At 69.0% G+C, this 111,013-nt stretch carries 112 protein-coding genes and 1 tRNA gene (1 of these 113 running past the window's edge); 54 read left to right on the forward strand and 59 right to left on the reverse strand.

Annotation, left to right across the window (positions count from 1 at the left end; genetic code table 11):
- On the reverse strand, nt 1-39 hold the start of the coding sequence (gene mutY, locus BM162_RS02210) for an A/G-specific adenine glycosylase (protein WP_281243759.1). 1,017 nt of this gene lie to the left of the window's left edge; the window shows 39 of its 1,056 coding nt (coding positions 1-39); the start codon lies at nt 37-39; its stop codon lies off the left edge, out of view.
- 83 nt (nt 40-122) lie between these two features.
- Between mutY and BM162_RS02215 the strand changes: the two genes are divergently transcribed.
- The 3 genes from BM162_RS02215 to BM162_RS02225 are packed head-to-tail and all read left to right on the forward strand — an operon-like array spanning nt 123 to nt 2,464.
- On the forward strand, nt 123-650 hold the full coding sequence (locus BM162_RS02215; protein ID WP_093417075.1) for a DUF721 domain-containing protein: 528 nt from the start codon (nt 123-125) through the stop codon (nt 648-650).
- Nucleotides 651-659: 9 nt separating this feature from the next.
- Nucleotides 660-1,331 carry a DsbA family protein gene (locus BM162_RS02220; RefSeq protein ID WP_093417077.1) on the forward strand — a complete coding sequence of 224 codons (672 nt, stop codon included), beginning with the start codon at nt 660-662 and terminating at the stop codon, nt 1,329-1,331.
- Nucleotides 1,328-2,464 (forward strand): CaiB/BaiF CoA transferase family protein, encoded by a 1,137-nt coding sequence (locus BM162_RS02225; protein WP_093417079.1) that lies wholly within the window; start codon nt 1,328-1,330, stop codon nt 2,462-2,464. Before BM162_RS02220 ends, BM162_RS02225 begins: the two co-directional genes overlap by 4 nt.
- Here the strand turns inward: BM162_RS02225 and lpxK are convergent.
- The 3 genes from lpxK to BM162_RS02240 are packed head-to-tail and all read right to left on the reverse strand — an operon-like array spanning nt 2,461 to nt 4,804.
- Nucleotides 2,461-3,444 carry a tetraacyldisaccharide 4'-kinase gene (gene lpxK, locus BM162_RS02230; RefSeq protein WP_093417083.1) on the reverse strand — a complete coding sequence of 328 codons (984 nt, stop codon included), beginning with the start codon at nt 3,442-3,444 and terminating at the stop codon, nt 2,461-2,463. The two genes, BM162_RS02225 and lpxK, sit on opposite strands and share 4 nt — an antisense overlap.
- Entirely contained in the window at nt 3,444-4,562 is a 1,119-nt protein-coding gene (locus BM162_RS02235; RefSeq protein ID WP_093417086.1) for a glycosyltransferase N-terminal domain-containing protein, read from the reverse strand. Before BM162_RS02235 ends, lpxK begins: the two co-directional genes overlap by 1 nt.
- Complete coding sequence (locus tag BM162_RS02240) at nt 4,559-4,804, reverse strand: DUF4170 domain-containing protein (protein ID WP_093417088.1); 246 nt, start codon at nt 4,802-4,804, stop codon at nt 4,559-4,561. The genes BM162_RS02235 and BM162_RS02240 overlap by 4 nt, the downstream gene beginning before the upstream one ends.
- Before the next feature lie 620 nt (nt 4,805-5,424).
- On the opposite strand from BM162_RS02240, the gene BM162_RS02245 reads away from it, so the two are divergent.
- From BM162_RS02245 to BM162_RS02255, 3 genes are all read left to right on the forward strand, one after another.
- The gene (locus BM162_RS02245) at nt 5,425-6,909 is read left to right on the forward strand and encodes an AMP nucleosidase (RefSeq protein ID WP_093417091.1); all 1,485 of its coding nucleotides are present in this window, start codon (nt 5,425-5,427) and stop codon (nt 6,907-6,909) included.
- Between the two features lie 151 nt (nt 6,910-7,060).
- Entirely contained in the window at nt 7,061-7,351 is a 291-nt protein-coding gene (locus BM162_RS02250) for an HU family DNA-binding protein (protein ID WP_093417094.1), read from the forward strand.
- Between the two features lie 135 nt (nt 7,352-7,486).
- Nucleotides 7,487-8,392, forward strand: a complete 906-nt coding sequence (locus tag BM162_RS02255) for a DMT family transporter (RefSeq protein ID WP_093417096.1) — start codon at nt 7,487-7,489, stop codon at nt 8,390-8,392.
- Between the two features lies 1 nt (nt 8,393).
- Here BM162_RS02255 and BM162_RS02260 read toward each other — a convergent pair whose 3' ends face one another.
- From BM162_RS02260 to BM162_RS02275, 4 genes are all read right to left on the reverse strand, one after another.
- Complete coding sequence (locus BM162_RS02260; protein WP_093417098.1) at nt 8,394-9,338, reverse strand: AEC family transporter; 945 nt, start codon at nt 9,336-9,338, stop codon at nt 8,394-8,396.
- A gap of 4 nt (nt 9,339-9,342) precedes the next feature.
- Nucleotides 9,343-10,452 carry a chorismate synthase gene (gene aroC / locus BM162_RS02265; RefSeq protein WP_093417101.1) on the reverse strand — a complete coding sequence of 370 codons (1,110 nt, stop codon included), beginning with the start codon at nt 10,450-10,452 and terminating at the stop codon, nt 9,343-9,345.
- A 131-nt stretch (nt 10,453-10,583) separates the two neighbouring features.
- Nucleotides 10,584-11,069: a bacterioferritin gene (gene bfr / locus BM162_RS02270; RefSeq protein ID WP_093417104.1), complete on the reverse strand. Its 486-nt coding sequence runs from the start codon at nt 11,067-11,069 to the stop codon at nt 10,584-10,586.
- Between the two features lie 105 nt (nt 11,070-11,174).
- Complete coding sequence (locus tag BM162_RS02275) at nt 11,175-11,417, reverse strand: (2Fe-2S)-binding protein (protein ID WP_093417107.1); 243 nt, start codon at nt 11,415-11,417, stop codon at nt 11,175-11,177.
- 239 nt (nt 11,418-11,656) lie between these two features.
- Between BM162_RS02275 and BM162_RS02280 the strand changes: the two genes are divergently transcribed.
- The 5 genes from BM162_RS02280 (at nt 11,657) to BM162_RS02305 (ending at nt 14,724) form a co-directional block, all read left to right on the forward strand.
- Nucleotides 11,657-11,733 (forward strand) — tRNA-Met (locus tag BM162_RS02280).
- Nucleotides 11,734-11,887: 154 nt separating this feature from the next.
- Complete coding sequence (locus BM162_RS02285) at nt 11,888-12,145, forward strand: hypothetical protein (protein ID WP_093417110.1); 258 nt, start codon at nt 11,888-11,890, stop codon at nt 12,143-12,145.
- Nucleotides 12,146-12,580: 435 nt separating this feature from the next.
- Complete coding sequence (locus BM162_RS02295) at nt 12,581-13,039, forward strand: CreA family protein (protein WP_093417115.1); 459 nt, start codon at nt 12,581-12,583, stop codon at nt 13,037-13,039.
- 10 nt (nt 13,040-13,049) lie between these two features.
- Nucleotides 13,050-13,484 (forward strand): MarR family winged helix-turn-helix transcriptional regulator, encoded by a 435-nt coding sequence (locus BM162_RS02300; protein WP_093417117.1) that lies wholly within the window; start codon nt 13,050-13,052, stop codon nt 13,482-13,484.
- Nucleotides 13,485-13,548: 64 nt separating this feature from the next.
- Nucleotides 13,549-14,724, forward strand: a complete 1,176-nt coding sequence (locus BM162_RS02305) for an acetyl-CoA C-acyltransferase family protein (protein ID WP_093417119.1) — start codon at nt 13,549-13,551, stop codon at nt 14,722-14,724.
- Nucleotides 14,725-15,072: 348 nt separating this feature from the next.
- Here the strand turns inward: BM162_RS02305 and arfB are convergent, their stop codons facing one another.
- The 7 genes from arfB to BM162_RS02340 all read right to left on the reverse strand — a co-directional run bounded on the left by arfB (nt 15,073) and on the right by BM162_RS02340 (nt 21,133).
- Nucleotides 15,073-15,492 (reverse strand): alternative ribosome rescue aminoacyl-tRNA hydrolase ArfB, encoded by a 420-nt coding sequence (gene arfB, locus BM162_RS02310; RefSeq protein WP_093417121.1) that lies wholly within the window; start codon nt 15,490-15,492, stop codon nt 15,073-15,075.
- 121 nt (nt 15,493-15,613) lie between these two features.
- Nucleotides 15,614-16,348, reverse strand: coding sequence for a PRC-barrel domain-containing protein (locus BM162_RS02315; RefSeq protein ID WP_093417124.1), 735 nt, complete (start codon nt 16,346-16,348; stop codon nt 15,614-15,616).
- Nucleotides 16,349-16,690: 342 nt separating this feature from the next.
- The gene (locus BM162_RS02320; RefSeq protein WP_093417127.1) at nt 16,691-17,311 is read right to left on the reverse strand and encodes a queuosine precursor transporter; all 621 of its coding nucleotides are present in this window, start codon (nt 17,309-17,311) and stop codon (nt 16,691-16,693) included.
- A 93-nt stretch (nt 17,312-17,404) separates the two neighbouring features.
- Nucleotides 17,405-18,289 (reverse strand): esterase-like activity of phytase family protein, encoded by an 885-nt coding sequence (locus tag BM162_RS02325; protein ID WP_093417130.1) that lies wholly within the window; start codon nt 18,287-18,289, stop codon nt 17,405-17,407.
- Nucleotides 18,262-19,164: a penicillin-insensitive murein endopeptidase gene (gene mepA / locus BM162_RS02330; protein ID WP_093417133.1), complete on the reverse strand. Its 903-nt coding sequence runs from the start codon at nt 19,162-19,164 to the stop codon at nt 18,262-18,264. The genes BM162_RS02325 and mepA overlap by 28 nt, the downstream gene beginning before the upstream one ends.
- Nucleotides 19,137-20,531 (reverse strand): MFS transporter, encoded by a 1,395-nt coding sequence (locus BM162_RS02335; protein WP_093417136.1) that lies wholly within the window; start codon nt 20,529-20,531, stop codon nt 19,137-19,139. The genes mepA and BM162_RS02335 overlap by 28 nt, the downstream gene beginning before the upstream one ends.
- Nucleotides 20,532-20,602: 71 nt before the next feature.
- Complete coding sequence (locus tag BM162_RS02340) at nt 20,603-21,133, reverse strand: acyl-CoA thioesterase (protein WP_093417786.1); 531 nt, start codon at nt 21,131-21,133, stop codon at nt 20,603-20,605.
- A gap of 117 nt (nt 21,134-21,250) precedes the next feature.
- Between BM162_RS02340 and BM162_RS02345 the strand changes: the two genes are divergently transcribed.
- The 4 genes from BM162_RS02345 to yaaA all read left to right on the forward strand — a co-directional run bounded on the left by BM162_RS02345 (nt 21,251) and on the right by yaaA (nt 25,244).
- A complete protein-coding gene (locus BM162_RS02345; protein ID WP_093417139.1) occupies nt 21,251-21,538 on the forward strand; it encodes a YggT family protein in 288 nt (95 codons plus the stop codon).
- Between the two features lie 127 nt (nt 21,539-21,665).
- Nucleotides 21,666-23,708, forward strand: coding sequence for a DNA helicase RecQ (gene recQ / locus BM162_RS02350; RefSeq protein ID WP_093417141.1), 2,043 nt, complete (start codon nt 21,666-21,668; stop codon nt 23,706-23,708).
- A complete protein-coding gene (locus tag BM162_RS02355) occupies nt 23,708-24,427 on the forward strand; it encodes a GNAT family N-acetyltransferase (protein ID WP_093417144.1) in 720 nt (239 codons plus the stop codon). Before recQ ends, BM162_RS02355 begins: the two co-directional genes overlap by 1 nt.
- A 52-nt stretch (nt 24,428-24,479) precedes the next feature.
- Nucleotides 24,480-25,244, forward strand: a complete 765-nt coding sequence (yaaA, locus tag BM162_RS02360; protein WP_093417146.1) for a peroxide stress protein YaaA — start codon at nt 24,480-24,482, stop codon at nt 25,242-25,244.
- Between the two features lie 4 nt (nt 25,245-25,248).
- Here the strand turns inward: yaaA and BM162_RS02365 are convergent, their stop codons facing one another.
- Genes BM162_RS02365 through BM162_RS02375 form a run of 3 tightly spaced genes read right to left on the reverse strand, consistent with a single transcriptional unit; the run spans nt 25,249 to nt 27,916 of the window.
- Complete coding sequence (locus BM162_RS02365) at nt 25,249-26,256, reverse strand: KpsF/GutQ family sugar-phosphate isomerase (RefSeq protein WP_093417149.1); 1,008 nt, start codon at nt 26,254-26,256, stop codon at nt 25,249-25,251.
- Between the two features lie 59 nt (nt 26,257-26,315).
- On the reverse strand, nt 26,316-27,134 hold the full coding sequence (gene kdsA / locus BM162_RS02370; RefSeq protein WP_093417152.1) for a 3-deoxy-8-phosphooctulonate synthase: 819 nt from the start codon (nt 27,132-27,134) through the stop codon (nt 26,316-26,318).
- Nucleotides 27,131-27,916, reverse strand: a complete 786-nt coding sequence (locus BM162_RS02375) for a 3-deoxy-manno-octulosonate cytidylyltransferase (RefSeq protein ID WP_093417789.1) — start codon at nt 27,914-27,916, stop codon at nt 27,131-27,133. Before BM162_RS02375 ends, kdsA begins: the two co-directional genes overlap by 4 nt.
- A gap of 207 nt (nt 27,917-28,123) precedes the next feature.
- Between BM162_RS02375 and BM162_RS02380 the strand changes: the two genes are divergently transcribed.
- Genes BM162_RS02380 through BM162_RS02390 form a run of 3 tightly spaced genes read left to right on the forward strand, consistent with a single transcriptional unit; the run spans nt 28,124 to nt 31,049 of the window.
- Nucleotides 28,124-29,152, forward strand: coding sequence for an N-acetylneuraminate synthase family protein (locus BM162_RS02380; protein ID WP_093417154.1), 1,029 nt, complete (start codon nt 28,124-28,126; stop codon nt 29,150-29,152).
- Nucleotides 29,149-29,940: a glycosyltransferase family 25 protein gene (locus BM162_RS02385; protein WP_093417157.1), complete on the forward strand. Its 792-nt coding sequence runs from the start codon at nt 29,149-29,151 to the stop codon at nt 29,938-29,940. The genes BM162_RS02380 and BM162_RS02385 overlap by 4 nt, the downstream gene beginning before the upstream one ends.
- Entirely contained in the window at nt 29,898-31,049 is a 1,152-nt protein-coding gene (locus tag BM162_RS02390) for a hypothetical protein (protein WP_093417160.1), read from the forward strand. Before BM162_RS02385 ends, BM162_RS02390 begins: the two co-directional genes overlap by 43 nt.
- Nucleotides 31,050-31,055: 6 nt before the next feature.
- On the opposite strand, the gene BM162_RS02395 is transcribed toward BM162_RS02390, so the two are convergent.
- Nucleotides 31,056-31,832, reverse strand: a complete 777-nt coding sequence (locus BM162_RS02395; RefSeq protein WP_093417163.1) for a hypothetical protein — start codon at nt 31,830-31,832, stop codon at nt 31,056-31,058.
- The gene (locus BM162_RS02400) at nt 31,829-32,821 is read right to left on the reverse strand and encodes a polysaccharide pyruvyl transferase family protein (protein WP_177215021.1); all 993 of its coding nucleotides are present in this window, start codon (nt 32,819-32,821) and stop codon (nt 31,829-31,831) included. The genes BM162_RS02395 and BM162_RS02400 overlap by 4 nt, the downstream gene beginning before the upstream one ends.
- 134 nt (nt 32,822-32,955) lie before the next feature.
- On the opposite strand from BM162_RS02400, the gene neuC reads away from it, so the two are divergent.
- The 3 genes from neuC to BM162_RS02415 are packed head-to-tail and all read left to right on the forward strand — an operon-like array spanning nt 32,956 to nt 36,720.
- On the forward strand, nt 32,956-34,077 hold the full coding sequence (gene neuC, locus BM162_RS02405; protein WP_093417169.1) for a UDP-N-acetylglucosamine 2-epimerase: 1,122 nt from the start codon (nt 32,956-32,958) through the stop codon (nt 34,075-34,077).
- Nucleotides 34,070-35,341, forward strand: coding sequence for a 3-deoxy-D-manno-octulosonic acid transferase (locus tag BM162_RS02410; protein WP_093417172.1), 1,272 nt, complete (start codon nt 34,070-34,072; stop codon nt 35,339-35,341). The genes neuC and BM162_RS02410 overlap by 8 nt, the downstream gene beginning before the upstream one ends.
- Nucleotides 35,338-36,720, forward strand: coding sequence for a 3-deoxy-D-manno-octulosonic acid transferase (locus tag BM162_RS02415; RefSeq protein WP_245759143.1), 1,383 nt, complete (start codon nt 35,338-35,340; stop codon nt 36,718-36,720). The genes BM162_RS02410 and BM162_RS02415 overlap by 4 nt, the downstream gene beginning before the upstream one ends.
- On the opposite strand, the gene BM162_RS02420 is transcribed toward BM162_RS02415, so the two are convergent.
- The 7 genes from BM162_RS02420 to fghA all read right to left on the reverse strand — a co-directional run bounded on the left by BM162_RS02420 (nt 36,707) and on the right by fghA (nt 42,115).
- On the reverse strand, nt 36,707-37,498 hold the full coding sequence (locus BM162_RS02420; protein WP_093417175.1) for an SDR family NAD(P)-dependent oxidoreductase: 792 nt from the start codon (nt 37,496-37,498) through the stop codon (nt 36,707-36,709). The genes BM162_RS02415 and BM162_RS02420 overlap by 14 nt on opposite strands.
- Entirely contained in the window at nt 37,491-38,198 is a 708-nt protein-coding gene (locus BM162_RS02425; protein WP_093417177.1) for an acylneuraminate cytidylyltransferase family protein, read from the reverse strand. The genes BM162_RS02420 and BM162_RS02425 overlap by 8 nt, the downstream gene beginning before the upstream one ends.
- A complete protein-coding gene (locus BM162_RS02430) occupies nt 38,195-39,121 on the reverse strand; it encodes a Gfo/Idh/MocA family protein (RefSeq protein WP_093417180.1) in 927 nt (308 codons plus the stop codon). Before BM162_RS02430 ends, BM162_RS02425 begins: the two co-directional genes overlap by 4 nt.
- A 97-nt stretch (nt 39,122-39,218) precedes the next feature.
- Entirely contained in the window at nt 39,219-40,184 is a 966-nt protein-coding gene (locus BM162_RS02435; RefSeq protein ID WP_093417182.1) for an ornithine cyclodeaminase family protein, read from the reverse strand.
- The gene (locus BM162_RS02440) at nt 40,181-40,807 is read right to left on the reverse strand and encodes an HAD family hydrolase (protein ID WP_093417185.1); all 627 of its coding nucleotides are present in this window, start codon (nt 40,805-40,807) and stop codon (nt 40,181-40,183) included. Before BM162_RS02440 ends, BM162_RS02435 begins: the two co-directional genes overlap by 4 nt.
- 46 nt (nt 40,808-40,853) lie before the next feature.
- Nucleotides 40,854-41,294 (reverse strand): YaiI/YqxD family protein, encoded by a 441-nt coding sequence (locus tag BM162_RS02445; protein WP_093417796.1) that lies wholly within the window; start codon nt 41,292-41,294, stop codon nt 40,854-40,856.
- Nucleotides 41,285-42,115, reverse strand: a complete 831-nt coding sequence (fghA, locus tag BM162_RS02450; protein ID WP_093417189.1) for an S-formylglutathione hydrolase — start codon at nt 42,113-42,115, stop codon at nt 41,285-41,287. The genes BM162_RS02445 and fghA overlap by 10 nt, the downstream gene beginning before the upstream one ends.
- 240 nt (nt 42,116-42,355) lie before the next feature.
- On the opposite strand from fghA, the gene BM162_RS02455 reads away from it, so the two are divergent.
- Complete coding sequence (locus tag BM162_RS02455) at nt 42,356-42,973, forward strand: TetR/AcrR family transcriptional regulator (RefSeq protein WP_093417192.1); 618 nt, start codon at nt 42,356-42,358, stop codon at nt 42,971-42,973.
- Nucleotides 42,974-42,976: 3 nt separating this feature from the next.
- Here BM162_RS02455 and BM162_RS02460 read toward each other — a convergent pair whose 3' ends face one another.
- Nucleotides 42,977-43,696, reverse strand: coding sequence for an NYN domain-containing protein (locus tag BM162_RS02460; RefSeq protein ID WP_093417194.1), 720 nt, complete (start codon nt 43,694-43,696; stop codon nt 42,977-42,979).
- Between the two features lie 106 nt (nt 43,697-43,802).
- On the reverse strand, nt 43,803-44,915 hold the full coding sequence (locus tag BM162_RS02465; protein WP_093417197.1) for an S-(hydroxymethyl)glutathione dehydrogenase/class III alcohol dehydrogenase: 1,113 nt from the start codon (nt 44,913-44,915) through the stop codon (nt 43,803-43,805).
- Between the two features lie 54 nt (nt 44,916-44,969).
- On the opposite strand from BM162_RS02465, the gene BM162_RS02470 reads away from it, so the two are divergent.
- The 3 genes from BM162_RS02470 (at nt 44,970) to BM162_RS02480 (ending at nt 47,523) form a co-directional block, all read left to right on the forward strand.
- Nucleotides 44,970-45,245, forward strand: a complete 276-nt coding sequence (locus BM162_RS02470; protein ID WP_093417199.1) for an I78 family peptidase inhibitor — start codon at nt 44,970-44,972, stop codon at nt 45,243-45,245.
- Between the two features lie 96 nt (nt 45,246-45,341).
- Nucleotides 45,342-46,982, forward strand: a complete 1,641-nt coding sequence (locus BM162_RS02475) for a Y-family DNA polymerase (protein ID WP_093417202.1) — start codon at nt 45,342-45,344, stop codon at nt 46,980-46,982.
- Nucleotides 46,983-47,178: 196 nt separating this feature from the next.
- Nucleotides 47,179-47,523, forward strand: a complete 345-nt coding sequence (locus BM162_RS02480) for a DUF2794 domain-containing protein (RefSeq protein WP_093417204.1) — start codon at nt 47,179-47,181, stop codon at nt 47,521-47,523.
- A gap of 64 nt (nt 47,524-47,587) precedes the next feature.
- Here the strand turns inward: BM162_RS02480 and BM162_RS02485 are convergent, their stop codons facing one another.
- The 3 genes from BM162_RS02485 to BM162_RS02495 all read right to left on the reverse strand — a co-directional run bounded on the left by BM162_RS02485 (nt 47,588) and on the right by BM162_RS02495 (nt 50,238).
- Complete coding sequence (locus tag BM162_RS02485; protein WP_093417207.1) at nt 47,588-48,415, reverse strand: C40 family peptidase; 828 nt, start codon at nt 48,413-48,415, stop codon at nt 47,588-47,590.
- Nucleotides 48,412-49,791, reverse strand: a complete 1,380-nt coding sequence (locus BM162_RS02490; protein WP_093417209.1) for a leucyl aminopeptidase family protein — start codon at nt 49,789-49,791, stop codon at nt 48,412-48,414. The genes BM162_RS02485 and BM162_RS02490 overlap by 4 nt, the downstream gene beginning before the upstream one ends.
- Nucleotides 49,792-49,866: 75 nt before the next feature.
- Nucleotides 49,867-50,238 carry a hypothetical protein gene (locus BM162_RS02495; protein ID WP_093417211.1) on the reverse strand — a complete coding sequence of 124 codons (372 nt, stop codon included), beginning with the start codon at nt 50,236-50,238 and terminating at the stop codon, nt 49,867-49,869.
- 134 nt (nt 50,239-50,372) lie between these two features.
- Between BM162_RS02495 and BM162_RS02500 the strand changes: the two genes are divergently transcribed.
- Nucleotides 50,373-51,023 (forward strand): carbonic anhydrase, encoded by a 651-nt coding sequence (locus BM162_RS02500; protein ID WP_093417213.1) that lies wholly within the window; start codon nt 50,373-50,375, stop codon nt 51,021-51,023.
- A gap of 4 nt (nt 51,024-51,027) precedes the next feature.
- Here the strand turns inward: BM162_RS02500 and BM162_RS02505 are convergent, their stop codons facing one another.
- Complete coding sequence (locus BM162_RS02505) at nt 51,028-51,483, reverse strand: free L-methionine (R)-S-oxide reductase MsrC (protein WP_093417215.1); 456 nt, start codon at nt 51,481-51,483, stop codon at nt 51,028-51,030.
- Nucleotides 51,484-51,623: 140 nt separating this feature from the next.
- Here BM162_RS02505 and BM162_RS02510 point away from each other — a divergent pair, with 140 nt between their 5' ends.
- Together BM162_RS02510 and BM162_RS02515 are read left to right on the forward strand one after the other, a co-directional pair.
- Entirely contained in the window at nt 51,624-53,201 is a 1,578-nt protein-coding gene (locus BM162_RS02510) for a gamma-glutamyltransferase family protein (RefSeq protein ID WP_093417218.1), read from the forward strand.
- Between the two features lie 11 nt (nt 53,202-53,212).
- Nucleotides 53,213-53,596, forward strand: coding sequence for a rhodanese-like domain-containing protein (locus tag BM162_RS02515; RefSeq protein ID WP_093417220.1), 384 nt, complete (start codon nt 53,213-53,215; stop codon nt 53,594-53,596).
- Here the strand turns inward: BM162_RS02515 and hspQ are convergent.
- Nucleotides 53,593-53,919 carry a heat shock protein HspQ gene (gene hspQ, locus BM162_RS02520; protein ID WP_093417223.1) on the reverse strand — a complete coding sequence of 109 codons (327 nt, stop codon included), beginning with the start codon at nt 53,917-53,919 and terminating at the stop codon, nt 53,593-53,595. The genes BM162_RS02515 and hspQ overlap by 4 nt on opposite strands.
- 83 nt (nt 53,920-54,002) lie before the next feature.
- Between hspQ and BM162_RS02525 the strand changes: the two genes are divergently transcribed.
- On the forward strand, nt 54,003-54,884 hold the full coding sequence (locus tag BM162_RS02525; RefSeq protein WP_093417225.1) for an AEC family transporter: 882 nt from the start codon (nt 54,003-54,005) through the stop codon (nt 54,882-54,884).
- A gap of 80 nt (nt 54,885-54,964) precedes the next feature.
- Entirely contained in the window at nt 54,965-55,549 is a 585-nt protein-coding gene (locus tag BM162_RS02530; RefSeq protein ID WP_093417228.1) for a transglycosylase SLT domain-containing protein, read from the forward strand.
- Here the strand turns inward: BM162_RS02530 and BM162_RS02535 are convergent.
- The gene (locus BM162_RS02535; protein ID WP_093417230.1) at nt 55,546-56,163 is read right to left on the reverse strand and encodes a LolA family protein; all 618 of its coding nucleotides are present in this window, start codon (nt 56,161-56,163) and stop codon (nt 55,546-55,548) included. The genes BM162_RS02530 and BM162_RS02535 overlap by 4 nt on opposite strands.
- Nucleotides 56,164-56,542: 379 nt before the next feature.
- On the opposite strand from BM162_RS02535, the gene BM162_RS02540 reads away from it, so the two are divergent.
- Together BM162_RS02540 and BM162_RS02545 are read left to right on the forward strand one after the other, a co-directional pair.
- A complete protein-coding gene (locus BM162_RS02540) occupies nt 56,543-57,949 on the forward strand; it encodes a hypothetical protein (protein ID WP_093417232.1) in 1,407 nt (468 codons plus the stop codon).
- An 83-nt stretch (nt 57,950-58,032) separates the two neighbouring features.
- Nucleotides 58,033-58,698, forward strand: coding sequence for a sugar transferase (locus tag BM162_RS02545; protein ID WP_093417234.1), 666 nt, complete (start codon nt 58,033-58,035; stop codon nt 58,696-58,698).
- On the opposite strand, the gene BM162_RS02550 is transcribed toward BM162_RS02545, so the two are convergent.
- Nucleotides 58,685-59,815 carry a glycosyltransferase family 4 protein gene (locus BM162_RS02550; protein ID WP_093417238.1) on the reverse strand — a complete coding sequence of 377 codons (1,131 nt, stop codon included), beginning with the start codon at nt 59,813-59,815 and terminating at the stop codon, nt 58,685-58,687. The genes BM162_RS02545 and BM162_RS02550 overlap by 14 nt on opposite strands.
- Nucleotides 59,812-60,942, reverse strand: a complete 1,131-nt coding sequence (locus BM162_RS02555) for a glycosyltransferase (protein WP_093417241.1) — start codon at nt 60,940-60,942, stop codon at nt 59,812-59,814. Before BM162_RS02555 ends, BM162_RS02550 begins: the two co-directional genes overlap by 4 nt.
- A 97-nt stretch (nt 60,943-61,039) precedes the next feature.
- On the opposite strand from BM162_RS02555, the gene BM162_RS02560 reads away from it, so the two are divergent.
- From BM162_RS02560 to BM162_RS02585, 6 genes are read left to right on the forward strand one after another with little or no spacing between them, the layout of a single operon-like run.
- Nucleotides 61,040-61,741 (forward strand): sulfotransferase family 2 domain-containing protein, encoded by a 702-nt coding sequence (locus BM162_RS02560; RefSeq protein ID WP_093417243.1) that lies wholly within the window; start codon nt 61,040-61,042, stop codon nt 61,739-61,741.
- Nucleotides 61,741-62,952 carry a hypothetical protein gene (locus tag BM162_RS02565; protein WP_093417246.1) on the forward strand — a complete coding sequence of 404 codons (1,212 nt, stop codon included), beginning with the start codon at nt 61,741-61,743 and terminating at the stop codon, nt 62,950-62,952. The genes BM162_RS02560 and BM162_RS02565 overlap by 1 nt, the downstream gene beginning before the upstream one ends.
- Entirely contained in the window at nt 62,945-63,958 is a 1,014-nt protein-coding gene (locus BM162_RS02570) for an acyltransferase family protein (protein WP_093417248.1), read from the forward strand. The genes BM162_RS02565 and BM162_RS02570 overlap by 8 nt, the downstream gene beginning before the upstream one ends.
- Complete coding sequence (locus tag BM162_RS02575) at nt 63,955-65,304, forward strand: oligosaccharide flippase family protein (protein ID WP_093417250.1); 1,350 nt, start codon at nt 63,955-63,957, stop codon at nt 65,302-65,304. Before BM162_RS02570 ends, BM162_RS02575 begins: the two co-directional genes overlap by 4 nt.
- Complete coding sequence (locus BM162_RS02580) at nt 65,301-66,050, forward strand: GumK N-terminal domain-containing glycosyltransferase (protein ID WP_439332810.1); 750 nt, start codon at nt 65,301-65,303, stop codon at nt 66,048-66,050. Before BM162_RS02575 ends, BM162_RS02580 begins: the two co-directional genes overlap by 4 nt.
- Nucleotides 66,051-66,061: 11 nt before the next feature.
- Entirely contained in the window at nt 66,062-66,472 is a 411-nt protein-coding gene (locus tag BM162_RS02585; RefSeq protein WP_143096100.1) for a glycosyltransferase family 4 protein, read from the forward strand.
- Here the strand turns inward: BM162_RS02585 and BM162_RS02590 are convergent.
- The 5 genes from BM162_RS02590 to BM162_RS02610 form a co-directional block, all read right to left on the reverse strand.
- A complete protein-coding gene (locus tag BM162_RS02590) occupies nt 66,400-67,740 on the reverse strand; it encodes a hypothetical protein (protein ID WP_093417258.1) in 1,341 nt (446 codons plus the stop codon). The genes BM162_RS02585 and BM162_RS02590 overlap by 73 nt on opposite strands.
- Complete coding sequence (locus tag BM162_RS02595) at nt 67,740-68,009, reverse strand: spike base protein, RCAP_Rcc01079 family (RefSeq protein ID WP_093417261.1); 270 nt, start codon at nt 68,007-68,009, stop codon at nt 67,740-67,742. Before BM162_RS02595 ends, BM162_RS02590 begins: the two co-directional genes overlap by 1 nt.
- Before the next feature lie 79 nt (nt 68,010-68,088).
- Entirely contained in the window at nt 68,089-71,049 is a 2,961-nt protein-coding gene (locus tag BM162_RS02600) for a DNA translocase FtsK (protein ID WP_093417264.1), read from the reverse strand.
- An 8-nt stretch (nt 71,050-71,057) separates the two neighbouring features.
- Complete coding sequence (locus BM162_RS02605; protein WP_093417266.1) at nt 71,058-72,245, reverse strand: aminotransferase class I/II-fold pyridoxal phosphate-dependent enzyme; 1,188 nt, start codon at nt 72,243-72,245, stop codon at nt 71,058-71,060.
- 119 nt (nt 72,246-72,364) lie between these two features.
- Nucleotides 72,365-73,696, reverse strand: a complete 1,332-nt coding sequence (locus BM162_RS02610) for an amidase (protein WP_093417269.1) — start codon at nt 73,694-73,696, stop codon at nt 72,365-72,367.
- A 49-nt stretch (nt 73,697-73,745) separates the two neighbouring features.
- On the opposite strand from BM162_RS02610, the gene BM162_RS02615 reads away from it, so the two are divergent.
- The 7 genes from BM162_RS02615 (at nt 73,746) to BM162_RS02640 (ending at nt 78,955) form a co-directional block, all read left to right on the forward strand.
- Nucleotides 73,746-75,008 (forward strand): FAD-dependent monooxygenase, encoded by a 1,263-nt coding sequence (locus BM162_RS02615; RefSeq protein WP_093417271.1) that lies wholly within the window; start codon nt 73,746-73,748, stop codon nt 75,006-75,008.
- Nucleotides 75,009-75,075: 67 nt separating this feature from the next.
- Nucleotides 75,076-75,687, forward strand: a complete 612-nt coding sequence (locus BM162_RS02620; protein ID WP_093417274.1) for a ribonuclease D — start codon at nt 75,076-75,078, stop codon at nt 75,685-75,687.
- 133 nt (nt 75,688-75,820) lie between these two features.
- Nucleotides 75,821-76,378 (forward strand): LPS export ABC transporter periplasmic protein LptC, encoded by a 558-nt coding sequence (lptC, locus tag BM162_RS22335; protein ID WP_143096101.1) that lies wholly within the window; start codon nt 75,821-75,823, stop codon nt 76,376-76,378.
- Entirely contained in the window at nt 76,359-76,877 is a 519-nt protein-coding gene (locus BM162_RS02625; RefSeq protein ID WP_093417276.1) for an LptA/OstA family protein, read from the forward strand. Before lptC ends, BM162_RS02625 begins: the two co-directional genes overlap by 20 nt.
- A 2-nt stretch (nt 76,878-76,879) precedes the next feature.
- Nucleotides 76,880-77,638: an LPS export ABC transporter ATP-binding protein gene (gene lptB, locus BM162_RS02630; protein WP_093417279.1), complete on the forward strand. Its 759-nt coding sequence runs from the start codon at nt 76,880-76,882 to the stop codon at nt 77,636-77,638.
- A 233-nt stretch (nt 77,639-77,871) separates the two neighbouring features.
- Complete coding sequence (gene hpf / locus BM162_RS02635) at nt 77,872-78,453, forward strand: ribosome hibernation-promoting factor, HPF/YfiA family (RefSeq protein ID WP_093417281.1); 582 nt, start codon at nt 77,872-77,874, stop codon at nt 78,451-78,453.
- 37 nt (nt 78,454-78,490) lie between these two features.
- Nucleotides 78,491-78,955, forward strand: a complete 465-nt coding sequence (locus BM162_RS02640; protein WP_093417284.1) for a PTS sugar transporter subunit IIA — start codon at nt 78,491-78,493, stop codon at nt 78,953-78,955.
- Nucleotides 78,956-78,973: 18 nt separating this feature from the next.
- Here BM162_RS02640 and BM162_RS02645 read toward each other — a convergent pair whose 3' ends face one another.
- The 7 genes from BM162_RS02645 to cysQ form a co-directional block, all read right to left on the reverse strand.
- The gene (locus BM162_RS02645; RefSeq protein WP_093417286.1) at nt 78,974-80,386 is read right to left on the reverse strand and encodes a nodulation protein NodH; all 1,413 of its coding nucleotides are present in this window, start codon (nt 80,384-80,386) and stop codon (nt 78,974-78,976) included.
- Entirely contained in the window at nt 80,383-82,083 is a 1,701-nt protein-coding gene (locus BM162_RS02650) for a DUF5927 domain-containing protein (RefSeq protein ID WP_093417289.1), read from the reverse strand. Before BM162_RS02650 ends, BM162_RS02645 begins: the two co-directional genes overlap by 4 nt.
- Entirely contained in the window at nt 82,080-83,084 is a 1,005-nt protein-coding gene (locus BM162_RS02655; protein WP_093417291.1) for a glycosyltransferase family 2 protein, read from the reverse strand. Before BM162_RS02655 ends, BM162_RS02650 begins: the two co-directional genes overlap by 4 nt.
- Before the next feature lie 161 nt (nt 83,085-83,245).
- Nucleotides 83,246-84,277, reverse strand: coding sequence for a glycosyltransferase family 2 protein (locus BM162_RS02660; RefSeq protein WP_245759146.1), 1,032 nt, complete (start codon nt 84,275-84,277; stop codon nt 83,246-83,248).
- 1 nt (nt 84,278) lies between these two features.
- Nucleotides 84,279-85,262, reverse strand: a complete 984-nt coding sequence (gene galE / locus BM162_RS02665) for a UDP-glucose 4-epimerase GalE (RefSeq protein ID WP_093417294.1) — start codon at nt 85,260-85,262, stop codon at nt 84,279-84,281.
- A 3-nt stretch (nt 85,263-85,265) separates the two neighbouring features.
- A complete protein-coding gene (gene galU, locus BM162_RS02670) occupies nt 85,266-86,159 on the reverse strand; it encodes a UTP--glucose-1-phosphate uridylyltransferase GalU (RefSeq protein WP_093417296.1) in 894 nt (297 codons plus the stop codon).
- A gap of 117 nt (nt 86,160-86,276) precedes the next feature.
- Nucleotides 86,277-87,074, reverse strand: a complete 798-nt coding sequence (gene cysQ, locus BM162_RS02675) for a 3'(2'),5'-bisphosphate nucleotidase CysQ (RefSeq protein ID WP_093417299.1) — start codon at nt 87,072-87,074, stop codon at nt 86,277-86,279.
- A gap of 145 nt (nt 87,075-87,219) precedes the next feature.
- Here cysQ and BM162_RS02680 point away from each other — a divergent pair, with 145 nt between their 5' ends.
- Together BM162_RS02680 and BM162_RS02685 are read left to right on the forward strand one after the other, a co-directional pair.
- On the forward strand, nt 87,220-88,041 hold the full coding sequence (locus BM162_RS02680; protein ID WP_093417301.1) for an ABC transporter permease: 822 nt from the start codon (nt 87,220-87,222) through the stop codon (nt 88,039-88,041).
- Nucleotides 88,038-88,652 (forward strand): COG3650 family protein, encoded by a 615-nt coding sequence (locus BM162_RS02685; protein WP_093417304.1) that lies wholly within the window; start codon nt 88,038-88,040, stop codon nt 88,650-88,652. The genes BM162_RS02680 and BM162_RS02685 overlap by 4 nt, the downstream gene beginning before the upstream one ends.
- Here BM162_RS02685 and BM162_RS02690 read toward each other — a convergent pair.
- Nucleotides 88,649-89,260, reverse strand: a complete 612-nt coding sequence (locus BM162_RS02690) for an alpha-ketoglutarate-dependent dioxygenase AlkB family protein (protein ID WP_093417306.1) — start codon at nt 89,258-89,260, stop codon at nt 88,649-88,651. The two genes, BM162_RS02685 and BM162_RS02690, sit on opposite strands and share 4 nt — an antisense overlap.
- Nucleotides 89,261-89,472: 212 nt before the next feature.
- On the opposite strand from BM162_RS02690, the gene dnaK reads away from it, so the two are divergent.
- The 3 genes from dnaK (at nt 89,473) to radC (ending at nt 93,433) form a co-directional block, all read left to right on the forward strand.
- Entirely contained in the window at nt 89,473-91,404 is a 1,932-nt protein-coding gene (gene dnaK / locus BM162_RS02695) for a molecular chaperone DnaK (RefSeq protein WP_093417309.1), read from the forward strand.
- A gap of 73 nt (nt 91,405-91,477) precedes the next feature.
- Nucleotides 91,478-92,632: a molecular chaperone DnaJ gene (dnaJ, locus tag BM162_RS02700; RefSeq protein ID WP_093417311.1), complete on the forward strand. Its 1,155-nt coding sequence runs from the start codon at nt 91,478-91,480 to the stop codon at nt 92,630-92,632.
- Between the two features lie 48 nt (nt 92,633-92,680).
- Entirely contained in the window at nt 92,681-93,433 is a 753-nt protein-coding gene (gene radC / locus BM162_RS02705; RefSeq protein WP_093417314.1) for a RadC family protein, read from the forward strand.
- On the opposite strand, the gene BM162_RS02710 is transcribed toward radC, so the two are convergent.
- The 3 genes from BM162_RS02710 to secA form a co-directional block, all read right to left on the reverse strand.
- Nucleotides 93,434-94,987, reverse strand: coding sequence for a phosphate ABC transporter substrate-binding/OmpA family protein (locus BM162_RS02710; RefSeq protein ID WP_093417316.1), 1,554 nt, complete (start codon nt 94,985-94,987; stop codon nt 93,434-93,436).
- 22 nt (nt 94,988-95,009) lie between these two features.
- Nucleotides 95,010-96,047, reverse strand: a complete 1,038-nt coding sequence (locus BM162_RS02715) for a translocase (RefSeq protein ID WP_143096102.1) — start codon at nt 96,045-96,047, stop codon at nt 95,010-95,012.
- A 129-nt stretch (nt 96,048-96,176) separates the two neighbouring features.
- Nucleotides 96,177-98,879 carry a preprotein translocase subunit SecA gene (secA, locus tag BM162_RS02720; protein WP_093417321.1) on the reverse strand — a complete coding sequence of 901 codons (2,703 nt, stop codon included), beginning with the start codon at nt 98,877-98,879 and terminating at the stop codon, nt 96,177-96,179.
- A gap of 164 nt (nt 98,880-99,043) precedes the next feature.
- On the opposite strand from secA, the gene BM162_RS02725 reads away from it, so the two are divergent.
- The 4 genes from BM162_RS02725 (at nt 99,044) to BM162_RS23450 (ending at nt 101,880) form a co-directional block, all read left to right on the forward strand.
- Complete coding sequence (locus BM162_RS02725) at nt 99,044-99,880, forward strand: peptidylprolyl isomerase (RefSeq protein WP_093417324.1); 837 nt, start codon at nt 99,044-99,046, stop codon at nt 99,878-99,880.
- A gap of 19 nt (nt 99,881-99,899) precedes the next feature.
- Nucleotides 99,900-101,231, forward strand: coding sequence for a bifunctional glutamate N-acetyltransferase/amino-acid acetyltransferase ArgJ (gene argJ / locus BM162_RS02730; protein ID WP_093417327.1), 1,332 nt, complete (start codon nt 99,900-99,902; stop codon nt 101,229-101,231).
- Complete coding sequence (gene mutT / locus BM162_RS02735; protein WP_093417329.1) at nt 101,228-101,626, forward strand: 8-oxo-dGTP diphosphatase MutT; 399 nt, start codon at nt 101,228-101,230, stop codon at nt 101,624-101,626. The genes argJ and mutT overlap by 4 nt, the downstream gene beginning before the upstream one ends.
- A gap of 122 nt (nt 101,627-101,748) precedes the next feature.
- The gene (locus BM162_RS23450) at nt 101,749-101,880 is read left to right on the forward strand and encodes a hypothetical protein (RefSeq protein WP_093417332.1); all 132 of its coding nucleotides are present in this window, start codon (nt 101,749-101,751) and stop codon (nt 101,878-101,880) included.
- Nucleotides 101,881-101,961: 81 nt separating this feature from the next.
- On the opposite strand, the gene infB is transcribed toward BM162_RS23450, so the two are convergent.
- The 6 genes from infB to BM162_RS02770 all read right to left on the reverse strand — a co-directional run bounded on the left by infB (nt 101,962) and on the right by BM162_RS02770 (nt 110,940).
- Nucleotides 101,962-104,463, reverse strand: a complete 2,502-nt coding sequence (gene infB / locus BM162_RS02745; protein ID WP_093417336.1) for a translation initiation factor IF-2 — start codon at nt 104,461-104,463, stop codon at nt 101,962-101,964.
- Nucleotides 104,460-105,095 (reverse strand): RNA-binding protein, encoded by a 636-nt coding sequence (locus tag BM162_RS02750; protein WP_093417339.1) that lies wholly within the window; start codon nt 105,093-105,095, stop codon nt 104,460-104,462. The genes infB and BM162_RS02750 overlap by 4 nt, the downstream gene beginning before the upstream one ends.
- Nucleotides 105,096-105,115: 20 nt before the next feature.
- Nucleotides 105,116-106,738 (reverse strand): transcription termination factor NusA, encoded by a 1,623-nt coding sequence (gene nusA / locus BM162_RS02755; protein ID WP_093417341.1) that lies wholly within the window; start codon nt 106,736-106,738, stop codon nt 105,116-105,118.
- 3 nt (nt 106,739-106,741) lie between these two features.
- Nucleotides 106,742-107,347 (reverse strand): ribosome maturation factor RimP, encoded by a 606-nt coding sequence (gene rimP / locus BM162_RS02760; protein WP_093417344.1) that lies wholly within the window; start codon nt 107,345-107,347, stop codon nt 106,742-106,744.
- Between the two features lie 296 nt (nt 107,348-107,643).
- On the reverse strand, nt 107,644-109,188 hold the full coding sequence (locus BM162_RS02765; RefSeq protein WP_093417802.1) for an ABC transporter substrate-binding protein: 1,545 nt from the start codon (nt 109,186-109,188) through the stop codon (nt 107,644-107,646).
- A gap of 99 nt (nt 109,189-109,287) precedes the next feature.
- Nucleotides 109,288-110,940: an ABC transporter ATP-binding protein gene (locus BM162_RS02770; RefSeq protein WP_093417346.1), complete on the reverse strand. Its 1,653-nt coding sequence runs from the start codon at nt 110,938-110,940 to the stop codon at nt 109,288-109,290.
- Nucleotides 110,941-111,013: the final 73 nt, after the last annotated feature.

Consider the following 111,013-nt stretch of genomic DNA (forward strand, 5'->3'; position numbering starts at 1 on the left):
CCAGTCCAGAAGCGCGGCGGTGATCTGCTCGTCACGCAATCTTTATGTTCCCCCGTCTGGCTTTATGCTGGTGCCGCGATCCACGGCAGATAGATTAGGCGCGCAGCATACGGAAGACAGTGATGACCGGACGGCAGCAATACAGCGGCACCAAGCCGCGGCGGAGCAAGGGCTTTCGCATGGCGTCGGCGCTGCTGCAGACCCGCATCCGCGAAGCCGGCGAAAGCCGGGGCTTCGCCGTCTCGCGCCTGCTGACCCACTGGGACGAAATCGTGGGCGAAGACACCGCCCGCATCGCCCGGCCCGTCAACGTCACCTACGGCCGCGGCGGCTTCGGCGCGACGCTGGTGCTGCTGACGACCGGGGCGCAGGCCCCGATGCTCGAGATGCAGAAGGAAAAGATCCGCGAGCGTGTGAACGCCTGCTACGGCTACGCCGCGATCAGCCGCATCCGCATCACTCAGACGGCCCCCACCGGCTTCGCCGAGGGGCAGGCGCAGTTCGCGCCCAAGCCCAAGCCCGAGGCCAAGCCGGACCCGGCGGTCGAGCGCGAAGCGCACGACGTCGCCGCCCCCGTGGCCGACGACGGCCTGCGCCACGCCCTTGAAGCGCTGGCCCGGAATGTCCTATCTGCGAAAAACACCAAGTGAGGCTCTGACATGAAACGACATCTCGCCCTCGGCGTGGCCGTGCTCGGCCTGTTCGGCGCCGGTTTCCTCTGGACCGCCGGCCAAGGCACCGAGCCCGCCGTGACCTCGTTCTCGGCCGAGGCGCAGGAGGTGTCGGAGGACGTCGATACCTCCATGATCCAGGAGATGACGCTGGGCGAAGCCGACGCGCCGGTGCAGGTCATTGAGTATGCCAGCTTCACCTGCCCGCACTGCCGCAGCTTCCACGAGACGGCGTTCCAGCAGATCAAGGAAAATTACGTCGACACCGGCGACGTCGAGTTCGTGTACCGCGAGGTCTATTTCGACCGCTACGGCCTGTGGGCCGGCATGGTCGCCCGCTGCGCCGGGCCCGAGCGGTACTTCGGCCTGGTCGACCTGATCTATGAACAGCAGTCCGAGTGGGCCAAGGGCGGCCCGGCCGAGATTGCCGAGAACCTGCGCCGCATCGGCAAGACCGCCGGGCTGAACGACGAACAGCTCGACGCCTGCATGCAGGACGCCGAAAAAGCCGAGGCGCTAGTCGCTGTCTACCAGCAGAACCGCGAAGCCGACGACATCAACTCCACGCCGACCTTCATCATCGACGGCGAGAAGTACTCGAACATGAGCTACGACGACTTCTCGGCCATCCTCGACGAGAAGCTGGCGGAGGCGGAGTGACCGGCGCCCCGCTCGCCGGGCTCAAGGTCGTAGAACTCGCACGGATCCTGGCTGGCCCCTGGGCCGGCCAGACGCTTGCCGACCTGGGTGCCGAGGTCATCAAGGTCGAAAGCCCCGAAGGCGACGATACCCGCCGCTGGGGTCCACCGTTCATCGAGCGCGAGGGCGACCGCTCGGCCGCCTATTACCACGCCTGCAACCGGGGCAAGCGGTCGGTCACCGCCGACTTCCGCACGGAAGACGGCCAGCGCTTCGTCCGCGACCTGATCGCCGACGCCGACGTGGTGATCGAAAACTTCAAGGTCGGCGGGCTGAAGAAGTACGGGCTGGACTACGCCTCGCTGTCCGAACTCAACCCGCGGATCGTCTATTGCTCGATCACCGGGTTCGGGCAGGACGGGCCTTACGCGCACCGCGCGGGCTATGACTACATCATCCAGGGCATGTCGGGCCTGATGTCGGTCACCGGTGAACCGGACGGCCAGCCGCAGAAGGTCGGCGTGGCGGTCACCGACATCTTCACCGGCCTCTATTCCACCGTCGCCATCCTCGCCGCCCTGCGCCAGCGGGACGAGACTGGCAAGGGCCAGCACGTCGACATGGCGCTGATGGACGTGGCGGTGTCGGTGACGGCGAACCAGGCGATGAACTACCTCGCCACCGGCATGCCGCCCGTGCGTCTGGGCAACGCGCACCCGAACCTCGTTCCCTACCAGGTGTTCGACTGCGCCGACGGCTGGATCATCATCGCCACCGGCAACGACGCGCAGTACCGCCGCCTGTGCGACCTGCTCGGCCGCCCAGACCTTGGCGGCGACCCTGCCTATGCCACCAACGCCGACCGCATCGCCCGGCGCGAGGAGCTGGGCAAGCGGCTGACCGACGAGACGCGCAAGTGGGGCAAGGCGGACCTGCTGGCGGCCTGCGAGGACCACGGCGTGCCCGCCGGGCCGATCAACGACATGGGCGAGGTCTTCGCCGACCCGCAGGTTATCGCACGCGGCATGCGGCAGGACGCGGGCGGCGTGCCGGGCGTGCGCGCGCCCTTCCGCTTCTCGGACGCCGAGCTTCCCGACCCGCGCCCCGCGCCCCGGCTGGACGAGGACGGCGAGGACATCCGCAAGCGCGGCTAGAGGCCCAGCGCCTCGAGTCGCGCATCGAGCGGGGCCCAGTCGTCGAGCTCCAGCCGCACCGGCACCGTCAGCACCTGCCGCCGGTCCTCCATCGACAGGCGCACGGCGTCCTTCTCGGTCGTTACCAGTTGCGCGTTCGCCTGCTGCGCCTCGCGCTTGAGGCGGGCGAACAGCGCCGAGGTCAGCGGCTGGTGGTCGCTCAGCGCGTGGGTGGCGTGCACGTTCGCGCCAAGGTCGCGCAGGGTGGCGAAGAACTTCTCGGGATTGCCGATCCCGGCGAAGGCCAGCACGCGCAGGTTCTGCCAGACCATGCCGGTCTGAAGCGGGTGCAGCGCGCCCCTCAGTTGCGGGATGTGCACCTGTCTGTCCCAGTCCGCTGCGAAGCGCGCCTGCGCCTCGGGGCCGCCGATGGTCAGCAACAGATCCGCACGCGCCAGCCCCGCCTGCACCGGTTCGCGCAGGGGGCCGGCGGGGATGACGCGGTTATTCCCGAATGCAACGGTTGCGTCTGCAACTAACAGCGAGAGGTCCTTCGCCACCGCCGGGTTCTGGAACCCGTCGTCCAGGATCACCGCCTCGGCCCCGGCCTCCACCGCCGCCGCCACGCCCGCCGCCCGGTCGCGCGCGACCCACGTCGAACCGAACGCGGCGTGCAGCAGCGGCTCGTCCCCAACCTGGTCCGCGCTGTGCCGCCGCTCGTCCACCTGCACCGGCCCCTCCAGCGACCCGCCGTAGCCGCGCGAGACGACGTGCGCCGCCCTGCCCCGCAGGCCCAGCCGCTGGACCAGCGCCGTCACCGTCGGCGTCTTGCCCGTGCCGCCCGCGTTGATGTTGCCCACGCAGATCACCGGCACCGACGCCCGCATCTCGGGCGGTCGCGCCACCCGCTTCGCCGTTTCGCGCGCGTAGAGCGCGGCGAGCGGCGACAGAAGCGCCGCCTGCCAGCCCGGGGGGCGATACCAGAAGCGCGGCGGCCGCATCAGGCGCCCGCCTCGTTCAGAAGCTCGTCCAGAAGGTCCACCAGCCGGTTCGCCACGTCCGCCCCGGCCGACACCGCCTGCCAGCCGTGATGCGCCATCTCGGCGGCGGCGTCGGGCGACAGGTACTTCTCGACCGCGCGGCCCAGCGCCTCGGCCCCTGCGACCCGGTGGGCGGCACGGAAGCCATGCAGCCGCTCGAATGCGTCGGCCTGCGCGCCGCCCTGCGGGCCGTGCAACACGACCGAGCCCAGCGCCGCCGGCTCCAGCGGTGAACGGGTCGGGCCGCCGGCGAAGGTGCCGCCGACGAAGGTGATCGTGGCGAGCCTGTACCACAGGCCCAGCTCGTCCTCGGTATCGGCCACCAGCACCTGCGTTTCCTCGCGCGGATCCTCGCCCTCGGACCGCAGCACGGCGCGCCAGCCGTCGCGCGCCAACTCGTCGCGCAGCGCCGCCCCGTCCTCGGGCCGCGCGGGGTGGAGGATGAGCAGCAGGCGGTGAGACAGGCGAGAAGCCATCGCGTGCGCCTGAAGCACCGCCGACACCTCGCCCGGGTCCACGAAGGCGGCGAACCAGACGGGGCGCGCATGCAGGATGACCGCCAAAGCGTCGCGTTCGCTCATGTCGCAGGGGGCGGCTGCGACGCCAGGCTGAAGCGCGCCCGGCGTCTCGATCCGGTCGCGCAGCGCAGGCAGCGCCGCCAGCCTCTCGACCTCGGGGCCCGGGGCGGCCAGCACCGCCTTCAGCGCCTGCAACGCCGCGCCGTCGGAAAGGGGCAGCCAGCGCAAACGCCACGCCCGGCCCGGATCGATGCAGGCATCCGCCCAGACCGAGCGGATGCCGTGCCGGTGCGTCTGCACCAGGTAGCAGGGGCGCAGATCGCCCACCCAGAGCGCCGCGCGCAGGCCGTGCGTTTCGATGAACTGCCGGACGGCGCGCGCCGTGTCGGGCGGCGCGTCGTGCAGACGGGCCCCCGGAAGGCCCGCGATGTCACGCTCCGACAGCGCCGCGTCCGAGGTCACGACGACGGAAAGCTCCGGCCACTGCCGGGCGAGGTAACTCAGGGGATCGGCGACGTGCGAAGGCGGCGTGTCCTGGGACAGGTGCAGCCAGAGCGTCAGGAGCCGAGTTCCTCGGTCGCGGAGGCCGGCGTCTCTTCGTCGCGAAGGCGGTGGATGTGCGCGATGAAGTAGCGCATGTGCGCGTTGTCAACCGTCCGCTGCGCCTCGGCTTTCCAGGCACTGTAGGCGCTCTGGTAGTCGGGGTACATGCCGACGATGTGGATATCCTCGACGTTCTTGAAGACGTTCTTCGAGGGATCGACGAGTTCGCCGCCGAAGACGAGATGCAGGCGCTGTGCCATGGAAGCCTCGCGGTCTGTGGTCCGATGTCGCGTGCACCCTACGCGCGCGTCCGCGGGGGCTCAAGGCGCGACCAACGGTGCCCGGCGTTCCCGCGATGTGTCGGTCCATTCGGGGGAAACACAGGGACGTCCTGGGAGGAAGGCCCGATTTCCCGCGAGTCCCGGGAAAGGTCGGGGGACCACGGGATGTTCCGGGAGGTTCGGGAATAGTTGGCTCGATTCGGGGAATGGCTGGGAAATGCGCGCCAAATGCTAGAACTTCGGGGAACCCATGGGAATGTCCGGTTATGGCGGCTTCTCCGAGCTCCTCCCGAAGCCACACGGAAGGTACCCACGCGCCCAGGCCATCGCGGGTGCACCCGCAGGCCCCGCGATGCACCGAAGGTTTCCCAAAGATTCCCGGCATTTCCCGGCCGTACCTTGGCCCGCGCCATCCGGCTGCCCCTTGCGCCCGGCCGAAGCGGCGTGACATCCTTCCGCATGCAGCGAACCTTTCCGATGCCCGGCCGTTTCTTCCGAAGCCTGCCCGCCCGCGTGGCGCGGCCGCCGGAGCGTCGTGCCGCCGGCGGGCCAACCCGGCCCGCCACGCCGCCCGTTTCAGTCAACACGCAGGAGCCCGCATGAACGCCCCGCACCGCAACCTTCCCGTCGTCACGCCACCGATGCCCGAGCCGCAGGCCTTTACCGACGCCGCCTCGGCCGTCGAGCGGCTGTGCGATCTGTACGACGCGGCGAGCGACTTCCTTTGCCGCAAGTTCTCGGACGCGGTGCAGAATGGGCGGCCCGATGCGCGCTATCGCGCCTTCTATCCCGAGATCCGGTTCTCGACCTCGACCTACGCGGCCACCGACAGCCGGCTGAGCTTCGGCCACGTTCCGGAACCCGGCACCTACTCGACCACCATCACCCGGCCGGACCTGTTCCGGAAATACCTGGAACAGCAGATCGGCCTTCTGATGGAGAACCACCGCGTGCCGGTGACCATCGGGCCGTCGCACACCCCCATGCCAGTGCATTTCGCGGTGGCCAACGACGACCGCGTGACGGTGCCGCAGGAAGGCGTAATGGACTTCACCCTGCGCGACGTGTTCGACGTGCCCGACCTGTCGACGACGCACGACGACATCGTCAACGGCTTCGGCTTCGCGTTCGAGGACGGGTCGCACCCGCTGGCGCCGTTCACGGCGCAGCGCATCGACTATTCCCTAGCGCGGCTGGCGCACTACACGGCGACGGCGCCCGAGCACTTCCAGAACCACGTCCTGTTCACCAACTACCAGTTCTATATCGAGGAGTTCGACGTCTTCGCCCGCGCCGCGTTGGCCGACAAGAACAGCGGCTATACCGGCTTCGTCGGTCCCGGCAACGTCGAGATCACGGACCCGGACGGCGAGATGCCGGTGCCGCAGAAGCTGCCGCAGATGCCGACCTATCACCTCAAGCGCAAGGACGGGGGCGGCATCACGTTGGTCAACATCGGCGTCGGCCCGTCGAACGCCAAGACCGCGACCGACCACATCGCCGTGCTGCGCCCGCATGCCTGGCTGATGGTCGGGCATTGCGCCGGTCTGCGCAATTCGCAGCGGCTGGGCGATTTCGTCCTGGCGCACGGCTACCTGCGCGAGGATCACGTTCTGGACGACGACCTGCCGGTCTGGGTGCCGATCCCCGCGCTGGCCGAGATCCAGATCGCGCTGGAAGAGGCGGTCGAGCGGGTGACCGAGCTTGAGGGCTACGAACTCAAGCGGATCATGCGCACCGGCACCGTCGCCACCATCGACAACCGCAACTGGGAGCTGCGCGACCAGTCCGGCCCCGTCCAGCGGCTGAGCCAGAGCCGGGCCATCGCGCTGGACATGGAATCCGCCACCATCGCCGCCAACGGCTTCCGCTTCCGGGTGCCCTACGGCACGCTTCTGTGCGTCAGCGACAAGCCCCTGCACGGCGAGCTGAAGCTGCCCGGCATGGCGAGCGAGTTCTACCGCACCCAGGTGGCGCGGCACCTGCTGATCGGCGTGCGGGCGATGGAGACGCTGCGCGACATGCCGCTCGAGCGTATCCATTCGCGGAAACTGCGGTCGTTCGAGGAAACGGCGTTCCTGTAAGGCGGGTCGAATCGAACACAACGTGGGGGAAACGGGCCACAAAATGGGCCGTTTCCCCTGTTTCGGCGGCACAAATCGTTGTGTCACACCCATAGATGCCGTTAGATGCCTCCAATACACCCCTTAGAAGGGCCAATACGAGGAGACAGAAATGGCAACCAAGCCGATGACGAAGACGCAGCTCGTCGCCGCCCTGGCCGAGGAGATGGGCGAAGACAAGAAGACGGCGGGCAAGGCGCTCGACGCCATCACCGACGTGATCACCCGCGAGGTGTCCAACGGCGGCGCCGTCACCCTGCCCGGCGTCGGCAAGATCTATTGCCGCGAGCGGCCGGAGCGTATGGTGCGCAACCCCGCCACCGGCGAGCAGATCAAGAAGGACGCCGACAAGGTGGTCAAGATGACCATCGCCAAGGCCCTGAAAGACAGCGTGAACGGCTGAAGCACACACACTCACGGAACCGTTCAGGCCGGGCCGTCCTTCGGGGCGGCCCATCTTCGTTTCGCATGTCGCTTTCGGGCTGACGCCACGTCCCCGCGCGGTTAGGGAGGAGGTGCAGCAGCAACCGGAGGTGTCATGGACCTGCGCGCGATCGGAATGGGACTGGCCTTCGCGGTCATGTGGTCTTCGGCCTTCACTTCGGCGCGGGTCATCGTGGCGGACGCGCCGCCGCTGACGGCGCTGGCGCTGCGCTTCCTGATCTCCGGCCTTATCGGCATCGCCGTCGCCCGCGCCATGGGTCAAAGCTGGCGGCTGAGCCGGCTTCAATGGCGCGCCACGCTGGTCTTCGGCCTGTGCCAGAACGCGCTGTACCTGGGCCTGAACTTCGTGGCGATGCAGACGGTCGAGGCCGGGCTGGCCGCAATCATCGCCTCGACCATGCCGCTGCTTGTCGCGCTGTCGGGCTGGCTGTTCTTCGGCGAACGCACCCGGCCTCTGGGCACGCTCGGCCTGGTCGCGGGGCTGGCCGGGGTGGCGATTATCATGGGCTCGCGCATCTCGGGTGGGGTCGATCCCTATGGGCTGGGCCTGTGCGTGGCGGGCGTGCTGGCGCTGACCGTGGCCACGCTGGCGGTGCGCGGCGCATCCTCGGGCGGCAACGTGCTGATGATCGTCGGGCTTCAGATGCTTGTCGGCAGCGCGGTACTGGCCGTGGCGGCGGTGGCGCTGGAAGAGTGGCGGGTGGACTGGTCGGCCGAGCTGATCGTCGCCTTCGTCTACACCACGCTGGTGCCGGGGCTGGCCGCCACCTTCACGTGGTTCCTGCTGGTCCATCGCATCGGCGCGGTGCGGGCCGCGACGTTCCACTTCCTCAACCCGTTCCTCGGCGTCGCCATCGCGGCGGTGTTTCTGGGCGAGGCCCTGGGCGTGCTCGACGTCGTCGGCGTCGCCATCATCGCCGCCGGCATCCTTGCGGTGCAGTTGTCGAAGCAGCCGCCGGTCGACGCGCACCTGAAGACGGCCGAGCTGAAGCCGCGCTAGGTCAGGCCAGAAGCGCCAGCAGCACGGTCAGCGTCACGAAGGCGCCCGCCGTGGTCACCAGCAGCGCCATCGACGCCACGCCCTCGTGCCCGTAGGGCTGCGCGAAGATGGCGTAAATCCCCAACATTGGCATCGCCGCCGACAGGATCGCCACCGCCGCCAGCGGCTCGGGCAGAAGCGGCAGACCCACCAGCGGCAGCGCCAGCAGGGCGAGCGCCGTCAGCGCCGGATGAGCCATCAGCTTGCCGGCGGCGATCTGCACCGCCAGCGCCCAGTTTCCACGCATCGGCAGGCCCACGAGCGACCCGCCGATCACGAACAGCGCCAGCGCCGAGGCCGAGGCCGCCAGGATGTCGGCCAGCCGCCCGACCGGCGCGGGCACCGGCAGGCCGGACAGCGAAACGGCAAGCCCCACGAACAGCCCGATGACGAAGGGCCGCCGCACGACACCCAGAAGGATGCCGCCGACGACGCGCGCCAGCGTCCGATCCTCCCGCTCGCGCGAGAGGTCGAGCAGGACGAGGCAGAACGGGATCATCAGGAAGTTCTCGACGATGACGTTCATCGCCAGCGCCGGCGCGGCAAGGTCGGGGAAGGCCAGCAGCAGCACCGGATAGCCGACATAGCCCGAGTTCGGGCAGCTTACCCCCATCGCGGCGATCGCCCGCCGCGCCGGCCCCGTCCCCTGAAGGCGCAGCGCCAGGACCGTCACCGCGATCGCCGCGAAGGCGCCGACGGCATAGACGGTGAGATAGGAGGGGTTCAGGACCTCGCCCAAATCCCGCTCGGCCACAGCGCCGAACAGCAGTGCCGGCAGCGCAATGTTGACGACGTAGCGCCCGAGGACCTGAAGCTCGTCCCCCGAGAACAGCCCGCGGGCGACGGTGGCGTACCCGATGGCGACGGCGGCGAAGATCGGGAACGTGATCGACAGGATGTCGTACACGGGGTCAGGCCGGACCGATGCGTCCGCGCGGTCCCTCGCCCACCTGTCCGCGGTGCAGCAGAAGGTGGTCGAGCAGGATGCAGGCCATCATCGCCTCGGCCACCGGCACGGCGCGGATGCCGACGCAGGGGTCGTGCCGGCCCTTGGTGACGATCTCGGTCTCGTTGCCGTCAAGGTCGATGGTCCGCCGGGGCTTGAGGATCGAGCTTGTCGGCTTCACCGCGAAACGCACCACCACCGGCTGCCCGGTCGAGATACCGCCGAGGATGCCGCCGGCGTGGTTCGAGGAGTAGATCGGGCCGCCCTGGCTCATCGCGATCTCGTCGGCGTTGGCCTCGCCCGTCAGCGCGGCGGCGGCCATGCCCTCGCCGATCTCGACGCCCTTCACGGCGTTGATCGACATCATCCCGGCAGCGAGGTCGGTGTCGAGCTTGCCGTAGACCGGCGCGCCCAGCCCCGGCGGCACGCCCTCGGCCACGCACTCGATCATCGCCCCGACCGAGTTGCCGGACTTGCGCAGCTCGTCCAGGTAGCTGGCCCAGTCCTCGGCCGCCTGCGCGTCGGGCACCCAGAACGGGTTGCGGTCCACCTGCGCCATGTCGAACCGCGCGCGGTCAATGGCGCGGTCGCCCATCTGCACCATGTAGCCGGTGATCTTCATCTGCGGCACCAGCGCCGCCAACGCCGCCCGCGCCACGCCGCCCGCGGCCACGCGCGCCGCCGTCTCGCGCGCCGACGAGCGGCCGCCGCCGCGATAATCGCGGATGCCGTACTTCTGGAAATACGTGATGTCAGCGTGGCCCGGCCGGAACTTGCGCGCGATGTCGCCGTAATCCTTCGATCGCTGGTCGGTGTTGCGGATCATCAGCTGGATCGGCGTGCCGGTGGTCTGGCCCTCGAACACGCCCGACAGGATCTCGACCTCGTCCGCCTCGCGCCGCTGAGTGGTGTACTTGTTCTGCCCCGGCTTGCGCCTGTCGAGCCAGACCTGAATATCCTCGGCCGTGACCGAAACGCCCGGGGGGCAGCCATCCACGGTCGCGCCAAGCGCGGGCCCGTGGCTTTCGCCCCAGGTGGTGACGCGGAACAGGTGGCCGAAGGTATTGAAGCTCATGGGGCAAACTCTCCTGACGTCAGCGGTCTAGCCCCGCGCCCACGGTGCCTCAAGCGCTTTCCCGCCGAACGCCGGACAGGAGAAAGCCGGCGCGAAGGCCGGCTTCCGTCGTGGTCCCGGTTGACGGCGGGTTACTCGGCTTCGTCGGCCGGCTTTGCCTGCAGCAGGCCGTAACGCTCGGCGCCCAGCTTCTCCCACAGGTCGATCTGCGTCTCGAGATAGTCGATGTGACCTTCCTCGTCCGCAATCAGTTCCTCGAACAGGTTCTTGGTGACGTAGTCGCCCACGCTGTCGCAGTGATCGCGCGCCTCGATATACAGGTTGCGCGCGTCATGCTCGGCGGCAAGATCGGCATCCAGCGTCTCGCGCAGGGTTTCGCCGATGCGCAGCGCGTCGAGCTTCTGCAGATTCGGGTGGCCTTCGAGGAAGATGATCCGCTCGATCAGCTTGTCGGCGTGGTGCATCTCCTCGATGCTTTCCTCGCGCGACTTGTTCGCGATCCGGCCGTATCCCCAGTCTTCCTGCAGGCGGTAGTGGAGCCAGTACTGGTTGACCGCCGTCAGTTCGCTGCGCAGCGCGGCGTTGAGATACTCGATGACCTTCGTGTCGCCTTTCATTCCGTGCTTCCCTTCATTGTCCGGTGCGCCGTGCGCGTGAATCTGTCCGCTCGAAGGCTAACGCGTTCGCGCCCGGATGCAACGTGAAGCTTGAAGGCAGAAGGTTTACAGGCGGTTACGCTTCCGCGTCCCGCGTAGATTGCGCAGTTGCGCCGGCACTTCGAGGCTGTCGCTCTTGCGCATCGTGTCCATGAAAAGCGTCAGACACCCGCCGCAATCGGCCTTCTTTCCGAGCGCGCGATAGACCTTGCCCGGCGTGATGATCGTGTCGGGATCCGACGATCGCATCCAGTCCATGGCGGAGTGGATGTCCTTGTCGGTGATCGACATGCAGTGACAGACCATCATGGCGTCGCCCCGTTCGTCGTTCTCCCGGCCCGCGCGGCGTGCGGGCCCGTCTTGCTTATTTCCTGACTGTATCTCTCGGGAAAGTCAATGCCGCGGCCCGCCCGCCCCTGCGTTGACGCGGCCGCACCCGGCCACACGATCCCGTGAGCCGCGGCACGCTTGCGCCACCGAAGTCTCTTGCGGTCTGGTTTTCTCTCTTGACGCCCCGCGCCGCCTCGCATATCTCCGCCCTCGCTCATGGCGGAGTAGCTCAGTTGGTTAGAGCAGCGGAATCATAATCCGCGTGTCGGGGGTTCAAGTCCCTCCTCCGCTACCACCGCCCCCCCAGTTTGTAGACGCTGCTCTTGACGAGGGTGCTCAGGTGCCCCCTGACTTCGATCAGAACGCCGTCATCCTCGGCGGGCGAAGTGACGGAGGAGTCTGGTCCGCGGCCGTTCCGGCCGCGCAGGCTTCGACTTCGGGGACACGAGATGACCAAGCTCTTCCTCTCCCTGCCGCTCGCCGTCGCGCCGGCCGTCGCCCTCTCCTTGCCCACGGTCGGCGACGTGGTCGGGCCGAACCCTGCCGAGGCAACTGCCGCTTTGGCCGCGGCCGGATGTACCGGGGAACAGTTCGAGGCTGAAAACACCCAGATCGAGGCAAAATGCCACGATGCCAATGCCAGGCACTACGAAGTCTACGTCGAACCCCGCTCGGGTGCGGTCACCCGGATCCAGGTCGAGGACTGAGGCCGTGAGCGACCAGGCCCATACGGGCGCCCGCGCGGCGCCCGACTCCGCCCGGCCCTGGGACCCGGAAGTGCGAATGACCTACTGGACCCTTGCCGCGGAGGTCCTCGCCAACGGGCTTCTGACCAAGCCCGGCGGTATGATCCATATCCGGCGTCCGGGCTCCCGGTTGAACCCGCTCGCGCCCCCATGGGCGCGTGTATAAGGGCCGCAGCGAATGGCTGGTTCGGCATGCGCCGGCGCGAGAAAAGAGAGAGGAAGTCGGACGCGCCGCACCTTGCCACGAGCGAGGACGTGACTGGCAAAGCCGAGTCTTTCCGGGCCGGATCGCACCGGGCCGTCTCTGCCGCTGGCATGTGCAGCAGCCACTCGCCTCCGCCGGCGGAACACGTTAGGTGAAAACGGGACCGCCAGCCTTTCAGCCGGAGAACCTTCATGCGCCGCATCGCCGCAGTCCTTGCCGCCACACTCGCCTTCTCCGTGCCCGGCCACGCCGAGGAGGTCGGGCGCGTCGGCGTGGACTGGGTCGGCAACGACATCATCGTCGAGGCGATCGCCGACCCCAAGGTCGAGGGCGTGACCTGCCACGTTGCCTATTTCGAGCGCAGCATGTTCGACCGGCTGAGCAAGGGGAACTGGTTCGAGGACCCGTCGAACGCCTCGATTGCCTGTCGCCAGACCGGTCCGATCACCATCGGCGACATCGACCGCAGCCCGGAAGGCGAAGAGGTCTTCCGCGAAAGCCGGTCGATCATCCTCAAGACCCTGCGGATCAAGCGCATCTTCGACGCCGACACGAACGTGCTGATCTACCTTGTCCATGCGCGCGAACTAGCGGACGGGTCGGCAAAGATGGCAATCTCGACCGTCCCGCTTTTCGTGCCCGGGCGGTGAGGCGCGGGCCGTGTCACTCGATCTCGACCGGTTCCTGCCCTACCAGCTTGCCGTGGCCGCCGCCCGGATCAGCCGCGAGTTCTCGGCGCTCTACCGCGAACGCTTCGGCATCTCGATCCCCGAATGGCGCGTCGTGGCTCACCTGTCGCAGTCGGGCCCCGTCAGCGTGCGCGAGATCCACGAGCGCGTCGACATGGACAAGTCCAAGGTCAGCCGCGCCGCCGCCCGGCTGGAGGCGGCGGGCTATGTCGCCAAGACGCCCAACCCCGCCGACCGCCGCCTGATCGCGCTTGAACTGACCCCGGCGGGACATGCCATGATCGAGGACATCGCCCCCGTCGCCCGCCAGTTCGAGGCCGAGGTCATGGCCCGGCTGGGCGACCTGGCCGAGCCGTTCCGCGAAGGGCTGGCGGCGCTGGCCGAGGACCGCCCGCCCAAGACATGACGTAACTCTGGTCCGGCTGCCGCCACGGGGTCATAACCGAAAGCGAAGCAAAAAGAGGCACATCATGACCGACATCGTCATCCTCGGCGGCGCGCGGACCGCCATCGGCACCTTCGGCGGCGCGTTGGCCGGCACGCCGCCCATCGAGTTGGGTACCGTGGCGGCGAAGGCCGCGCTGGACCGCGCGGGCGTCGAGGGCGGGCAGATCGGCCACGTCGCCTTCGGCCATGTCATCAACACCGAACCGCGCGACATGTACCTATCGCGCGTCGCCGCGATGCAGGCCGGCATCCCCGAGACGGTGCCGTCGATGAACGTCAACCGGCTTTGCGGCTCGGGCGCGCAGGCCATCGTGTCGGTCGTGCAGTCGCTGATGCTGGGCGACGCCGACTTTGGGCTCGCCGGCGGCGCCGAGAGCATGAGCCGCTCGCCCTATATCCTGCCGCAGGCGCGGTGGGGCCAGAAGATGGGCGACGCCGGTGCGCAGGACATGATGCTGGGCGCGCTCAACTGCCCCTTCGGCACGGGCCACATGGGCGTCACGGCCGAGAACGTCGCCGCCGAACACGGGGTCAGCCGCGGGGATCAGGACGCCTTCGCGCTGGAAAGCCAGACCCGCGCCGCCCGCGCCATCGAGGAAGGCCGCTTCCGCGCCCAGATCGTGCCGGTCGAGGTGCGGGTGAAGCGCGACACCGTCGCCTTCGACACCGACGAGCATCCAAAGGCCACCACGGCCGAGGCGCTGGCCGGCCTGCGGCCGGTTTTCCAGAAGGACGGCAGCGTGACCGCCGGCAACGCCAGCGGCATCAACGACGGCGCCGCGGCGCTGGTCCTGGCGCGGGCCGAGGCGGCCGAGGCCGCGGGCCTGAAGCCCGCCTTCCGCGTGCTGGGATACGCCCATGCCGGCGTCCGGCCCGAGGTCATGGGCATCGGCCCCGTCCCGGCGGTCAAGGCGCTTCTGGCGAAAACGGGCCTGTCGGCCGGTGACTTCGACGTGGTCGAGTCGAACGAGGCCTTCGCGGCGCAGGCGCTCGCCGTGTCGCGCAAGCTGGGGCTGGATCCGGCGAAGGTGAACCCCAACGGCGGCGCCATCGCGCTGGGTCACCCGGTCGGCGCGACCGGCGCGATCATCACCGTGAAAGCGATGTACGAGCTCGAGCGCACGGGCGGCAGGCTCGCGCTGGTCACCATGTGCATCGGCGGCGGCCAGGGCATCGCGCTGGCGTTGGAGAAGATCTGATCGGCGGCTGAGAGGGGCGGACATCGCGCCGTTCCTTTCGCTCCATCACGACGATCCTCAGACCTTCAGCGGCTGCAAAGCGTCAGGCGGCCCCAGCCGGGACTCAAGCCGACGGCGCCGGGCGAGCGCCTTCCCGTCCCGGCGGGCTGGCGCTTTGGCAACCTCGCGCCTCACTCGCAGTTCGTCCGGACTTGGCTGCCATCAAGCGCTCCGCCCGGACGTTGCAGCGCCATCCCACGGGCAGGCGCCCGCCCGGCTTCCGGTGCGCGCGTTGTAGCCGACCGGCGTGCAGCCGGCAGCTCGCCTGCAAACTTGCAAACTTCATTTGCAAAGGCTTCACGGCCGCACTCACTCCGGGTCCACCGCCCCCCGCATCGCCTTCACCTGCCCGCGTTGCTTCTTCGCCTCGATCCTGCGGCGCTGGGAGGCGCGGGTGGGCTTGGTGCGGATGCGCCGCTTGGGCTTTTCGGTCGCCTGGCGAACCAGCTCTGCCAGCCGGTCGCGAGCGATCTCGCGGTTTCGGGCCTGGCTGCGTGTCTCGCTCACCTGGATCACCACCGCGCCGTCCTTGGTCCAGCGCCGCCCAGCCAGTCGGCGCAGGCGGTTCTTCACCGGGCCGGGCAGGTTGGGCGAGCGCTCGGCCTCGAACCGGAGCTCGACCGCCGTCGAAACCTTGTTGACGTTCTGTCCGCCCGGCCCCCCGGCATGGGTAAACTGCTCGACCATCTCCCAGTCCTCGAGCGCGATGTTCGGCGTAATCCTCAGCATGTCCCGTCATCCATGGTGTCGCGCGGCATCCTAGCCGCTGCGCCGCCAAGCGAAACCCGCCGACGCAAGACGACCCGCCGCGGGGGCTCCGCGGCGGGCCGGGGATCGAAGAAATGGTGGATCACTCCGCGTCGTACGTCGTCATCGGCTGGATGCCCTCGATATCATCCATCGTGTAGGGCATGTCGTAGTACGGGCTGCCCGGATCCCAGCCCGCGCCGTAGTCGGTATAAGCCGGATAGCCATAGACGCCGTAGCCGTAGGACGGCGTAGGGTTGACCAGCGTGGCGACGACCTCACCGTCATCCACCAGCATGTCCATGACATAACCATAGACCTGCCGCTCGTCGTTCTCGCCCATCATCCGGGCATAGTCGCCGATCAGCTCGCTCGCGCGCCAGGCGCGGGTCAGCTCGGCGTCGTCCAGCCCGGCGGTCACCTGCTCGCCCAGGGCGCTGCCGGGAAGGCCCGACATCTCGTAGACGTCATACTCCTCGACGTTCTCCTCGGTGACCGGGATCATCACGCTTTGATACGGGCTGCCGAACTCGACCTCGTCCCAGGGCACGCCGATATGGGTGTCGCCGATATCCCAGAAGCCGCCGACCTCGGCGACGATGGCCACGAGCCTGCCGTCGGGGCCGATGATCACGTCCTCGACCTCGCCGATCTCCTCGCCCCCGACTCCGTAGACCTCGGAGTCCATCATGGCGGAGATATTCCAGGCGTCCTGCGCCACCTCGTCCGGGTTCCAGCCGGTCAGGGGCACGATCTCGCCCATCGCGTCGTCCTGCGCCTGCGCGGCGCCGGCCGCGGCGACCAGGAGCGCGGCGGCGGATGTGGTCTTGAGAAGCATCTAGGGCCTCCTTTCGCTGTCGGGCGCATGTCGCGCCCCGGTTGCCCTGACAACGAAAATCCCCCCGTTGGCTGTTCCCGGGCGCGCGGCCATCCCGCGCCTGGCTGCGCGCACGAAAAAGGGCCACCGCTACGGGTGGCCCTTCGAGTCATTCGGAGATGGGCCAGTTAGAGCCTGGACCCAATCAGGAGCGTTCTCGCCCTCGGGACTGCCCTCAGGCGACGGCCCTCCCGACTGTTCCGACACCATCCTCCAACATCACTCTAGACACTGGACCACCTCCTTTCATTACGTTGCCGATACGAGGGAGGTTGGCACAGGTCTTGTGTTTGTCAAAGATTTTTACGCAACCCTTGGAACAAGTTGCTTCACGATCAGGCGAAACGGCACCAGGGCGATCAAGGCGAGGGCGAGTTTCACACCCCAATCCGCCACGGCCAGCGACACCCAGAGCGGCACTTGTGGGCCCACGCCCACAAGCGGCAGAAGCTCGTTTGCCCAGCCCACGTCGTTTGCCGGTTCGATGAAGGCGAGAGAGGCGCTGAAGGCGATGGTGAAGAACAGTGCCGTGTCCAGCGCCGAGCCCACCAGCGACGATGCCAGCGGCGCGCGCCACCACTGCCCGCCGCGCAGGCGGTTGAACACGGCGATGTCCACAAGCTGCGCCGTCAGGAAGGCGATGCCGGATCCGGCGGCGACGCGCCAGGTGACGAGCGGGCCGAACTCCCCCTCGATCTGCGTGCCGATCAGCGAGCAGACGACGCCGGTCAGGAAGCCGGCGAACACCACCTTGCGCGCGGTATCGGGGCCGTAGACCCGGTTCATCACGTCGGTGACGAGGAAGGCGAGCGGATATGTGAAGGCGCCCCAGGTCAGCCACTGGCCGAAGAGAACCTGCACGAGGATGTTGGAGGCCACCACGATGGCCGCCATGGCGATAACGCCGGGCAGAAGACGGGTCATTGATGTTAGTTCCGTTTTTACAAGGTGCTCGGAGACTTGGCCCTTCCGGGCGATCCGGGGCTGTTAACGCCGGGGCGGCCGCTTGGCAAGCCTTCAGTCGGGCACCACGTACTCGACGATCTCGGTGCTTTGCAGCGCGGTGAAGTTGTCGTCCGAGATCATGGTCAGCCGCAGCCGACCGCCGCCGTCGCGCCAGACCGAGATGCCTTCAAGATTGTCGTGCTGCGCCGAAGCGGTTTCCAGCAGCGTCTCCTCTTCCACGATGTCTCCGCCGTCGAGCGTGAAGCGCCGCACGCGCGACGAGAAGCCGAAGATGCCGGCGAAATGCCGTTCCAGCAGGTAAAGCCTTCCGTCCGGGCCTAAATCCATGCCCACCGGCAGCAACTCGCCCCGGCGCGGGATCTCGAAGGGCTGCGTCCAGCGACCGTCGGCATAGCGATAGACGGGGAAAGGCCGCGCCAGCGCGCCCGAACGCTCGGGCAGCGTGTAAAGCGCTCCGTCCGGGCCCACCGCCAGCGCCTCGAGCGACGAGTTCTGCTGCATCGCCGCGAAGTCCGGGTGACGCGCCAGCGCCTCGGGCACCGCGCCGGGCGAGGCATAGCTCCAGACCCGGTGCTCGCCCTCGAACGAGATGAAGATGCGGCCGTCCGACGCCACCGCCAGCCCCTCGGCATCCTCGAAATCCTTCTTGATCCCTTGGCCGGAAAGCCCCTTCAGCCGCTGCGGCCTGTCGGCCAACACGGTCGCGATCCGCCCGTCCTCGCGTTCAAGCCGGCCGTCCACGATCCAGCCGCGATCCGAGATGGCGAGGAAGCGTCGCCCGTCCTCGCCAAGCTCGAGACCGGAATAGCCGCCATGCCGATCGTCCCGCATGTCCCAGTCGAAATCGCCCAGAAAGCGCACGTCGGCCGGCAGCGCCGAGGCACAGCCCGCGATCAGAAGGGCCGCCGTCAGAGCGGCGAAAGAACGGCGCTGCATTGGCTGGGAAGGTCGGCCATCATGATGTCGCGTTTCGGGGCGGGCGGCGGCGCGTCCGGGTCCGGCGGCGGGGGATTGAGAATGTTGTTCACCCAGGCCTGCGCATCGGCGCAGCCGTCGCCCGGCGGCGGCGGCGCCTGGTTCTCGCACCCCGCGGCCCCGTCCGGGCAGGCCAGCCGCACGTGCATGTGGTAATGGTGGCCCCACCACGGCCGCACCTTGCGCAGCCAGCTCCGGTCGCCGGTTTCGTCGTTGCACATCTGCACCTTGGCGCCGGGGAACAGGAAGATCCGCGCCACCGCCGGGTCCTGCGCCGCCGCCTTCACCAGTTCGTGCTGCTCACGGCCCCAGCGCCCGTTGACATACGCGCCCTGCGCACGGCGATAGGACACGGCGCTGATATTCTCGCGCTCGGTCGCGCTCAGCCCCAGGGCAGCCGGCATCAGCCAGATATCAGCGTCCAGCCCGCTCTGGTGGCTGGCGTGTCCGCTGGTCATCGGGCCGCCGCGCGGCTGCGACATGTCCCCGACATAGATGCCGTTGTAGTTCGGAAGTCTCGCCGCCTTTCGCGACAGACGCTGGACGAAGCCCACCGTTTCGGGATGTGCCCAGTTGCGGTTGCGCGACAGGCGCATCGCCTGCCAGGTCGGCCCGGTCTCGGGCAGTTGCGCGCCGCCCGCCAGGCACCCCTTCGAGTACCCGCCATAGGCGGCCGGCGTGTGTTCGGACCCGTATCGCTCGGCCCCGAACAGCTCTTTCGCGACGCCGCTACGCGTAACGGCAACGTCGCTGGCGCTGAGGGTGACGCGGGATTCCGGCGCGCAGCCGGCAAGAACGGCGCCCGCGATCACGCAGGCGAGGAGGCTTCTGACCATGGGACTGCTCGATCTCCCTTCGGATCAACCCAGCGTAGCAGATACAGGGCAAGAATGAAGAGAAGGATGACAGGCGCGATCCCGAAGCGCGCGCTTTCGCTCACCCACGTCACCAGTCCGATCAGCGCGGGGGCGAGGAACGCGGTGGCCTTGCCCGACAACGCGTAAAGCCCGAACGCCTCGGTCGGGCGGTCCGGCGTGGCGTGGCGCACCATCATGGTGCGCGACGCCGCCTGCAGCGCCCCGCCCGCCGCGCCGATGGCGGCGCCGAGGACATAGAACACGATGTCGGGCACGTTCGACCCGGGCGAAAGCGGGACGCCGAAGATCGACTCGCGCGTCATCGACACGATCACGGTGCACACGGCGGTCAGGACCCAGACGTTGAACAGGATGACCGGCTTCGGTCCGTAGCGACCGTCGGCGCGTCCGCCGATCCAGGTGAAGACGCCGGCGCAGATCGCCCCGATGATGCCGAAGACGCCGACCATGGTGATCGTCCAGTCCAGCACGAGTGTCGCATAGACGCCCCCGAAGCCGTAAAGCGCGGCCAGCGCGTCGCGATAGAACATCGACGACGCCAGGTACGCCGCCAAGCTGCGCCGCCGGACGATCGAGGACAGCGACTGCCGCAGATCGCTCAGCGCCCGCGCCATGCTCGCCCGCTTCGCCGGCCAGCGCTCGTCCCGCACCCACATGAAGAACGGGATCATGAAGACGACGTACCAGATCGCCGCGAACGGACCCACGGCGCGCGTTCCCTCCCGCGCCTCCGGGTCCAGCCAGAGGGGCGGCGTCAGTCCGATCAGGGTCGTCCCGCTCTCGTTCTCGGCGAAGATCAGCAGCATCACGAACAGCGACACGACGCCCCCCGCGTACCCCAGCGCCGCGCCCGAGCCCGAGATCCGCCCGATCGCCCCGTCGCGGCCCAGCGAGGGAAGAAGCGCGTTGGTGAAGATCGTCGTGTACTCCGCCCCGATCATCCCCAGCCCGAAGGCCAGAAGCGCCCACCAGAGGGTCGAGCCGTCTGGCAGCGTCCACCACAGCCCCCACGTGCCCAGCACGTAGACGACCGAGAAGCCCACGATCCACGGCATCCGCCGCCCCGCGCTGTCGGCCAGCGCGCCCAGGACCGGCGCGGTGAAGGCAATCAACATGCCGGTCGCGGTCTGCCCCAGCGACCACAGCGACTGCGCGCGCGAGTCCGCGACGTGCTCGGTCAGGCCCTCGGCCACGAAGAACCCGGTGGCGACCGAGGCGAAGTAGGGTCCGAAGACGAAGGTGAGGATGAGGGTATAGAAAGGCTGCGTCGCCCAGTCGAACATCATCCAGCCGATGATGCGCTTCCTGCCTGCCGTGTCGGCCATTCCCGCCTGCCCGTCCTGCCCCTTGCGCGGGCATCAAACAGGCAATGGCGCGGCCGCGCAATCGTCGCGGCTCAGCCCTCGGGCGGCCAGGGACGCTCGGCCTCGGCCGCGATCCACGCCTGCACCCAGCCCGGCAGGTCGGGACTGTCGGGCGACATGCCCGCCGCCCGCGTCACCTCGGCCGGGGACACGATGCCCGCCTTCGAGGTCACGGCGGTGCGCAGGAGCACTTGGCTGGTGCAGTCGCCGTTCCGCCACATCGACTGGGCGAGATAGAAGAACTTGTCGTCCCAGCCGATCACCCGGCTGCGCATCTCGATCTTGTGGAACGCCCGCACCCGGCGGCGATAGCGGATCGAGGCGCCCGCCACGGTCCCGGCCCAGCCGTTGTCGCGCATCAGCTTCACCATGCCGATCCGCTGGAACAGCACCAGCCGCCCCAGGTCGTAAAGCGTCAGCGTGCGGCCGTTGTTCAGCTCGACCCAAACGTCGAGGTCGTGCGGCCAGCAGACGTGATGCGACACATGCGTGTCGAACAGGTCGAGCGGCTCGGACTTGCGGAACTTCAGCGCCTGGCCGGCGAGGCGGAACACGGGATACATGCCGCGCATGTGACCGGGCCGGCACAAGGCGTCAAACGGGACGTTGCGGCAAAACCTTGCCTCGGCGTTTTGCGCCGCTTAGGTGTCGTGCGACGCATTCAGGGGACCGCCGGACAAATGACTTCACTCCTCCAGATCATGCTGCTGATCCTCGACGTGGTGTGGTTCATCATGATCGCCCACATCGTGATGAGCTGGCTGATCAACTTCCAGGTGCTCAATCTGCACCAGCAGTTCGTCGCGCAGATCTGGTACGGGCTGAACCGCCTGCTGGAGCCGCTATACGAGCCGATCCGCCGCATCCTGCCGCCGACCGGCGGACTCGACCTGGCCCCGCTGGTGGCGCTGATCGCGATCTACGCGATCCGGATCATCCTGATCAACAACGCGGCGGCGTTCTACTGACTGTCCGCGCATGAGCCGACCGAAGCCCCGCGCGGGGCTTCGCGTTTGTGACCTCCTGTCGCTTGTTCAGCGAATCTTCATCTGCGATGTTCACTGAAACGAGCAGACAGAAGAATTGAACAGGCCCATGCCGTCGCCCGACGCGCTGCTATCCTCCGTATTCGGCTTCGACGCCTTCCGACCCGGCCAGCGCGAGATCGTGGACGCCGTGGCCGCGGGCGAGAACACGCTCGCCATCATGCCGACGGGCGGGGGCAAGTCGCTGTGCTACCAGCTTCCCGCGCTCTGCCGCGACGGCATCACCGTCGTCATCTCTCCGCTCATCGCGCTGATGCGCGACCAGGTGCGCGGCCTGCGCGAAGCGGGGGTCGAGGCCGGGGCGTTGACCTCGGGCAACACCGAGGAAGAGACAGACGCCGTCTTTTCCGCCATCGACGAGGGGCGGCTGAAGCTTCTCTATATGGCGCCCGAACGGCTCGCCTCGGGCGGGACGGAGCGGCTGTTGCGCCGCGCGGCTGTCTCGCTTGTCGCCGTGGACGAAGCGCACTGTGTCAGCCAGTGGGGCCACGACTTCCGCCCCGACTACCTGCGCATCGGCGCGCTGCGCCAGACGCTGGGCGTGCCGCTCGCCGCCTTCACCGCCACGGCGGACGAGGAGACGCGGGAAGAGATCGTCGCGCGCCTGTTCGACGGCGCGCCGCCGCGCCTGTTCCTGCGCGGCTTCGACCGGCCCAACATCCACCTCGCCTTCGCCGCCAAGGACAATCCCCGCCGCCAGATCCTGGCCTTTGCCGCCGCCCGGAAGGAACAGGCCGGCATCGTCTATTGCGCCACCCGCGCCAAGACCGAGAGCCTCGCCGCCGCCCTGCGCGAAGCCGGACACGCCGCCTGCGCCTATCACGGCGGGATGGAGCCGGACGAGCGTCGCGCGGTCGAGACGCGGTTCCAGCAGGAGGACGGGCTGATCGTCGCCGCCACGGTCGCCTTCGGCATGGGCGTGGACAAGCCTGACATCCGCTGGGTCGCCCACGCCGACCTCCCGAAGTCGATCGAGGCGTATTACCAGGAAATCGGCCGCGCCGGCCGCGACGGCGCCCCGGCCGAGACGCTGACGCTTTACGGCCCCGACGACATCCGCCTGCGCCGCAGCCAGATCGACGAAGGCCTCGCCCCGCCCGAACGCAAGGCCGCCGACCACGCGCGGCTGAACACGCTTCTCGGGCTGGCCGAGTCGCTGGGCTGCCGCCGCCAGCGGCTGCTGAAGTACTTCGGCGAGGAGTCCGAGCCCTGCGGCAACTGCGACCTCTGCGGCCGCCCGGCCGAGGTGTTCGACGGCACCGAAGCCGTGCGCAAGGCGCTGTCGGCCATCCTGCGCACGGGTGAAAGCTTCGGCGCGGGCCACCTGATCGACATCCTGACGGGCAATGAGACCGACAAGGTGCGCCAGCGCGGCCATGACGGCCTGCCGACCTTCGGCGTGGGCCGCGAGTTCGACCGCCGCCAGTGGCAGGCGATCTTCCGGCAGATGATGGGCCATGACCTCGTCCGCCCCGACCCCGAACGCCACGGCGCGCTCCGCATGACCGACCCCGCCCGCCCGATCCTGCGCGGCGAGGAAGAGATTGCGCTGCGCAAGGACGCGATGAAGGCTGCCGCCTCGGCCCGCCCCGCCGTCAAAGCGCTGGTGAGCGAGGAGGACGCGCCGCTCCTGTCGGCCCTCAAGGCCAAGCGCCGCGCGCTTGCCGAGGCCGCGCGCGTCCCCGCCTATGTCATCTTCAACGACCGCACCCTGATCGAGATGGCCGAGAAGCGCCCCGCCACGCTGGATCAGATGGCCGGTATCGGCGGCGTCGGCGCCAAGAAGCTCGAGCGCTACGGCGACGCCTTCCTCGAAGTGATCGCGGGCGAGGCCGAGCAGGTGCATCCCCAGCGCCGCAAGCTTGCCGGGCGCGCCGCCGGGTCGATCTATGACCGCCTGCTGGCCGTGCAGGGGCAGCTCGCGCGCGGCGAGGACGGGACGGAAAAGCCGCTCTCCTGCTCCGCCTCGCTTCTGGCGAAGGTGGCCGAAACGCGCCCCACCGATCAGGACGCGCTGGCCCGCCTGCTGGGCGACCGGCGGGCCGAGCGGTTCGGCCCCGCCTTCCTGAACGTGCTGTCCGAGGCCGGCTGATGTCCGCCGCGCCGCGCATCAACGCGTTCGGCCAGCCCATCGGCGCTGCGCTGGAGACCTCGCTGCCCCGCCCCCGTCCGCCACGAGCGGCCATGCGGGGGCGGTACTGCGCCGTCGTGCCAACCGACGTCTCGATCCACGCCTCCGAACTCTACCGCGCCTTCGCCCGGGACGCCGGAGGCCGCGACTGGACCTACCTCGGCTACGGCCCGTTCGACACCTACGACGCCTTTCGCCGCTGGCTCGACACCACCTGCACCGGCGACGACCCGCTGTTTCACACGATCCTCGACGGCGCGGGTCGCCCGGCGGGGCTGGCCAGCTACCTGCGGATTGAACCGGCGGTCGGCGTGATGGAGGTCGGGCACATTCACCTCTCCCCCGGTCTTCAGCGCAGTCGCGCCGCGACCGAGGCGATGGCGCTGATGATGGCCCGGGCCTTCGACGAGCTCGGCTATCGCCGCTACGAATGGAAGTGCGACGCGCTCAATGCGCCGTCCCGGCGGGCGGCCGAGCGGCTGGGCTTCACTTATGAGGGCACGTTCCGGCAGGCGACGGCCTACAAGGGCCGCAATCGCGACACCGCCTGGTACTCGGTCGTCGACGGCGAATGGCCGGCCCTGCGCGACGCCTTCGACGCCTGGCTCTCCCCCGAAAACTTCGACGCCGAGGGGCGGCAAATCAGCCCGCTCGCCACGCCGGGGCGCGCCGCCCTTTGACACCCGTGGCGGCCGGCGTAATTAACCCGCCGGACATGCAACGAGGGACGCGATGCTGGTAGTGATTTCCCCGGCCAAGAAGCTGGACATGAGCGCCTGGGACGGCGAGACCACGATGCCGGATTTCCAGGATCAGGCAAACCTGCTGGCCGGGCACGCGCGCGAGCTGAGCGTGGACGACCTCAAGTCGCTCATGGGCCTGTCCGACGACCTGGCGAAGCTGAACCGCGACCGCTTCCGCGATTTCGCCGACGCCTCGACTCCCGACAACAGCAAGGCCGCCGCGTTGGCCTTCGCCGGCGACACCTATCATGGGCTCGAAGCCGCGACGCTGGACGAGGACGCGCTACGCTGGGCGCAGGGCCACCTGCGCATCCTGTCGGGGCTTTACGGCCTTCTCCGCCCCCTCGACGCGATCCAGCCCTACCGGCTCGAGATGGGCAGCCGGCTGAAGACCGAGCGGGGCAAGAACCTCTACGACTTCTGGGGCGACACCATCGCCAGGGCGCTGAACGCGCAGGCGAAGGAGGTCTATACCGGAACGCTGGTGAACTGCGCGAGCCAGGAATACTTCGGCGCCGTGAAGCCCGCCGCGCTAGACCTGCGCGTGATCACCCCGGTGTTCATGGAGGACAAGGGCAAGGGCCCGAAAGTCGTCAGCTTCTACGCCAAGAAGGCGCGCGGCGCGATGGCCCGCTTTATCGTGGAGCACCGGCTGACGGACCCCCAGTCGATCCTCGACTTCGACAGCGGCGGCTATCGCTACCAGCCCGAGATGTCGGAAGAGGACAAGCCCGTCTTCCTGCGCACGCACTAGGGCGTCAGCGCACGCCCTGCCCCAGAAGCTGCAACAGCGTCACGAGGCCCGCCGGCCGCCCGTCCTGAAGGATGAAGGCGGCCGAGATGCGCCGGCCCTGCATCTCGGCCAGCGCGTCGGCGGCCAGCATCTCGGCCTTCATGCTCAGCGGGTCGCGCGTCATTACCTCGGCCACGGCGGTGTCGTACAGCGCCTCCTGCATCGTCGCCTTCGACTGCCGTTCAAGATAGCGGCGGAAGTCGCCGTCGGTCAGCACGCCCGTCAGCTTGCCGCCTTCGTCCGTGACGCCCACGATCCCGAAGTTGCGCGCCGACAGCGCCGACAGCGCGTCGAAGATGCAGGCGCGCTCGCCCACCAGCGGCAGCAGGTCGGGCCCGTGCATGATCTCCTGCACCTGCCTGAGCGCGGCACCCAGCTTCCCGCCGGGGTGGAAGTTGTGAAAGCTCGCCTCGGTGAAGCCCTTGAGCTGAAGCAGGTTCACCGCCATCGCGTCACCCAGCGCCAGTTGCAGCAGGGTCGATGTCGTGGGGGCCAGATCGTGCGGGCACGCCTCGCGCACCTTGGGCAGGATCAGCCGCACGTCGGCGCTGCGGGCCAGCGTGCTGTCGGTCCCGCTGGTCATCACGATCAGCGGGACCTTGAAGCGGCGGGCATAGCCGGCGATGTCCGACAGCTCGCGTGTTTCGCCCGACCACGACAGCATCAGGATCACGTCGTCCGAGCGGATCATGCCCAGGTCGCCGTGGCTTGCCTCGGCCGGGTGCACGAAGAACGCGGGCGTCCCGGTCGAGGAGAACGTCGCCGCCAGTTTCGAGCCGACATGCCCCGACTTGCCTAGCCCGGTGACGATCAGCCGCCCGGCGCTGTGGTGGATCATGTCGGTGGCGCGGCTCACCGCCTCTTGCAGCGCGGGCTGCTCCAGCGCTTCTTCCAGCGCCTGGAACCCCTCGTGGAACACGGTGAGCGAGCGGCGGACGTTGTTCAGGGTGTCGGGGTTCAGGGTCTCGGGCATGACGGCTTCCTCGGGCAGACGCCGCCCCGGTTAGGGCATCGCCGGCCCGAGGGCAACTTTCAGGCCTTCACCACCCCGTCCAGCGCGGCCAGCGTGCGCAGCAGCCCCGCCATCTCGTCCAGCCGCACCATGTTCGGCCCGTCGCTGGGCGAACGCGACGGCTCTTCGTGCGTCTCGATGAACACGGCGGCGCAGCCCGCGGCCACCGCGGCGCGCGCCAGCGGCGGCACGAACTCGGCCTGCCCGCCCGACGACGTACCCTGCCCGCCCGGCAACTGGACGGAGTGCGTCGCGTCGAACACCACCGGGTAGCCCGTGCGCGCCATGATCGGCAGCGACCGCATGTCCGACACCAGCATGTTGTAGCCGAAGCTCGCCCCCCGCTCGGTCAGCAGGATGCGGCGGTTTCCCGTGCTCTCGATCTTTTCGACGACGTTCTGCATGTCCCACGGGGCAAGGAACTGGCCCTTCTTGACGTTGATCGCCGCGCCCGTCTCGCCCGCCGCCAGCAGAAGGTCGGTCTGGCGGCACAGGAAAGCCGGGATTTGCAGGATGTCGACGTGTTCAGCCGCGACGGCGCACTGCGCCGCCTCGTGCACGTCGGTCAGCACCGGCACCCCCACCTCCGCCCGCACGCGGGCGAGGATATCCAGCCCCGCCTGAAGCCCCACGCCGCGCTTGCCCGACAGGCTGGACCGGTTCGCCTTGTCGAAGCTGGCCTTGAAGACGAGGCCCAGCCCCAACTCGTCGCAGATCCCCTTGAGCGTCTCGGCGATCATCTTCGCGTGCTCGAAGCTTTCCAACTGGCACGGCCCCGAGACCAGCGTGAGCGGCAGGTCGTTGGCGACGGTGACGCCGCCGATCTCGACCCGGTTCATTCGATGCCCTCCCGCTTGAAGATGTCTTCCAGGATGGCGACATCGCCGGGATTGTTCAGCTCCCAGTGGTCGCCGCTCTGCGCCACCTCTACGCAACGGACGGTCATGCCCTCCTCGAGGAAGCGAAGCTGCTCAAGCCCCTCGATCTCTTCCAGCCGCCCCGGCCGCAGCAGCGAATACTGCGCCAGGCTTTCCATGCGATAGGCATAAAGGCCCAGGTGATAGAACACCTCCGGCTCCTCTCCCCCGGAGTAAGGCACGATCTCTTTGGAGAAATACAGCGCGTCGCCGTTCTCGCGGAACACTGCCGTGGTCGCGCCGACGCGGTCGTTGCGCCGGTCGTCGCGCAGTCGCTCCAGCTGTTCGTCGGTGGCCTGCACCACCGGGGTCGCCACCGCCACGCTCTTGTCCCGCTTCACCGCGGCGATCAGCGCCTCGACGTGGTCGGGCCGGGTCAGCGGCGAATCCCCCTGCAGGTTCACGACGATGCCGGGCGTTGTCGGCAGGCTCGCCGCGGCCTCGGCGCAGCGCTCGGTCCCGTTGCGGCACTCGTCCGAGGTCATGATGACTTCGGCGCCGAACCCCTCGGCATGCTCGGCGATGCGGTCGTCGTCGGTGACGACGTATACCGCGTCGACCCCGGCCACCTGTTTCGCCGCCCGCCAGCTTCGCTCGATCAGCGAGCGCGACTGCCCGGTGCAGCCGGTGAGCTTCGCCAGCGGCTTACCGGGAAACCGGCGCGAGCCGTGGCGCGCGGGGATTGCGATGATGGTGTCGGCCATGAAGGTCTGATCCTCGTGCATCGGAAGGTTTCGCCGCCGCCGCCCGCGTATCCGGGCGGGCTTGGGCGCTGTCGTTCGTGGGCTTTGCCGGTGCGCCCCTTGCTCGGCGCCGCATCGCACACGATATTCCCGCGGGATTCAAGCTTGCAGTGCCACCGCCTTTGGCGACATGACGGCACCCGACCGAGGATGAGGAGCGAGGCGAGAATGAACATCGCAGGACGCGAGATCGGAGCGCAGCACCCCCCGCTCGTGATCGCCGAGATCGGCATCAACCACGGCGGCTCACTCGACGTCGCGAAAGAGATGGTGCGCCTCGCCGCCGGCGCCGGGTGCGAGATGATCAAGCACCAGACCCACATCGTCGAGGACGAGATGACGGACGAGGCGAAGGAGATTTTCCCGCCCAACGCCGACGTCTCGATCTGGGACGTGATGGCGCAATGCGCCCTGAACCGCGAGGACGAGGCCGAGCTGAAGCGGTACACCGAGAGCCTCGGGATGATCTGGATCTCGACGCCGTTCTCCCGCGCCGCCGCCGATTTCCTGGACGAGCTCGACGTGCCGGCCTTCAAGATCGGCTCGGGCGAGGCCGACAACCTGCCGCTGATCCGCCACATCGCGCGCAAGGGCAAACCGGTGATCATGTCGACCGGCATGCAGACGATCGAATCGATCCGCGCCTCGGTCGAGATCCTGGAGGAGTCGGGCGTGGACTACGCGCTGCTCGAATGCACCAACCTCTATCCGTCCCCGCCCGAGATCGTGTCGCTGCGAGGGGTGACCGACCTGAAGCAGGCGTTCCCCAACGCCGTCGTCGGCTTCTCGGACCACTCCATCGGCCCCGAGATGGCGCTGGCCTCGGTCGCTCTGGGCGCTTCGATCCTTGAGCGGCATTACACCGATACCCGCTATCGCAAGGGGCCGGACGTGATCTGCTCGATGGACCCGTCCGAGCTGCGCCACCTCATCGACCGCAGCCGCGAGGTTCACACCGCGCTGCACAATCGCAAGGAACGCACCGGTCCCGAGGAAGACGTCTATCGCTTCGCCCGCGCCTCGGTTGTTGCGGACCGCGACCTGCCCGAGGGCCACGTGATCGAAGAGTCCGACATCTGGGCCCGCCGCCCCGGCTCGGGCGAGATCCCGGGCTTCGAGTTCGACAAGGTGCTGGGCAGACGCCTGACCCGGGCGGTGACGCGCAACACGCAGCTCAAGTGGGCCGACCTGGCGTGAGCCTGACCCGCGACGACATCGCGACCTGGCTGATCAACCTGCGCCGGGCCGAAGAGCGCCGGGCGCAGATGCTGCCCCGCCTCGACGCGCTCGGCCTGCCCTACGAGATCTTCGAGGCCGTCGACGGCCGGGCCGAGGCCGACGCGCTTGCCCACACCGTCGACCGCGCCGCGTTCGAGCGGAACACCGGCGGCGCGCTGCTGCCCGGCAAGATCGGCTGCTACCATTCGCACCTGCGCGTCTGGCAGAAGCTCGTCGACTCGGGCCGCCCCGCCGCGCTGATCCTCGAGGACGACGTGGTGTTCCACGACGACTTCCTGACGGCGCTCGACACTGCGCTCGCCGCCGCCGACCACTGGGACGCCATCCGCTTCAACGCCATCCGCGCCAAGCTGCCCGTCCCGCAGGGCACCGCCGGGGATTACACGATCAACGCCTATGTCGGCCCCTTCACCGGCAACGGTGCCTACCTGATCAAGCGCGAGGTCGCGCAGCGCCTGCTGCCCGGCCTCTTGCCCATGACCCGCCCGCTCGACCACGAACTCAACCGCTTCTTCGTCCACGACTACCGCCAGCGCGGGCTCGAGCCGTGGCCCAGCCACATCGACGACGCCGGCGAAAGCCAGATCACCGGCCGCGCCTTCGGCGACGTGCGCAAGTTCTCCACCCGCGAGCGGCTGCCCTACTACCGGCTGAAGGCCGGCAACTACGCCCGCCGCCTGGCATACCTGGCCCGGACGGGGGCATGGCCGGGCTCGAAGCGCCCCCTGCCGCACGCGGCCCGGTGATCGAGGACCTCTCCCTCCTCCGCCTGCCCGAAACCGCGCCTGACCTGCGGGACGCGCCACGCGGGCTGGGCGACACGGACGAGCGGTTCTGGCGCGACTACGACCGCCGCACGCTGGTCTACGACTGCGTGCACTTCCCCGAACGGGGGCTTCTGCGCCTCTACACCCCGCGCCTCTTCAACCTCGCGCCGCACCTAATTGGTGCGCGCTTCTCTGCGGAGGGCAAGCCTCTCGGCCGCCCGCGCCGCCGCACCTTCCGCGTGTTCGAGCACCTGGATGTCCGGGTCGACGCCGCGCCCTCGGTCCTTCACCTGGACGGCGACCACCTGACTGGCGCGCTCCCCGTGCACCCGGCGCGGCACGAGCTGTTCGCGGGTTGCAACTGCCTCTACACGATGGTCCGCGACGACGACCTGGCGTGGGTGACGGACTGGGCGCGCTGGCACCGCCTGCGCCACTGCGCGGACGCCGCGCTTGTGGTGAACAACGGCAGCACCGCCTACACCTCTGCCGACCTTGCCGCCGCGCTCGACGCCGCAGGGCTCGCGCGCGTCGTGGTGGTGCCCGCGCCCGTCCCCAATGGCCCGCCGAAGGGGGCGGCCCGGCGCGGCAGCCGGGCCAAGTTCTTGCAAACCGCCATGCTCAACCTCATGCGCGACCGATTCCTCGCCCGCGCCCGCGCGGTGCTGAACGCCGATGTGGACGAGCTGGTGCAGACCCGCGACGGGGAAAGCGTGTTCGACGACGCGGCGCGCTCGCGCTGGGGATACCTCGCCTATGCCGGCGTCTGGCGCTACGCCCCCGCCGGATCCGCGCCCGTGCGCCACGCCGACCACGCCCTGCACCCGCAGCCCGAGCGTCCGGCCGCCACGAAGTACTGCGTCGTCCCCGACAGCCTGCTGGGGCGGCGGCCGTGGTCCGTCCATTCCCTGCAAGGTGTGCCGCGTAGCTGGTTTCGCGCCGACGCACGGTTCGGCTACGTGCACTGCAACGCGATCAACACAGGCTGGAAGTGGCAACACCGCAGCGCGCCCGACGCCGACCGCACCGCCGGCATGCTGCGCGACGATGCGCTGGCCGCCGAGCTTCGCGCGACGCTCGGCGCATGACCTCGCTCAGTCAGCCCGGCCCAGCGCCGCGCTGACGCCCGCGCCCAGCCGCAGCGCGACACCGCGCGCCTCGGCCTCCTCCAGCCTGCGGCGGATCACCCGCGCCTCGCGCGCCGGGTCGTGCAGCCCCTCCTGCGCCGCCCAGTCCCGCGCCGCGTCACCGGTCGCGATCTGCGGGTTGTAGGCCGCGGAATAGCCGGTCTGGAAAAACGTGAACCCGATCACGCACAACTCGGCCGGGTCGAGCGCCGCAATGGCCGCGACGGCAGTGGCCCCCGTCGTCGGCACGCGGCCCTCCAGTTTGCTCGTCAGGGCGCCATAAAGCGCCGGATCGACCACTTGCGTCTCGACGCCCGCCTCGTCCTTCAGCCGCCGCGCCTGATCGAAGAACGCGGACGAGAAGCTGCGGTCCGAAGCATGCGGGAACACCACCGTGCCGACCCCGTGCCGCCGCAGCGCCGCCGGGTCGAGCGGGCTGGCCGACCGCACGCCCTCCTGCTTGAAGTTGTGAAACAGCATGTCGGTGCGCCCGCCCAGCGTGTTCAGCGCGGCCCCCTGCAGCGTCAGCGACCGGTTCATCCGCACGATGACGTCATAGCCCGCCAGATCGACCGACCGCGCCTCCTCGGTCACCGTATCTGCCGGCCCCACGACCGCGACGCGCCGGCCCGCCACCTTGGCCCGCCCCAGAACGTGCTCGCCCCCGCGCACCGCCCGCGCCAGAAGCCGCGACCGCCGGCCCAGCCTGCGCCGGCGGTTGAGGTCCCTCAGCCAGCTGATCATCGCCCCGTCCCCCCGGACAGCCGCGCGACATCGTCGAACATGGCGGCGATCCGGTCCCGCGCGTCGATGAGGTACAGGTCCAGCGCCTCGCCCTCGGCGGTATCGAAGGCCGCGCCCTCCTGCACCCGCGCGGCGAAGTTGGGCGACGCCAGCTCGGCAGCACCGATCACGCGGCCCGTCGCGCCGAACACGTCGGTCATCAATGCGCTGATCTTGGCGGTGTTGGATTCCGCGGCCAGCACCGGCGTTCGCGTCTTCAGCGCCAGCGTCACCGAGTGGAAGCGCCCGGTCACCACCAGCCGCGCCCCCGCCAGCCGCGCCGCAAAGCTCTCCGCCTTCCCGGCGTCGGCGAGGGTCGCGCCCTGCGGCACCGGCGCCCCGGGCCGCAGTCGCGCCACCAGCTTGCGCCACGGCGACGGCCGCTCGATCATCCGCACGAAGCGCCCGCCCTCGCGCCGGGCAAGCCGGCGCAGGTCGCGCCGCGCCTCCTTCATCACGCTGTCGGTCACCAGCAGCCCCCGGCGCGGCGCCGCGTGAACCGGCGCGGGCGTGTCGAAGGACAGGTCGGGTGCGAACGCGGCCTCAATGCCGTGCCGCACCAAATAGGCGCGGCTCTGCGTCTCGCGCACGTAGATCAGGTCATAGCCGCCCAGCTTCTCAAGCGTCGCCGCATCCAGGTCCGATATCGAGGCGTTCAGCAGCACCGCCGGCACGCCCAGGTCCCGCGCCAGTTCGGGCAGCTCGGCCAGCCACCGCGCGCGCTCGCGCGTTTCGCTGTGGTGGATCGAGCCCTCTCCGTTGACCACCAGCGCCCGCACGCCCAGCGCCCGCACGTCCGGCACCGCGTCCCGCCAGTCGCGCGCCACCGGCCAATGATAGGCAGGCTCCATCCCCCGCGCCCGTAGGCCGCGGCCCAGCGCGGACATCACGGCGTGGCAGCCATAATGGTCGGTGAAGCTCGTGTCGTTGAAGACCGCGACGGGTGTCATGCTGCGGCAGGTCCATCTGTTGCGTCCACGGGGCCCGCGGCCCGGGCAAGCTATAGGCCGGCCACCCCCGCCCTGTCGAGTTTCCGTCGCAGATCGGTGGCGTCGCCCCCGCGAACGCATCTATATGTGCAGCCATGACCCGCAAGCTGCTCTTCATCACCGGCACCCGCGCCGACTTCGGCAAGCTCGAGCCGCTCGCCCGCGCCGCCCGCGACGCGGGCCACGACGTGTCGTTCTTCGTCACCGGCATGCACATGCTCGAACGCTACGGCCTGACCAAGGTCGAGGTGCACCGGATGGAGGGCGTGACGGTCCACGAATACCTCAACCAGCGCCTCGGCGATCCGCAGGACGTGGTGCTGGCCAAGACCGTCACCGGCTTTTCCGACTACCTGGCCGAGCACAAACCGGACCTCGTCGTCGTCCACGGTGACCGGGTCGAGGCACTTGCCTGCACGCTGGTCGCCGCCACCAACTACGTCCGCTCGGCGCATATCGAGGGGGGCGAGGTGTCGGGAACGATCGACGAGATCTTCCGCCACTGCAACACGAAGCTCGCCAGCCACCACTTCGTGTCCTCCGAACAGGCCGCGCGGCGGGTCATGGCCCTGGGCGAGCCGCGGTCGAACATCCACGTCATCGGCTCGCCCGAGCTCGACTTCCACATGCGTCCCTCGGGGGTGACGCTGGACGAGGTGCGCCGCCGCTACGACATCCCGTTCGACAGCTACGGCATCGTCACCTTCCACCCCGTCACCTCCGAGGCCGGGGAGATGGGCGCGCAGGCCCGCGCGCTCTTCGGCGCGCTCGACGCCTCGCGCCGCGACTTCGTGGTGATCCTGCCCAACAACGACCCGGGATCGGAGCCGATCATCGAGGTCCTGCGCCGCCTCGACCCCGCGCGCTTCCGCCTGATCCCGTCGATGCGCTTCGGGCATTTCTCGGAACTGATGCGCAACGCCGCCGCGATGGTCGGCAACTCCTCGGCCGGCGTGCGCGAGGCGCCGTTCCTCGGCATCCCCTCGCTCGACGTGGGCTCGCGCCAGACCAACCGCTCGGACGCACCGTCGATCTTCACCGCCGACGCAACCGACACCGGCGCCATCGACCGCTTCCTGGCGCGGGAATGGGGCCGGTCGCACCCGCGCCACACCGGCTTCGGCGAGGGACGCGCCGCCGACCGCTTCGTCGAAACGCTCGAAGACCCGGCCTTCTGGGACGCGCCGCTGCAGAAGAAGTTCACCGACCTTGAGTGACACGCCCCCGGCCCTGTCCGCCTATCTCGCGGCCACGGCGGCGCTCTCCCCCCTCGCCGCGCCGGTCCTCCGCCGCCGCCTGAAACGCGGGAAAGAGGACCCGGCGCGCTGGCGCGAGAAGCTGGGCCACGCCTCCGCCCCCCGCCCCGACGGTTCGCTGGTCTGGATGCACGCGGTGGGACTGGGCGAAGTCATGGCGCTGCGCGGCCTGATCGAGCGGATGACGACGCGGCGCCCGGGCCTCAACATCCTCGTCACGTCCACCGCCCGCAGCTCGGGCGAGGTCTTCGCCCGCAACCGTCCCGAGGGCGCGATCCACCAGTTCCTGCCCCTCGACCTGCCGGGCCCGGCGCGCCGGTTCCTCGACCATTGGCGCCCGGACCTCGCGGTCTGGGCCGAGCAGGACCTGTGGCCCGGCCTCGTCCACCGCACCCACCGCCGGGGCATCCCGCTGGCGCTGGTCAACGCCCGGATGGACGACCGCGCCTTCGCCGCCCGCAAGCGCGCGCGCGCCATCTATGCCCCGCTCCTGTCGCACATGCGCCTCGTCGCCGCGCAGGACGACCGCACCGCCGCCCTCCTCGCCGCGCTTGGGGCCGCGTCGCCGCGGGTCACCGGCTCGCTCAAGGCCGTCGCACCACCTCTGGCCCACGACGCCGCCGAGCTCGCCCGCCTTCGCACGCGCCTCGGGGGCCGCACCCTCTGGCTCGCCGCCTCCACCCATGCCGAGGACGAGGCCGCCGCGCTCGCCGCCCACGCGCGCCTGCGCGACTCCGACCCGACGGCGCTCCTGATCCTCGCGCCCCGCATCCCCGACCGCGCGCCGGACATCGCGAAAGCCGCCGCCAGCCACGGCCTGACCACCGCCCGCCGCTCCGCCAAAGAGGACCCGGCCCCCGGCACCGCCGTGTGGATCGCCGACACGTTCGGCGAACTCGGCCTCTGGTACCGCCTCTGCCCCGCCGCGCTCGTCGGCGGCAGCTTCGGCCCGGTGCAGGGGCACAACCCGTGGGAGCCCGCGCGCCTCGGATGCGCCATCCTGCACGGCTCCAACACCGCCAACTTCGCCGCCGACTACGCCGCCCTCGCGGCAGCCCAAGCCACACGCGAGGTCACCGATGCCGCCACCCTCGCCGCCGCCCTGCAGGATCCGACGCTCCCGGACCGGGCCGCCGCCGCTCGCATCCTCGCCGAGCAAGCGGGCGGCCGCGCCGACGCCCTTGCCGAGGCCCTCCTCTCCCTGATCCCTGCGAGGCACCCGTGACGCAGCGCCCCCCTCCTCTTCGGTCCGAAAAATATCCTCGGGGGGAGTCCGGCCGCAGGCCGGACGGGGGGCAGACGGCCCCCCCGCCTCGGTTCCCGACCCCGCGCCTGCGCCTATTCCTGTGGCTTTACAAGGCCGCCTGGATCCTCGGCCTGCCGCTGATCCTGCTCTACCTCCGCCGCCGCGCCCGTCGCGATCCGGCCTATGGCGCGCACCTGCCCGAGCGCTTCGGCCGCTACGCCGATCCGCTGCCCGGCTCGGTCTGGGTCCATGCCGTCTCGCTGGGCGAACTGCGCTCCGCCGTGCCCCTGATCCGAGCCCTGCTCGACCGGGGCGAGACGGTCGTTACCACTCACTTCACCCCCGCCGGCCGCCGGGAGGCCGAGAAGGCCTTCGCCGCCGAGATCGAGGCGGGCCGCCTTCGCCCCGTCTGGATCCCGTTCGAGTACGACCGCACCCTCACCCGCTTCCTGCGCGACTTCACCCCGAAATACGGGCTGGTGATGGAGATCGAGATCTGGCCGCAGATGATCCTCACCTGCCGCAGGCGCGGCGTGCCGCTCTTCATGTGCAACGCGCAATACCCGTCGAAAAGCTATGCCCGCGACACCACCCGCACCCGCTGGCGGGCCGAACTGATGCGCGGCTTCGCCGGGGCTCTGGTGAAGTCAGACCTGCAGAAGGAGCGCTTCGCCTCCGTCGGCGTCGCCCCCATCGCGGTGACCGGGGAGCTGCGGTTCGACCAGCCGATCCCGAAGGCGCAACTCGTCGCCGGCGCCCATGCCCGCCGCTGGCTCGCCCGTGACCGGGTGCTCACCATAGCCAGCGCGGTGGAGGGCGAGGACGCCACCTACATCGACGCCATCCAGCGCCTGCAGGGCCCGGACGCCCCGCTCGTCGTCTACGTCCCCCGCAAGCCCGAGCGCTTCGCCGAGGTCGGCGAGATGCTCCGCGCCGCCGGCCTGCGCGTCGACACCCGCTCGGAGATGTTCGACGCGCACCTCGCCCCGCAAGGCGGCACGCCACGCATCGACGTCCTTCTGGGCGACTCGCTGGGCGAGATGTACTTCTACCTCGCGCTGTGCGACCGCGCCCTCGTCGGCGGCGGCTTCACGCCCCATGGCGCGCACAACGTGATCGAGCCGCTGGCGCTGAAGAAGCCGGTGATCGTCGGCCCCGAGATCTGGACCATCGAGTACCCGGCCAGGGAAGCCATCGCCGCCGGCGTCTGCACCCACGTCCAAACTGTCGAAGAGCTGGCCGGGGCGCTGCGCGCGGGACCCGAGACAACGCCCCAGCGGATCGACGCCTTCTTCGCCGCCCATGCCGGCGCCGTGCCCCGCACGCTGGCGGCGATCGAGGATCTCACCAGCCGCTGAAGCCGCCGTCCACGTTCACCAGCTGCCCGGTCATGTAGCCCGCCTGCGCGCTGCACAGAAACAGCATGGCGTCCGCGATCTCATCGGGCTGCGCCATGCGGCCCGCCATGATCAGCTCGCCCACCCGGCGCTGGAACTCGTCCGAATGGCCGTTGAACACCGCCCCCGGCGCGATGGTGTTCACCGTCGCCTTCCGCTCGGCCCAATAGCCCGCCAGCCACAACGTCAGCCCGTGGATGCCCGCCTTCGTCGCGGAATAGGCCGAGAACGACTTGAACGGCATGCCTTCGTAGATCCGGTGATGCGGCCCGTTCAGCGCGTACATCGACGCCACGTTGATCAGCGTCGCCGGATAGCGGCCGACGATGTCGCGGTCCATCTGCCGCGCGACCATGAAGGCACCCGTCAGGTTGGTGCGCATCGTACGCTCCCAGTCGCTGACGCTGGTGTCGGCGAAGTCCGGGAAGGACTTGCCCGCCCCCATCAACAGCTCACCGGTGATCGCGGCGTTGTTGAGCACCACGTTCGGCTCCCAGCCGTCGCCCATGATACGCTGGAAGATGCTCTCGACTTGGGCCTCGTCGCCCACGTCCAGCTCGTAGAACCGGAAGTTATCGTTGTCCCCGTGCGTCTCGGTCAGCGCGTCGGCGCGGTGGCCCGGCAGGTCCGAGGCCACGACCCGCGCCCCTGCCGCCAGCATCCGCCGCACGTAGGTCGAGCCGAGCACCCCGCCCGACCCGGTGATGAAGACGGTGCGCCCCGCCAGCTGGTCATGCATGTCCCTGATCCTTCTCGCGTTCGCCCATCAGGAACTCCACCATGCGGAAGTCCAGCGGGCTGTCGATGTCCACGCAGCGCTCGGGCGGCATGAGGTACGGGATCACCCGCCCCTCGAAGAGGCTGCCCGCCCGCCGCAGGTAGTCCGGCGCCACGACATAGGTCGAGGCCGCGTGCTCCCACACGGTCGGCGCCTGCTGCCGCGCCACCACGCCGCCGGGTAGCGGCTTCGACACGTGCAGCGCGCCGGTCTCATCCGGCTCCACCAGGTTGAAGTACGGGTTCTTCCGCGCCTCGCAGCACGACATCACCATGTCCGGCCGCTCGGCGAAGAACAGATTCAGCGCCGCGTCGATGTCTTCCGGCAGTCGCAGCGGAGAGGTGCAGTCGAGGTCCAGGAAGGCGCCGGCCGGCCCCGCCAGTTTCTCCGCCTCCTCCAGAGCATGCTGCCAGACGCCCCACTTGCCCGCCGCGTCGGTCGCCAGGTGCGCGGGCCGGAGCCCGATCTCCAGCGCCCCCTTCGCCACGGCGTGCTGGTAAATCTCCTCGTCGTCGGTTGACACCACCACCGCGTCCACCCGGGGCGCGGCGAAAAGCTGGTCGAGCGACCAGTCGATCAGCGGCTTGCCCCGCATGTCGCGGAAGTTCTTGCGCGGAACCCCCTTCGAGCCCTTCCGCGCCCCGATGTGCCCGATGATCATGGCAGCTCCTTCTCCACCTCTCCGACGAAGACCCGCCGGTCATGCGCCTGCGCCACCAGCGCCACGCTCTCGCCCACCCGGTCGAGCCGCGGCAGATGCTCCACGTCCGATACCGGCCGCCCCGCCACCAGGCACAGGAAGTCGCGCATGATGTCCAGGAACATCGCGTTGCGCTCCAGCGGCAGGTCCAGATCCCGCGCGTCTTCCGGGTCCGACACGACATACCGCTGCGCCGCGAAGTCGAAGTCGTGCATCCGCGCAACCCCGTGCAGCGTCGCCCGCCGGTGCAGCTTCGGCGTCAGGTAATCCATCGACACCTCGCCCAGCGCGCCGCGCGGCCCCTCCAGCGTCACCCGGCTCGCCACGTCGACGCCGGGATAATTCTGGTGGCCCAGGCTCTCCACCCGCGCCACGCGCACCCCCGGAAACAGGCAGGCCGCCATGTCCAGCTCGTGGCAGAGGTCCAGCAGCACGCCACCCCCGTCCGCCCGCGCGGCATAGCTTTCCGAGAACACCCAGCCCGGCCGCCACTGCGTCACGTCGTGCCCGATCTCGAACGAGAACCGGAACACGTCGCCCAGCTCCGCCCGCGCCAGCGCCCGGAACGCCGGGTGATAGCGCATCATCAGCCCCAGCATCGACCGCTCCGCCACCGGCGCCGCCGCCTGCGTCACCCGCTCCAGCTCCGCTATCGACGGCGCAAGAGGCTTCTCCACGAAGACCGGGAGCCGCCGCGCGGCCGCGTCCGACACCGGCCCCAGCCGCACGTCGCTCGCCGTGGCCACCACCACGCCGTCGCAGCCGTCCAGCCGCTCCGGCGCGTAGTCCCGCCACGGCACCAGCACCGCCTCGGCCCCGAGCTCGCGCAGGTTGCCGTGGTGCCGCCGCCCGATCGATCCCGCGCCGATTACCGCTATCCGCATCCGTCACCTCCGCTCACGGACCCCGCCGGGTGGCGCGATCCGGCCCATCTTCGGTCCTCAAATATCCTCGCCAAAGGCATCGCGGCCCGCAGGGCCGCTACCGACCGGCGTGCGCCGAAGGCGCGCATTCGTCTTTCCCGGGCGGCGGTCGCCCCGCCCGCCAGCGGTCCAGGATGAACCGCGCCGTCATTAGGTCCAAGTGCGCGCCGCCGCCGTTCTTGAACAGCGTGATCTCGTCGGATGTTTCGCGCGCGAAACCTTTGACCGGACGGTCATAGAAATCCGCCACCACGTCGGCCTCGGCGATCACGCCGCGCTCCAGCGGGATCTTCAGCTCGCCGATATGGCCCAGCACGGTGGCGCGGTTGTCGACGAAGAGGCGCGCGCGGGTCAGCGCTGCGTCGTCGGCCTCGCGCATGTCGGGACGGAAGGCGCCGATCAGGTCGACGTGCTGGCCGGGCCGCAGCCAGGCCCCCTTCAGCACCGGCTCGGCCGACATGGTTGCGGATGCAACTATGTCGGCGCGGCCCACCGCCGCCTCCAGGTCGGACACCGCCTCGGTCCGCTCGAACTCCGCCGCCAGCGCCGCGGCCTTCGACGGTGTGCGGTTCCACACCAGGAACCGCGCCTGCGGGAAGAGCGCTGCATAGGCTTCGCGCAGCGACCGTGCCACGGCGCCCGCGCCCAGTATCAGGATCACCTCGCTGTCGGACCGGGCGAGCTTGCGCGCGGCCAGCAGGCTGTCGCCGGCGGTCTTCCACTTGGTGACCAGGTGGAAATCCACCACCGCCTCGAGCATGCCGTCCGCGTCGGAGTAAAGCGATACGCCCCCGTTGACCGAGGGCATTCCGGCGGCGGCATTGCCGGGGAAGATCGTCGCGGACTTCACCGCCAGGCCCAGGCCGTCGATCCAGGCGGCCCGGTTCAGCAGGGTGTCGTCGCCGCGATAGAGGAACATGTCCTCCACCTGCGCCCTCGGCTGGGCATGCCCGGCCTCGAGCGCGTCGATCAGGCCCAGCCAGTCCAGCCGCGCCTGGCCCTCGCCGAACGGGATGACGATCATGCCGGCGCGGCCTCGGCCTCGGTCAGCAGGCCCTCGGCCACCAGCCGCTCGGCCCAGCCTTGGGGCCCCTCGAACAGGTGCGTCTGCCAGCCGCGGTCGGCGGCGGCGCGGATGTTGTCGGGCCGGTCGTCGGTGAACAGAAGGTTGGCGGGCGTGACGCCGCAATCCTCTTCGACCATGCGGTAGATCTCGGGGTGCGGCTTGATCACGCCCATGTGCCCCGAGATGTAGCGGCGGTCGAACTCGGCCAGGAACGGGTACTGCGTCTCGGCGAAGGCGAAGCTGCCGATCCCGAAGTTCGACAGGCAATAGACCGGCAGCCCCTTCGAGCGCAGCGCGCGCAGAAGCTCGAGCGAGTGCGGGATCACCGGCTTGGCAAGCTCGATCCACTGGTCGTGCCAGTCGCGGATGGCGTCGGCGTAGTCGGGAAACCTGTCGGCCGTGGCATAGATGGTTTCGCGGAAGTCGCCGCCGCGGTCGACCTCGTCGTTCATCGCGTGCAGGTCCACCGTGGCAAAGAGCTGCTTGCGCAGCACCTCGCCGTAGACCCGGTCGTAGTACCGCTCGGGCTGCCATTCGATCAGCACGTTGCCGATGTCGAAGATCACCGCGTCGACCGCCATGTCGCCTCCTTCTCCGCTTGCGAATTCTCGTCGAGAATTCGCGTCCCTAACCTCGCATCGCCCGCTCCAGCGCATCGCGGAAGCGCGCGCGGTCGGCCTTGGTGAATCCCTTGCCGCCGCCCTGCCGGAACGGATCGGCCGCGCGCAGGTCGGTCATCAGGTCCCGCGTGGCCAGCGCGTTGCCCACGTTCGCCGCCGTCAGCCGCTCGCCGTTGGGCTTGACAACCCGCGCGCCCGCCTCGACGCAGCGCGCCGCCAGCGGGATGTCGTTCGTGACCACGACGTCGCCGGCCCCGCATTGTTCCGCGATCCACTTGTCGGCCTCGTCCGGCCCCTCGGCCACGTAGACCATCCGCACCAGCGGATTGTGCGACGGGCGCAGGCCGCCGTTCGAGACGAAGGCGATCTCGACGCCGTGGCGGGTGGCCACCGCCTCGGCCTCGGCCTTCACCGGGCAGGCGTCGGCATCGACATAGATCACGCCCAGAGCGCCTCGGCATGGAAGTCCACGTGATCGGCCATGAAGCTCGACACGAAGAAGTAGCTGTGGTCGTAGCCCGGCTGCATCCGGATCGTCGCCTGCTGCCGCCGTTTCAGGGCGGCCGCGGCCAGCGCCTCGGGCATCAGCAGGTCGAGGAACTGGTCCTTCGTCCCGGTGTCGATCAGCATCGGCCCGTCGAAGCCTTCGGCCTCCATCAGCAGCGTCGCGTCGTGGCGCGCCCACGCGTCCCGGTCCTCGCCCAGATACGCCGTGAATTGCTTGCGGCCCCAGTCGCTTCGGGACGGGTGGCAGATGGGCGAGAAGGCCGAGACCGACCGGAAGCGCCCGGGCAATCGCATCGCCGCCGTCAGCGCGCCGTGCCCGCCCATGGAGTGGCCGGTGATCGCCTGCCGCTCCTCGTCCACCGCGAAGTTCGCGGTCAGGATGCGCGGCAGCTCCTCGGTCACGTAGTCCCACATTTGGTAGTGCTTCGCCCACGGGTCCCGCGTGGCATTGACGTAGAAGCCGGCTCCCTGGCCCAGATCGAAGGCGTCGTCGTTCGCCACGTCATCGCCGCGGGGCGAGGTGTCGGGGAAGACCAGCGCAAGGCCTTGCTCGGCCGCATGGGCCTGCGCACCGGCCTTGGTCATGGCGTTCTCGTGCGTGCAGGTCAGGCCCGAGAGGTACCACAGGACCGGCACCGGCCCCTCCTTCGCCTCGGCCGGCAGGAACAGGCCGAAGGTCATGTCGCAGCCCGTCGCGTCCGAGGCGTGGCGGTACACGCCCTGCACGCCGCCGAAGCAGGCATTCTCGCTGATCGTTTCCATCCGGGGCCTCCTTTCGCTCGCCCCAAGGGCTACTCTGCCCGCACCGCGCCCGCAATGGCCGCCGGGCGGGGGGGATTTTCGTCGAAAATCCGCGGGGGCAAATCTTCGACGAAGATTTGCCGGCCCGGGCGGCTGCCGCGCGGAATGGTTGCAGACGCAACGGCGCGTCCCCATCTGTCCCTCAGCCAGCCGCCGCCCTGCACATGGAGCGCGTGGCCCCTTTGGGGGAGGAGCCGCCGAATGAACGTCATGCCGCAGAAGATCAAGAAGGGTCGCAAGTTCGACCAGGTGCTCGAGGGCGCGCGGCAGGTCTTCATGGCGGACGGCTACGAAGGCGCGAGCGTCGACACCATCGCCAAGGCGGCGGGCGTGTCGAAGGCGACGCTTTACAGCTATTTCCCGGACAAAAGGCTGCTGTTCACCGAGGTGGCGCGCCACGAATGCGGCCGCCAGGCACAGGCCGCGGTGGCCGAGCTGGACCTGGACGCCTGCCCGCGCGAGGTGCTGGCCCGGACCGGGCGGCACATGCTGCAGTTCTTCCTGTCGGATTTCGGGCAGCGCGTGTTCCGCATCTGCGTGGCCGAGACCGACCGCTTCCCCGAGCTGGGCTGCCAGTTCTACGAAAGCGGCCCGAAGCTGGTGGAAAGCACGCTGTGCGGTTACTTCGAGCGCGCCATCGCCCGCGGCGAGCTGGCGATCGACGACACCTGCCTGGCCGCGCACCAGTTCGCCGAGCTCTGCAAGGCCGAGCTCTTCCCCCGGCTGGTCTTCGGGGTGCAGACGCGGTTTTCGACCGAGGAGATCGACCGCGTCGTGGGCAGCGCGGTCGACATGTTCCTGGCGCGCTACGGCCGCTGAGGGTCAGTCGCGCCGGCGCACGTGCAGCTGGTTGCCGATGCGCTTGGTCTCGAACCGCTTGAGATCCTGCACCAGGTCCGACAGCTTCTTCTTGCCGTAGGTCCGGGTGTCGAAATCGGGGTTGTCGGCCACGATGTACTGCCCGAGCGGCCCGAGCGCGTACCACTCGTCGTCCTGTTCGATCTTGTCCATGGCGCGGATGATCAGCGGCACCGCCTCGATTGGCGCGCGCTTCTCGCTGACGGGGGCCGGCTTGCCGGCCTCGGTCGGCTCGGGCTCCTCGTCGACGATGTTCTCGATCAGGATGAAGCGGTTGCAGACGTTGCGCAGCGACTCGGGCGCCTTCTTCTCGCCGATGCCGATGACGTCGAGCCCCTGTTCGCGGATGCGGTTGGCCAGCGCCGTGAAGTCACTGTCGGACGACACCAGCACGAAGCCGTCGAAGCGGCCGGTGTGCAGGATGTCCATCGCGTCGATCACCAGCCCGATATCCGACGCGTTCTTGCCCTTGGTGTTCGCCGTTTCCTGGTGCGCGACGAGGCCCAGGGCGCGCGTCGTCTCGGCCCAGCCGCGCAACTGGCCCGACGACCAGTCGCCGTAGACCCGGCGCAGGGCCGGTTCGCCGAGCGAGGTGATTTCCTTCAGGATCGGTCCGGCGAAGCGGGAGGGGATGTTATCGGCATCGATCAGGACGGCGTAGAGCGGGCGGTCGCGGAGTGCCATGTGGGCGGGCCTTTGTTCTGGCGGCGGACCCCGGGGGCTGTCTGCCCCCGGACCCCCGAGGATATTTCCAGACCGAAGATGGGGCCGAGGGCGGCCCCGGCGGCGGTCAGTAGACGACGACCGAGCGGATCGACTTGCCTTCGTGCATCAGGTCGAAGCCGTCGTTGATCGTGTCGAGGGTGAGGGTGTGGGTGATCATCGGGTCGATGTCGATCTTGCCCTCCATGTACCAGTCCACGATCCGGGGCACGTCGGTGCGGCCGCGCGCGCCGCCGAAGGCCGTGCCTTTCCAGACGCGCCCGGTGACGAGCTGGAAAGGCCGCGTCGCGATCTCGGCCCCCGCGGGCGCCACGCCGATGATGATCGACTCGCCCCAGCCCTTGTGGGCCGATTCCAGCGCGGCGCGCATGACCTGGACGTTGCCGGTGGCGTCGAAGGTGTAGTCGGCCCCGCCCTTGGTCAGGCTGACGAGGTAGGGGACGAGGTCGCCATCGACCTCGTTGGGATTGACGAAATCGGTCATGCCGAAGCGTTCGGCCATGGCGCGCTTATTGGGGTTGAGGTCCACGCCCACGATCTGGTCGGCGCCCGCGAGGCGGAGGCCCTGGATCACGTTCAAACCGATGCCGCCCAGGCCGAAGACGATGGCGCGCGAGCCGATTTCGACCTTGGCGGTGTTGATCACCGCGCCGATGCCGGTGGTGACGCCGCAGCCGATGTAGCAGATCTTGTCGAAGGGCGCGTCCTCGCGGACCTTGGCGAGCGCGATCTCGGGCAGGACCGTGTGGTTGGAGAAGGTCGAACAGCCCATGTAGTGCAGGATAGGGTCGCCATCGAGCGTGGAGAAGCGCGAGGTGCCGTCGGGCATCACGCCTTGGCCTTGCGTGGTGCGGATCGCCTGGCAGAGGTTCGTCTTGGGGTTCAGGCAGTATTCGCACTCGCGGCATTCGGGCGTGTAGAGCGGGATCACGTGGTCGCCGGGCTTGAGCGAGGTGGCGCCTTCGCCGACCTCGACCACCACGCCCGCGCCCTCGTGGCCGAGGATGGCGGGGAACAGGCCCTCGGGGTCGGCGCCGGACAGGGTGAATTCGTCGGTGTGGCAGATGCCGGTGGCCTTGATCTCGACAAGCACTTCGCCGGCGCGGGGACCGTCGAGGTTGACCTCCATGATTTCGAGCGGCTTTCCGGCTGCGGTGGCGACGGCGGCGCGGGTTTTCATCGGCGCTCTCCCTGACTAGCGTTGCGGGGGAACAGGGCCAGAAAGGGGCGTGGAATGCAACCGAAGACGTGGATGGCGGCGGCCGGGCTGGCGGCGCTGACGGGCTGCGCGCCGATGGACGAGGCGTCCGGGCCGACCGGAGAGGGAAGCTGCGGCGCGGACGGGTACGGGTCGCTCGTGGGGGCGCAGCTGGCGGCCGTGACGATGCCGGCGGACCTGAACGCGCGGATCATCGGACCGGACACGATGGTGACGCAGGATTACCAGCCCGGCCGGCTGAACATCGTGGTGGACGAGGACGGATACATCACGCGCGTCTATTGCGGCTGACGCGACGCGAGCGGCGCGCGGGGCGACTCGACTCCGGCAGGGCGTGGCGCTAGCCTTGGCATGAACATAACGGGAACATGTCGAGCTGCCACTGTCATGCCCCACCGCCGAATCCTCTCCCTCTGGTTTCCCCGGATGGGGGCCGAGCGGCTGCTGCGCGCTGCGCGCGGCACCATCGAGGCCCCCTTCGCCGTGGTCGCCGAGCAGGGCAACACGCAGGTGTTGTCGAGCCTGTCGGACGCCGCCGAGGCCGCGGGCCTGTCGCGTGGCCAGCCGCTGCGCGACGCGCAGGCGATGTGCCCGGGGCTGCTGACGCGGGTGCAGAACCCCCAGGGAGAAGCCGCCTTCCTGTCGTCGCTGCGCCGCTGGGCCGGGAAGTTTTCGCCCTGGGTATCCGAACAGGCACCGGATTCGCTGGTGGTGGACCTGACGGGCTGCGCGCACCTGTTCGGCGGCGAGGCGGCGCTGATGGCGCAGCTGCGCGAGGATTGCGCCGATCTGGGGCTGAGCGTCGAGGCGGGGATCGCCGACACGGTGGGCGCGGCCTGGGCGCTGGCGCGGTATTCGGGACGGGCAGCGCCGCTGGCGCGGACCGGCGACGCCATCGACCAGGAGGCCTGGGCGACCCGGTCGCGGGCCGGCAAACGGCGGACCTGGGAAACGCGTGAGACACCGCGGGAGGGCGCGGCGCGCATCGCGGCCCCCGGACAGACGCGCACGGCGCTCGCCCCCTTGCCGGTGGCGGCGCTGCGGCTGGACGCCGACACGGTGGCCGAGTTGGGGCGGCTGGGGCTGCGGCGGGTCGAGGACCTGGCCGGCCAGCCGCGCGCGGCGCTGGCGCGGCGCTTCGGACGCCACCTTGTGCAGCGGCTGGACCAGGCGATGGGGGTCGAGCCCGAGCCCGTTTCTCCGGCCGCGCCGCCCGACCGGTTCGCGGTGCGGCTGACCCTGCCCGACCCGATCGGGCTGGAAACGGACCTGCTGGCCGCGCTCGACCGGCTGCTGCCGCCGCTTTGCGACAAGCTGAAGCTGAAGGCGCGGGGCGCGCGGCGGGTGCGGATGCAGTGTTCACGCGCCGACGGGTCGATGCAGTGGACCGAAGTGGGGCTGGCGCGCCCGGCGCACGACCCCGACCGCATCCGCCCCCTGCTGGCGCTGAAGATCCCCGAGATCGACGCGGGCTTCGGCATCGACATGATCCGCGTCGAGGCGCACGTGACCGAACCCGTCTCGCCCCGGCAGCACCACGGGCACATGGAGGCCGCCGCGATGGCCCGCGCCCGCGCCGCCGGCGAGACGGCGCTGGAGGACCTGATCGGGCGGCTGGGCGCGCGGGTGGGCATGGACGCGATCACCCGCCGCCATCCCGCCGACAGCCACATTCCCGAGAAGACGGCGACGACGCTGGCGGCCGCCTGGTCCGAGCCCGCCAAGGGCGACTGGCCCGCCCCGCCCACGCCGCGCCCGCTGATGCTGTGGACGCCCGAGCCGGTGCAGGCCGTGGACCGCCCGGCGCCCCCCGCGACCTTCCGCTGGCGGCGGCGCGATTTCGAGACGGCGGCGGCTACGGGCCCCGAGCGGATCGCGCCGGAATGGTGGCTGGACGACCCGCAGTGGCGGTCGGGCGTGCGGGATTACTGGCGGGTGACAGCGGCGAGCGGCGAGCGGCTGTGGCTTTATTACGCGCACGGGGGCGCGATGTCGTCGGGCTGGTTCTGCCAGGGCAGTTTCGCCTGACGAGAGGCCCGGCGCCGCGGCCACAAGTGGGGGCATGACGCCGCGACGCCGGGGTGAGCGCATGACCGCTACACCCCTTACGCATGACCCGGCCGCGCGGCGGCATTCGGATCGACCGGCGACGCGGCGCGGGAGATTCTGCGGCCATTTCGCGGCGGCGCTTGATTTCGCGGGGCGGCGGGACCACTCTTGGGCGATGACGGTGCAACCGCCCACGCCCTTCCCGCAAAGCCCCGCCGACGAGCGTGTCGCCTTCGACCGTGGCGAACTCGGCACGATCCTGACCCTCTATGGCCGCATGGTCGCCGCCGGCGAGTGGCGGGATTACGCGATGTCGTTTCTCAAGGACGTCGCGGTGTTCTCGATCTTTCGCCGGACGGCCGAGCATCCGCTGTACCGGATCGAGAAACGGCCCAAGCTGCGCAACCGGCAGGGCATGTACGCGGTGATCGGCATGGACGGGCAGATCCTCAAGCGCGGGCACGACCTGCGGACGGTGCTGCGCGTGCTCGAGCGCAAGTTGATCCGCGCGGTCGAGTAGCGCTCGGCGGTTCCTTGCGGTCCCTTCTCGCGAAGCGGGACCGGCAGGGACCGATGAGGCGCGATCAGACGCGGCGGCGTGCGGTGACGGGGCCGTCGCCCTGCGCCTCGATCCGGGCGATGGCCTCGCACAGCGGTTCATAGGCCACGGCCATGCGGAAGGCGTTGGCGTGGATCAGCGTCTCGGCATCCACCGCCATCGCCACGTGCCCGCTCCAGAAGAACAGGTCGCCGCGCTGCACCGGCGCGTCCATGTCGACCGGGTGGCCCAGCCGGGCCTCCTGCTGGTCGCTGTCGCCCGGACACTCGATTCCGCAGGCCAGGCAGGCCGCCTGCACCAGGCCCGAGCAGTCGATCCCCCAGACCGAATTGCCGCCCCAGAGGTACGGCACGCCGAAGAAAAGCTGCGCCACCGTCGCCGGGTCGGTCAGCGGGCGGTTCACCGGGCGGACGTGGTCGCGGAAGACGAAGCCGCCGTCGTGGGTTTCGTAGAACCTGTCCGCGCCTCCCACGATCCTGATCTTCGAGCCGAAGCTGAGGCCCATGTGCTCGATCGTCTTCATGTCGGGCCGCGGGTAGACATGCGTGGCGGGCACCGCGACCGCGTGCGTCGGGATCACCGCGTCGCGCAGGTCGGCGCTGCGCATGTAGCCCACGAAGCCGTCCCGCGCCGCCTGCCCGAAGGACCAGCCGTCGCGGTCCTCGAGCACCCGAAAGCCTTCGCCGTGCAGAAGCTGCCGCTCGCGCCTCCCGTCGGGGGCGGACCAGAGCGTGGCGAGCGGCGGGGCCACCTGCCGCACCTCTCCCTCGACAAAACGCTCGGCTTCGACCGCGCCCTTTAGCTCGGCGGCGGCGACGCGGCCGTTGGCGGCGGTTTCGCGGCGATCGCTCACAGGCCCAGCACCTTCGGCAGCGCTGCGAGCAGGGCCCGCGCGCCCTGCCCCGCGCCGCCCTTGGGCCGGGCGGGTGCGGGCGTCGGGTTCCAGCCATAGATGTCGAAATGCGCGTAGGGCGCGGGCGCGAAGCGGCGCAGGAACAGCGCGGCGGTGATCGAGCCCGCGAACCCGCCCGAGGGGGCGTTGTCGAGGTCGGCGATGCCCGGCTCGATCATCGACTCGTAGGGTGCGTGGAACGGCATGCGCCAGACCGGGTCGCGCACCTTGGCCGCGCAGGCGGCGAGCGCCTGCGCCAGCCCCTCGTCATCGGTGTAGAACGGCGCGAGGTCGGGGCCGACCGCCACGCGCGCCGCACCCGTCAGCGTCGCCATCGACACGGTCAGGTCGCTTTCGCCCTCGGCGGCGAGCGCCAGCGCGTCGGCCAGCACAAGCCGCCCCTCGGCGTCGGTATTGTTGACCTCGACCGTCAGCCCCTTGCGCGAGGTCAGGATGTCGCCGGGCCGGAAGGACGATCCGCTGACCGCGTTTTCGACCGCCGGGATCAGGACACGCAGGCGCAGCGGCAGGTCCAGCGCCATGATCATGTGAGCCAGCCCCAGCACCGTGGCCGCGCCCCCCATGTCCTTCTTCATCAGGCCCATGGAGCTGCCGGGCTTCAGGTTCAGACCGCCGGTGTCGAAACACACGCCCTTTCCCACCAGCGTCAGCGTCGGGCCGCTCTTGCCCCAGCTCATGTCGATCAGGCGCGGGGCGCGGTCGGCGGCGCGGCCGACAGTGTGGATCAGCGGGAAGTTCTGGTCCAACAGCTCGTCGCCCCGGATCACGGTGAGCCCCGCACCGAAGCGGGCGGCGAGGTCCGAAGCCGCGGCCTCGAGCTCGTCCGGGCCCATATCCGCGGCGGGCGTGTTGATCAGGTCGCGGGTCAGCGCCTCGCCCGCCGCGATGGCTTCCAGCCGGGCGGCGTCGCAGCCCTCGGGCGCGACGAGTTGCGCGGCGGGCGCCGGGTTGGACGCGTAGCGGTCGAAGCGGTAGCCCTCCAGCAGCCAGCCCAGCGCCGCCTCGTCCCGCTCGTCCGCGGGCAGGTCGGTGGCCAGGCGCCAGACGCCGTCGGGCAGTTGCGCACGGGCCTTCGCCACGGCAAACCGCTCGCGCCCCCGCTTCGACGGATCGCCCAGCCCCAGCACGGCGGCCGTGGGCGCGCCGTCGTCGCCGGGAAGCAGCGCCACGGTGCCCGCCGCGCCGCTGAACTCCGTGCCGGAGAGCCATGCCGCCGCGCGGCCGTCCAGCCCGGCGCGGAACGCCTCTACCCCCTCGGGCGAGACGAGGTGCAGCGGGCGGGCGTCGGCGGACGGCGAAGCGAAGGTCAGCGACATGAACGGGCCTTTCCAGGGGATGAACGCGCGCAGACCCTATCGGCTCTGCCGTGCGCCGCAAGCCCCGTGGCGACCCTAGCTCTGCGCGTCCTGGAGATCCCAGATCGCGGACAGCGCGCCTTCGCCCAGCCGCGTCAGCCGCGCGACGTTCGCGGCAAGCGCCACGCCGTCATGCGTCGCCCCCAGCGCCGCCGTGGCGCAGGCGACGCCGCCCAGCCGTTCCAGCCCCAGCTCGTCGGCAAGCTGCGCGACCAGCCGGCATTCCGACACCATCCGCGCGAAATCCGACTTGCGCCACGTGGACGCCACGCGTGACAGACGCTGCGCCAATTCATCAAGCGTTTCCGCCCGCGCGCGATCCAGGTCCGCGCCCGGCAGATGCGTCCCCGCGGCGGGATGCCCGTCTTCGCGCGGCACCAGCCAGACAACCTTGTTCTGTTCTTCCATATCGTCACCTCTGACCCCAACGGCCGCCGATATCTCAGGCGTGGCTCAACAATTCCTTGCCTCGCGACTTGGAAATGCCGCCAATTTCCGTCAAATCACCGGGACAACCCCGGCCTCGCCAGGAGGAGTTCCCCTTGAATTACGTGAAGCCCCTGCCTTCGTTTCTGGCCCAGCGGTACCATGGCTGGAAGGCGACGACGTTCGCCGAGAACCACGCCTGGTACAAAAGGCTGGCCGAAGAGGGGCAGCGCCCCCGCGCGATGGTGATTTCGTGCTGCGACAGCCGGGTGCACGTGACCTCGATCTTCGGGGCCGAGCAGGGCGAGTTCTTCATTCACCGCAACATCGCCAACCTGGTGCCGCCCTATGAACCTGACGGCAACCAGCACGGCACCTCGGCGGCGGTCGAGTATGCGGTGACGGCGCTGAAGGTCACGCACCTGATCGTTCTGGGTCACTCGAACTGCGGCGGCGTCGCCGGGTGCTATGCCATGTGCTCAGGACAGGCGCCGGAGCTGGACGAGAAGACCAGCTTCGTGGGCCGATGGATGGACATCCTGCGCCCCGGCTTCGAGCGCCTCCCCGAGGGCGAGGCCGACACCGCGCGCCGCCAGGCGCTGGAGCACGAGGCGGTGAAGGTTTCGCTCGAGAACCTGATGACCTTCCCCTTCGTCCGCTCGGCAGTCGAGGCGGGCGACCTGTCGCTGCACGGCCTGTGGACGGACATCGCCGACGGCGACCTGCACGCGCTGGACCCGATCAGCGACCGCTTCCGCCCGGTCTGAGGCGTCAGAGCCGCCCGAACACCTGGCCAAGGATCGCGGTCAGTTCGCGCGAGTCTTCTTCGGTGAAGGCGTCGGGCCGGTCGCTGTCGATGTCGAGCACGGCGATCAGCTCGCCCTTGCCGTCGCGCACCGGCAGCACGATCTCGGACCGGGTCGACGAGGCGCAGGCGATGTGGCCGGGAAATGCGTTGACGTCGGGCACAAGCTGCACCTCGCCCCTGCGCGCCGCCGCGCCGCAGACCCCGCGCGAGAACGGGATGACAAGGCAGCCGTGCCCGCCTTGGTAGGGGCCGATCTTCAGCAATTCCGGCGCGACCACGCGGTAGAAGCCGGTCCAGTCGAAGCGGTCGTCGGCGTGGTGCAGCTCGCACGCGACGGTGGCCATCAGCGCCACGGCGTCGTCTTCGCCCTCGGTCAGGCTGGCGATGGTGCGGGCGATGGCGGGATAGTCGATCTGCATTCTCGGTCTCCACTCGGCGTCGGCCCGCCCTAGCCGATCCGTGCGATCGAGGCGAGAGCCGGATGCAGATCCCGTTTGGCAAGCAGGCCCGCGCCCCCTAACGTGCTGCAAAAGTGAACACAGGCATCCGGTTGAAACTCATGCGCGACTTCCACCTTCCCGGCCGCTCGGCCGTCTACGCCACCAACGGCATGTGCGCGACCTCGCACCCCTTGGCCGCGAAGGTCGCGGTGCAGATGCTCGAGTCGGGCGGCAACGCGGTGGATGCGGCGATCGCGGGGGCGGTGCTGCTGGGCATCTGCGAGCCGCAGATGACCGGGATCGGCGGCGACTGCTTCGTGCTGCTTTCGCCGGCGGGCGAGGACCGGGTGGTGGCGCTGAACGGCTCGGGCCGCGCGCCCAAGGGGCTGTCGGCGGCCGCGCTGCGCAACCGAGGGCTGGCCACGGTGCCGGTGGGCAGCGCCGACGCGGTGACGGTGCCGGGGGCGGTGGACGCCTTCTGCCGGCTGTCGAAGGACTGGGGGCGCATCGGCTTGAAAGCCTCGCTGGCCCCCGCGATCCACTATGCCGAGCAGGGCGTGCCGGTGGCCCCGCGCGTGCAGGCGGACTGGGCGCAGGCCGAAGGGGCGCTTCAGGGCTCGGCGCGGGATCACTACCTGTCCTCGGGCCGCGTGCCGCAGGTGGGCGAGGTCTTCCGTGCGCCGAAACAGGCCGAGGTGCTGCGCCGCATCGCCATGGACGGGCGCGAGGGCTTCTACGAAGGCGAGGTGGCCGAGGACATGGTCGCCGCGCTGCGGGCGGCGGGCGGCAGTCACACCCTTGACGACTTCGCCGCGGCGGCCTGCGACTATGTCGATCCGATCTCGGGCCACTACAAGGGTGTCGAGCTGGTCGAGCATCCGCCCAACGGCCACGGCGCGACGGCCATCCTGCTGGCCAACATCCTGTCGAACTTCGACCTGTCGGCGATGGACCCGTTCGGCGCCGACCGCGCCCATGTGGAGGCCGAGGCGGCGAAGCTGGCCTATGACACGCGCAACCGCTTCCTGGCCGACGCCGATTACATGACCCGGCTCGACCACATGCTGTCGGCGGAAACGGCGGCGAAGCTGGCCGGCCTGATCGACATGAAACGCGCCCTGCCCGACGCCAAGGCGGCGAGCGAGGCGGTGCATCGCGACACGGTCTACATCACCGTGGTCGACAAGGACCGGATGTCGGTGTCGCTGATCTACTCGATCTACCACAGCTTCGGCTCGGGACTGGCCTCGAACGATTTCGGCATCCTGTTTCAGAACCGCGGCGCGGGCTTCACGCTGGAAGAGGGGCACCCGAACGAAGCGGCGGGCGGAAAGCGGCCGATGCACACGATCATTCCCGCCATGCTGCGCGAGAACGGGCGCGTCACCATGCCCTTCGGCGTGATGGGCGGCGCGTACCAGCCCAACGGGCACGCGCGCTTCATGACGAACATGGTCGATTTCGGCATGCACCCGCAGGAGGCCATCGATTCACCCCGCGCCTTCGCGGACGCGGGCGAGCTTCGGGTCGAGCGGGGCTATTCCGACACGGTGCGCGCCGAACTGGTCGAGCGCGGGCACAAGGTCGTCGAGCCCGACACCGCCATCGGCGGGGCGCAGGCGATCCGCCTGCGCGAGGACGGCGTGCTGGAAGGCGCGTCGGACCCACGCAAGGACGGCAGCGCGCTGGGCTACTGAGGAGGCGCGGCATGTCGATCCGGCCAGTGGGAGAGATGGTGGACGAGGCCAAGGCGCGCATCCGCACCCTGCCCGTGTCCGAGGCGCGCGCGATGGCCGAGCGGGGCGAGGCGCTGCTGGTCGATATCCGCGACATCCGCGAGCTGGACCGCGCGGGCCGCATCCCCGGCGCGCTTCACGCTCCGCGCGGCATGCTCGAGTTCTGGGTGGACCCGCAAAGCCCCTATCACAAAAAGGCGCTGGCCACCGACAAGACGCTGGTGTTGTTCTGCGCCAGCGCCTGGCGTTCGGCCCTGGCGGCAAAGACGCTGCAGGAGATGGGGCTCGACAACGTCGCCGAGATCGAAGGCGGCTTCAGCCAATGGGTCGCCGAGGGCGGCCCGGTCGAGCGCTAGTTCAGCTGGAAGTGCAGCGGGTAATGGCCGTTCTCGAAGTCGCCGAACAGGTCGGGCAGGTCGGGATGATCGACCGGCTCTCCGGAGTGGTCGGGGACGAGGTTCTGCTCGGACACGTAGGCGACGTAATAGCTGTCGTCGTTCTCGGCCAGCAGGTGATAGAACGGCTGGTCCCGGTCCGGGCGGCTGGACTCGGGGATCGCGTCGTACCATTCCTCGGTGTTCGAAAACATGGCGTCGACGTCGAAGACGACACCCCGAAAGGGGTGCTTCCTGTGCCGGACGACCTGCCCCAGGTGGTATTTCGCGCGAGTCATGTGCATTGCGGGCCTCACCTAATCCGAAATCGTAACGCCCGCCACCGGATTTTGTCCACAGCTCCTGCCGGACCACGGGGAAACAGACTGTGAACCTTCTCCTGACAGTGGCCGAAGTGACGGCGCCGGTATTCCTGCTGGCGCTGGCCGGGTTCGTGTGGGTGAAGCTCGGATTCGACTACTCGGTGCAGTTCGTCACACGCATCGCGATGACGCTGTCGCTGCCCTGCCTGATCTTCGTGACGCTGATGCAAACCGACATCGCGCCCTCGGCTCTGACGGCGGTCTCGCTCGCGGCGGTGGCGGCCTATGCCGGGGTGACGGCGGCGATGGCGGCGCTGGTCTTCGCCCTGCGGCTCGAGGTGCGGACCTACCTCGCGCCGCTGATCTTCGGCAATACCGGCAATCTGGGCCTGCCGCTGGCGCTGTTCGCCTTCGGAAACGAGGGGCTGGGATACGCCGTGGTGATCTTCGCCATCATGGCCGTCTACTCGTTCACCGTCGGCATCTGGCTGGTGTCGGGCGGCGGCTCTCCGGCGAAGGTGGTGAAGGAACCGCTGGTCGCCGCCACGCTGCTGGGCGCGCTGTTTCTCTGGCAGGGATGGGAAACGCCGACCTTCCTGACCAACACGCTGACGCTGGCCGGGCAGATCGCGATCCCGATTATGCTGATCACGCTGGGCGTGGCCGTTGCCCGGTTCGAGCCGCGCAGCCTGACGCGCGGCACGATGATCTCGCTCGTCAAGGTAGTGGCCTGCGCCGCCACCGCGTGGGGCGCGGGCCGGTGGTTCGCCCTGCCGCCGGTGCCGTTCGCGGTGCTGGTGCTTCAGCTTTGCACGCCGGTGGCGGTGACGAGCTACCTTCTGGCCACCAAGTACGGCGCCGACGCCGACGCGGTGGCCGGGCTGGTCGTCGCTTCGACGCTGCTGTCGGTCATCGCCTTGCCCGTCCTGCTTGCATTCGTGATGTGACGAGCGTGCATTTCCGTTTCACGGACGGGCCGTCGTCGGCTAGTATCCCTTAAAAATAAGCAGAACACAGCGAGAGGCAGATGAGCAGACTCTTTCGCGCCCTGATCCTTTTGACGCTCGTCGCGAGCTGCGGTGGCCGCGACTACTCGGCGCCGCGCGACCTGGACAACGCCTGCGCGATCGTCGACGAGCGCCCGAAGTACCTGCGCGCCATGAAACGGACCGAGCGGAAATGGGGCGTTCCGGTCGCCGTGCAGATGGCCACGATCCACCAGGAATCGAAGTTCATCGGCAACGCCAGAACGCCGCTGCGCTTCGCGCTGGGGGTGATCCCTATGGGCCGCCAGAGCTCGGCCTACGGCTACTCGCAGGCGCTCGACGGCACGTGGGACGAATACAAGCAGCGCGAGGGCGCGCGCCGCGCCAAGCGCGACGACATCCGCGACGCGACGGACTTCATGGGCTGGTACATGCACCAGTCCACCCAGGAACTCGGCATTCCCAAATGGGACGCCGAGCGCCAGTACCTGGCCTATCACGAGGGGCGGACCGGGTATCGCCGCGCCAGCTATCGCGGTAAGCCCTGGCTGGTCTCGGTCGCCTCGCGGGTGGGGTCGCGCGCCAGGCTATACGACGCGCAACTCAGGTCCTGCCGCAAGATCTAGCGGCTGCGGGCGTTGATCTCACCGCGGATCGAGAACAGCGAGGCGGGGTAGCTTCCGCCCGTCTTGAGGTCGCCCAGAACGGTGGTCGTGCGGCTGCCGGTGTCGTCGACGACGACCCACTGGCGCAGCTCCACCGGGTTATCGGTGAAGACCAGCTCCAGCCGCCCGATCTCGGGGCGCTGCGGGTCCTGCGCGACGACGATGGTCTTCGGCCCCTCCTGCCGGTGCGCCACCACCATGTTGCGGCGGGCGAGGTCGACGTTGCGCTCGAGAATCAGGTTCAGCGGCGTCTGCGCCAGCGGGTACTGCTCGGGCGTACGGCTGTTCGAGCGGGCGTCGAAGATCGCCACCTGTCCGCCGCCGGCCATCACCAGCGTCTCTTCCGGCGGGTCATAGTCGAAGCGCATCCGTCCCGGCCGCTGTATATACAGCGTCCCGGTCGAGATCGAGCCGTCGGCGTTGAGCTGCGTGAACGGCGACTCCGCCGTCTGCATCCGGTTGAGGTAGTTCGAGATCGCGTTCAGCGAAATCGGCGCCGCCGCCGCCGGGCGGGGCAGGAACAGCGCGGCCGTGGCGGCCGCCGCTCCGGCGATGAAGGTTCTGCGGTCGATCATGTGTCCTCGTCTCGTCATCCGACAGGCATATAGGCGCGGATACGGCCGGCCACCATCGCTAGGCAATATCACGCCCCGGCCATGCGATACCGCCCCCGCGCCGCGACCAAGCTCCGGGCCGGCGGCGCGGTTCCGTCGTCCCCTCTCCGGTTAACCGCATATTCACCTCGAATGCGTCACATCCGGGGGGCCAGCGGCGAGAGGCGGAGGGCAGGAAGGAGCGCGTGATGGTGATGATCGGCCCCGGCGGCGCAGAGCGGCCCGCGCAATGAGCCGCGACTTTCCCCCACCGCCTCTGCCTGTCCGTGCGCCCCTCGGCCTAGCCGAACCGGCGCAGGCCGGTCGGCCCCTGCCGCGCATTCTCTGGCGGCAACGGCTGGTGCTCGTCCTGACTGTGGCGGCGGGTCTGGCCGCGGCCGCCGCCTACCTCTTCGCCTTCGCCACCCCGGTGCACGAGGCGCGCGTCGCGCTGGAATACGATCCGCGCGACACCGCCGGCGTGCCGCGCCCGGTTGCCGGGGAAGAGCTGAACGCCCAGGCCGCGCTGCTGAGCGCCCGCCCGCTTCTGGCCCGCGTCGCCGCGGCGGCGGGCACGGGAGTCACGGCTGACGACTTGTCCGACTGGGTGTTCGTGCGGCAGGCCCCGCTCAGCCGGATTCTTTGGGTATCGCTGCGCGCCCCGGATGCCGATCAGGCGGCACGGCTCGGCAACGCGCTCGCCGCCGCCTACCTCGACGCACAGGTTCGGCGGAAGCGGGCGGAGCGTGACGACGTCCGCGCGCGGCAGACCGGCCGTGTTCGGGAACTGTCCGAAAAGCTGGACCGGGCAGAGACCGCGCTTGCCGAGCGCCGCCTCGCCGCCGGACCCGGCGCCACCCAGCTTCCCGTCGTGCTGCGCCAGCGCATCCGCGCGCTCGACCGGCAGCTTGCCGGCACGCGGGAGGCCGCCCGCCGCGAGGCCATCGCCCGCCGCCGGGCGCGGCTCGAGGCACAGGCCGATCGGCTTCTGGCGGACCACCTGGCCCACCGCGCCCTCGCGGCGGAGGTCGAGACCCTGCGCACGGCCCATGCCCGTGCCGCGACCGCTCTGCGCGACCTGCCCTCGCCCTCGGTCCCGCTGCGCACCGACGCCCGCGTCCTGTCGCCCGCCACGCCCCCCGCCGCGCCGATCTGGCCGCGCCCGGGCTTCGTCTTTGCCTTGTCGGCGCTGCTGTCGGCCTCTCTCGGCGTTCTGCTGGCCCTCCTGCGCGACCGCTGCGCGCCGCCCGAAGCCGCGGCGCGGACGCTGGAGCGTGCGACGGGCCTGCCGGTACTGGCCGAACTGCCCCGCGCCCGGCGCTTCGGCCCTGGCGTCCCGCCCGATCTGACCGCACTGGTGACGCACGTGCTTACGGCGGGCCCGTCGCCGGTGTTGGCGGTCGCCGCCTGCACCCGCCCCGAGGACGCGGCACGGGCGGCCGGCGCGGTTGCGCGGGCGCTCTCCGACAGCGGGCGCGACGTGCTGGTCTCGGGCGACGCGGCCGGAACAAACGCCGGCGACGATCTCGTCACCCTCAGCCCGCGTCGTCCCAGGACGCCCGAAGAAGAGGCCGCCTGGCGCGCCGATGCGCGCGGACGGCACGACGTTGTGCTGGTGGTCGAGCCCTCGCCCCTGGCCGCCGGCCGTGAGAGCGACCGCACACTCCTCGCCGTGCGCCGCGCGACGCCGGTGCAGGAGATCGTCGCCACCGTCGCCGCCGCCCGCGCCGCGCCCTCCGGGCTGATCGTGATCGACGGCCGCGATTGATCCGCCGGATTCACCGCAAATTAAAGGCAATCCCGTAGGAACTCTGACGGGGACCGGGTGGGGCACGTTGAACGGAGCCCGAGATGACACATCCCGCCGTCGCATCGCACCCCGGCCTTCCGCGCCCGGCGCCGCGCCTGAGCTACGCGCGCCACGGCAAGCGCCTCTTCGACCTCGTCCTCTTGCTGCTGGGCGCGCCGCTTGCGGTGCCGCTGATCTGCCTGCTCTGCGCCCTCGCGCGGCTGGACGGCGGCCCGGCGCTGTTCGCACACAGGCGCGTGGGCCGCGACGGCCGTCCGTTCCTCTGCCTGAAGATCCGCACCATGGTCCCCGATGCCCAGGCCCGGCTGGCCGAGCGGCTCCGCACCGATCCTGCCGCCGCCGCCGAGTGGGCCGCGCGGCGGAAGCTCGCCCACGACCCGCGCATCACCCGGCTGGGCCACCTCCTGCGCCGCAGCGGGCTCGACGAACTGCCGCAGCTTTGGAACGTGGCGCGGGGCGAGATGTCGCTGGTCGGCCCGCGCCCGGTCACGGCCGAAGAGCTGTCGCGCTATGGCCGGCATCGCGACGCCTACCTGTCGCTGCAGCCGGGCCTGACCGGGCCGTGGCAGGTCACCGGGCGGCGCGACGGGTGCTATACCCGCCGCGTCCTGCTCGACCGCCGGTACGCCGCGACGCTGGGTCCGCTGACCGACCTGCGGCTGGTGCTGCGCACCGTGGCCGAACTGCCCCGCCTTACCGGCTGCTGAGAAGCGGGGCGGGCAGAATGTCGGCGGCCGGAGCGCGAACGGCCGCCTCCAGCACTTCCGCCAGCCGCCCCGCGCTTTCGTCCCAGGTAAATCCGGCGGCGCGGCGGCGGCCCGCGCGGGACAACGCCGCCCGTACCTCCGGCTCCAGCCCCACGAAGGACCTCAGCGCGCGCGCGATGTCGGAGATGTCGCAGGGATCGAACCACAGCGCCGCGTCACCCAGCACCTCTGGCATCGCGGTGCTGCGGGCGGCCAGCACCGGCACGCCCAGCGCCATTGCTTCAAGCGGCGGCAAGCCGAACCCCTCGCGCAGGGACGGCCAGACGAACGCCGCCGCCCCGGCCAGGAGCGCCCGAAGCTCGCCGTCGCTCACCCGGCCCAGCAGCCGGACACCGCCGGCGCCGCACGCGTCCCGCGCCACGCCGGGCACCGTGCCGCCGGCCACGACAAGCGGCGGCAGGTCCGGCCCGGCGCGGCGATACGCCTCGGCCAGCCGGGACAGGTTCTTGTTCGGGCTGCGGTTGCCGACGGTCAGCAGGTAGCCCTGCGGCCTGAGGCCGAGGCGCCTCAGCGCCCCCGGGTCGTGCCGCAGCCGCAGCACGTGATCGGCTCCGTTCGGAATCACCGTGAACGCCATCTCCGACACCCTCAGGTGCCGCGCCAGTTCACCGGCCGAAAATTGCGACACCGTCAGCATCGCCGCCGCCCGCGCCGCCAGCCGCGGCCGCATCGCCCGGTGCCAGAGGCGGTAGGTCGGCGGGAAGCTCTCGGGGGCCTCGAACACGTTGGCGTCGTGCACCGCCAGCACCTGCCGGCGATGCAGGAGCGGACCGCTGCCGCACAGGCTCAGCAGCACGCCCCGGCGGCTCGCCCGCCAGAGCGTCGTCTGCTCCCACAGGTGTCCCGCCCCGCCGGAAACGACGCGCAGAGGAATCGCGCCCCAGTCCGGCGGCTTGTGTGGAGGGGCCGGCGCCAGCGCCTCGACCGGGCCCAGCGCGGCGGCCAGCGCCGGGTCGCGCGTGAGCCGCCGGTCAAGGGCCGAGACCACTTCGACCGCGTGGCGCTGGACGCCCGACATCGGCTGGCACAGGAACCGGGCGTTGACGAAGACGCTCACGCCGCCGCCTCGTAGAGCGCCGTGGTCCGCGCTCCCAGCGTCTCGATGGTCCAGGCGCTCACGTCCGTGGCCGCCGCCCCCCGGCGCAGCACCGCGCGGCGGGCGTCGGCGTCAAGCAGCGCAAGCGTTTCGCGCGCAGCGGCGTTCAGGTCGTCCGGCGGCACCAGACGCCCGCTCGTCCCGTCGTGCACGATCTCGTCCAGACCGGGCAGCGCGCAGGCGACCATCGGGCACCCGGCGGCCATCGACTGCACCGCGACCCGCGGCAGCCCCTCGCGCGCCGAGGCCAGCACCGACACGTCCGCCGCCGCCAGCAGCGCCTCGGGGTCAGTGCGGTGCTCGCAGAAGACGACCCGCCCCTCCAGCCCCAGATCGCGCACCGCCGCGCGCGCCCGCGCCTCCTCGGGCCCCCGCCCCGCGAGCAGCAGCCGAACATCGCGCCGAGGCCCCAGCGCCCGGGCGAAGGCGTGTAGGAAGGCGACGTGGCGCTTGCGCGGCTCGAACGAGGCGAGCATCAACGCCACCTTCGGCACAGGCCTGCCGGGCCGCACGCCCAGAAGCCGCGCCAGATCGGCGGGCGGGCGGCCGTGGCGGAAGCGGTCGAGGTCCATGCCAGAAGGGACGCAGCGCACCCGGTCGCGCGGGCAGATCCCCGCATCCACGTAGGCCGCGCCCACGGCATCGGAGACGGCGATGAACAGGTCGGTGCGCCGCGCCGCCGCGCGCTCGGCCGCGCCCAGCACCAGGCTCGGGACCCGACCGCCGCCCGCCGGCGCGATGTGCAGCCCGTGCACCACCCGCGCGCCCGGCGCTGCGCTGGCCGCCATGCGGCCCAGCAGCCCGGCCTTGCTCTGGTGGGTGTGCACCACGTCCGGGGCCAGCGCCTTGAGCGTCCGGCGCAGGGCGGCAAGCGCGCGCAGGTCGTCGGCGGGGCGGATCGCGTGCACCATCTCGGGTCGCGCGACGATCTCGACGCCGGGAAGCTCGGCGCGCCAGCCGGAATGGGCATCGCACCCGTGGATCAGGGTGACCCTGTGGCCGGCCGCCACCTGCCACAGGCAGGTGGCGGCGGTGTTCTCTTCCGACCCGCCGCGCAGCAGGCGGGTGAGGATGTGTACGATGTGCATGACCGGTCTCCGGACCCGCACCCCGCCCCCCCCTTAAGGGCGGCTTAACCCTCACATGCAAAGTCTAAGAAAAAGCAAATGAACCTGCGGGAGCGTCATGCGCGGGATCGTCTACATCCATGTCCCGAAGTGCGGCGGCACCAGCTTCGGCACCGCCCTGCGAATGCGATACGCGTGGTCGCAGGCCGTCATCCGGCCCCGGCCCGGCCCGCCGTGCGAAGACGCGCAGGCGCGGGCCGCGCGCATCGTGCGTGAATACGACCGACGCGACGCGGTGCTCGCCCGGCACCTTGCCGCCGGGACGCGCTGCATCTCCGGGCACGTCCGCTACGACCCGCGCTTGCAAGACCGTCACCCGGACCACGCCTTCGTCACGCTGTTGCGCGACCCGGTGGAGCGCTTCGTGTCGCACTACCACCACCTTCAGCGCCGTCACCCCGACGCCGGGCGGCCGGACACGCTCGAGGCGTTCCTCGATACACCCGATGCCGCGCGGCTGGGGGCACAGTACCTGTTCTACTTCGCCCGAACCTGGCCCGGGGACGATGCGGAGGCCGGCGTCCCCCGCGCCGTCGCCGCGCTCGCCAGGTTCGCGCTGGTCGGCTCCCTCGACCGCCCGAAGACATTCCGGCAAGCGCTTGCGCGGCTGGCCGGCGGGCCGATCCCGCCGCTCGCCCGCAACCGCGCGCCACAAGGGTCCTTCGCCCCCGACGGGGACCTGAGACGGCGGATCGAGACGCTCTGCGCCGCCGACATCGCCATCTACGACGCCGCGCGCAACCTCGCGGCGGCTGCCTGATGGCGGCCCTGTCCCCCGTGGCGCTGCTGCTCGCCTGCTGGACGGTGACGGTGTGGGGCGCGGCGGTCGCCCTGTCGCTGCCCGGCGCGTTCGACCTCGTGCCGCTGTTCATGCGGCGCGAGGGGATCGCCACCCCGATCTTCACCTCGGGCGGGGCGCTCTGGCTCGTCACTGCGCTCGCCGTCTATGTGGCGGCGGATCGCGCGACGCGGGCCGCGCTGCCCCGCTTCCGTCTCCTCGCCTGCGATGTCGAGGCGGCGGCCCGGCGGGTGGCCGTGGCGCACGGAGTCCTCCTGACGATCCTCGCGACATGGCTGGCGGTCGCGGCGGCCGGAGCGGGCGGACCGGGGGCGCTTGTTTCACTCGCCCTCTCCGATCCGGGCGCGGCGCGGTCGGCTCTGCTCGAGGCGAAGCTCTTCCCCGGAATGCGCCTGGCCTATGCGGCGCTGCCGGCCACCGGCGCCTTCGCCGCCGCGCTCTTGCCGCTGAGCCCCGATCCGCGCACCCGCCGCCTGTGCCTCTCCCTCACGCTGTCCGCTGTCCTGGCTCTCGCCATCCTGACGGTCGTGCTGTCGCAGAGACTGTTGCTTCTGCAACTGCTCTCCTCCGCCTGGATCGGCGCGAGCCTTGCGGCCCACAAGCCGGCCCGCTTGCGGTGGATCGCGATGGCGGCCGCCACCTTCGCCCTCGGGTGGGCCGCGCGCGAAGCGCTCACGAACCCGACGGTACCCACGGCCGGCCTGCCCGCCGCGGCGCAGAAGCTCGCCTTCTACCTCGTCAACGACCTGTCCAACTCCCTCGCCCCGCTCGCCCGTGAGATCCGCCACACCTTCGGGGCCGAGACGTTCGGCGGCCTCACGCACCTGACCCTCTCGACCGGCGAGGTGGACGCGCTGCTGGCCCCGCGGCTCGACGCGCTGGCCCCGGTGCGCGGCGGCGGAGAGTTCTCGCTACTCACTGCGCCATACGTCGATTTCGGCGCGGCGGGCGGCGCGGCGACGGTGGCGGCCTTCGCGTGTGCTGCGCGGCTGGTCTATCACCGCGCACCGGGGCACCCCGGCTGGGCCGCCGCCTACGGACAGGTGGGCGGCGCGCTGCTGATCTCGAGCCACAGCGCGTATCTGGCGCATCACAACCTGCTCGTCTCGCTGGCGCTGATCGCCGCCCTCTCGCCGACGACCGTCCCGCCCGGAGGAACGGTCGATGCCTAGATTACCGGGGCTTCAGGCGTTGCGGGCAGCGGCCGCGCTGATGGTGCTGATCGGGCACGCGATGGCCGAGGCTGCGCACTACATCGGCCCCCTGCCCGGCAGCGGCCTGCCCTGGACGCGGGGCGTCGACCTGTTCTTCGTGATCTCGGGCTTCGTCATCGCGCTGTCGGCGGCGCGCGTGCCGCCGGATCCGGCCGGGGCAGTGGACTTCCTGCGCCGCCGGGCGCTGCGGGTCGTGCCGCTTTACTACGTCTTCACGACGCTGATGGTCGCCGTGCTGCTGGCGATGCCCTCCGGCGTGAAGGACACGCCGCTCGATTCCGCGCAGATCGTCCATTCGTATCTTTTCCTGCCCTACGAGCGTCCGGACGGCCGTATCGCACCCGTCCTGTCGCTGGGCTGGACACTGAACTACGAGGTCGGCTTCTATGCCGTCGTCGCCGCCGCGCTGCTGCTTCGGCGCGGCCTCGGGCTGGTCCTGGCAGTGCTGTCGGCGCTGGTCGTGGCCGGGCTGGCGTGGGAGCCGCGCCAGCCCGGGGCGGTGTTCTGGACCAACCCCATCGTGTTCGAGTTCCTGTTCGGCATGGCGCTCGCCCGGGTTTGGCGCGCGGGCGTCCGCCTGCCGGCACCCGGCCTTGCCGCGGGAGGCCTGGCGGCGGGCGTAGTCCTACTGGTGGCGCTGCACGAGACGGCGCTGCCGCGCGTGGTCGCGGCCGGAGGGCCCGCGGCCCTGATCGTCGCCGCCGTGACGCTGTGCCGGCCGCCGCCACTACCCGGCCTGGCGCTGGGTGAGGCGAGCTATGCGCTCTACCTGTCGCATCGGTTCGTGCTGCGGGCGCTGACGCTTTTGCTGCTTCCGGTGCTACCCGCCGGTTCCGGCGCGGCTGTCGTCTACACCGCGTCGGCGGTCGCCGCGTCGGTGGTCATCGCCCTGCTGGTCCACCGCCACCTCGAGCGTCCGCTGATGCGGGCCCTCGGGCAGCCCTTGCACGGGAGGCCTGCATGACCCCCGGCGCATGGTCCGCCGTGCTGCAATGGTCGCGCGCAGGGGCGGCGGCGGCAGTGTTCCTGGGCCTGTCGCGCGTCCTGACGCTCGAACAGGTCGGTGCCTTCGCCGCGGCCGCCGCCCCGGTCCGCATGGCGCAGGTCGTGCACAAGGCCGGCGTGGTCGAGGCGGTGGTGCTATGTCGCTCCCCGCGCCGGCGGCGGGCGCTTCACGGGCTTTCGCTGTTCGCCGGAGCGGTGCTGAGCGGCGCCTTTGCCTGCGCCGCAATGCTCCTGCCGCCGCCGGTGGGTCCGGCGCTCATGCTTCTGTCGCCCGTCCCGCTGCTGCACGGGCTGGGCGGAGTGGCCGAGGGGACGCTGCGCCGGGACCTGCGCCTGCGCGCGCTGGCGCTGCGTGCAATCGCGGTTCAAAGCGTCTCGGCCGCCGTAGCGTTCGGCGCCGCGGCGACCGGTCGGGGCGACGCCGCGCTCCCGCTGTTCCTGCTGTGCAACGCGGGGTTGGGCTCTGCCGCGGCGCTTGCCCTCGCCGGCCCGCTTCCACGCCTCCGCCCACGCACCGCCACGTTGCGCGCGGCGCTCCCCCTGCCGTGCCTGATCACGGCACGGGCCCTGGCAGGCGAGGCACTGCTTCCGGCGCTGCAACTGGCGGTGACGCTCGGCTTCGGTCTTCCCGCCGGCGGGGCGATGCTGATCGCCGCGCGCATCCTCGGCGCACTCGACGCGATCGCGCTCGCGCCGCTGCGATACGTGGGCCTGCCACGGCTGGCGGTTACAGGACCTGTCCGACCGGCGCTGGCCACCATTCTTCGGAGCACGGCGGCAGTGGCGTGCTGGACCTATCTCGGCGCGTTCTGCACCGCGCCCGATATCGCCGCTCTCGCGGCCGGGGCGCAGCATGCGCCCGAGGTCGCGCCTCTCCTGCGGCCGCTTCTCCTGTTCGGCCTCGTCTCGGCGCTCGCCGTCCCGCTGACGCAGGCACTGACGGCGGCGGGGGCGGCGCGGCTGGTCCTGCTGCGGGCGCTCGCCGTGCTGGGGCTTTCGGTTGCCCTGGCCGCACCGGCGCTTCTGGTCGCACCCGCTTTGGCCGCAGCGGCCCCGGCGGCGGCGGGCGCGGCGGGACTGGCCTGGCTGGTCGGGACCGGCGGGCCGCGGCTGGGGCTGACGCGGGTTGAGCTGCTGGAGCCGGCGCGCCTCCCGCTCGCCGCCGGGCTGGCGATGGCGATCGCCGTCCCGCTCCTGCCGGTGCAGGCCCTGCCGCCGGCGCAGGCGCTCGCCGCCAAAGCGGCTCTCGGCACCGTCGTCTTCGCCGGGGTGCTTTCGCTGCGCCGCCGTCCCCGTCCGGCATGAGGCGCGCCGTCCTCCTCACCGGGCACTTCCCCGAGCAGAAACGGCGGGGCAGCATGCTTTGGCTGTCGGAGGAGTTGCAGGCGCGCGGCTGGCACGTCACCCACGTCACCGTCGGCTACAGCCCCCTGTCGCGCCTGTCGCGCGACGGGCGGCTGACGGCGCTCGACACGCCCCCGCGCCCCGGCGTCCGCCAGCTTTCCCCGACGCTGACGGCGACCTTCGCACCGACGCCACTGCACCCGTTCGGCACGCGCCGGCGCTGGCTGGACGCGCTGCTGCACCCGGTGCTGGCGACCTTCCCGCTTTGGCTACGCCGACGCCTGCGGCCGCTGGTGCGGGGGGCGGAACTGGTGGTGGTTGAAAGCGGGCCGCCGGTCCTGCTGGCGCCGCTGGTGCGGCGGCACGCGCCGCGTGCCCAACTGGTGTACCGTGTCAACGACGACGTGCGGTGCCTGGGCCTGCCCCGCTGGCTGGCGCGGGCCGAGCTTCGGTATGCCCCCGTCTTCGACCGCATCAGCACCGCGAGCCCCGGATTGCCCGCCGGTTCGCCGCCACCGGGCGGGTGCGGATCGATCCCTTCGGCGTGCCGGCCCGGATGCTCGACCGCCCACACCCGGACCCGTACGGCCCCCGCCGTGCGGTGCGTGAGGCCGTGTGCGCCGGCACCACCCTGCTGGACCTGCCCGCGCTGGTCCGCACTGCCCGCGCCCGGCCGGGCTGGCGGCTGCACGTCCTGGGCCGGGTGAAGCGGCCGCCGGTGGACCTGCCCGGGAACCTGCTGCTGCACGGAGAGGTGGGCTTCGAGACGGCAATCGCTCACGTGCTGCACGCGGATATCGGGCTCGCACCCTACCGCGACCGGCCGGGCATCGAATACCAGACGGCGCACAGCAACCGGATGCTCCTGTACCGCCACGCCGGCCTGCCGATCCTCGCCCCCGACCGGCTGCGCGACCCCTCCATCCCGGCGATCATCGGCTACGGCGACCTTGAGCGGGCGCTACGCATGGCGGAGACCGCACCGCGGCGGCCCGAGCGCTTGCCCGACTGGTCCGAATTCTGTGACCGCATCCTCTCGGGCCTGCCGGGCGACGGTCAGAACGGAACGACCACGCCGCCGTTCGACGCGGCGACGGTGCCCGACAGCGCCCGGTGCCGCCGCGTGTAGATGGTGCCGCCGTTGGCCTCGACCGCGAAGGCGTCGCCGTCGCCTGCCGCGTCCGCCACGGTGTCCTGCAACCACATCTTCCCGAGGTTCGAGCACTTGAAGGCGACCGAGGTGCCGTCGGTGTCCCGCGCCACCGCCCTTGCGCCGGCGACCCAGGTGCGGGTTTCATGGATGCAGTGCACCTCGGTCCCGTTGCGGGAGTGGCCGAAGTCGCCCCCCAGCACCACGGCGCGGCAGCCGTCATGCGAGGTGACGGCGTTGCACGAGCTGGCCCCCGGCGTCCCGTTGTCGTGGCCGGTGCAGTCCTGAAGCAGGACGTGCATCCCGGCCTGCCCGTCCTCGTGAAAGCTCCACCCGTCCTTCGCGCCGAAGGAGGCGTCGCAGCCGAAGAAGGCGACGAGCCCGTTGGTCCTCCGCACCCGCGCCGCGTCGAGCGGGGCGGAGTTGTCGGAGGGCGTGGCATAGCGGAAGGTACAGTCCACGCCGACCACGTTGCGCGCGGCCACAGCATCGCAATGCAACGCGCCGGTGATGCCGCCCTGGCAGTCGATGTTTTCGAGGTAAAGGTCGTGCGCATGTGTCAGGAAGCGCGCGCCGTGGAAGCCGCGCAGGGGCACCACGTCGCCCGGCCCCGGCGGCTTTCCGATGTTCACGTGCACTGTCTCGCTGTCGCGATACCACGTGCCGGCCGTGGCTTGGCAGATGGGAAGATCGGGCACCCGCTCAAGCTCGGTCCAGTGGCCGCGTGGCGTGCGCAGGTCGGTGCGGAAGACGCGGTTCACCGCTGAAAGCTGGGTCGAGAAGGTGCTGCCCGCGTCGCTCCACGCGACGTTTTCCGGACCGGCCCGCCAGCAGGCGCGCCCGCCCCAGCCCAGGATCGCGACCGGCAGCGACGGCTCGACGTTGCCGTTCCGGGTAAAGGCGCTTTCTTCGTAAAGCCCCGCCTTGACCAGCACTCGGTACGCGCCGCCCGTCGCGTTGCCGGCGGTGAAGGCCGCGTGGATCGTGCGCTTGGCGGCCGAGAAGTCGCCGTCCTGCGCCCCGACGCCCGAATTCGCGTCGTCGCCTTCCACGTCGACGTGAAACGCCGGCCCCGACCAGATCGCCGGGTCGACCAACGCGCGGGGGGCCAGCTTTGCCCGGTACCGGCCGCCCAGCCGCTCGACCGCGAGCGGGAAGCGGGCCGTGTCCCACTCCAGCCCGGCAGGAAGCGCGACCGGCAGCGCTGCCGGGCCGCGTGCGCAGACGTCCGCGCCCACCCCCAGCATCAGTAGAGCCCCACGATGCCGGACGCGCTGGTGCCGGTCGCCAGCACCCGCGCCACCCGGACCGGATAGACCACGCCCGGCGCCAGCTCGGGCAAGGTGACGGTCGAGCCGTCCTTGAGCACGGCGGCAAGGTCGCCGCCGCCGCCCACCAATAGCGCACGGGTCAGCACGGGCAGGTCAGCGGCGTCGTCGGGCGTGGCCGCGAAACCGCCGGTGAGGGGGGCGGACACTCCGCCGGCATGGTATTGATAGGGATCGGTGATCGGCATCCGAGGCTCCTTGTTCCAGAGCCCCGGATGGTGCGACCAATGTGTTGATGCGCGATAAGCGGTGCGTGCGGTGCCTTGGTCAGGCCTGTTCGGGCACCAGGATCTCGCGCTTGCCGACGTGGTTGGCCGAGGACACGACGCCCTGGTCCTCCATCTGCTCGACCAGCCGCGCGGCCTTGTTATAGCCGATAGCCAGCTTGCGCTGGATGTACGAGGTCGAGCACTTGCGGTCCTTGATGACGATCGCCACCGCCTGGTCGTAAAGCGCGTCCTCGCCGTCGGTGTTACCGCCGGTGCCAAGGCCCAGCACCGCGTCGATATCGGCTTCCTTCTCGTCGTCCGGCCCCTCGACCACGCCGCCGACATAGTCGGGCGGGCCGAACTGCTTGAGGTAGTTGACGATGTCCTCGACCTCTTCGTCCGACACGAAGGGCCCGTGCACGCGGGTCAGGCGCGCACCGCCGGCCATGTAGAGCATGTCGCCCATGCCCAGAAGCTGCTCGGCCCCCTGTTCGCCGAGGATGGTGCGGCTGTCGATCTTCGAGGTGACCTGGAACGAGATCCGGGTCGGGAAGTTCGCCTTGATCGTGCCGGTGATGACGTCCACCGACGGGCGCTGCGTGGCCATGATCAGGTGGATGCCCGAGGCCCGCGCCATCTGCGCGAGGCGCTGGATGCAGGCCTCGATCTCCTTACCGGCGACCATCATCAGGTCGGCCATCTCGTCCACGATGACGACGATGTAGGGCAGCGCCTCGGGCGCGAATTCCTCGGTCTCGAACACCGGGTCCCCGGTTTCGTCGTCGAAGCCGGTCTGCACCGTGCGCTTGAACATCTCGCCCTTCGAGAGGGCGTCCTTCACGCGGCCGTTGAACCCTTCGATGTTGCGCACGCCCATGCGCGACATCTTGCGATACCGGTCCTCCATCTCGGCCACGACCCACTTGAGCGCGACGACGGCCTTCTTCGGATCGGTGACCACCGGCGACAGCAGGTGCGGGATGCCGTCGTAGACGCTGAGTTCCAGCATCTTCGGGTCGATCATGATCAGCCGGCACTCTTCGGGCGTGAGCTTGTAGAGCAGCGACAGGATCATGGTGTTGATGGCCACCGACTTGCCCGAGCCCGTGGTCCCCGCGATCAGCAGGTGGGGCATCTTGGCCAGGTTGGCGACGACCGCCTCGCCGCCGATGTCCTTGCCCAGCGCAAGCGGCAGCTTCATCTGGCTGTCGCCAAAGTCACGGGCCGACAGGATCTCGCGCAGGACGACCTTCTCGCGGCTGGAGTTCGGCAGTTCGATGCCGATGACCGACCGGCCCGGCACGGTCGAGACGCGGGCCGACAGCGCCGACATCGAGCGCGCGATGTCGTCGGCCAGGCCGATGACGCGAGACGCCTTGAGGCCCGGCGCGGGTTCGAGTTCGTACATCGTGACGACGGGGCCGGGGCGGACCGAGACGATCTCGCCCTTCACGCCGTAATCGTCGAGCACGGTCTCGAGCATCCGGGCGTTTTCCTCCAGCGCCTCGTCGCTCAGGTGGTGTCGCTCGATCTCGGCGGGGTTGGTCAGCAGGTTAAGCGGCGGATGCTCGTAGTCGCTGTCGCTTTCGTCGAAGCCCAGCGCCGGCTGCGCCTCGGCCTGCGCACGGCGCGACGGCTGGACGACCTTCTTCGGCGGGTGCTGGACCTTCTTGCGCTCGACCGCCGGGCCCGCGAAGGCCGCGGTCCTGCGGCCCGTCTCGAACAGCGGCTCGGCCGTCAGCGATTGCGACGACGGCTCGGGCTGAACCAGCTCGGACTCGGGCATCTCCAGCGTCTCGGGATCGAAGCCCTCGTCAAACGCCTCTTCCTGCGGCTCGTCGTAATGCACCAGCTCCTCGAACTGCGCCGCCGGGGCGGCGGGTTCGGGACGCGGGGTCTTCGGCAGGATCATCGGCTGCGGGCCGCGCGGATGGCGCGGGCGCTGCACCGGAGGCTCGGGCCGGGCGGCGGCGGTCAGGATGGGCCGGGCCCGGACGCGCGCCTTGATGACGTCGGCGATCTTGGCGCGGATGCGGTCATCGGTGCCGTCATCCTCGGGCTCGAGCACCGCGGGCTCTTCGAGCAGGTCGTCGTCCTGCGGCTCGGTCCGGCGACGGAACAGTCCCGAAAGCCGCGACAGGACGCCGCCGCGGGCGGGAGCGTCGTCGTAGTCGAACAGGTCGAGCTCGTTGTCCTCGACCTCGTCAGGCCTTTGGGCGCGCAGGACAGGGCGTGCCTGCGCCACCGGCTCATCGTCCTCGATCAGCGAGTCATCGGCCTCGGCCCGGCGCTGCGCCCGCTCGTCCCGCCGGCGCTGATGCGCCTCGGCCGCGGCGCGCGCACCGGCGGCCGACCCCCGGACGACGCCATGTGCACCGCGCCCCAGCATCGAGACGAGACCGGCATAGCTCATCACCACGCCGCCCAACAGGAAGGCCGCGGTCAGCCGCAGTTCCTGCTTCGAGCAGCCCAGCACGAACAGCGACATCACCAGCGCTACCGCCGCCACGACCGCTGCGATCATCTTCAGACCCAGCGTCGCCTGCACCGGAACGATCCCCAGCACCGCACCCAGCACCGTGTCGCCGAACAGCCCGCCCAGCCCGAAGGAATGCGTCCACTCTCCGGCGGGCACATGGGTCGAGGCGTAGACCGACACCAGCGCGATGGCGAGCGGGGCGAAGATCAGCCGCGCGGGCGCGCGCTCTTCCCCGACATGGAGCAGGAACCGCAAGCCCCACGCGCCGAAGACGGCAACGATGGCCCAGGCGCCCCAGCCCACGATGACGAAAAGCGGCGAGGCGATGGAGGCGCCGAACCGGCCCAGCAGGTTGCGCGCGGGCTCGTCCGTGGCGCTCAGCCAGCTCGGGTCCTCGGGCACGTAGGAGCCCAGCATCAGTGCGACGGCGACGGCGACGACGAGCAGCCCGAGGCCGAGCAGCTCCTTCCCCCGCCGCTCGATCACGGCCTGGGTTTCACTGTCGAACAGAGGATCGCGTTGCCTTGCCTGATACGCCATGTGTCCCTTCACCTCGTTCCATACAGACAGTCACGCAGGGCCGTCAGCCCGCGCGCCATGTCCTGTTCCGTGGCCACCATCGCGGCGCGGATGTAGCCCGCGCCCGGATTGAACCCGTCGACCTCACGCGCCAGGTACGCCCCCGGCAGTACCCGGACGCCCGTCTCGCGCCAGAGCTTCAGCGCCGCCGCCTCGCCGTCCTCGACCGGCAGCCAAAGGAAGAACCCGGCATCCGGTGCGCCGCAGCCGTCGATGCCGTCGAAGACCTCGTCAGCGATCTCGTACTTGCGCTGGTAAAGGCGGCGGTTCTCGGCCACGTGCGCCTCGTCGGCCCAGACCTTCTCGGCCACGCGCTGAAGCGGCTGGGGCAGCGGAGCGCCGGAATAGGCGCGCAGCCGCTTGATCCGCGCCATGCACTCGGGTCCGCCCGCCACGAAGCCCGACCGCAGCCCCGGCAGGTTCGAGCGCTTGGACAGGGAGTGGAAGGTCAGCACCCGCTCCGGGTCCGCGCCCGTGTCCCGGGCGACCTCGAGCGCGCCGGGCGGTGGCGTGTCACGGTAGATCTCGGAATAGCACTCGTCCGCGAGCACGAGGAAATCGTGCGTCTCGGCCAACCGGATGAGATCGGCCCAGTAATCTCGCGACGCCACGGCGCCCTGCGGGTTCGAGGGCGAGCAGAGATAGGCCGCCACCGTTCGTTCGAGCACGTCGTCGGGCAGCGACGCGAAGTCAGGCAGGAAGCCCGTTTCGGCCGTCGCGGGCACGAAGACCGGCTCGGCCCCCACCGACAGGGCAGCCACGGCATAGACCTGGTAGAACGGGTTGGGGATCAGCACGACCGGACGCTTGCCCCGCTTGTCCTCGGGAAAGAGCGCCGCGGCGACGTTGTAGAGCCCTTCGCGCGTCCCGTTGAGCGCCATGACCTGCCGGGCGGGATCGACGCTGACGCCATAGCGGCGAGTCAGCCAGTCCGAGATGGCGGTCAAAAGCTCGGGCGTTCCGTCGTTCGCGGGGTACTTCGCGAACTCGGTCACGTTTTCGCTCAGGATCGCCCCGACCCAGTCCGGGAAGGCATGCTTCGGCTCGCCGATGGACATGTGCAAGGGCTCTCCGCCGGGCGCATGAGCGTCCAGCAGGCTCCGCAAACGCGGAAACGCGTATTCTGGCAGGTTCGAGAACCGTGCGGGGAACTGCATTTTGTGCCTCAAGGTCGGGGTCGTGACGCCCCGTTTTGCGGCGACGATAGTCGACGCCGCGCAACAGGGTCCAGATTTTCGCCACGCGAATCGGGGGCTTGCGCCACCCCCTGTGGCATTTAAGCCAAGGCCCGCTCCGCCGCCACGCCCAGACGAAGCAGGCAATTCTCCGCTCCGGCGGGGGCCTGGAACAGGATGCCGGTCGACGGCACACCGGTCGGCAGCGTCAGCCCGGCGAGGTTCAGAAGGCTCCCGATGCGGGTGTTGCGCAGGGTCATCAGGTTGCGTTCGGCATAATACGCGTCGTCCTCGGCCAGCCGCTCGGCGTTCGGCGGAAGGATGGGCGAGGTCGGCATGATGACCGCGTCGAAGCCCGCCGTCGCCTCGCGATACGCCTGCCGCAGCGCGTGCAACCGCTGCCACGCCGCGACGAAGTCGGACCCAAGCGTATCACGGCCGCCACGGAAACGCTCCCGAATCTGGTGGTACATGACATCCGGGTTGCCCTCGATCGCGTCCTTCCACACCCCGTAGCCCTCGGTCGCGAAGACCACCGCGGCAAGGTCCAGCGCCTGCGCCACCTCGGGCACCGCGCGCCGCTCGACGGTCGCGCCAGCGGCCTCCAGCCGCTCGACCGCCCGCTCGAACCCCTGCTTCGGCGCCTCCTCGAGGTCGTCGAGCGCCACGGTATCGAGCACCATGAAGCGCGTGCCCTTGAGCGAGGCTCCGCGCAGGTCCGGCGCCTTTCCGCCCGTCAGCGCGGCCATCAGGAGCGACGCGTCTTCCACGGTCCGACACAGCGGCCCGACCGAATCAAGGGACGGGCACAGCGGCACGACGCCCTCAAGGCTTGTCGCCCCGTGCCCCGGCTTCAGACCGACGAGGTCGTTCCAGACCGACGGCACCCGCACCGAGCCTGCCGTGTCCGAGCCGATGCCCGCCGCCGCGAGCCCGAAGGCCACCGACGCCGCCGCACCGGAGGACGATCCGCCCGGCACGGCTTCGGGATCGTTCACGTTGGGCGGCGTTGCGGTGACCGGGTTCAGGCCGAGTCCCGAGAAGGCGAGTTCCGTCATGTGCGTCTTGCCCAGGCACACCAGCCCGGCGGCGGTGGCGTTGCGCAGCACTTCGGCGTCCCGCTCCGGCGTCCGGCCCTTCAGCAACGCCGAGCCGGCTTCGGTCGCGGTGCCGACCGTGTCGAACAGGTCCTTCCACGAGATCGGCACACCGTCGAGCGGCGACAGCCGCCGCCCCGCTTCGGCCCGCGCGGCCGCCGCCCCGGCCTCGGCGCGGGCGCGATCGGGGGTGGTGCGGGCATAGATGCGGCCGGCGGCTTCGTGGCTTTCGATGGCCGACAGGAAGGTTTCAGTCAGCGAAACCGGGTCGATTTCGCCCGCGCCGATGCCCCGGCCCAGGTCCGCCGCGCTCATCTTCGTCCAGTCCTGCGCCATGCTCGTCCTCCTGTCCGCGTTGGCACGAACGCTACCGGCAGCGGCGGGCATGGACAATGCCCGCCGCTCGGCCATATTTCGGCCCATGAGCATCGATCATGACGTCCTCATCGCCGGCGGCGGGCTGAACGGCTCCGCCCTCGCCCTCGCGCTCGCCTCGGGCGGGCTGACCGTGGGGCTGATCGACCCGACCCCGCGCGACAGGCGCGCCGCGCCGGACTTCGACGGACGTGGCTATGCGCTGGCCCTGACCTCGGTCCGCCTGCTGGGCGCGCTGGGGCTGTGGGAGGGTCTGGCCGAGCGGTCGCAGCCGATCCTCGAGATCAAGGTCAGCGACGGACGCGCCGGCGAAGGACCGTCCCCGATGGTCCTGCACTTCGACCACGCCGAGATCGAGGAAGGTCCCATGGGCCACATGGTCGAGGACCGCCACCTCCGCCCTGCCCTGCTGGACGCAATCGACGCCGAGCCCCGGATCACCCAGATCACCGGCCCAACGGTGGTGGCGCAGGACGAACGAGACGGCGGCATCGTCGCCACGCTGTCGGACGGGCGCACCGTGTCGGCGGGCGTCCTGGTCGGCTGCGACGGCAAGACCAGCAGCGTGGCCAGCCGTGCCGGTATCCGGCGCACCGGCTGGCGCTATGGCCAGACGGCGCTGGTGACCTCGGTCGAGCACGACAAGCCGCACGAGGGGATCGCGCACCAGTTCTTCATGCCGGAGGGGCCGCTCGCCATCCTGCCGCTTCCGAGCAACCGGTCGTCGATCGTCTGGACCGAGCGGACCGAGCGCGCCGGCCGCATCAACGCGCTGGACGACGCGGGCTACCTTGCCGTGCTGCGCCCGCGCTTCGGCGATTTCCTGGGCGACATCCGGCTTGTCGGCGACCGGTTCACCTATCCGCTGCAACTGAGCCTGGCGAACGTCTTCGTCGCGCCGCGCGTAGCGCTGGTGGGCGACGCGGCGCATGCCGTGCATCCCATCGCGGGACAAGGGCTGAACGCGGGCCTCAAGGATGTCGCCGCGCTAGCCGAGATCCTGACCGACGCGCACCGGCGGGGCGAGGATATCGGCCGGATCGACGTGCTCGAGCGGTACCAGCGCTGGCGGCGATTCGACGTGGCGACGCTGGCTCTGGCGACCGACGGCTTCAACCGGCTGTTCTCGAATGACAACCCGCTGCTGCGGTTCGTCCGAGACCTGGGGCTGGCCGCCGTGAACGCCCTGCCCGAGATGCGGCGCGGCCTCATCCGTGAGGCTGCGGGGCTGACGGGTGATCTGCCAAGGCTGCTGACGGGCCGGCCCCTCTAGCGTGCGTTGCACATCGGCGGACGAGCCTCTATTCCGCCGGTGAAGCGAGACAGACAGGGGACGCGGCATGGCGAACCATCTCTACAAGGGCGATCTGCCCGCCGGGCTGGACCTGGGACCGGTGGTCGCCATCGACTGCGAAACGATGGGGCTCAACCCGCACCGCGACCGGCTGTGCCTGGTGCAGATGTCGGGCGGCGACGGGAACGCGCACCTCGTCCAGATCGAGAAGGGCCAGACCGAGGCGCCGAACCTCAGCGCGATGCTGCGCGATCCGAACGTGTTGAAGCTGTTCCACTTCGGCCGCTTCGACATCGCGGTGATGTACCACGCCTTCGGCGCGCTGGCCGCTCCGGTCTACTGCACCAAGATCGCGTCGAAGCTGACCCGCACGTACACCGACCGGCACGGGCTGAAGAACCTGACGCAGGAGCTGCTGGAAATCGACATCTCGAAGCAGCAGCAGATGAGCGACTGGGGCGCCGAGACGCTGACCGACGCGCAACTGGACTACGCCGCTTCGGACGTGCTGCATCTGCACAAGCTGAAGGACCGGCTGGACGACCGGCTTCGCCGCGAGGGCCGTGTCGAGCTGGCGCAGGCCTGTTTCGAGTTCCTGCCCACGCGCGCCAAGCTCGACCTTGAAGGCTGGCCCGAGATCGACGTCTTCGCTCACTGAACGGTCAATTTCCGCGGATTGCCTTCTTTACGGGCATCCGCGCTGCTACCTGTTCGGGCGGAACGATCCGGGAGCGCGGCCTCTGGCCTATGACAACACATATTCGCGCGTCGTCGCGTGGCTGAAGATCGCGTTGCCCCTGATCGCGCTGGCGATCCTGTCCACGCTGTTCATGTTCTCGCGCCAGTACGACCCCGAGGCGGCGATCCCGTTCTCCGAGGCCGAGGTCGAGGAAATCCTGCAGGAACAGCGCGTGCGCGAGCCCCGCTATGCCGGCATGACCCGCGACGGGGCGGCGGTGCGCATTTCGGCCGACGCCGCGCAGCCCGACCGCGATGCGCCGGCGCGGTTGACCGCCCGCGCGCTGGAAGGACGGGTCGAGACGCCGGACGGCGGCTGGCTGGACATCCGGGCCGGCGCCGGTGGCATCGACCAGACCGCCGACACCGCCCGCATGGAGCAGGACGTGCGCATCGAGACCTCGACCGGCTACCGGATCGAGACCGACACGCTGACCACGGCGCTCGACGCGACATCGGTCGCCTCGGACGGCGCGGTGACGGCCGAGGGGCCGCCGGGCGAGCTGATCGCCGGGCGCATGGAGATGCGGCCCGTGGAGGGACAGGCGGACCGGTACGTGCTGGATTTCACAGACGGCGTTCGGCTGCTATATGTCCCGCCAGGTGAGTAAGGGGTTCCCCGTGAGACATCTCAAGACCATCGTGACCGCCGCCGCGCTTGCCCTCGGCACCGCCGCCTTCGGCCAGGGCGCCGAGGTCGCGCTTGGCGGGCTGCGGCAGGATCCGGGGCTTCCGGTCGAGGTCACGTCCGACAACCTGCGCGTCGACCAGAGCGACGGCAGCGCGACGTTCTCGGGCAACGTTCTGGTCAGCCAAGGCGAGATGCGCCTGACCGCCGGCGAGGTCGAGGTGATCTATGCCCCCATCGGCGGCCGGATCGCCGAGTTGCGCGCCACCGGCGGCGTGACGCTGGTGGCGGGCGAAGAGGCGGCGGAAAGTCAGGAGGCCGTCTATACCATCGACAGCGGCGAGGTCGTGATGACGGGCGATGTCGTCCTGACCCAGGGCGCGAACGCGCTGTCGTCGAACCGCCTGACCCTCGACCTGACCGAGGGCACCGGCGTCATGGAAGGCCGCGTGCGCACGGTGTTCCAGACCGGCGGGGACTGACGGTGCCCGCCCCCGACCTGAAGATCGCGGCCCGCGGCGTCGGCCTCGAGGTCCGCCACCTGCGCAAGAGCTACCGCAAGCGTCCGGTGATCCGCGACGTGAGCATGGAGCTTGCCCGGGGCGAGGTCGTCGCGCTGCTGGGGCCGAACGGGTCGGGCAAGACCACCTGCTTCTATTCCATTGCCGGGCTCGTGCAGCCCGAGGGCGGACAGGTGATGATCGAGGGGCGCGAGGTCACGCGCCTGCCGATGTACCGGCGCGCCAAGCTGGGGATCGGCTACCTTCCTCAGGAGGTGTCGATCTTTCGGGGACTGGACGTGGAGGACAACATCCTCGCCATCCTTGAAATCAGCGAACCCGACCGCACCCGCCGCCGCGAACGGCTGGAAGAGCTGCTGTCGGACTTCTCGATCGAGCATCTGCGCCACACGCCCGCGGCCGCGCTGTCGGGCGGCGAACGGCGGCGGGCCGAGATCGCGCGCTGCCTCGCCGCAAATCCCCGCTACCTGCTGCTCGACGAACCGTTCGCCGGCGTCGATCCGATCGCGGTGGCCGAGATTCGCACTCTGGTGGCCGACCTCAAGACGCGGGGCATCGGCGTGCTCATCACCGACCACAACGTGCGCGAGACGCTGGGCGTGGTCGATCGCGCCTACATCCTGCACGACGGCACGATCCTGATGAGCGGCACGAGCGACGAGGTCGTGCGCGACGAGAACGTGCAGCGCGTCTATCTCGGGCAGGGTTTCCGACTGTCCTGATTCTGCTGCACTGCCGCGACGACAAGGCGTTGACACCGCGATGCCTTCCGTCGCCAAATGGCCCCGATGAGCGAACCGACCTCCCTCGTTCGTGCCGGCCCTGCGCAAGGGCGCGCACATCGCACTGCGCAGCGGCGCCGGCTTATCATCAGCGACATCCCGGTCATGAAAACCCTATAGCGATCGGCCGTCGAAAGGCGGCGGGCGCCCCCCTCTGCAAATAAGGAGACGTGATGCGGTACCAGATCAGCGGCAAGCAAATCGACATCGGCGAAGCGCTGCAGACCCATGTCAGGACCGAAATCGACGCCGTGATCGAGAAGTATCCGGGCCGCCCCACCGACGCGATGGTGGTATTCTCAAAAAGCGGGCACGAATACTGCTGCGAAGCGGTGGTGCACCTGTCGACGGGCCTGACCGTGCAGGCGAAAGGCGTGGCGCCCGAAATCTATGCCGCGTTCGACCAGTCGAACACGAAGATGGAAAAGCAGCTGCGGCGCTACAAGCGGCGGCTGAAGGATCATCACAAGGAACGCGCGCAGCCGGTTGAGCTTTCCGCGGCATCCTCCTATATCCTCGCCGGATCGACGGAGACCGATGACGAATCCGAACCGGAGAGCCTGCAACCCATGATCATCGCCGAGATGGAGACGCGGATACCTTCGCTGTCCGTGGGCGAAGCGGTCATGCAGATGGAACTGGCGGGGGCCCCGGTGCTCGTCTTCCGCAACGAAAAGCAGGATACCGGCGTCAATATCGTCTATCGGCGCGATGATGGTAACATCGGGTGGATCGACCCGGGCAGTGCAAACTGATGACGGACGGCGGCTGATCGTCCGAAAGCAGAGCGATATGGATCTTTCGACGATATTGAAACCGGCTGCGGTGCGGGTCGTGGGTAGCCTCACGAGCAAGAAGCGCCTTTTCCACCAACTCGGCGAAATCGCCGAGACGAGTTATGGCATCGCGGCGGCCCCGGCCGTCGACGCGCTTCTGGACCGCGAAAGCCTGGGTCCGACCGGCGTGGGCCACGGCGTCGCCCTGCCCCACGCCCGGATATCGGGAATCGACCAGGTGCGGGGCGTCTTCCTGAAGGTGGAGAAACCGCTGGAGTTCGACTCGGTCGACCGGCAACCGGTGGACCTGGTGTTCGCGCTGTTCGCCCCCGAAGCGGCGGGCGTTGAGCATCTGAAGGCGCTGGCGCTGGTGTCCCGCACGATGCGCGACCCCAACGTCTGCGCCAAGCTGCGCGCCAACGAAGACCCGGTCACGCTGCACGCCGTACTGACCGAGTGGCCGCGTACACAGGCCGCCTGATCCCGTGCGCCCGGCGGTCTATCGCCGGGCGCCGAACCCGAACATCATGAAATCTCTCTGATAGACGTCGCGCACCGCCGCTTCGACCTCGGCGTCGTGGATGTCGTCGAGCGTGAACGGCTCCACTGGCGCAACCGGGGGGAGCGGGGGCGCCTTGATCCCGATCCGGTCGGCCAAGGCGGGCAACTCCTCGGCCAACTCGGTCTCGCGCAGGATGGCGTCGGGCAGCATGAACTGCGCCATGCCCTGCACCAGCGCCGTCTGCGTGGCCCAGTCCGGCTGAACCTTCACGCCCGTCTGGCCGCCCAGGTTTCCCTTCAGGAAGCGCAGGAAGCCAAGAAACGCGGCCCTGTGGGCGGCGGCGTCATACTCCAGCCCGGGACCCTCTTCGGGGATCGGCACGCTGTACTGCGTGCGCAGCGTCTCCCTCAACACGCCGAACGCGTCGGGGCCGGGCGTCAGGATGCGGCGGCAGAACACGTCATGGATCCGATCTGTCGGGTGCCGCAGAACGGTGAAGGTGCGATGGCCGGCGTTTTCTCGCTTCCACCGGCGCAGGTCCTTCTGGGTCATGCCACGCACAGGCGCTCCGCCGAGTTCCGCCAACCAGCGCTCGACCCGTCCCTCCGGCCCGCCCGGCACCGGCATGTAAAGAAGCGGCGCTGCGCCCGCCGCGATGTACGACCGCACGGCCGGTCCGCGCGCCGGTTCGTAGTTCGGGATGCGGTCCAGCGCGAACGGGTCGAGGTCGCGCAGCATCTCTGCCATCTCGTCGTAGTTCTCAACCTTGTCGCGCAGCGGCGCGGGGTTCTGGACCTTGGTCTTGTCCGAAAGCTGCGACAGCCGCCCGTCCAGCCCCAGGAAGCGCGCGATGCCGTTGAGCACCTCGACATCCTGGATGTCGTCATAGTCCAGCCGAAATGCGGTCTGGCCGGAGGTCTGGAGCGCACGGGTCAGGCGGCTCTGGAAGTCGGCGATCCGTTCGAGATGCCGAGTGAAGGGTGCGGGATCGAAGCGAACCGTGGCACGGCGGGCCTGCTTCATGTCGCCCAGCCGCCACTGCCCCGTCTGGCGGGCGATCTGCAGGCTGACGAAACTGTCGAGCGGGTTGCGCGTCAGCACGACCTTGCCGCAGCGGGTGTCGGACAGGCAGTGCGCCATGATCCGGGGATCGTGTTCGCTGAAGAACCGGAAGCCGGCCATCCCCTCGCTCCGCGCCCGCATTTCGGACAACAGGCGCAGCGGGTCTTCCTCCCGCTCGGCCAGCGTCATTCCCGCCATGCGGTCGCGCCCCGCCTGCCCCATGAATTGCGGATTGAACGCTTCGCCCCACATGCGCAGGCCGGGCAACTCGCCCAGGTTCGCTTCAAGGAAGTTGGAGCCGGTGCGCATCTCGGCGAACACGACGAAGTAGTCGAAGCGCGCGTTCATGCGCTGGCCTCGATCGCTGGTTCACCCACGTCCGCCGTGGGCGTGGCAAGCGGGCTGACCGGGAAGTCGCCCATCAGGTAGGGCTGCATGCCCTGATTGCGAAGCTCTTGCAGGAAACGGCCGAAGCCGTCGAGCCGCGCCATGCGCGGCATGTCGGTCAGCTTGCGCGCGACGCGCGGCCCGATCTCGGCGATGATGTCCTCCAGGGGTTCGGCGGGCGCCTCGATGAAATCCGACATCGTCCAGATGCGCACCCGCGCCTTCACGTGCGGCCCCCGCAGCATTTGCAGGTGGGCGCTTTCGATCTTCTGAAGCCGCGCGGCCTCTTTCCGGGTCTCCTCGAACGGGCGGTTCGAGTGGAAAAGCGGCACCGCCCAGGCGCCGCTGACGACCCAGACCGAGGCGTTGGGGTCGTGCGTGAAGAAGCCGCCGATGCGCTGCGCGTCGCGCGGGCCGAACAGGAAGCTCTGGTGTTCGCCGCGCGTGTTCCACAGCAGGCTCGTCAGGAACGCCTCGGGATTGTAGTCGCGCAGGGCGGCGCTGTCGCTCAGTGCCCCCGCATAGACGCGCTGCTCATCCGCGAAGTCGGCTCGCGCGGGACCATAGAGGTGGCCGTGCGCCCGCGCCCCGGTCGTGCGATGAAGCCACGGCGCGAAGTCGGCGAAGATGTCACCGAAGCCCTGGAAAACCGAGTACGGCGCGCAGGTCTTTCCGTTTTCGCGCCGGTTGCTGGGAAACCGACTTTGCATGTAAAGCCCCGGCCGCCCGCGTGTGCGCCGCTCGACCGCACCCGAAAACACGCGGTCGATCTTGCCCGGGTTCGGCTCGGCCAGGCTCCGCGTTTCGGGGTCGCTGGACAGGAACACGTCGTACAGCCTGTCGGCCCGCGCCCAGATCTTGCGCGCCACGAAGCAGTCCGAGCGGCGCAGAAGCTGGAGATGGTCGTTGTAGAAGACGTGTGGCTTGCCCTGGAAGTCGAACTTGCTGAGCGTGAGCGACCGGCTCTCGATCTGCTGCGAGTGGCGCCGTGAGAGCGTCTGGAAATAGCTTTCGTCCGGGATCCAGACGCGCCGGAAGTAGCGGTCGAACTCCGGCCGGTCGGGGTCGGTCAGGATCGCCTCCAGCGTCTGCCGCGACAGGCACCACCACTGCGACCCCATGTGCGGGACCAGCCCGGCCGGGATACGCCGCCGCAGGCCCAGCCGCCGCTGCAGCCGCACGTACCCGTCGAAAAGGCGTCGCTGCTTCTTCCACGAGAACGGGAAGCGCAGCGTGAAACGCTCTTCATCCAATCCGCCGACGGTCCACGGCACGTCGCGAGTCGTGACGCTTTCGATGAAGTCGTGCCCCGGCCGCGCCGCCAAGTACACCTTGAGCTCGTCCACCGGGCGCAGCGGCAGGCACGAGCCGGAGGCGAGGTAGACGTGCTGCACCTCGGGGAAGTCCGCCAGCATCCGCTCGGCCGCCGAGATGGTGGCGGCGACCAGAGACCACGTGCCCCAGTCGCACTGGTAGCGGTCCGAGAAGCGCACGTTCTCGAACCCCGCCATCGCCTTGCAGAACCGGCGATGGCGATGCTGCGGCACGCGCTTGTCCACGTGGATCACCACCGGGCAGCCGCGCTCGGCCCAGTGGCTGGCCACCTGCGCCGCCCGGTGCAACGCGGTGTGGCAAAGCATGACGATGCCGACCGTCACGCCCAGTTCCCCTTCGACATCAGGCCCAGGATCTCGAGCTGGCGCCAGTTGATGTACTTCTCGGACCAGCGGCACCAGAGGTCCGCGTCTTCCCCGTCGCGGTAAGCACGGTATTCGCGTCCTCCGGCGTAATGCTCCCCGCGCCGCATCTCTTCGGCCGCCTTTTCGCCTAGCGTGTGCAGGAACTTGGCGTGCAACAGGCAGCCCGACGTGATCTCGCCGCCCGACTGGTCGTAGACCAGGTTCAACCCCCGCGGCAGCAGCATGTGGGTCGAGCTGGCATAGGCGTAGCTGCGCTTCCACTTCACCAGCGGGATCTTGTTAAGCGCGGGCGCGAGGTGGGGCTTGTCGGCGAAGAACGTCCGCGCGCGCGGACCGCCCTGGATCCAGAGGTTCCGGAACAGCGGGTTCTTCGAGATCACGTAGTTGCCCGAGTCGAACCACTCGGCCACCTCGAACGGGTCCTGCCCCTCGCGATACGGTTGCGCCGATACCGGCCCCTTCGGGTACATGTCCAGCAGCATCGCCCCGAACGAGCGCAGCGACGACGCCTCGAGCCATTCGCAAAGTGCCTTGAGCGGGCGCGCGTCGCAGAACGGGAAGACCAGGAACTCGTCCACGTCCACCGTCAGCGCCCAGTGCCCATGCGCGTGGCGGCGCAACAGCCAGTTCATCCAGTCGATGCCGAAGCCTGCGGCCTTGTAGCTCGCCCCCGTGGTCCAGAGCGATACGTCGTCCTGCTGCGCCAGGTAGTCGGCCGAGCCGTCGTCGGACCCGTTGTCCACCATGAGGAAGTGATCGACCCCCATCTCGCGGTAGTAGCGCAGGAAGTACGGCAGGCGGATGCGCTCGTTCCGGACGGTCGAGAACAGAAGGACCTCCTGCCGGCCGATGCGGGGCGTGCGGTCGGCGCGTGCCGTCAACTCCCGCCGCTTGCGGAAGGCGCGAAGCAGCCGGTACTTACGGCGCAGGCGCAGTCGATAGGCCTCGACCACGCCCATCTCAGGCCGCTCCGCCCGGGCGGCAGCCCGGTCCCGCGCCGCGCGCTGTCATACGATGCGTCGATCCGTGTCTCATCCCGAGCGGCATGATGCGGCCGCGACGGCGCGATAGGAACAGCCTTGCGCCGACGGCGTGCGAATAACCGGCAAGTGGCGCAGCGTTACAACCCTGCGTGGCTCATCAGCCCCAACTCGACCAATTGCCGCCAACCGCGAAACTCGACTGAGTCGTCGCTCCACAGGACAGGGTCGTCGATCAGCCCGTCGTAGTAATCGTCGAAGGCCGCCGGGTCGCCGAAGTGCTGGCGGCGGACCTTTTCCTCGGCCGACCGCTCGACGATGGAAGGCAGGAACTTCGTGTGCAGCAGGACGCCCGAGGGCGCATGCCCGTCCGGCCCGTCATAGGCGAGGTTCAGGCGGCGGGGCAGCATGGAGTGGGTCGAGTTCACGTAGGCATAGCGCCTGTTCCACTTCACCAGCGGCAGCTTGTTCAATGTGGGCGACCGGCGGGGACGGTTTGCAAAGAAGCAACGCTCGCGCACACCGCCCTGAACCCACAGGTTCCGAAGCCCCGGCTGACGCACCGCGCGATACCCGACCGCATCGAACCAGCGCAGAAGGTCGAACGGATCGTCCCCCGCCACGTATGTCTGCCCGCCCAGCCGGCCGCTCGGGTACAGGTCGAGCATCAGCGCCCCGAACGCGCGGTGTCCAGCCGCCTCCAGTCGAGCCGCCAAGTCGTGCAGATCACGTTGGTCATGGTGCGGATAGATCAGAATCTCGTCGGCATCGACGGTCAGGCACCAGTGCCCGTGGCCGTGAAGCATCAGGAGCCAGTTCAGCCAGTCGAGGCCGAAGCGCGACCCCTTGTAGCTGTCGGGCGTGGACCAAAGCGAGACATCCGCCTGCTCGGCCAGGGCCTCGGCAGTGCCGTCGCTGCTGCCGTTGTCCACGATCAACATGTGCCCGACGCCAAGCGCGCGGTAGTGGCGCAGGAAGTGCGGCAGGCGGGTGGCCTCGTTGCGCATGACGGCGAACAGCAGAATCTCCCCGCGCGCGATGCCGTCCGTGCGGTCTTCGACCGGCCGCAGCCCCCGCCGCGCCCGAAGCGCGCGCCACAAGAGCCGCCTGCGCTTCCACCTCAGACGATACGCCGTCCACGGGTCGCGCAGGTTTGCCGTGGCGTCGCGCACCTCAGCGCTCGTAATGCCCGCTCTGATGCCAGCGCCAGGCGTCCGCGATCATCGTCTCGAGGGTCGAGCGTTCGGGCCGCCAGCCAAGCTCCTGCTCGGCGCGCGTGCTGCCCGACACCAGCGCCACGGCGTCGCCGGGCCGCCGCTCGCCCTCGTTCACCGGGACCTCGCGGTTGGTGACGATGCTCGAATGCTCGACCACCTGCCGGACCGAGAAGCCCTTGCCGGTGCCCAGGTTGAACACGCGCGAGCCTTTGCCGTCCTCCAGCCACTTCAACCCGCGCACGTGCGCGTCGACAAGGTCGAGCACGTGAACATAGTCGCGCACGCAGGTTCCGTCGGGCGTGTCGTAGTCGGTGCCATAAATCGTCAGCGCCGGGCGCTGCCCCTCGATGGCGTCCAGCATCAGCGGGATCAGGTGGGTTTCGGGGCGGTGAAACTCGCCGACCTCGCCCTCCGGGTCCGCGCCAGCGACGTTGAAGTAGCGAAAGATGACATGCCGCAGGCCGTGAGTCTGGCCGAAATTGTCCAGCATGTCCTCGATCGCCCGCTTCGACGCGCCGTAGGCGTTGATGGGCGCCTGCACGCACTCTTCGTCGAGCACGACGCCGTCTTGATCGCCGTAGGTGGCGCAGGTTGAGGAGAAGACGAAGTTCAGGCATCCGGCATCGACCGCCGCCTCGATCAGGTTGAGCGAGCCCAGAACGTTGTTGCGCCAGTACTTCGCCGGATCGCGCATGCTTTCGCCCACATCCGAGTAGGCTGCGAAGTGCATGACCGTGGCCGGGCAGTGCGTCGCGAAAACCTCGTCCAGCCGCGCGCGGTCCAGAAGGTCGCCCCGCTCGAACGGGCCGAACTTCACCGCGTCCTCCCAGCCGGTCGAGACGTTGTCGAAGGTGACGGGCTCGTAGCCCGCGCGCGCCAGCATCTTGCAGGCGTGGGAGCCGATATAGCCGGCGCCGCCGGTCACAAGGATCTTGGTCATGAGTTACGGCGCCGTCCGTTCGACTTCGATCAGCTCGGTGAGGTACTGGAGGAACTCGTCGCGCAGCTCGGGCCGGGAGAGGCCGTAGGCCACGGTGGCCTGCAGGAAACCCGGTTTCGAGCCGCAGTCGAAGCGTTGGCCGCGGAAGCGCAAGCCGTGCACGCCCGCCTCGGTTCCGATCTGTTGCGCAATGGCGTCCGTGAGCTGGATTTCACCACCCGCGCCGCGCTCGGTCCGGTCGAGCGCATCCAGAACCTCGGGCGCAAGAATGTAGCGCCCGATCACGGCGAGGTTCGACGGCGCCTCGGATGGGTCCGGCTTCTCGACCATGCCCTTCACCCGCACCTTGTCGCCGCCCTCTGGCTCGACGTCGAGGATACCGTAGGCCGACGTCTTCTCGCGCGCAACCTCCATCGCGGCGACCATGCAGCCGCCCGTCTCCTCGTAGGCTTCGACCATCTGCTGCAGGCACGGCGTGTCGGCAGCGATGACGTCGTCGGGCAGGATCACCGCGAAGGGCTGGTCGCCGATCAGCCGCCGGGCGCACCAGACCGCGTGGCCCAGGCCGAGCGCCTTGTGCTGGCGGATGTAGGCAATGGCGCCGGATTCCATGTTGGTGTGCTTGAGCACACGCATCAGCTCGTCCTTCCCCTTCGCCTCAAGCGCCGCCTCGAGCTCGGGGGCGGCGTCGAAGTAGTCCTCGAGCGCACTCTTGCCGCGAGAGGTGACGAAGATGAACTCGGTGATGCCGGCGGCGCGCGCCTCGTCGATGGCGTACTGGATCAGCGGCTTGTCGACGAGGGTCATGATCTCCTTCGGGATCGATTTCGTCGCGGGAAGGAATCGTGTTCCCAGTCCGGCCACCGGGAATACGGCCGTGGTCACCTTGCGTCCCATCTATGTGACACTCCTGCATAATTGAGTGAAATCGAGCTTCACCGTGGCGTGTGGTTGCCGAAGGCACTGTAGCCACCGCTCATACGTGATTGAAAGCCTTTTGCGGCAGCGCAGCACTCAAGGCTGCTTCAGGTCCACGCCGGGACTGTAGGCGATGAAGAAGGGGTTCGCGAAATCCGGCTTGCCATAGGTCAGCGGTGTGTGGTCGTCGAAGCGCACCACCTGGCCGCCCGCACCGGCGAGCACCGCGTGCCCGGCCGCCGTGTCCCACTCCATCGTCCGGCCGAGACGGGGATAGAGATCGGCCTCGCCCGTCGCCACAAGGCAGAACTTCAGCGAAGAGCCCGCGCTCTTCATGTCTGCGGTGGCGTACTTGCCGATATAATCGTCCGTCGCCTGGTCGCGGTGCGACTTCGAGGCCACGACCATCAGCGCGTCGTTGTCGGGCTCGGAGACGTGGAGTCGTTCGATCTTGCCCTCGGCCTCAAGCCCGAAATCGCCGGTCTCCTCGACCGAGGACCCGCCGGACGTGGTGAGGAAAAGCCTTTTCTTGGCGGGCGCGTAGACGACGCCGCGCACCGGCACGCCGTCCTCGACATAGGCGATGTTCACGGTGAAGTCGCCGCGGCGCTGTACGAACTCCTTCGTGCCGTCCAGCGGATCGACGATCAGGAAGGTCGACACGTCCTGCCCGTGGGTCGCCGCCTGCTCTTCGGTGACGAGAGGCACGTCGGGAAACGCCTCGCGCAGGCCGGCCGAGATCAGCGCGTCGGCGGCCTGGTCGGCCTCGGTCACAGGGCTGTCGTCGGCCTTCGACTTCACCTCGAACTCGGGCGACTCGTAGATCTCCATGATCTTCTCACCCGCCTCGAGCGCGAGCCGCCGCATGACGTCGACCAATCGTTCGTAATTCAATGCCGTCTCCCTGGAAGCCCGCTGCTCGCGCAGCCGTTGAAATGCCTTGGTCACCCTCTTATGGTTCGCGAACGACCGATCGGCAAGAAGTCCGCGGAAGCGGACCGATCCGGCGCCGGGCGTCGGACGACGCAACGAGGCCCAGATGTTCGAGCCAAGGCAACCCGACAGCAACCTTCGATCCGCGGCCGGGCTGCTTGACCTCATCTACCACAGCACCGTCCGCAGCATCCGGCGCACGCATTCGAACGCCGTGCTCGCCATCGCGGTAAACATCCTGCAAACGGTCATCTTCGTATTCGCCTTCTACGTGCTTTTCGCCGTGGTGGGCATCCGCGGGTCGGCGATCCGGGGCGACTTCCTGCTCTACATCATGTCGGGCGTGTTCCTGTATATGGCGCACACGCGTACGGTGACGGCGGTGGTGAAGTCCGAGGGACCGGCATCGGCCATGATGAAGCATGCGCCGATGACGACGGCGGTCTCGATTTCGTCCGCGGCGCTCGGCGCGCTCTACATCCAGGTCCTGTCGATGAGCCTCGTCCTCTACGTCTATCACGCGGCGTGGGGCCCGGTGACGATCGCCGATCCGGCCGGCGCGCTGGGAATGGTACTGCTGGCTTGGTTCTCTGGCGTGGCGGTGGGGATGGTGTTCCTGGCCCTCAAGCCATGGTTTCCCACCTTCGTCAGCATGGCGACCACCGTCTACACCCGCGCGAACATGATCGCGTCGGGCAAAATGTTCGTGGCCAACCAGCTTCCCGGTTACATGCTGGCCTTCTTCAGCTGGAACCCGCTGTTTCACACCATCGATCAGGCACGCGGGTTCACGTTCATAAACTATAATCCGCACAACACGTCCCTGCTCTACCCCATCTGGGTGTCGCTGGCGCTGCTGATGGTGGGCCTGATGGGTGAGTTCTATACCCGCAAACACGCCTCGGCGAGCTGGAGCGCGAGGCAGTGAAGCGCCTGGCCTGCCTCCTCGTGCTGCTCGCCCTGCCGGCCGCGGCGCAGGACCTGCGGCACCCCGCTCTCTACGACGTGGCGGGGGTCGAGGCGGACGACGTGCTGAACCTGCGCGCCGGTCCGACCGTGGATCAGCCGGTGATCGGAACGCTTGCGCCGGACGCCGAGGATGTCGAGGTGGTGCGCATCAACGAAAGCGGAACATGGGGGCTCGTCGCCCGACCCGAGGGCCGTGGCTGGGCGTCGCTGGCGTTCCTGCAGCGCCAGCCCGCGTTCGAGGAGGGCACGCTGCCGCGTCCCCTTTACTGCAGCGGGACCGAGCCGTTCTGGAGCCTCTCGCTTTTGCCCGACGGGCAGGCGACGCTGTCCGAGCCGGGCAGTCCCGACGTACCGCTGACCGAGACATGGAGCGGAAAGCCCGAGGGCCGGCTGGGCACCACGTTCGGAATCACCCTCTCCGCGCCGGACGGCCGCGCGACGGCCATTGTCGAGCGCGAGATGTGCTCGGACGGTATGAGTGACCGGCCCTACGGCTTCGCGGTCGAGGTCCTGCTGCAAGGCGGCACCGCTCCGCGGCTGCTGTCGGGCTGTTGCAGCCTGGCCCGCTAGGCCACCACCCGCAACGTCACGTTCACGCGCCCGCCCTGCGGCAGAAGCCGGGATGAGCCGAAGCGGATTCGGTCGACGCCGTGATGCGCCAGCCGGGCCGCGCCGCCCATCACCACCACGTCGCCCGAGTTCAGCCAGACGCTTTCCGTCCCCTCTGATCGCTCCACTCCACCCATGCGGAACAGCGCGTCGTCGCCCAGCGACACCGATACGACCGGCCACTGGAACTCGCCCTCGTCACGGTCCTGGTGCAGGCCCATCCGCGCGCCTTCGCCGTAGAAGTTGATCAGGCAGGAGTCCGGAAGCCGCTCCACGCCGCTGACCGTGCGCCAGATGTCCACTATCCGCTCGGGAATCGGCGGCCATGCAACCCCGGACGGATGCCGGGGCTCGTAGCGATATCCTCGCCTGTCGGTGACCCAGCCGCAGCGCCCGGCCGAGGTCATACGAACCGACATCTTGCGCCCGCGCCGCGTCTCGGGCGCGAAAAGCGGCGCATCGCGCACGACGTCGCGCAGGTCGTCGAGAAGCGCCTGCTGCGCGTCGGGATCCAGTAGGCTCTTGTGGATCTCGAAACCCCGAACGCTCAGCACCGTTTTCTCTGCCATGGCGGCGGCACCTCTTGTTTACGCGTGCAACTACTCACATTTTTGCAACACCGGCGGGCACGGGGCTGCTTGCAGCGCAAAAATGCCCTCCCTATATACGCCGGGACGCCGCCGGAGACGGTAAAAATATCCGGCAAAACAACTGGGATCGAGGGGGTGTGCCGCTCCGCGGGCTCCCACTCTTGAATATCGCCAATGAGAGGATTTTGAGCATGGCCAAAGTCATCGGGATCGACCTTGGAACCACCAACAGCTGCGTTGCCATCATGGATGGCAGCCAGCCCCGCGTGATCGAGAACGCCGAGGGCGCCCGCACGACCCCGTCCATCGTGGCTTTCACCGAGGACGAGCGCCTCGTCGGGCAGTCGGCGAAGCGGCAGGCGGTCACCAACCCGTCCAACACGGTCTTCGCGGTCAAGCGCCTGGTCGGCCGCCGCACCACCGACGCCGAGGTGGAGAAGGACAAGAAACTCGTCCCCTACAACATCGTCGACGGCGGCAATGGCGACGCCTGGGTCGAGGTGAAGGGCGACAAGTACAGCCCGTCGCAGATCTCGGCCTTCATCCTGCAGAAGATGAAGGAAACCGCCGAGTCGTACCTGGGCGAAGAGGTCACGCAGGCGGTCATCACCGTTCCGGCCTACTTCAACGACCAGCAGCGCCAGGCCACCAAGGACGCCGGCAAGATCGCGGGCCTCGAAGTGCTCCGCATCATCAACGAGCCGACGGCGGCCGCGCTGGCCTATGGCCTGGACAAGAAAGACTCGAAGACGATCGCGGTCTACGACCTGGGTGGCGGCACCTTCGACATCACCATCCTCGAGATTGACGACGGCCTGTTCGAGGTGAAGTCCACCAACGGCGACACGTTCCTCGGCGGTGAAGACTTCGACATGCGCATCGTGAACTACCTCGCCGAGGAGTTTAAAAAAGAGCATGGCGTCGACCTGACCAAGGACAAGATGGCCCTCCAGCGCCTGAAAGAGGCGGCGGAGAAGGCTAAGATCGAGTTGTCGTCCTCCAGCCAGACCGAGATCAACCAGCCGTTCATCTCGATGGACAAGGACACGGGCACGCCGCTGCACATGGTCATGAAGCTGACTCGTGCGAAGCTGGAAAGCCTGGTGTCGGACCTGATCAAGAACTCGATCAACCCGTGCAAGGCGGCCCTGAAGGATGCCGGCATCACGACGGGCGAAATCGACGAGGTCGTTCTGGTCGGCGGTATGACCCGCATGCCGAAGGTCATCGACGAAGTGACCAAGTTCTTCGGGAAAGAGCCCCACAAGGGCGTGAACCCGGACGAAGTGGTTGCGCTGGGTGCGGCCATTCAGGCCGGCGTGCTGCAGGGTGACGTGAAGGACGTGGTCCTTCTCGACGTAACCCCGCTGTCGCTGGGCATCGAGACCCTGGGTGGCGTGTTCACCCGCCTGATCGACCGCAACACGACGATCCCGACGAAGAAATCGCAGATCTTCTCGACGGCCGAAGACAACCAGAACGCCGTGACGATCCGGGTCTTCCAGGGCGAGCGCGAGATGGCGGCCGACAACAAGCTGCTCGGCCAGTTCAACCTCGAGGACATCCCCCCGGCGCCGCGCGGAATGCCGCAGATCGAAGTGACCTTCGACATCGACGCCAACGGCATCGTGAACGTGTCCGCCAAGGACAAGGGCACGAACAAGGAGCAGAAGATCACCATCCAGGCCTCGGGCGGTCTGTCCGACGAGGATATCGAGCAAATGGTCAAGGACGCCGAGGCGAACGCCGAGGCCGACAAGAAGCGCCGCGAGCTCGTGGAAGCGAAGAACCAGGCCGAGAGCCTCATCCACTCGACCGAGAAGTCGATGGAAGAGCATTCGGACAAGGTTGACCCGACCACGATCGAGGCGATCGAACTGGCCATCGCCAACCTCAAGGAGCAGATGGAGACCGAGGATCCGGACAAGATCAAGTCGGGCATCCAGAACGTCACCGAGTCGGCCATGAAGCTGGGCGAGGCCATCTACAAGGCCGAGCAGGCGAAGGCCGAAAACAGCTCGGAAGGCTCCGACGACGACGAAGGTCCGCGTGACGTCGACGACGACATCGTGGACGCCGACTTCGAGGATCTCGGCGGTGACGACAACAAGCGTGCCTCCTAAGGCGCCGTGAATGGCTTGGGAACCGGCCTGACCCGCGTCGGGCCGGTTTTCCATTGCCGGAGGACATGACCTGATGGCAAAGCGCGATTTCTATGAAGTGCTCGGGGTCTCGAAGGGCGCCGATGCCGACGAGATCAAGAAGGCCTATCGCCGGAAGGCGAAAGAGCTTCACCCCGACCGGAACTCCGACAATCCGGACGCCGAGGCCCAGTTCAAGGAAGTGAACGAAGCCTACGAGGTGCTCAAGGACGCCGACAAGAAGGCGGCCTATGACCGCTTCGGCCACGCCGCCTTCGACGGCGGGATGGGCGGCATGGGTGGAGGGCCGCGCGGCGGCGGCGGCGCCTACCAAGGCGCGGACTTCGCCAGCGCCTTCTCGGACGTATTCGACGACCTGTTCGGCGACATGATGGGCGGACGCGGCGGACGCGGCCAGCGGGCGACCCGCGGATCGGACCTGCGCTACAACCTGCGCGTCACGCTCGAGGAAGCCTATAACGGGCTGCAGAAGACGATCAACGTGCCGACGTCGGTCAAGTGCGGCACCTGCAGCGGTACCGGCGCCGAGGGCGGGGCAGAGCCGCAGATGTGTCCGACCTGCTCGGGCATGGGCAAGGTGCGGGCGCAGCAGGGCTTCTTCACCGTCGAGCGCACGTGCCCCACCTGCTCGGGGGCGGGCCAGATCGTCAAGAACCCCTGCTCGGCCTGCGGCGGCGCCGGTCGGGTCGAGAAGGACCGTTCGCTCAGCGTCAACATCCCCGCGGGCGTCGAGACCGGGACCCGCATCCGGCTTGCCGGCGAAGGCGAGGCGGGGCTGCGCGGCGGCCCCTCGGGCGACCTTTACATCTTCATCGAGGTGACCGAGCATCCGCTGTTCCAGCGTGACGGCCAGCACCTGTTCTGCCGCGTGCCGGTTTCGGTCACGACGGCCGCTCTGGGCGGAGACATCGAGGTGCCGACCATCGACGGTGGCCGCAGCCGGGTGAAGGTGCCCGCCGGGTCGCAGTCGGGCAAGCAGATGCGCCTGCGCGGCAAGGGCATGCCGATGCTGCGCGGTGGCGGCGCGGGCGACATGTACATCGAGATGGCCGTCGAGACGCCGGTGAACCTGACGTCGAAGCAGAAAGAGCTGCTGCGGGAGTTCGAGCGCCTGAGCGAGAACAACAATCCCGAAAGCTCCAGCTTCTTCTCGAAGGTGAAGACCTTTTGGGACGGGATGAAGAGCTGACGCTCTCGGCTTAACTGTTCCTTGACCGGACTCGGGCAGCGTGGCGACATGTCACGCTGCCCGCCCCAGTTCGATGAAGCCGCCCAGCCCGGGCTTTTCGACGCGACTGACCGTCACGACGCCCCCACGCCTTCCTACCTGCGCGATCACAGGAAGCGTCTGCGCGAGCGGTTCATGCAGGGCGGCCCCGCCGCCATGCCGGATTACGAGCTGCTGGAACTGGTCCTGTTCCGCGCGATCCCCCGCCGCGACGTTAAGCCCTTGGGCCGCCGCCTGCTCGACACCTTTGCCGACTTCAACGGCGTGATCTCTGCCCCGCCCGACCGACTGCGGCAGATAGATGGCGTGGGAGAGGCCGTGATGCAGGAACTTAAGATCGTCGAGGCTGCGGCACACCGTCTGTCGCGCGCGCGGGTAATGCAGCGGCATGTGATATCTAGCTGGGACGCCGTCATCGACTACTGCCACACCACGATGTCACACCGCGAGACCGAGCAGTTCCGCGTCCTGTTCCTCGACCGCAAGAACACCCTGATCGCAGACGAAGAGCAGGCGAGCGGCACGGTCGACCATGTCCCCGTCTACCCACGCGAGGTGGCAAAGCGTGCGTTGGAACTGAACGCCTCGGCCCTGATCCTCGTGCACAACCATCCATCGGGCGACCCAACACCGTCCGATGCCGACGTGGCGATGACGGCGCAGGTCGATGCGGCGTGCCAGGCGCTTGGACTGACGCTGCACGACCACCTGATCGTCGGAAAGAACGCGGAGCTCAGCTTCCGCAGCAGCGGGTACCTGTGACTATTTCAGCCAGACCTCGACCCGCCGGTTGATCTGGCGGCCCCACGCGCTGTCGTCGCAGGCCATCGGCATGGCCTCACCGAAGCCGTCGGTTCCCAGCCGCACCGGCTCAAGCGCGGCCGCGCCCAGCGCCGCCTCAACCGCCGCGCGTACCGTCCGTGCGCGATCCCGCGACAGCCGCCGGTTCGCCGAGGCCGGGCCCTGCCCGTCGCTGAATCCAACGAACAGCATGTCGCGGCCGTCGAAGATCCCCCGCTCCAGCGCCCGCGCCAGCAGGGTGACGTTTGAGCGCGACTGCGCATCCAGTTCGCTGGAGCCGTTCTCGAACCGGAAGGTCAGCGTCAGCCGATCCCGCCCGGACAGCGCCGCCACCATGCGCTGAAGTTCGTCCAGCCCGGTATCCTCGCCCGCGCGGGCGATTGCGCTGGCGAACCGCAGCCCCTGCGCATCCAGCGGCACCGCCTCGGGGAATTGGTCGACGAAGCCCGAGCGCCGCACCACCGGCTGGGCGGCGGGCGACGTGGCATAAGCCAGGAACTGCTGAACCAGCAGCGGGAGCCGCCGCGGCGGGAGGAAGAGGAACAGCGGCGCCGTCAGCGGATAGTCCTCGGTCTTCAATGTCCGCTCGGTTACCTCGGCCGTGAAGCCGCAAAGTCCGGCCAAAGCCACCGGCGCCGCATTGCCGATATCCGAGAACGTACCGATCCCGATGGCGTTCGGATCCTCCGCAACGACGGCCGCCAACGTGGCGGCGTTGTCATGGTGGGTGACTGCGTCGCTTAGCTCCAGCCCCGCGGGCTCCAGCACCCACGACACAAATTCCTGCGTCAGCGTCGCATCAGGAGCCAGAAGATGCAGCCGGACCGGCGCGTCGCCCCCCCCGAGGTCGGCCCAGTTCGTGATGTTCCCGGCGAAGAGTGCGGCGAGCGTGTTGAAGTCGATCTCGGTCACCGGGTTGGCGATGGACACCAGCGGCACCAGCCCGTCCAGCGCCACGATGCGCGACCAGCGCGCAGCCGGCCAATCGCCGTAGCCCACGCTTTCGGCCATTGCGCGTTCCTGCGCCGTGGGCTCGCGCAGCGACACGGCCACGTCCGCTTCCTCTGCCACGAGATCCGCGAAGCCCTCGGCCGAACTGCCGGCCCGCAGGCGGAAGCGACCCACCACCTCACCGCCGTCGTCGCGCAGCAGGAACAGCGACTGGCCGGCCTCCTCCGCCCGCTCGGCGGTCAGGCCCTGCCGGGCGGCGAAGCTTTCCACCAACGCAGGCAGCAGGACCTCGACCATGCTGCGGGCGCCGGAGAACGTGGCGTCTGCGACAAACTGCCGCTCGTCCGGACAGGCCGCGCCCTCGCAGGAGACGCGGGCGCCTTCCAGCGTCAGAACGCCATGCTCGGTCAGGATGCGGTAGAAGGCCCCGTCGTAGCCTAGAAGCTCACCCGAGACGCTCAACCCGCCGCCGGTGCTGCGCAGTTCCACGACCTCGGCAGCGGCGGACGCCGCACCCAGCCCGAGGATCAGCGCGACGCATCGCACCGCACGGGGCAGGATCATATGGCGTGCTCGGCTGCCGGCGTCATCGTCCGGCGATCTTCAGGTTCTGCAGCAGGTTTTTCAACACGAGAATGCCGCCGATGGCGTCACAGTCGGGAACCGACACAGTGAGCGCCGTGCGCTCCACTCCGCCCGTGCCGTCCGGTTGAAGCGCCTCGGCGGTGATGTCGCGACCACAGGAGAGCTCGGTCACTTCGACTTCGGCTTTGAGCGCTACGTCGCCCGCGCGCTCGATCGCTCCGGTCGGGAAGGTGTAGACCTGCGCCTGACGCGGCGCGTCGAGGGTCGGGTCGCCGAGCTCGGTCAGGAAGCCGCCCTTGCCATGCGCGGCGCGCATGATGTCTCCCGGTGCACCGGACCAGAGGTGGCCTTCGTCGCCATAACCAGCTCCGAACTCCAGCGCGTGCAGCTGAGGTCCCGCGCGGCCCGCCCATTGCAGCGCCACGTGTTCGTACTCGTCATGGTCGGTCACCGTGACCACGACCTCTTCGGGCTCTTCGCCCTCGATCCGGGCGGTATAGGTCGCTTCCTCCGTCATCGCCGGCACCAAAAGATCAAGCCCGCCGTACTGCGACAGGCGCTCCGCGATCACCAGCCCCTCGTGCGCGACCTCGACCCGCACGTCGGCGGCGCAGGGGGCAGTCAGAGACAGGAGGACCATGCTGCCGGGGATCGTGTCAGCCTCGAACGTGACGTCGCAGTCGCCGGTCGATCGCGGCTCAAGCGGGCCGGGCAGGATGGGTGCGGGCGCCGGAACGTCCGCCCGGTCGGGACCGGAGCGGGCGGTGCGCACCGGATCGGGGATCGGCAGCGTCACCGGGCGCAGCGCAGCCTCGGGCGGCTTGGGCAGCTTTACCTCGCGGTCGAAGCGCTGTTCGACACTCGCCTGGGCATAGGCCATCTCGACTGGCTGCGCGCCCTCGGCGCTCTGTGCCGCGGTGGCCGGCTGTCCGCCCGCCGGGCCGCTCTGCATGAACTGCACCGAGCCGACGACGAGGGCCGTGCAGGCCGCCACCGTCGAGATGCGGCGCAGCGTCTTGCTGTTCGGAGCTTTGAGCATGGCGACGTCTCCCATGATTCCGGGTCTTCCCCGCAACCTGGCCGCCGATTCCGCCGATCGTGTGGCATGTGAACGGCGGTGCGTTGCCGCGGCGCGGGCCTTTCTCCGGCGCGCGCCGCGGAAGGTTGATCAGCTCAGGCGGCCATGGCAGTGCTTGAACTTCTTACCCGAACCACAGGGACACAGGTCGTTGCGGCCGGGGTTGCCCCACGTCGAGGGGTCGGCTTCGACAAAGCCGGGCGCGGCGGCTTCGGCCTCGGCCTCGCCTTGGGGCGGCTGCGCCTGGGCCTGCGACTGGAGCGCGTCGCGCTGCGCCTGGATGCGGGCCAGCATCGCCTTCTGCTCTTCCTCGCTCAGCGGGCGAATCTGCGACAGCTTCTGCGTCACCTCCTCGCGCAGCGAGTTCAGGAGACCCTCGAACAGCTGGAAAGCTTCGGTCTTGTATTCGTTGAGCGGGTCGCGCTGCGCATAACCGCGGAAGCCGACCACGGAGCGCAGGTGCTCAAGCCGCAGGATGTGCTCGCGCCACTTCGAATCGATCGTTTGAAGCAGGATTTGCTTCTCGATCGAGCGCATGTTCTCGGGGCCGAACTGCGCCGCCTTGTCGGCCATGAACTTGTCCGACGCCTCGACCAGGCGCTCTTGGATGACCTCGGCATCGACGCCGTCTTCCTCCACCCACTTCATCACCGGCACGTCGACGCCCAGCTTCTCCATCGCGGCGACGTAGAGCCCCTCGGCGTCCCACTGGTCGACATAGGTCTTCGGCGGAACGTACTGGTCCACCATGTCGTCGATCACCTGGTGGCGCATGTCCTCGGCGATGTCGTTGACGTCGGTGGCCTCCATGATCTCGCGCCGCTGGCCGAAGATCACCTTCCGCTGATCGTTCACGACGTCGTCGAACTTCAGAAGCTGCTTGCGGATGTCGAAGTTGCGGCCTTCGACCTTGGCCTGCGCCTTCTCGAGCGACTTGTTGACCCACGGGTGGGCGATGGCCTCGCCCTCCTTCATGCCCAGCTTGCTGAGCACGTTGTCCAGACGCTCGGACCCGAAGATCCGCATCAGGTCGTCCTCGAGGCTGAGGAAGAAGGCCGAGCGGCCGGGGTCGCCCTGGCGGCCCGAGCGGCCGCGCAGCTGGTTGTCGATGCGGCGGCTTTCGTGGCGTTCGGTCGCCAGCACGAACAGGCCGCCGGCCTCGATCACCTTCTTCTTCTCGTCCGCGTGCTCGGCCTCGATCCGGGCGCGCACCTCGTCGGGGTTGGCCTCCGGGTCCTCGGTCAGCGCCTCGAGCACCTTCATCTCGACGTTGCCGCCAAGCTGGATGTCGGTTCCGCGGCCGGCCATGTTCGTCGCGATGGTCACCGCGCCCAGCTTGCCGGCGTCGGCGACGATCTTCGCCTCCTGCTCGTGCTGGCGGGCGTTCAGGACGTTGTGCTCGATGCCCTCTTTCGTCAGCAGCGCCGACAGCTCCTCGGACTTCTCGATCGAGGTCGTGCCCACGAGCACCGGCTGGCCCTTCTCGTGCGCCTTCAGGATTTCCTGCACGATGGCGGCGTACTTCTCGCGTCCCGTGCGATAGACGGCGTCGTCCTCGTCGGCGCGCGCGATCGGCTTGTTCGTCGGCACCTCGACGACGCCAAGGCCGTAGATCTCCATGAACTCGTCCGCCTCGGTCGAAGCGGTGCCGGTCATGCCCGACAGCTTCTCGTAAAGGCGGAAGTAGTTCTGGAACGTCACGCTGGCGAGCGTCACGTTTTCGGGCTGGATGTCGACCTCTTCCTTCGCCTCGATGGCCTGGTGAAGGCCGTCGGACAGGCGGCGCCCCGGCATCATGCGCCCCGTGAACTCGTCGATCAGAACGACTTGGCCGTCGCGCACGATGTAGTCCTTGTCGCGCTGGAACAGCTTGTGCGCCCGCAGACCCTGGTTCACGTGGTGGACGATGCTGGTGGACTCGGGGTCGTAGAGCGTGTGGCCCTCGGGCAGGATGCCCGCGCCAGACAGGTGATCCTCCAGGAACTCGTTACCCTCGTCGGTGAAGGTGACGTTCCGGGTCTTTTCGTCGATGGTGAAGTGATCCTCGGTCAGCAGCGGGATCACGCGGTCGATGGTGCGATAAAGGTCGCTGCGGTCCTCGGACGGGCCCGAGATGATCAGCGGCGTCCGCGCCTCGTCGATGAGGATCGAGTCGACCTCGTCCACGATGGCGAAGTGGTGGCCGCGCTGGAACATGTCCTTGAGATCCGAGCGCATGTTGTCGCGCAGGTAGTCGAACCCCAGTTCGTTGTTCGTGGCATAGGTGATGTCGGCCTGATAGGCATCCCGCTTCTCGCCCTCGGGCTGCTGCGGGTAGACGACACCGGTCGTCATCCCGAGAGCGGCATAGACCTTGCCCATCCACTCGGCATCGCGCTTGGCCAGGTAGTCGTTGACCGTGACGATATGCACACCCTTGCCGGTCAGCGCGTTCAGGTAGGCCGGGAAGGTGGCGACGAGCGTCTTGCCCTCGCCCGTCTTCATCTCGGCGATGTTACCCTGGTGAAGGAAGATCCCGCCCATCAGCTGCACGTCGAAGGCCCACAGGCCCAGCGTGCGGCGCGCGGCCTCACGGCAGTTGGCAAAGGCTTCCGGCAGAAGGTCGTCCAGGCTTTCGCCAGCGGCGTGCCGCTGCTTCAAGCTCTCGGTACGGGCGATCAGGTCGTCGCCGGAGAGACCGCGGAACTCTTGCTCGAACTCGTTGATTTTACGGACCAGAGGCTGTGTCGCCTTGATCTTGCGGTCGTTCGGCGTGCCGAAGACCTTTTTGGCGAGCGATCCGAAACCCAGCATAGTCTCTCCTGACAGCGTCGTGTGAGGGGATTGGTTGCCCGGACGGGCAGGCCGTCCTAGACAGGGCGCGATGCGCGGCCCCTCACGGCCACTAGGCGATGTAAGGGGGTCAAAACACAGTGTCAACGTCGAGGCCCGAAGCGGCCGGGAAGGAAGGTACACCCATGTTCATCACGCGCACCACGCTCCTGGCGGGCGTTGCGGCGGCGTCGTTCGCGCTGCCGGCGGCGGCCCAGGACGCCGGAACCGTCGTCGCCACCGTCGGCGACACCGAAATAACGCTGGGCCACGTCGTCGCCATGCGCGAGCAACTGCCCCAGCAGTACCAGCAGATGCCGGATGACGCGCTCTACGAGGCGCTGGTCGAGCAACTGATCCAGCAGGCCGCGCTGGCCCAGCAAGCGGACGGGCTGTCGACCCGCAACGAGATCGTGCTCGACAACGAACGGCGGACGCTTCTGGCCGGGCAGGTCGTGCAACAACTTGCCGAGGCCGCCGTGACGGAAGAGGCCGTGCAGGCCGCCTATGACGCCAGCTACACCGGCGGCGAGCCGGAGCCCGAGTTCAACGCCTCGCACATCCTTCTTGAAAGCGAGGAAGAGGCGCAGGCGGTCGTCGAGGAACTGGAAGGCGGCGCCGACTTCGCGGAACTCGCGCGCGAGCGCTCCACCGGTCCGTCGGGCCCGAACGGCGGCGAACTCGGCTGGTTCGGTCCGGGCATGATGGTCGCGCCGTTCGAGCAGGCGGTGATGGACCTCGAGGCCGGCGAGATTTCGGAGCCGGTGCAGACGCAGTTCGGCTGGCACGTCATCAAGCTGAACGAGACGCGGCAACAGGACGCGCCGCCGCTTGACGAAGTACGGGCCGAAATTGTCGCCGAGCTTCAGCAGGAAGCGGTTCAAGCCGCAGTGGCCGAGGCGACGCAAACGGCCGAGGTCGAGCGCACGGAAGAGCAGATTGACCCTGCCCTGATCCGCGACCAATCTCTGCTCGACCAGTAAGGGAACCGGGGCGACGGGCATGGCAAACCGCAAGAAGCAAGTGAAGAAGCTGAAGAAAAAGGTGGCTTCGCTGAAGACGAAGCTCTCGGCCGCCGAGCCCGCCGCCACCGCCAAGGCCGTGCAGGTGTCCCCCCTCGCGCCCGCCGCGTTTCCCGATCTGCCCCAGATCGGCGGCGTGCGCTTCGCCTCGGCCGAGGCCGGGGTGCGCTACAAGAACCGGCGCGACGTGATGCTGGTCGAACTGGCCCCCGGCACGGCAATGGCGGGTGTCTTCACCCGCTCGTCCACCCGCGCGGCGTCGGTCCTCGACTGCCAGGAGAAGATCGGCAAGACCTCGGACAAGGGCGCCGCGATCCTGGTCAACTCGGGCAACGCCAACGCCTTCACCGGCAGCAACGGCCAGAAAGCCGTGACCGGCGTGGCCGAAGGCGTCGGAAAGGCCATGGGCCTGCCGGTCGAGCGGGTCTTCACCTCATCCACCGGTGTCATCGGCGAGCCGCTGCCCTTCGACCGGATCACCGCGAAGCTCGACGACCTGAAGGCGTCGCTGTCGCCCGAGGGTATCGCCGACGCCGCCCGCGCGATAATGACGACCGACACGTTCCCGAAGGGTGCGTCGGCCGAAGTCGAGATCGATGGAACATTGGTGCGCATTGCCGGCATCGCCAAGGGCTCGGGCATGATCGCGCCCGACATGGCGACAATGCTGGTCTATATCTTCACCGACGCCGCCGTGGATCAGCCCGTGTTGCAGCGCATGCTCTCAGGCCTGATGGACGAGACGTTCAACTGCATCACCGTCGACAGCGACACGTCCACGTCTGACGCGCTCTTGCTGGCGGCGACGGGCGCGTCGGGGGCCAAGCCGATCACCGACCTGCGAACGGCGGACGCGCGCGCCTTCAAGGACGCGCTCGGCGGGGTCATGCTGGACCTCGCCCACCAGGTGGTCCGCGACGGCGAAGGCGCGACGAAGTTCGTCGAGGTTCAGGTGACGGGCGCGGCCACGCCGGCCGACGCGCGGAAGGTGGCGTCGGCCATAGCCAATTCACCGCTCGTCAAGACGGCGGTGGCGGGCGAGGATCCGAACTGGGGCCGTGTGGTCATGGCCGTCGGCAAGTCCGGGGCCAAGGCCGACCGGGACAAGCTGGCCATCCGCTTCGGCGACATCCTGGTGGCCGAGAAGGGCTGGGTCTCGCCCGACTACACCGAGGAAGCGGGCGCCGCCTACATGAAACGTGACGAGCTGGTGATCGCCGTCGACCTTGGCCTGGGCGAAGGCACGGCGACCATGTGGACCTGTGACCTGACGGACCGCTACATCGAAATCAACGCGGACTACCGATCTTGAAGGTGGTGCTTGTCTCGGCCGTCGCACTCATCGACCGCGACGGCCGCGTTCTTCTGGCGCAGCGTCCTGCCGGCAAGTCCATGGCGGGCCTGTGGGAATTTCCCGGCGGAAAGGTCGAGCCGGGCGAGACGCCCGAGGCCGCGCTGATCCGGGAACTGTACGAGGAGTTGGGGATCGAGACCTGGCAAAGCTGCCTCGCCCCCCTGACCTTCGCCAGCCACAGCTACGAGGATTTCCACCTGCTGATGCCGCTTTTCGCCTGCCGGAAGTGGGACGGCCAGCCGCACCCGCGCGAAGATCAAGCGTTGAAGTGGGTCAAGGCGCGCGATCTGCGCAAATATCCCATGCCGCCCGCCGATGTCCCGGTGATCCCGATCCTGCGCGACTGGCTCTGAAACGAAACTGTCTCAACTTTGCACGAAAAGTAACGCTTTCGTATAAGGACGTCCCGTTATTAGTGCGTCGTTAATATTTTTCACCCACAAAGGAACCACGAGACCAAGGGGTGGGTTGTACAATGCTCAAAACCATAACCATCGGCAGCTGCGTTTCCGTGCAGGGCCTTCTGGTACGTGCACTGGAAGACGGGCGCATCGTCGTCCGCGTGGGTCAGCGCATGTTCACCGGATTTCCGGTTCAGGCCGCCTGACAGCAGGCACCACGGACGGAAAAGAGAAAGGGGACGGTGACAGGCACCGTCCCCTTTTCTTTTGTGCCGATCCCGCGGGGATCAGTCGAGCGTACGCTCGACCTCCTCCCGCTCGAAGATCTCGATGACGTCGCCCGGGCGGATGTCCTCGTAGTTCTCGAAGGCCATGCCGCACTCCTGGCCCGACTGGACCTCGGCAACTTCGTCCTTGAAGCGCTTAAGTGTCTTCAGCGTGCCCTCGTGGATCACCACGTTGTCCCGCAGCAGGCGGACGCCTGCCGAGCGACGCGCGACGCCCTCGGTGACCAGGCAGCCCGCCACCTTGCCGACGTTGGAGACCTTGAAGACCTCCTTGATCTCGGCGTAGCCGATGAACTTCTCGCGGATTTCGTTCGACAGCAGGCCCGAAGCAGCCGCCTTCACGTCATCCACCAGGTCGTAGATCACCGAGTAGTACCGGATCTCGACGCCCTTCTGGTTCGCCGTGTTCCGCGCCGCCGCATTGGCCCGGACGTTGAAGCCGAAGACCGGCGCGCCCGAGGCTTCCGCGAGCGTGATGTCGCTTTCCGTGATGGCGCCGACGCCCGAGTGCAGCACGCGCACGCGCACCTCCTCGTTGCCGATCTTCTCCATCGCTTGGACGATCGCCTCGGCCGAGCCCTGCACGTCCGCCTTCACGACGATCGGCATCTCGCTGACGTTCTGGTCCTCTTTGGCCTTCGCCATGAGCTGTTCCAGCGTCGTCGCCGCACCGGCCGCCGCGCGCTTTTCCTTCGCGGCGTTCTGGCGGTACTCGGCGATCTCGCGGGCCTGGGCCTCGGTCTCTACGACGTTCAGGACGTCGCCGGCCTCGGGCGTACCGTTGAGACCCAGCACCTCGACCGGAACCGACGGGCCGGCTTCCTTGACGCGCTCGCCCTTGTCGTTCTCCATGGCGCGGACCTTGCCCCACTGCTCTCCGACGACGAAGATGTCGCCCTGCCGCAGCGTGCCGTTCTGCACCAGAACGGTGGCCACCGGGCCGCGGCCCACGTCGAGCTGCGCCTCGATGACGGCGCCTTGAGCGGCACGGTCCGGGTTCGCCTTCAGCTCGAGAATCTCGGCCTGAAGCGCGATGGACTCGAGCAGTTCGTCCAGGCCCTGACCGCTGATGGCCGAAACCTCGACGTCCTGCACGTCGCCCGACAACTTCTCTACGATGACCTCGTGCTGAAGCAGGTCGGTGCGCACCTTGTCCGGGTTGGCGGACGGCTTGTCGACCTTGTTGATCGCCACGATCATCGGGACCTTCGCCGCCTTGGCATGGTTGATTGCCTCGATCGTCTGCGGCATCACCGCGTCATCGGCCGCGACCACAAGAACCACGATGTCCGTCACCTGCGCGCCACGGGCCCGCATCGACGTGAAGGCCGCGTGGCCCGGCGTATCGAGGAACGTCAGGATCGAGCCGCTGTCGGTCTCGACCTGGTAGGCACCGATGTGCTGCGTAATGCCGCCGGCCTCGCCCGACACAACCTTGGCGTTCCGGATCGCGTCCAGAAGCGAGGTCTTGCCGTGGTCGACGTGGCCCATGACGGTGATCACCGGCGGACGGCCCTTCATGTCTTCGGGCTTGTCCTCGACCTGGTCGATCACGTCCTCGACGTCAGCGTCCGAGACGCGGACGACGTTGTGGCCGAAGTCTTCGATGATCAACTCGGCGGTGTCGGCGTCGATGGTCTGGTTCTGGGTCGCCATGATGCCGTTCTGCATCAGCGACTTGACCACGTCGGCCACACGCTCGGCCATGCGGTTGGCCAGCTCCGAAACGACGATCGCCTCGGGCAGCTGCACGTCGCGGCGCACCTTTTCACGCTCGACCTTGCCGCCCATCGCCTTCTGGCGCGCACGCTCTTGCTTGCGCTTCATCGCGGCGAGCGAGCGCTGGCGTCCACCGCCCTCGCCACTCAGCGCCTGGTTCAGCGTCAGCTTGCCAGACCGGCGTCCATCAGCGGCCTTGCCCTTGGACGGCTTCGGCGTGCGGTCGCGCTCGCGGTCGTCGCGGCGCGCAGGCGCGGGCTTGCCGCCGCCACGCGGCTGCTCCTGCTGCGCGGCCGGGGCCGGGGCCGGCGTAGGTTCCGCAGCCTTGGCCGCGGCACGGGCCTTCGCCTCTTCCTCTTCGCGCTTCTTGCGCTCTTCCTCTTCGGCCTTGGCCTTCAGCGCTTCCTCGCGCTCGCGCTCTTCGCGCTCCTTGGCCTCCTGCTCGGCCCGGCGGCGTTCGCGCTCTTCGGCACGCGCCTTCTCCTCGGCCTCGCGTTGCGCCTGCTCCTCGGACTCGCGCGCCTTGGCGGCGGCGAGCGCCTTCATCCGGCGCTCGAGCTCGGCATCAGAGATGCCGGCGGGGCGCCGTTTCGGGTCCCCGACGGGACCGCCGGAGGCAGCGCCACCGGATTTCTGTGCACCGGGCTTCGGCACGACCACGCGCTTGCGCTTGGTCTCGACCACGACGTTCTTCGTCCGGCCGTGGGAGAAGCTTTGCTTCACCTGTCCGGAGCGCGGACCGCCGCGCAGGCCGAGGGTCTTCTTGCCGTCATTCTCGCTCATATGGTCTTCTTCACCTTTCCGGCAGCTTTCCCGCCGTCATCGTCTGCGCGAACGCCCGATAGCCGCACGGCGTCATCCCTGAACACGTCAGCGAGTCCGCCTGCGGCAAGCGCCGCATGTATCACACGTTCCCGACCGAATGCCAAACCCAATTCTGACGCGGTCAGGATGTCGAAAAACGAGCCCCGGCCCCCGGGGCGGTGGAGCTTCGACTTGCCGCGGTCGGACCCGTCCGAGGCCTGCAGCAGGATTGCCGCACGATCCTTTTCGAGCCAGTCCTTGACCTTCTCGTACCCGGCCACGGCTTCGCCCGCCTTCCGGGCCAGCGCCAGCCGGTCGATCACCCGCCGCACCAGCGCGGCGTCGGTATCGGCGATCAGCGTGTCGGGCACGTCGACCGCCTGCTTGGCGCCGCGGGCGAACAGCCGCTTCGCCACCGCCTTCTCAAGCGCCGCCCTTTCGGCGGCGACCCAGATGCCGCGGCCGGGCAGCTTCCCGGCCACGTCAGGATATATCGTCGCGTCGGGCCCCGCAACAAAACGGATCAGCCCCCGCTTCGGGTTGACCTCGCCGGTCGCGATGCATTTCCGCTCGGGATCGGCCTTGAACTTCGTTCGCCCGCCGCGCGTCATGGTCCCCTCCGGACCCGCGATCAGGCCCCGGCCTCTTCTTCGGTTTCGACGCCTTCGCCCTCTTCGGGCTCCTCCGGCTCAAGTTCGGCGGGATCCACCCATCCAAGCTGGATGCGTGCGGTCATCACCAGATCCTGCGCTTCCTCAAGGCTGACGTCGAATTTTTCGAGCACGCCGTCGTCCTTCACGCGCTCGCCGTCGACCGTGGTCCAGCCGCCGGCCAGTTCCCAGTCGGCACAGGTGGCGAAATCCTCGAGCGTCTTCACGCCGTCTTCCGCCAGTGCCTCGATCATCTGGGGAGTCAGGCCGCCAAATTCAACCAGGCTGTCCTCCACACCCAGTTCACGAGCATGTTCCAGCGCCTTGCGGTTCTGTTCCTCAATGTAGTCGCGGGCCCGCGCCTGAAGCTCGGCGGCGGTGTCCTCGTCCACGCCTTCGATCACCAGAAGCTCGTCCTGCTCGACGTAGGCGACCTCTTCGAGGTTGGTGAAGCCTTCCGAGACCAGCAGCTGGGCAAAGAACTCGTCCAGGTCCAGCGTGTCCATGAATAGCTTGGTGCGCTCTTCGAACTCGGCCTGCCGGCGCTGGCTTTCCTCTTCCTCGGTCATGATGTCGATATCCAGACCGGTAAGCTGCGACGCCAGGCGCACGTTCTGACCGCGGCGGCCGATGGCGAGGCTCAGCTGGTCGTCGGGCACGACGACCTCGATCCGCTCAGCTTCCTCGTCCAGCACGACCTTCGACACCTCGGCCGGCTGAAGCGCGTTGACCAGGAACGTCGGCATATCCTCGTTCCACGGGATGATGTCGATCTTCTCGCCCTGAAGCTCGTTCACCACGGCCTGTACGCGGCTGCCGCGCATGCCGACACAGGCGCCGACCGGGTCAATCGAGCCGTCATAGGACACCACGCCAATCTTCGCGCGGCTGCCCGGATCGCGGGCCACGGCCTTGATCTCGATGATGCCGTCGTAGATCTCGGGCACTTCCATCTTGAACAGCTCGGCCATGAACTCGGGCGCGGTGCGGCTGAGGAAGATTTGCGGGCCGCGCGCCTCGCGGCGGACGTCCTTGATGTAGCAGCGGATGCGATCGTTCGGGCGATAGCTTTCGCGGCCGATCTTCTCGTTCCGGCGCAGAATTCCCTCGCCCCGGCCGATATCGACGATGACGTTGCCGTATTCCTCGCGCTTGACGACACCGTTGATGATGGTGCCCGCGCGGTCCTTGAACTCTTCGTACTGGCGATCGCGCTCGGCCTCACGGACCTTCTGCAGGATCACCTGCTTGGCCGATTGCGCCGCGATCCGGCCCATTTCCACGGGCGGAACCTCATCGCGGATCTCGTCGCCGATCTGCGGGTTCTCCATGTACTGCTTGGCCTGCTCGACGGTCAGCTCGGCCTGGTAGTTCTCGAGCTCGTCATCGGCCACCACCGTGCGCACGCGGGTGAAGGTCGCCCGACCGGTCTTGCGATCGATCTTGACACGGATATCCATCTCCGAGCCGTAACGGCTTTTCGCCGCGCGCGAGAGGCTTTCCTCCATCGCTTCCACGACGAGCCCGGGGTCGATCATCTTTTCCCGCGCCACCGCCTCGGCGGTCTGCAACAGTTCAAGCTGGTTGGCCGAAGTAATCGCCATCTGTCAGTCCTCCTTGGCCCGTCCGGCCGGGTTCTTAGGATCGTCCTCGTCGTCGAGGATGGTCTCGATCTCGTCGAATTGGGTCTCGTCGATGTTGCCGGCGTCCTTGCGGGCTCGCAGGACGTCGCGGATCAGATCGTCGGTCAGCACGAGCTTGGCGTCCGACAGCCACTCGAACTCGAGGCCGATGGTGCCTTCCTCGATCTCGATCAGCACCTCGTCACCCTCGGTCCCGGCGAGCGTTCCCTTGAAGCGGCGGCGACCGTCGATCAGCTCGGTCGTCTCAAGCTTCGCGACATAGCCCGACCACACGTCGAAGTCCTTCAAGCGCGTCAACGGTCGGTCGATCCCGGGCGACGATACTTCCAAGGTATAGGCGTCCTCGATCGGGTCCTCGACGTCCAGCGTGGCCGACACGGCGGTCGAGATTTCACCGCACTCGTCGACCTCGATCCCGCCCTCGGGGCGGTCGGCCATGATCTGAACGGTGGGTTTCTTGCCGCCTTGATAGCGCACGCGGATCAGCTCGAACCCCATATCCTCGATCACGGGGGTGATGACTTCGGCGAGCCGCCGGTCGATCTGGGCCTTAGCGATAAGATCTGACATTGTTCCGAACACAAAAAAACGGGCGCGCGGCCCGTCATGCTTTCCGGTGGAGCCTCGGGTAGGACCCCGACGCGCCGCTGTTGAGGTGCATATACGCACCGCGCCCCGAGTCTGCAAGAGGCAATGACCGCTCCCGGCGAAGCGGGGCATCTTCGGTCCTGAAATATCCTCGCCGAAGGCATCGCGCGCCCGCAGGGCGCGCCACGAAAGGCGTGGCGCCGCAGGCGCCTCACCAGGTCAATCAAAAAAAAACGCCCCGCCGGTCCGGCGGGGCGCGGTGTCGCGTCAGGCGGCGATCAGCTGAACCACCAGCGCTCGATGAAGCGCGAGTTGTCCATCTGCCACGCGTTGCCGATGGTGCCCGAGTTCGTCAGCGACTTTGACGCGGCGTCGACGTAGTTCGCGTACATCGGGACCACGGTGCCGCCATCGGTCGAGCAGAGCGACTGCATCTCGCGGTACATCTCGGCCCGCTTGGCCGAGTCGAGCTCCACCCGCGCGTCAAGCAGCAGGCTCTGGAAGCGCTCGTTTTCCCACTTGGTGTCGTTCCACGGCACACCGGTTTCGTAGCAGGACGAGAACATCCAGTCCTCGGTCGGGCGGCCCGACCAGTACGAGGCGCACCAGGGTTTCTTGATCCAGACGTTCGACCAGTAGCCGTCGTTCGGCTCTTGCACGACGTTTATGGTGATGCCGGCGTTCTTTGCGGAGGCCTGGTAAAGTTGCGCCGCATCCACCGCACCAGGGAACGCCGCCTCGGCCGCCGACAGGTCGACCTGCAGGCCCTCCATCCCCGCTTCCTTGAGGTAGAACGCCGCCTTGTCCGGATCGTACTCGTTCTGCGGCAGGTCCGGGGCGTAGTACTGGTTCGCGGGGCCGATCGGGTGGTCGTTGGCGACCGCGCCGTGGCCCAGCAGGATCTTGTCCACCAGCTCCTGCCGGTTCACCGCGTGCTTGAGCGCCTTGCGCACGTTGAGCTGGGTGAACGGGTCGACATTGGTGAGCATCGGGAAGGTGAAGTGCTGGTTGCCCGTCACCTCGAAGATCTCGATCTGCGGGTTCGACCGCATCAGCGGCTCGACCTTGAAGTCCACGCGGTTCACGGCGTCGACCTGGTTGGTCATCAGCGCGTTCATCCGGGCCGACTGGTCGTTGATGGCGATGGCCTCGACCTCGTCGAACCAACCGGCGCGACCGTCCTTGTAGTGGCTGTCGACGCGCTTGCCGACGAAACGGACGCCGGGGTCGAACGCTTCGACACGGTACATGCCGGTGCCGATGCCCTTCGAGATCGCCTCTTCGATCTGGCCCGCCGGGTACATCAGCAGGTGGTAATCGGCCATCAGGAACGGGAAGTCGGCGTTGCCGTTCTTCAGGACCATCTGGACCTGATGCTCGCCAAGCTTCTTCATCTCGTCGATGGCCGAGACGATGGGCTGCGCCGCCGACTTCGCGCCATCGGCCACGTGCAGGTTCAGCGACGCGATCACGTCATCGGCGCCGAACGGTTTGCCGTTGTGGAAGGTGACCCCCTTGCGAAGGTTGAACGTCCAGGTCTTGGCGTCCGGCGAGGCTTCCCAGCTTTCCGCAAGTTCGCCGACCAGCTGACCGTCTGCGGCAATCTCGGTCAGACAGTCGAACACGCAGCCATACGCCATCATGATCATGAAGGTGTCTGAGTGCGTGCGGCCGTCCCAGCTGTCCGACGTATTCGCACCGGCCAGCCCGAGCCGCAGGCGGCCCCCGCGCTTGGCCTGGGCGCGGACGGGCAGTCCGGTGGCGGCGAGCACACCCGCCGCGGCGCCGGTGCCGAGCAGTCCGCGTCTGGAAATCCTGGTCATCTTGGTCTCCCGTTTCTTCTTCTTTCTGCGGGCCTGCCGGCCCTGGGCGAACTCACACTCCTCCCGGAGCGGCACGGGAGTGATTCTCCCGCGAATCGATCACATTCTAACAACTGCGGCGTCGCCGATGTTGTCTTCTCCCCGCTCGGCGAGCATTCGGCTCAGCCAGTCGGGGTCCATCTCGGGCACCGACGACAGCAGAAGGTCGGTGTAGGGGTGGTGCGGCGGACGGAACATCTGGGCTTTGGGGCCGTGTTCCACGACCTCTCCCTCCTTCATCACCACGACTTCGTCTGCGATGGCCTGCACCGTCGCCAGATCGTGCGTAATGAACATATAGGTCAGTCCAAGCTCATCCTGTAATCGGGCGAGCAACTTCAGGATTCCTTCCGCCACGAGCTGGTCCAGCGCCGAGGTCACTTCGTCGCAGATGACGAACCGCGGCTCGGCCGCCAGCGCCCGGGCGATACCGATCCGCTGCTTCTGCCCGCCCGACAGCTCGGAGGGCAGCCGGTCGATGAACTGGTCGGGTTCGAGTTCGATCTGGTTCAGAAGGGCGCGCACCCGCTCGCGCTTCTTCGCACCGCGCAGGCCCGTATAGAACTGCACCGGCCGGCCGATGATCTCGCCGATGGTCTTGCGCGGGTTCAGCGCGGTGTCGGCCATTTGATAGATCATCTGCGCCTGGCGCAGCTGGTCCTTGTTTCGCTTGCGATAGTCGCGCGGCAGGGGCTCGCCCTCGAACTCGATGACCCCCTGCCGGGGTGGCAGAAGGCCGGTGATGCAACGCGCGGTCGTGGACTTGCCCGACCCGCTTTCGCCCACCACGGCGACGGTGCGCCCGGCGTGGATGTCGAAGCTCACGTCGTGCAGTACGTCGATCTTGCCATAGGCGGCGGTGACGTTCTGGATGCTGACGATCGGCGTCGCATCCGCCGCCGGTGCCGGCTTGGCGGGCCGCTGAAAGCTGCGCACGGCCCAGAGCGACCTTGTGTAGTTCTCCTTCGGCGCCGACAGCATGGTGCGCGTGTCGGCCTCCTCGACCTCGTCGCCCTTGAGCAGCACCTTGATGCGGTCGGCCATCTGCGCGACCACGGCGAGGTCGTGTGTGATGTAGATCGCGGCGGTGTCGAACTCCTCGACGATGCGGCGGATCGCGGCGAGCACCTCGATCTGGGTCGTCACGTCGAGCGCCGTCGTCGGCTCGTCGAAGATGATCAGGTCCGGGCGACACGACATCGCCATCGCCGTCATCGCCCGCTGAAGCTGTCCGCCGGACACCTGGTGCGGATAGCGGAAGCCGATCTCCTCGGGGTTCGGCAGGCGCAGACGGCGGTAGAGTTCGATGCCGTCGGCCATCGCCTCGGCCTTCGACATGACCCCATGCTGCACCGGCGCCTCGACATGCTGCTCGATCAGCTTGTGCGCCGGGTTGAAGCTGGCGGCGGCCGACTGAGCGACATAGGCGATGCGCTTGCCCAACAGGCTGCGCTTCTTCGACGCCGAGGCCTGCGTCAGGTCGATCCCGTCGAACTCCACCGACCCCTTCGAGATGCGCACGCCGTCGCGGGTGAAGCCCATCGCGGCGAGGCCGATGGTCGACTTGCCCGCGCCGGATTCACCGATCAGGCCCAGCACCTCGCCCTTGTGCAGGTCCAGGTCGACGCCGTTGACGATCTGCTGCCAAGTCTCGTCGCTGCGTCCCTCTAGGTGCAGGTCGCGGATCTTGAGAAGGAGGTCGCGGTTGGTCATGTGGGCCACCCTCCGGTCGCGGAAACACACTGGCGGGCGCTCCGCCGCCATCCGCGGTCGGGCACTGCCCTCA

Source organism: Tranquillimonas alkanivorans (assembly GCF_900115595.1).
Lineage (GTDB): Bacteria > Pseudomonadota > Alphaproteobacteria > Rhodobacterales > Rhodobacteraceae > Tranquillimonas > Tranquillimonas alkanivorans.

Excerpts from the sequence above, each read along its gene's own strand:
- BM162_RS02455 (WP_093417192.1), top strand. The coding sequence starts at position 42,356 with ATGAACGTCATGCCGCAGAAGATCAAGAAGGGTCGCAAGTTCGACCAG.
- BM162_RS02535 (WP_093417230.1), bottom strand. The coding sequence starts at position 56,163 with ATGATCGACCGCAGAACCTTCATCGCCGGAGCGGCGGCCGCCACGGCC.
- BM162_RS02425 (WP_093417177.1), bottom strand. The coding sequence starts at position 38,198 with ATGATCATCGGGCACATCGGGGCGCGGAAGGGCTCGAAGGGGGTTCCG.
- BM162_RS02255 (WP_093417096.1), top strand. The coding sequence starts at position 7,487 with ATGGACCTGCGCGCGATCGGAATGGGACTGGCCTTCGCGGTCATGTGG.
- BM162_RS02570 (WP_093417248.1), top strand. The coding sequence starts at position 62,945 with ATGCCTAGATTACCGGGGCTTCAGGCGTTGCGGGCAGCGGCCGCGCTG.
- BM162_RS02365 (WP_093417149.1), bottom strand. The coding sequence starts at position 26,256 with ATGCCCGAGACCCTGAACCCCGACACCCTGAACAACGTCCGCCGCTCG.
- BM162_RS02315 (WP_093417124.1), bottom strand. The coding sequence starts at position 16,348 with ATGCTTCTCAAGACCACATCCGCCGCCGCGCTCCTGGTCGCCGCGGCC.
- yaaA (WP_093417146.1), top strand. The coding sequence starts at position 24,480 with ATGCTGGTAGTGATTTCCCCGGCCAAGAAGCTGGACATGAGCGCCTGG.
- BM162_RS02295 (WP_093417115.1), top strand. The coding sequence starts at position 12,581 with ATGCGCCGCATCGCCGCAGTCCTTGCCGCCACACTCGCCTTCTCCGTG.
- galU (WP_093417296.1), bottom strand. The coding sequence starts at position 86,159 with ATGGGACGCAAGGTGACCACGGCCGTATTCCCGGTGGCCGGACTGGGA.
- lpxK (WP_093417083.1), bottom strand. The coding sequence starts at position 3,444 with ATGCGGCCGCCGCGCTTCTGGTATCGCCCCCCGGGCTGGCAGGCGGCG.
- BM162_RS02240 (WP_093417088.1), bottom strand. The coding sequence starts at position 4,804 with ATGGCACAGCGCCTGCATCTCGTCTTCGGCGGCGAACTCGTCGATCCC.
- BM162_RS02480 (WP_093417204.1), top strand. The coding sequence starts at position 47,179 with ATGACGGTGCAACCGCCCACGCCCTTCCCGCAAAGCCCCGCCGACGAG.
- BM162_RS02645 (WP_093417286.1), bottom strand. The coding sequence starts at position 80,386 with ATGAACGCGCGCTTCGACTACTTCGTCGTGTTCGCCGAGATGCGCACC.
- mepA (WP_093417133.1), bottom strand. The coding sequence starts at position 19,164 with ATGGTCAGAAGCCTCCTCGCCTGCGTGATCGCGGGCGCCGTTCTTGCC.
- BM162_RS02460 (WP_093417194.1), bottom strand. The coding sequence starts at position 43,696 with ATGGCACTCCGCGACCGCCCGCTCTACGCCGTCCTGATCGATGCCGAT.
- BM162_RS02375 (WP_093417789.1), bottom strand. The coding sequence starts at position 27,916 with ATGGCCGACACCATCATCGCAATCCCCGCGCGCCACGGCTCGCGCCGG.
- BM162_RS02325 (WP_093417130.1), bottom strand. The coding sequence starts at position 18,289 with ATGCAGCGCCGTTCTTTCGCCGCTCTGACGGCGGCCCTTCTGATCGCG.
- fghA (WP_093417189.1), bottom strand. The coding sequence starts at position 42,115 with ATGGAAACGATCAGCGAGAATGCCTGCTTCGGCGGCGTGCAGGGCGTG.
- BM162_RS02710 (WP_093417316.1), bottom strand. The coding sequence starts at position 94,987 with ATGATCCTGCCCCGTGCGGTGCGATGCGTCGCGCTGATCCTCGGGCTG.
- arfB (WP_093417121.1), bottom strand. The coding sequence starts at position 15,492 with ATGCTGAGGATTACGCCGAACATCGCGCTCGAGGACTGGGAGATGGTC.
- hpf (WP_093417281.1), top strand. The coding sequence starts at position 77,872 with ATGCGGTACCAGATCAGCGGCAAGCAAATCGACATCGGCGAAGCGCTG.
- BM162_RS02515 (WP_093417220.1), top strand. The coding sequence starts at position 53,213 with ATGTCGATCCGGCCAGTGGGAGAGATGGTGGACGAGGCCAAGGCGCGC.
- rimP (WP_093417344.1), bottom strand. The coding sequence starts at position 107,347 with ATGTCAGATCTTATCGCTAAGGCCCAGATCGACCGGCGGCTCGCCGAA.
- galE (WP_093417294.1), bottom strand. The coding sequence starts at position 85,262 with ATGACCAAGATCCTTGTGACCGGCGGCGCCGGCTATATCGGCTCCCAC.
- BM162_RS02560 (WP_093417243.1), top strand. The coding sequence starts at position 61,040 with ATGCGCGGGATCGTCTACATCCATGTCCCGAAGTGCGGCGGCACCAGC.
- BM162_RS02380 (WP_093417154.1), top strand. The coding sequence starts at position 28,124 with ATGAACATCGCAGGACGCGAGATCGGAGCGCAGCACCCCCCGCTCGTG.
- aroC (WP_093417101.1), bottom strand. The coding sequence starts at position 10,452 with ATGAGCTTCAATACCTTCGGCCACCTGTTCCGCGTCACCACCTGGGGC.
- BM162_RS02335 (WP_093417136.1), bottom strand. The coding sequence starts at position 20,531 with ATGGCCGACACGGCAGGCAGGAAGCGCATCATCGGCTGGATGATGTTC.
- BM162_RS02430 (WP_093417180.1), bottom strand. The coding sequence starts at position 39,121 with ATGCGGATAGCGGTAATCGGCGCGGGATCGATCGGGCGGCGGCACCAC.
- BM162_RS02495 (WP_093417211.1), bottom strand. The coding sequence starts at position 50,238 with ATGGAAGAACAGAACAAGGTTGTCTGGCTGGTGCCGCGCGAAGACGGG.
- BM162_RS02345 (WP_093417139.1), top strand. The coding sequence starts at position 21,251 with ATGACTTCACTCCTCCAGATCATGCTGCTGATCCTCGACGTGGTGTGG.
- BM162_RS02220 (WP_093417077.1), top strand. The coding sequence starts at position 660 with ATGAAACGACATCTCGCCCTCGGCGTGGCCGTGCTCGGCCTGTTCGGC.
- BM162_RS02510 (WP_093417218.1), top strand. The coding sequence starts at position 51,624 with ATGCGCGACTTCCACCTTCCCGGCCGCTCGGCCGTCTACGCCACCAAC.
- radC (WP_093417314.1), top strand. The coding sequence starts at position 92,681 with ATGTCACGCTGCCCGCCCCAGTTCGATGAAGCCGCCCAGCCCGGGCTT.
- BM162_RS02320 (WP_093417127.1), bottom strand. The coding sequence starts at position 17,311 with ATGACCCGTCTTCTGCCCGGCGTTATCGCCATGGCGGCCATCGTGGTG.
- BM162_RS02770 (WP_093417346.1), bottom strand. The coding sequence starts at position 110,940 with ATGACCAACCGCGACCTCCTTCTCAAGATCCGCGACCTGCACCTAGAG.
- infB (WP_093417336.1), bottom strand. The coding sequence starts at position 104,463 with ATGAGCGAGAATGACGGCAAGAAGACCCTCGGCCTGCGCGGCGGTCCG.
- BM162_RS02625 (WP_093417276.1), top strand. The coding sequence starts at position 76,359 with ATGTCCCGCCAGGTGAGTAAGGGGTTCCCCGTGAGACATCTCAAGACC.
- BM162_RS02655 (WP_093417291.1), bottom strand. The coding sequence starts at position 83,084 with ATGGGCGTGGTCGAGGCCTATCGACTGCGCCTGCGCCGTAAGTACCGG.
- BM162_RS02250 (WP_093417094.1), top strand. The coding sequence starts at position 7,061 with ATGGCAACCAAGCCGATGACGAAGACGCAGCTCGTCGCCGCCCTGGCC.
- BM162_RS02530 (WP_093417228.1), top strand. The coding sequence starts at position 54,965 with ATGAGCAGACTCTTTCGCGCCCTGATCCTTTTGACGCTCGTCGCGAGC.
- dnaJ (WP_093417311.1), top strand. The coding sequence starts at position 91,478 with ATGGCAAAGCGCGATTTCTATGAAGTGCTCGGGGTCTCGAAGGGCGCC.
- BM162_RS02275 (WP_093417107.1), bottom strand. The coding sequence starts at position 11,417 with ATGATGGTCTGTCACTGCATGTCGATCACCGACAAGGACATCCACTCC.
- BM162_RS02285 (WP_093417110.1), top strand. The coding sequence starts at position 11,888 with ATGACCAAGCTCTTCCTCTCCCTGCCGCTCGCCGTCGCGCCGGCCGTC.
- BM162_RS02440 (WP_093417185.1), bottom strand. The coding sequence starts at position 40,807 with ATGGCGGTCGACGCGGTGATCTTCGACATCGGCAACGTGCTGATCGAA.
- BM162_RS02245 (WP_093417091.1), top strand. The coding sequence starts at position 5,425 with ATGAACGCCCCGCACCGCAACCTTCCCGTCGTCACGCCACCGATGCCC.
- BM162_RS02620 (WP_093417274.1), top strand. The coding sequence starts at position 75,076 with ATGGCGAACCATCTCTACAAGGGCGATCTGCCCGCCGGGCTGGACCTG.
- BM162_RS02590 (WP_093417258.1), bottom strand. The coding sequence starts at position 67,740 with ATGCTGGGGGTGGGCGCGGACGTCTGCGCACGCGGCCCGGCAGCGCTG.
- BM162_RS02340 (WP_093417786.1), bottom strand. The coding sequence starts at position 21,133 with ATGTATCCCGTGTTCCGCCTCGCCGGCCAGGCGCTGAAGTTCCGCAAG.
- BM162_RS23450 (WP_093417332.1), top strand. The coding sequence starts at position 101,749 with ATGCTCAAAACCATAACCATCGGCAGCTGCGTTTCCGTGCAGGGCCTT.
- BM162_RS02750 (WP_093417339.1), bottom strand. The coding sequence starts at position 105,095 with ATGACGCGCGGCGGGCGAACGAAGTTCAAGGCCGATCCCGAGCGGAAA.
- hspQ (WP_093417223.1), bottom strand. The coding sequence starts at position 53,919 with ATGCACATGACTCGCGCGAAATACCACCTGGGGCAGGTCGTCCGGCAC.
- BM162_RS02765 (WP_093417802.1), bottom strand. The coding sequence starts at position 109,188 with ATGACCAGGATTTCCAGACGCGGACTGCTCGGCACCGGCGCCGCGGCG.
- BM162_RS02435 (WP_093417182.1), bottom strand. The coding sequence starts at position 40,184 with ATGATCGTCATCCCGTTCGGCGAGGGCCAGGCGCGGCTGGACTGGCTG.
- BM162_RS02605 (WP_093417266.1), bottom strand. The coding sequence starts at position 72,245 with ATGCAGTTCCCCGCACGGTTCTCGAACCTGCCAGAATACGCGTTTCCG.
- secA (WP_093417321.1), bottom strand. The coding sequence starts at position 98,879 with ATGCTGGGTTTCGGATCGCTCGCCAAAAAGGTCTTCGGCACGCCGAAC.
- BM162_RS02690 (WP_093417306.1), bottom strand. The coding sequence starts at position 89,260 with ATGGCAGAGAAAACGGTGCTGAGCGTTCGGGGTTTCGAGATCCACAAG.
- BM162_RS02465 (WP_093417197.1), bottom strand. The coding sequence starts at position 44,915 with ATGAAAACCCGCGCCGCCGTCGCCACCGCAGCCGGAAAGCCGCTCGAA.
- recQ (WP_093417141.1), top strand. The coding sequence starts at position 21,666 with ATGCCGTCGCCCGACGCGCTGCTATCCTCCGTATTCGGCTTCGACGCC.
- BM162_RS02725 (WP_093417324.1), top strand. The coding sequence starts at position 99,044 with ATGTTCATCACGCGCACCACGCTCCTGGCGGGCGTTGCGGCGGCGTCG.
- BM162_RS02600 (WP_093417264.1), bottom strand. The coding sequence starts at position 71,049 with ATGGCGTATCAGGCAAGGCAACGCGATCCTCTGTTCGACAGTGAAACC.
- BM162_RS02545 (WP_093417234.1), top strand. The coding sequence starts at position 58,033 with ATGACACATCCCGCCGTCGCATCGCACCCCGGCCTTCCGCGCCCGGCG.
- BM162_RS02355 (WP_093417144.1), top strand. The coding sequence starts at position 23,708 with ATGTCCGCCGCGCCGCGCATCAACGCGTTCGGCCAGCCCATCGGCGCT.
- BM162_RS02715 (WP_143096102.1), bottom strand. The coding sequence starts at position 96,047 with ATGCTCAAAGCTCCGAACAGCAAGACGCTGCGCCGCATCTCGACGGTG.
- BM162_RS02640 (WP_093417284.1), top strand. The coding sequence starts at position 78,491 with ATGGATCTTTCGACGATATTGAAACCGGCTGCGGTGCGGGTCGTGGGT.
- BM162_RS02615 (WP_093417271.1), top strand. The coding sequence starts at position 73,746 with ATGGACAATGCCCGCCGCTCGGCCATATTTCGGCCCATGAGCATCGAT.
- BM162_RS02580 (WP_439332810.1), top strand. The coding sequence starts at position 65,301 with ATGAGGCGCGCCGTCCTCCTCACCGGGCACTTCCCCGAGCAGAAACGG.
- dnaK (WP_093417309.1), top strand. The coding sequence starts at position 89,473 with ATGGCCAAAGTCATCGGGATCGACCTTGGAACCACCAACAGCTGCGTT.
- BM162_RS02470 (WP_093417199.1), top strand. The coding sequence starts at position 44,970 with ATGCAACCGAAGACGTGGATGGCGGCGGCCGGGCTGGCGGCGCTGACG.
- BM162_RS02505 (WP_093417215.1), bottom strand. The coding sequence starts at position 51,483 with ATGCAGATCGACTATCCCGCCATCGCCCGCACCATCGCCAGCCTGACC.
- BM162_RS02490 (WP_093417209.1), bottom strand. The coding sequence starts at position 49,791 with ATGTCGCTGACCTTCGCTTCGCCGTCCGCCGACGCCCGCCCGCTGCAC.
- BM162_RS02420 (WP_093417175.1), bottom strand. The coding sequence starts at position 37,498 with ATGCATGACCAGCTGGCGGGGCGCACCGTCTTCATCACCGGGTCGGGC.
- BM162_RS02565 (WP_093417246.1), top strand. The coding sequence starts at position 61,741 with ATGGCGGCCCTGTCCCCCGTGGCGCTGCTGCTCGCCTGCTGGACGGTG.
- BM162_RS02395 (WP_093417163.1), bottom strand. The coding sequence starts at position 31,832 with ATGATCAGCTGGCTGAGGGACCTCAACCGCCGGCGCAGGCTGGGCCGG.
- BM162_RS02595 (WP_093417261.1), bottom strand. The coding sequence starts at position 68,009 with ATGCCGATCACCGATCCCTATCAATACCATGCCGGCGGAGTGTCCGCC.
- BM162_RS02575 (WP_093417250.1), top strand. The coding sequence starts at position 63,955 with ATGACCCCCGGCGCATGGTCCGCCGTGCTGCAATGGTCGCGCGCAGGG.
- BM162_RS02555 (WP_093417241.1), bottom strand. The coding sequence starts at position 60,942 with ATGCACATCGTACACATCCTCACCCGCCTGCTGCGCGGCGGGTCGGAA.
- BM162_RS02390 (WP_093417160.1), top strand. The coding sequence starts at position 29,898 with ATGGCCGGGCTCGAAGCGCCCCCTGCCGCACGCGGCCCGGTGATCGAG.
- BM162_RS02610 (WP_093417269.1), bottom strand. The coding sequence starts at position 73,696 with ATGGCGCAGGACTGGACGAAGATGAGCGCGGCGGACCTGGGCCGGGGC.
- kdsA (WP_093417152.1), bottom strand. The coding sequence starts at position 27,134 with ATGAACCGGGTCGAGATCGGCGGCGTCACCGTCGCCAACGACCTGCCG.
- BM162_RS02215 (WP_093417075.1), top strand. The coding sequence starts at position 123 with ATGACCGGACGGCAGCAATACAGCGGCACCAAGCCGCGGCGGAGCAAG.
- BM162_RS02475 (WP_093417202.1), top strand. The coding sequence starts at position 45,342 with ATGCCCCACCGCCGAATCCTCTCCCTCTGGTTTCCCCGGATGGGGGCC.
- nusA (WP_093417341.1), bottom strand. The coding sequence starts at position 106,738 with ATGGCGATTACTTCGGCCAACCAGCTTGAACTGTTGCAGACCGCCGAG.
- neuC (WP_093417169.1), top strand. The coding sequence starts at position 32,956 with ATGACCCGCAAGCTGCTCTTCATCACCGGCACCCGCGCCGACTTCGGC.
- argJ (WP_093417327.1), top strand. The coding sequence starts at position 99,900 with ATGGCAAACCGCAAGAAGCAAGTGAAGAAGCTGAAGAAAAAGGTGGCT.
- bfr (WP_093417104.1), bottom strand. The coding sequence starts at position 11,069 with ATGAAAGGCGACACGAAGGTCATCGAGTATCTCAACGCCGCGCTGCGC.
- BM162_RS02305 (WP_093417119.1), top strand. The coding sequence starts at position 13,549 with ATGACCGACATCGTCATCCTCGGCGGCGCGCGGACCGCCATCGGCACC.
- BM162_RS02400 (WP_177215021.1), bottom strand. The coding sequence starts at position 32,821 with ATGACACCCGTCGCGGTCTTCAACGACACGAGCTTCACCGACCATTAT.
- BM162_RS02680 (WP_093417301.1), top strand. The coding sequence starts at position 87,220 with ATGTTCGAGCCAAGGCAACCCGACAGCAACCTTCGATCCGCGGCCGGG.